At 39.8% G+C, this 115,343-nt stretch carries 94 protein-coding genes and 1 riboswitch (2 of these 95 only partly in view); of the genes, 59 read left to right on the forward strand and 35 right to left on the reverse strand.

All coding sequences use genetic code 11. From position 1 onward, the window contains the following. Together PQ456_RS01605 and PQ456_RS01610 are read left to right on the forward strand one after the other, a co-directional pair. A protein-coding gene (locus PQ456_RS01605; protein ID WP_273614552.1) for a PAS domain S-box protein crosses the window boundary here: on the forward strand, positions 1–970 show its end. It extends 2,495 nt beyond the left edge of the window; the window shows 970 of its 3,465 coding nt (coding positions 2,496–3,465); its start codon lies off the left edge, out of view; it ends in the stop codon at positions 968–970. 12 nt (positions 971–982) lie between these two features. After that, a complete protein-coding gene (locus PQ456_RS01610; protein WP_273614553.1) occupies positions 983–1,753 on the forward strand; it encodes an NAD-dependent epimerase/dehydratase family protein in 771 nt (256 codons plus the stop codon). A gap of 105 nt (positions 1,754–1,858) precedes the next feature. On the opposite strand, the gene PQ456_RS01615 is transcribed toward PQ456_RS01610, so the two are convergent. Beyond that, positions 1,859–3,445: a methyl-accepting chemotaxis protein gene (locus PQ456_RS01615; protein WP_273614554.1), complete on the reverse strand. Its 1,587-nt coding sequence runs from the start codon at positions 3,443–3,445 to the stop codon at positions 1,859–1,861. A 253-nt stretch (positions 3,446–3,698) separates the two neighbouring features. Here PQ456_RS01615 and PQ456_RS01620 point away from each other — a divergent pair, with 253 nt between their 5' ends. After that, entirely contained in the window at positions 3,699–3,980 is a 282-nt protein-coding gene (locus PQ456_RS01620) for a GNAT family N-acetyltransferase (RefSeq protein WP_273614555.1), read from the forward strand. A 109-nt stretch (positions 3,981–4,089) separates the two neighbouring features. Beyond that, a complete protein-coding gene (locus PQ456_RS01625) occupies positions 4,090–4,656 on the forward strand; it encodes a DUF420 domain-containing protein (protein ID WP_273614556.1) in 567 nt (188 codons plus the stop codon). 102 nt (positions 4,657–4,758) lie between these two features. Here PQ456_RS01625 and PQ456_RS01630 read toward each other — a convergent pair whose 3' ends face one another. Next, the gene (locus PQ456_RS01630) at positions 4,759–5,061 is read right to left on the reverse strand and encodes a hypothetical protein (RefSeq protein WP_273614557.1); all 303 of its coding nucleotides are present in this window, start codon (positions 5,059–5,061) and stop codon (positions 4,759–4,761) included. Between the two features lie 611 nt (positions 5,062–5,672). On the opposite strand from PQ456_RS01630, the gene PQ456_RS01635 reads away from it, so the two are divergent. Together PQ456_RS01635 and PQ456_RS01640 are read left to right on the forward strand one after the other, a co-directional pair. Continuing rightward, a complete protein-coding gene (locus tag PQ456_RS01635) occupies positions 5,673–6,464 on the forward strand; it encodes a formate/nitrite transporter family protein (protein ID WP_273614558.1) in 792 nt (263 codons plus the stop codon). A gap of 186 nt (positions 6,465–6,650) precedes the next feature. Next, positions 6,651–7,196, forward strand: coding sequence for a glutathione peroxidase (locus PQ456_RS01640; RefSeq protein ID WP_273614559.1), 546 nt, complete (start codon positions 6,651–6,653; stop codon positions 7,194–7,196). A gap of 265 nt (positions 7,197–7,461) precedes the next feature. Here PQ456_RS01640 and PQ456_RS01645 read toward each other — a convergent pair whose 3' ends face one another. Then, complete coding sequence (locus PQ456_RS01645) at positions 7,462–7,620, reverse strand: hypothetical protein (RefSeq protein ID WP_204826389.1); 159 nt, start codon at positions 7,618–7,620, stop codon at positions 7,462–7,464. A 282-nt stretch (positions 7,621–7,902) separates the two neighbouring features. Here PQ456_RS01645 and PQ456_RS01650 point away from each other — a divergent pair, with 282 nt between their 5' ends. The 9 genes from PQ456_RS01650 to PQ456_RS01690 all read left to right on the forward strand — a co-directional run bounded on the left by PQ456_RS01650 (position 7,903) and on the right by PQ456_RS01690 (position 18,398). Beyond that, positions 7,903–8,736, forward strand: a complete 834-nt coding sequence (locus PQ456_RS01650; RefSeq protein WP_273614560.1) for a sensor histidine kinase — start codon at positions 7,903–7,905, stop codon at positions 8,734–8,736. Further along, positions 8,729–9,391, forward strand: coding sequence for a response regulator (locus PQ456_RS01655; protein ID WP_273614561.1), 663 nt, complete (start codon positions 8,729–8,731; stop codon positions 9,389–9,391). The genes PQ456_RS01650 and PQ456_RS01655 overlap by 8 nt, the downstream gene beginning before the upstream one ends. A 187-nt stretch (positions 9,392–9,578) precedes the next feature. Then, positions 9,579–11,261 (forward strand): copper resistance CopC/CopD family protein, encoded by a 1,683-nt coding sequence (locus PQ456_RS01660; protein WP_273614562.1) that lies wholly within the window; start codon positions 9,579–9,581, stop codon positions 11,259–11,261. 63 nt (positions 11,262–11,324) lie between these two features. Further along, positions 11,325–12,092, forward strand: coding sequence for a YcnI family copper-binding membrane protein (locus PQ456_RS01665; RefSeq protein ID WP_273614563.1), 768 nt, complete (start codon positions 11,325–11,327; stop codon positions 12,090–12,092). Positions 12,093–12,322: 230 nt separating this feature from the next. Further along, on the forward strand, positions 12,323–13,855 hold the full coding sequence (abgT, locus tag PQ456_RS01670) for a p-aminobenzoyl-glutamate transporter (RefSeq protein ID WP_273614564.1): 1,533 nt from the start codon (positions 12,323–12,325) through the stop codon (positions 13,853–13,855). A gap of 69 nt (positions 13,856–13,924) precedes the next feature. Next, on the forward strand, positions 13,925–15,184 hold the full coding sequence (locus tag PQ456_RS01675; RefSeq protein ID WP_273614565.1) for an amidohydrolase: 1,260 nt from the start codon (positions 13,925–13,927) through the stop codon (positions 15,182–15,184). A gap of 83 nt (positions 15,185–15,267) precedes the next feature. Next, positions 15,268–16,629 (forward strand): helix-turn-helix domain-containing protein, encoded by a 1,362-nt coding sequence (locus PQ456_RS01680; RefSeq protein ID WP_273614566.1) that lies wholly within the window; start codon positions 15,268–15,270, stop codon positions 16,627–16,629. A 13-nt stretch (positions 16,630–16,642) separates the two neighbouring features. After that, a complete protein-coding gene (locus PQ456_RS01685) occupies positions 16,643–16,990 on the forward strand; it encodes a hypothetical protein (RefSeq protein WP_273614567.1) in 348 nt (115 codons plus the stop codon). Positions 16,991–16,994: 4 nt separating this feature from the next. Continuing rightward, positions 16,995–18,398, forward strand: coding sequence for a M20 family metallopeptidase (locus PQ456_RS01690; protein WP_273614568.1), 1,404 nt, complete (start codon positions 16,995–16,997; stop codon positions 18,396–18,398). Between the two features lie 111 nt (positions 18,399–18,509). On the opposite strand, the gene PQ456_RS01695 is transcribed toward PQ456_RS01690, so the two are convergent. After that, positions 18,510–20,408, reverse strand: a complete 1,899-nt coding sequence (locus PQ456_RS01695) for a hypothetical protein (RefSeq protein WP_273614569.1) — start codon at positions 20,406–20,408, stop codon at positions 18,510–18,512. Continuing rightward, positions 20,405–21,364: a hypothetical protein gene (locus PQ456_RS01700; RefSeq protein WP_273614570.1), complete on the reverse strand. Its 960-nt coding sequence runs from the start codon at positions 21,362–21,364 to the stop codon at positions 20,405–20,407. Before PQ456_RS01700 ends, PQ456_RS01695 begins: the two co-directional genes overlap by 4 nt. A 665-nt stretch (positions 21,365–22,029) precedes the next feature. Here PQ456_RS01700 and PQ456_RS01705 point away from each other — a divergent pair. From PQ456_RS01705 to PQ456_RS01780, 16 genes are all read left to right on the forward strand, one after another. Continuing rightward, positions 22,030–23,799 (forward strand): vWA domain-containing protein, encoded by a 1,770-nt coding sequence (locus PQ456_RS01705; protein WP_273614571.1) that lies wholly within the window; start codon positions 22,030–22,032, stop codon positions 23,797–23,799. A 513-nt stretch (positions 23,800–24,312) separates the two neighbouring features. Beyond that, complete coding sequence (locus PQ456_RS01710) at positions 24,313–27,702, forward strand: tubulin-like doman-containing protein (RefSeq protein WP_273614572.1); 3,390 nt, start codon at positions 24,313–24,315, stop codon at positions 27,700–27,702. 1 nt (position 27,703) lies between these two features. After that, the gene (locus PQ456_RS01715; protein ID WP_273614573.1) at positions 27,704–30,130 is read left to right on the forward strand and encodes a transcription initiation factor TFIID; all 2,427 of its coding nucleotides are present in this window, start codon (positions 27,704–27,706) and stop codon (positions 30,128–30,130) included. Positions 30,131–30,812: 682 nt separating this feature from the next. Further along, entirely contained in the window at positions 30,813–32,090 is a 1,278-nt protein-coding gene (locus PQ456_RS01720) for a vWA domain-containing protein (protein ID WP_273614574.1), read from the forward strand. 78 nt (positions 32,091–32,168) lie between these two features. Further along, on the forward strand, positions 32,169–32,825 hold the full coding sequence (locus tag PQ456_RS01725) for a beta-mannanase (RefSeq protein WP_273614575.1): 657 nt from the start codon (positions 32,169–32,171) through the stop codon (positions 32,823–32,825). A gap of 16 nt (positions 32,826–32,841) precedes the next feature. After that, entirely contained in the window at positions 32,842–34,104 is a 1,263-nt protein-coding gene (locus tag PQ456_RS01730) for a TRAFAC clade GTPase domain-containing protein (RefSeq protein WP_273614576.1), read from the forward strand. Next, positions 34,101–37,334: a GAP1-N2 domain-containing protein gene (locus PQ456_RS01735; protein ID WP_273614577.1), complete on the forward strand. Its 3,234-nt coding sequence runs from the start codon at positions 34,101–34,103 to the stop codon at positions 37,332–37,334. Before PQ456_RS01730 ends, PQ456_RS01735 begins: the two co-directional genes overlap by 4 nt. A 106-nt stretch (positions 37,335–37,440) precedes the next feature. Further along, positions 37,441–38,481 (forward strand): YheC/YheD family protein, encoded by a 1,041-nt coding sequence (locus PQ456_RS01740; protein ID WP_273614578.1) that lies wholly within the window; start codon positions 37,441–37,443, stop codon positions 38,479–38,481. A 63-nt stretch (positions 38,482–38,544) separates the two neighbouring features. Beyond that, complete coding sequence (locus tag PQ456_RS01745) at positions 38,545–39,585, forward strand: YheC/YheD family protein (protein ID WP_273614579.1); 1,041 nt, start codon at positions 38,545–38,547, stop codon at positions 39,583–39,585. A 38-nt stretch (positions 39,586–39,623) separates the two neighbouring features. Then, complete coding sequence (locus PQ456_RS01750; RefSeq protein ID WP_273614580.1) at positions 39,624–41,330, forward strand: FAD-dependent monooxygenase; 1,707 nt, start codon at positions 39,624–39,626, stop codon at positions 41,328–41,330. A gap of 141 nt (positions 41,331–41,471) precedes the next feature. After that, positions 41,472–45,062 (forward strand): TerB N-terminal domain-containing protein, encoded by a 3,591-nt coding sequence (locus PQ456_RS01755; RefSeq protein ID WP_273614581.1) that lies wholly within the window; start codon positions 41,472–41,474, stop codon positions 45,060–45,062. Between the two features lie 7 nt (positions 45,063–45,069). Then, a complete protein-coding gene (locus PQ456_RS01760) occupies positions 45,070–46,479 on the forward strand; it encodes an ATP-binding protein (protein ID WP_273614582.1) in 1,410 nt (469 codons plus the stop codon). Further along, on the forward strand, positions 46,476–48,683 hold the full coding sequence (locus PQ456_RS01765) for a DEAD/DEAH box helicase (RefSeq protein ID WP_273614583.1): 2,208 nt from the start codon (positions 46,476–46,478) through the stop codon (positions 48,681–48,683). The genes PQ456_RS01760 and PQ456_RS01765 overlap by 4 nt, the downstream gene beginning before the upstream one ends. Before the next feature lie 205 nt (positions 48,684–48,888). Further along, a complete protein-coding gene (locus tag PQ456_RS01770; protein ID WP_273614584.1) occupies positions 48,889–49,998 on the forward strand; it encodes an FAD-dependent monooxygenase in 1,110 nt (369 codons plus the stop codon). Between the two features lie 73 nt (positions 49,999–50,071). Beyond that, entirely contained in the window at positions 50,072–50,818 is a 747-nt protein-coding gene (locus PQ456_RS01775; RefSeq protein WP_273614585.1) for a GTP cyclohydrolase II, read from the forward strand. A 211-nt stretch (positions 50,819–51,029) separates the two neighbouring features. Beyond that, on the forward strand, positions 51,030–51,218 hold the full coding sequence (locus tag PQ456_RS01780; protein ID WP_273614586.1) for an aspartyl-phosphate phosphatase Spo0E family protein: 189 nt from the start codon (positions 51,030–51,032) through the stop codon (positions 51,216–51,218). Positions 51,219–51,364: 146 nt separating this feature from the next. Here PQ456_RS01780 and PQ456_RS01785 read toward each other — a convergent pair whose 3' ends face one another. The 3 genes from PQ456_RS01785 to PQ456_RS01795 all read right to left on the reverse strand — a co-directional run bounded on the left by PQ456_RS01785 (position 51,365) and on the right by PQ456_RS01795 (position 54,258). Beyond that, positions 51,365–52,195, reverse strand: a complete 831-nt coding sequence (locus PQ456_RS01785) for an aldo/keto reductase (RefSeq protein ID WP_273614587.1) — start codon at positions 52,193–52,195, stop codon at positions 51,365–51,367. Between the two features lie 77 nt (positions 52,196–52,272). Beyond that, on the reverse strand, positions 52,273–53,508 hold the full coding sequence (locus PQ456_RS01790; protein ID WP_273614588.1) for a CynX/NimT family MFS transporter: 1,236 nt from the start codon (positions 53,506–53,508) through the stop codon (positions 52,273–52,275). A 66-nt stretch (positions 53,509–53,574) separates the two neighbouring features. After that, positions 53,575–54,258 (reverse strand): FadR/GntR family transcriptional regulator, encoded by a 684-nt coding sequence (locus tag PQ456_RS01795; RefSeq protein ID WP_273616216.1) that lies wholly within the window; start codon positions 54,256–54,258, stop codon positions 53,575–53,577. Between the two features lie 264 nt (positions 54,259–54,522). Here PQ456_RS01795 and PQ456_RS01800 point away from each other — a divergent pair, with 264 nt between their 5' ends. The 3 genes from PQ456_RS01800 (at position 54,523) to PQ456_RS01810 (ending at position 58,557) form a co-directional block, all read left to right on the forward strand. Further along, the gene (locus PQ456_RS01800) at positions 54,523–55,593 is read left to right on the forward strand and encodes a GGDEF domain-containing protein (RefSeq protein WP_273614589.1); all 1,071 of its coding nucleotides are present in this window, start codon (positions 54,523–54,525) and stop codon (positions 55,591–55,593) included. 160 nt (positions 55,594–55,753) lie between these two features. Beyond that, positions 55,754–56,758 carry a GGDEF domain-containing protein gene (locus PQ456_RS01805; RefSeq protein WP_273614590.1) on the forward strand — a complete coding sequence of 335 codons (1,005 nt, stop codon included), beginning with the start codon at positions 55,754–55,756 and terminating at the stop codon, positions 56,756–56,758. 236 nt (positions 56,759–56,994) lie between these two features. Next, positions 56,995–58,557: a DUF6359 domain-containing protein gene (locus tag PQ456_RS01810; protein WP_273614591.1), complete on the forward strand. Its 1,563-nt coding sequence runs from the start codon at positions 56,995–56,997 to the stop codon at positions 58,555–58,557. Between the two features lie 111 nt (positions 58,558–58,668). Here PQ456_RS01810 and PQ456_RS01815 read toward each other — a convergent pair whose 3' ends face one another. From PQ456_RS01815 to PQ456_RS01830, 4 genes are read right to left on the reverse strand one after another with little or no spacing between them, the layout of a single operon-like run. Beyond that, the gene (locus tag PQ456_RS01815; RefSeq protein ID WP_273614592.1) at positions 58,669–59,073 is read right to left on the reverse strand and encodes a DUF350 domain-containing protein; all 405 of its coding nucleotides are present in this window, start codon (positions 59,071–59,073) and stop codon (positions 58,669–58,671) included. 41 nt (positions 59,074–59,114) lie between these two features. Further along, positions 59,115–60,458 (reverse strand): glutathionylspermidine synthase family protein, encoded by a 1,344-nt coding sequence (locus PQ456_RS01820; RefSeq protein WP_273614593.1) that lies wholly within the window; start codon positions 60,456–60,458, stop codon positions 59,115–59,117. A gap of 4 nt (positions 60,459–60,462) precedes the next feature. Then, on the reverse strand, positions 60,463–60,693 hold the full coding sequence (locus tag PQ456_RS01825; RefSeq protein ID WP_273614594.1) for a hypothetical protein: 231 nt from the start codon (positions 60,691–60,693) through the stop codon (positions 60,463–60,465). After that, entirely contained in the window at positions 60,693–61,175 is a 483-nt protein-coding gene (locus tag PQ456_RS01830) for a hypothetical protein (RefSeq protein ID WP_273614595.1), read from the reverse strand. The genes PQ456_RS01825 and PQ456_RS01830 overlap by 1 nt, the downstream gene beginning before the upstream one ends. 340 nt (positions 61,176–61,515) lie before the next feature. On the opposite strand from PQ456_RS01830, the gene PQ456_RS01835 reads away from it, so the two are divergent. Continuing rightward, a complete protein-coding gene (locus PQ456_RS01835) occupies positions 61,516–62,760 on the forward strand; it encodes a hypothetical protein (protein WP_273614596.1) in 1,245 nt (414 codons plus the stop codon). Next, positions 62,760–63,269 (forward strand): GrpB family protein, encoded by a 510-nt coding sequence (locus PQ456_RS01840; RefSeq protein ID WP_273614597.1) that lies wholly within the window; start codon positions 62,760–62,762, stop codon positions 63,267–63,269. Before PQ456_RS01835 ends, PQ456_RS01840 begins: the two co-directional genes overlap by 1 nt. A 61-nt stretch (positions 63,270–63,330) precedes the next feature. On the opposite strand, the gene PQ456_RS01845 is transcribed toward PQ456_RS01840, so the two are convergent. Together PQ456_RS01845 and PQ456_RS01850 are read right to left on the reverse strand one after the other, a co-directional pair. Continuing rightward, positions 63,331–63,903 (reverse strand): thymidine kinase, encoded by a 573-nt coding sequence (locus PQ456_RS01845; protein ID WP_273614598.1) that lies wholly within the window; start codon positions 63,901–63,903, stop codon positions 63,331–63,333. A 139-nt stretch (positions 63,904–64,042) separates the two neighbouring features. Next, a complete protein-coding gene (locus tag PQ456_RS01850; protein WP_273614599.1) occupies positions 64,043–64,396 on the reverse strand; it encodes an Hpt domain-containing protein in 354 nt (117 codons plus the stop codon). Between the two features lie 46 nt (positions 64,397–64,442). On the opposite strand from PQ456_RS01850, the gene PQ456_RS01855 reads away from it, so the two are divergent. The 5 genes from PQ456_RS01855 (at position 64,443) to nfsA (ending at position 69,210) form a co-directional block, all read left to right on the forward strand. Continuing rightward, a complete protein-coding gene (locus tag PQ456_RS01855) occupies positions 64,443–64,826 on the forward strand; it encodes a response regulator (protein WP_204826426.1) in 384 nt (127 codons plus the stop codon). 287 nt (positions 64,827–65,113) lie between these two features. Beyond that, positions 65,114–65,470 carry a metal-sensitive transcriptional regulator gene (locus PQ456_RS01860; RefSeq protein WP_273614600.1) on the forward strand — a complete coding sequence of 119 codons (357 nt, stop codon included), beginning with the start codon at positions 65,114–65,116 and terminating at the stop codon, positions 65,468–65,470. Positions 65,471–65,502: 32 nt separating this feature from the next. Further along, positions 65,503–65,715 (forward strand): copper ion binding protein, encoded by a 213-nt coding sequence (locus PQ456_RS01865; RefSeq protein WP_204826427.1) that lies wholly within the window; start codon positions 65,503–65,505, stop codon positions 65,713–65,715. Between the two features lie 184 nt (positions 65,716–65,899). After that, positions 65,900–68,377 carry a heavy metal translocating P-type ATPase gene (locus PQ456_RS01870; RefSeq protein ID WP_273614601.1) on the forward strand — a complete coding sequence of 826 codons (2,478 nt, stop codon included), beginning with the start codon at positions 65,900–65,902 and terminating at the stop codon, positions 68,375–68,377. Positions 68,378–68,466: 89 nt separating this feature from the next. Next, a complete protein-coding gene (gene nfsA, locus PQ456_RS01875) occupies positions 68,467–69,210 on the forward strand; it encodes an oxygen-insensitive NADPH nitroreductase (protein ID WP_273614602.1) in 744 nt (247 codons plus the stop codon). 95 nt (positions 69,211–69,305) lie between these two features. Here nfsA and PQ456_RS01880 read toward each other — a convergent pair whose 3' ends face one another. Further along, complete coding sequence (locus tag PQ456_RS01880) at positions 69,306–69,458, reverse strand: hypothetical protein (RefSeq protein ID WP_273616388.1); 153 nt, start codon at positions 69,456–69,458, stop codon at positions 69,306–69,308. A gap of 54 nt (positions 69,459–69,512) precedes the next feature. Continuing rightward, the gene (locus tag PQ456_RS01885; RefSeq protein ID WP_273614603.1) at positions 69,513–70,967 is read right to left on the reverse strand and encodes an MDR family MFS transporter; all 1,455 of its coding nucleotides are present in this window, start codon (positions 70,965–70,967) and stop codon (positions 69,513–69,515) included. Between the two features lie 263 nt (positions 70,968–71,230). On the opposite strand from PQ456_RS01885, the gene PQ456_RS01890 reads away from it, so the two are divergent. Further along, a complete protein-coding gene (locus tag PQ456_RS01890) occupies positions 71,231–73,540 on the forward strand; it encodes a response regulator (RefSeq protein ID WP_273614604.1) in 2,310 nt (769 codons plus the stop codon). Between the two features lie 50 nt (positions 73,541–73,590). Here PQ456_RS01890 and PQ456_RS01895 read toward each other — a convergent pair whose 3' ends face one another. The 5 genes from PQ456_RS01895 to PQ456_RS01915 are packed head-to-tail and all read right to left on the reverse strand — an operon-like array spanning position 73,591 to position 77,372. After that, on the reverse strand, positions 73,591–74,409 hold the full coding sequence (locus tag PQ456_RS01895; protein WP_273614605.1) for a TatD family hydrolase: 819 nt from the start codon (positions 74,407–74,409) through the stop codon (positions 73,591–73,593). After that, positions 74,406–75,227: an ABC transporter ATP-binding protein gene (locus PQ456_RS01900; protein ID WP_273614606.1), complete on the reverse strand. Its 822-nt coding sequence runs from the start codon at positions 75,225–75,227 to the stop codon at positions 74,406–74,408. Before PQ456_RS01900 ends, PQ456_RS01895 begins: the two co-directional genes overlap by 4 nt. Then, on the reverse strand, positions 75,214–76,011 hold the full coding sequence (locus PQ456_RS01905) for an ABC transporter permease (protein ID WP_273616217.1): 798 nt from the start codon (positions 76,009–76,011) through the stop codon (positions 75,214–75,216). The genes PQ456_RS01900 and PQ456_RS01905 overlap by 14 nt, the downstream gene beginning before the upstream one ends. Positions 76,012–76,019: 8 nt before the next feature. Beyond that, positions 76,020–76,310 carry an MTH1187 family thiamine-binding protein gene (locus PQ456_RS01910; RefSeq protein WP_273614607.1) on the reverse strand — a complete coding sequence of 97 codons (291 nt, stop codon included), beginning with the start codon at positions 76,308–76,310 and terminating at the stop codon, positions 76,020–76,022. Between the two features lie 24 nt (positions 76,311–76,334). Further along, positions 76,335–77,372: an ABC transporter substrate-binding protein gene (locus PQ456_RS01915; RefSeq protein WP_273614608.1), complete on the reverse strand. Its 1,038-nt coding sequence runs from the start codon at positions 77,370–77,372 to the stop codon at positions 76,335–76,337. 117 nt (positions 77,373–77,489) lie between these two features. Further along, a riboswitch (TPP riboswitch) is annotated at positions 77,490–77,601 on the reverse strand. Between the two features lie 240 nt (positions 77,602–77,841). Here PQ456_RS01915 and PQ456_RS01920 point away from each other — a divergent pair. The 4 genes from PQ456_RS01920 to PQ456_RS01935 all read left to right on the forward strand — a co-directional run bounded on the left by PQ456_RS01920 (position 77,842) and on the right by PQ456_RS01935 (position 82,615). Then, complete coding sequence (locus PQ456_RS01920; RefSeq protein WP_204826436.1) at positions 77,842–78,258, forward strand: pyridoxamine 5'-phosphate oxidase family protein; 417 nt, start codon at positions 77,842–77,844, stop codon at positions 78,256–78,258. A 294-nt stretch (positions 78,259–78,552) separates the two neighbouring features. Further along, on the forward strand, positions 78,553–78,729 hold the full coding sequence (locus tag PQ456_RS01925; RefSeq protein ID WP_204826437.1) for an aspartyl-phosphate phosphatase Spo0E family protein: 177 nt from the start codon (positions 78,553–78,555) through the stop codon (positions 78,727–78,729). Positions 78,730–79,061: 332 nt separating this feature from the next. Then, complete coding sequence (locus PQ456_RS01930; RefSeq protein ID WP_420540635.1) at positions 79,062–81,347, forward strand: bifunctional 2',3'-cyclic-nucleotide 2'-phosphodiesterase/3'-nucleotidase; 2,286 nt, start codon at positions 79,062–79,064, stop codon at positions 81,345–81,347. 239 nt (positions 81,348–81,586) lie between these two features. After that, positions 81,587–82,615 carry an EAL domain-containing protein gene (locus PQ456_RS01935; RefSeq protein WP_273614609.1) on the forward strand — a complete coding sequence of 343 codons (1,029 nt, stop codon included), beginning with the start codon at positions 81,587–81,589 and terminating at the stop codon, positions 82,613–82,615. A gap of 111 nt (positions 82,616–82,726) precedes the next feature. Here the strand turns inward: PQ456_RS01935 and PQ456_RS01940 are convergent, their stop codons facing one another. From PQ456_RS01940 to PQ456_RS01975, 8 genes are all read right to left on the reverse strand, one after another. Continuing rightward, positions 82,727–84,013 (reverse strand): MFS transporter, encoded by a 1,287-nt coding sequence (locus PQ456_RS01940; RefSeq protein WP_273614610.1) that lies wholly within the window; start codon positions 84,011–84,013, stop codon positions 82,727–82,729. Positions 84,014–84,041: 28 nt separating this feature from the next. After that, positions 84,042–85,352 carry a CapA family protein gene (locus tag PQ456_RS01945; RefSeq protein WP_273614611.1) on the reverse strand — a complete coding sequence of 437 codons (1,311 nt, stop codon included), beginning with the start codon at positions 85,350–85,352 and terminating at the stop codon, positions 84,042–84,044. A 176-nt stretch (positions 85,353–85,528) separates the two neighbouring features. Continuing rightward, positions 85,529–86,290: a class I SAM-dependent methyltransferase gene (locus PQ456_RS01950; RefSeq protein WP_273614612.1), complete on the reverse strand. Its 762-nt coding sequence runs from the start codon at positions 86,288–86,290 to the stop codon at positions 85,529–85,531. Positions 86,291–86,561: 271 nt separating this feature from the next. Then, positions 86,562–87,716 (reverse strand): mannitol-1-phosphate 5-dehydrogenase, encoded by a 1,155-nt coding sequence (locus PQ456_RS01955; protein WP_273614613.1) that lies wholly within the window; start codon positions 87,714–87,716, stop codon positions 86,562–86,564. A gap of 150 nt (positions 87,717–87,866) precedes the next feature. Further along, positions 87,867–89,834 (reverse strand): PTS mannitol transporter subunit IICBA, encoded by a 1,968-nt coding sequence (locus tag PQ456_RS01960; RefSeq protein ID WP_273614614.1) that lies wholly within the window; start codon positions 89,832–89,834, stop codon positions 87,867–87,869. After that, positions 89,831–91,957 carry a BglG family transcription antiterminator gene (locus PQ456_RS01965; RefSeq protein ID WP_273614615.1) on the reverse strand — a complete coding sequence of 709 codons (2,127 nt, stop codon included), beginning with the start codon at positions 91,955–91,957 and terminating at the stop codon, positions 89,831–89,833. The genes PQ456_RS01960 and PQ456_RS01965 overlap by 4 nt, the downstream gene beginning before the upstream one ends. A 621-nt stretch (positions 91,958–92,578) precedes the next feature. Continuing rightward, positions 92,579–94,321 (reverse strand): alpha-glycosidase, encoded by a 1,743-nt coding sequence (locus PQ456_RS01970; protein ID WP_273614616.1) that lies wholly within the window; start codon positions 94,319–94,321, stop codon positions 92,579–92,581. Positions 94,322–94,609: 288 nt separating this feature from the next. Continuing rightward, positions 94,610–96,133 carry a CoA transferase gene (locus PQ456_RS01975; RefSeq protein ID WP_273614617.1) on the reverse strand — a complete coding sequence of 508 codons (1,524 nt, stop codon included), beginning with the start codon at positions 96,131–96,133 and terminating at the stop codon, positions 94,610–94,612. Positions 96,134–96,385: 252 nt separating this feature from the next. Here PQ456_RS01975 and PQ456_RS01980 point away from each other — a divergent pair, with 252 nt between their 5' ends. Then, positions 96,386–96,814, forward strand: a complete 429-nt coding sequence (locus PQ456_RS01980) for a hypothetical protein (protein WP_273614618.1) — start codon at positions 96,386–96,388, stop codon at positions 96,812–96,814. A gap of 59 nt (positions 96,815–96,873) precedes the next feature. Here the strand turns inward: PQ456_RS01980 and PQ456_RS01985 are convergent, their stop codons facing one another. Then, a complete protein-coding gene (locus PQ456_RS01985) occupies positions 96,874–98,175 on the reverse strand; it encodes an aldehyde dehydrogenase (protein WP_273614619.1) in 1,302 nt (433 codons plus the stop codon). A 256-nt stretch (positions 98,176–98,431) separates the two neighbouring features. On the opposite strand from PQ456_RS01985, the gene PQ456_RS01990 reads away from it, so the two are divergent. Further along, complete coding sequence (locus tag PQ456_RS01990; RefSeq protein WP_273614620.1) at positions 98,432–99,037, forward strand: TetR/AcrR family transcriptional regulator; 606 nt, start codon at positions 98,432–98,434, stop codon at positions 99,035–99,037. Positions 99,038–99,113: 76 nt separating this feature from the next. Here the strand turns inward: PQ456_RS01990 and PQ456_RS01995 are convergent, their stop codons facing one another. Further along, positions 99,114–99,599, reverse strand: coding sequence for a MarR family winged helix-turn-helix transcriptional regulator (locus PQ456_RS01995; protein WP_273614621.1), 486 nt, complete (start codon positions 99,597–99,599; stop codon positions 99,114–99,116). 449 nt (positions 99,600–100,048) lie between these two features. Here PQ456_RS01995 and zwf point away from each other — a divergent pair, with 449 nt between their 5' ends. From zwf to PQ456_RS02025, 6 genes are all read left to right on the forward strand, one after another. Beyond that, positions 100,049–101,545, forward strand: a complete 1,497-nt coding sequence (zwf, locus tag PQ456_RS02000) for a glucose-6-phosphate dehydrogenase (RefSeq protein WP_273614622.1) — start codon at positions 100,049–100,051, stop codon at positions 101,543–101,545. Positions 101,546–101,711: 166 nt separating this feature from the next. Continuing rightward, a complete protein-coding gene (gnd, locus tag PQ456_RS02005) occupies positions 101,712–102,608 on the forward strand; it encodes a phosphogluconate dehydrogenase (NAD(+)-dependent, decarboxylating) (protein ID WP_069329580.1) in 897 nt (298 codons plus the stop codon). 283 nt (positions 102,609–102,891) lie between these two features. After that, positions 102,892–103,311, forward strand: a complete 420-nt coding sequence (locus PQ456_RS02010; RefSeq protein WP_273614623.1) for a MerR family transcriptional regulator — start codon at positions 102,892–102,894, stop codon at positions 103,309–103,311. A gap of 26 nt (positions 103,312–103,337) precedes the next feature. Next, complete coding sequence (locus PQ456_RS02015) at positions 103,338–104,552, forward strand: MFS transporter (RefSeq protein WP_273614624.1); 1,215 nt, start codon at positions 103,338–103,340, stop codon at positions 104,550–104,552. 55 nt (positions 104,553–104,607) lie between these two features. Then, positions 104,608–105,072, forward strand: a complete 465-nt coding sequence (locus PQ456_RS02020) for a universal stress protein (RefSeq protein WP_273614625.1) — start codon at positions 104,608–104,610, stop codon at positions 105,070–105,072. 538 nt (positions 105,073–105,610) lie between these two features. Continuing rightward, entirely contained in the window at positions 105,611–106,375 is a 765-nt protein-coding gene (locus PQ456_RS02025) for an alpha/beta hydrolase (RefSeq protein ID WP_273614626.1), read from the forward strand. A 158-nt stretch (positions 106,376–106,533) separates the two neighbouring features. On the opposite strand, the gene PQ456_RS02030 is transcribed toward PQ456_RS02025, so the two are convergent. Further along, positions 106,534–107,514, reverse strand: coding sequence for an L-lactate dehydrogenase (locus PQ456_RS02030; protein ID WP_273614627.1), 981 nt, complete (start codon positions 107,512–107,514; stop codon positions 106,534–106,536). Positions 107,515–107,781: 267 nt separating this feature from the next. Here PQ456_RS02030 and PQ456_RS02035 point away from each other — a divergent pair, with 267 nt between their 5' ends. Next, positions 107,782–108,795, forward strand: coding sequence for an NADP-dependent oxidoreductase (locus PQ456_RS02035; protein ID WP_273614628.1), 1,014 nt, complete (start codon positions 107,782–107,784; stop codon positions 108,793–108,795). Between the two features lie 110 nt (positions 108,796–108,905). Here PQ456_RS02035 and PQ456_RS02040 read toward each other — a convergent pair whose 3' ends face one another. After that, a complete protein-coding gene (locus PQ456_RS02040; protein ID WP_273614629.1) occupies positions 108,906–109,406 on the reverse strand; it encodes a CcdC family protein in 501 nt (166 codons plus the stop codon). A 270-nt stretch (positions 109,407–109,676) separates the two neighbouring features. On the opposite strand from PQ456_RS02040, the gene PQ456_RS02045 reads away from it, so the two are divergent. The 3 genes from PQ456_RS02045 (at position 109,677) to PQ456_RS02055 (ending at position 113,779) form a co-directional block, all read left to right on the forward strand. Further along, positions 109,677–110,066, forward strand: a complete 390-nt coding sequence (locus tag PQ456_RS02045) for a response regulator transcription factor (protein WP_273614630.1) — start codon at positions 109,677–109,679, stop codon at positions 110,064–110,066. Next, positions 110,066–113,086 (forward strand): ATP-binding protein, encoded by a 3,021-nt coding sequence (locus PQ456_RS02050; protein ID WP_273614631.1) that lies wholly within the window; start codon positions 110,066–110,068, stop codon positions 113,084–113,086. The genes PQ456_RS02045 and PQ456_RS02050 overlap by 1 nt, the downstream gene beginning before the upstream one ends. A gap of 240 nt (positions 113,087–113,326) precedes the next feature. Then, positions 113,327–113,779, forward strand: a complete 453-nt coding sequence (locus PQ456_RS02055; protein ID WP_273614632.1) for an Lrp/AsnC family transcriptional regulator — start codon at positions 113,327–113,329, stop codon at positions 113,777–113,779. Between the two features lie 88 nt (positions 113,780–113,867). On the opposite strand, the gene PQ456_RS02060 is transcribed toward PQ456_RS02055, so the two are convergent. Next, on the reverse strand, positions 113,868–114,290 hold the full coding sequence (locus PQ456_RS02060; protein WP_273614633.1) for an Imm63 family immunity protein: 423 nt from the start codon (positions 114,288–114,290) through the stop codon (positions 113,868–113,870). Between the two features lie 205 nt (positions 114,291–114,495). Between PQ456_RS02060 and PQ456_RS02065 the strand changes: the two genes are divergently transcribed. Further along, entirely contained in the window at positions 114,496–114,900 is a 405-nt protein-coding gene (locus PQ456_RS02065) for a CBS domain-containing protein (protein WP_273614634.1), read from the forward strand. Between the two features lie 121 nt (positions 114,901–115,021). On the opposite strand, the gene PQ456_RS02070 is transcribed toward PQ456_RS02065, so the two are convergent. Continuing rightward, positions 115,022–115,343, reverse strand: partial view of an SMP-30/gluconolactonase/LRE family protein gene (locus PQ456_RS02070; RefSeq protein WP_273614635.1) — the end only. Its footprint extends 1,025 nt past the window's final position; only the last 322 of its 1,347 coding nucleotides appear in the window; its start codon lies beyond the right edge, outside the window; it ends in the stop codon at positions 115,022–115,024.

A 115,343-nucleotide genomic window follows, 5' to 3' on the forward strand; every position in this document is an offset into this window, starting at 1 on the left:
AGAAGCCGGTAAAATGGTGCTGGATCATGAACCGATTGATCTAGTGATGTTAGTCGATAGTGTACTGGATCTATTCACTTCTCGTGCTGCTGAAAAAGATATTCAGTTAACTTATCATGTCGATAACCGCGTACCTGCTTCAGTCGTCGGCGATGCGTCTCGCTTGCGACAAGTGTTGGTTAACTTGGTTAGTAATGCGATTAAATTTACCGATCAAGGAAGTGTACGATTGTCGATTTCGCTATTAGATATGCGCTCGACAGGAGAATGTATTTTGGAGTTTGAGATCAAAGATACCGGAATCGGTATATCTTCTGACAAACAGGATAAACTGTTCCAATCGTTTTCTCAGCTTCATCCTGCCATCAACCGTAAGTATGGAGGAACAGGTCTAGGTCTAGCTATTTGTAAAAAGCTGATCGAGCTGATGGGTGGTTCGATCGATGTGGATAGCGAAGAAGGGCAAGGAGCAACATTCCGTTTTGTAGTTCCTTTCAAACCATTTGAAGAACCGAAGGCTATTGAAGCTATAGGGACAAATAGCGAACAACAGAACCGTTATATGATGCCTGAATTTAAGTATGGCCCTTTACGGATTCTACTGGCAGAAGATCATCCCGTTAATCAGAAATTAATGGTAGAGATTTTGAAAAAGATTGGTTATCAAGCAGATGTAGCGAATAATGGACGTGAAGCATTATCGGCGGCTATCGCTCATCCTTACGATATTATATTTATGGATATACAAATGCCTGAGATGGATGGTATTGAAGCTACACGTAATATCCGGGAGCGTCTAACCGAACAAGAGCAACCGGTGATTATTGCGGTGACTGCTTTTGCACGAATGGAAGATCGTCAAATGTGTTTGGACGCAGGTATGCAAGACTTTATTAGTAAACCATTACGCTTTCCCGATATTGATCGTGCATTACAACAATATGCTAAATATATTCAGCAATCCGAATAAAGGAGGAGTCACATGAAGCGCAAACTATTAATAACAGGCGCAAGTGGTGTGATTGGGAAGAGTCTTTATCAAGGGTTACAACAAGAATATGATGTACTGGCAACAGATATTGAAGGCGATACAGCACAAGGGATACAACCATTAGATATTACTGATGCAGAGCAAATCAAACAAAAAACGGTAGGGATTGATACGATATTGCATATAGCCTGGCAAAAAGATGAAGATGACTTTTTGGGCGTAGCTTTACCTGTCAATGTAACCGGTGCTTATCATTTGTTTGAAGCCGCCAAGCAAAATGGCGTTAAACGGATTATTTTCGCAAGTTCGAATCATTCTACAGGCTTCTATCAAGTAGGAGAAACGATAGATGTAAATGATCCGTATCGCCCTGATAGTATTTATGGCTTGAGTAAATGTTATATTGAATTGTTAGGACGTTTGTATAGCGATCAAAATCATCTTTCTTCTTTCAATATTCGTATTGGAAATTTTCCTGGTGATGATCGACCTCATTCAGAACGTGCTACTCATATCTGGATCTCTGAACGTGATCTACTTCAGTTGGTGAAATGTTGTATAGAAGCACCAGCAGAGCGCAAATATATGAATCTGTACGGTACATCAGCGAATACAGATAATTATTATAATATTGATTATTTAGCAGAAGAGATTGGTTATCGTCCTCAAGATGATGCTACCGAGGTATTGGCTGCTGAGAATCAAAAGAAAGAACAACTTCCGCAAGATGAGACATTATTTCAAGGTGGGCAAGAAGGATAATTATCATAAAAAACAACAACAAAAGCCAGTTGTCTTCGTATCTGATATGTATTCAGACTTGAAGATAACTGGCTTTTGTATAGTATTGCGGATATTAATGATTGATTATACTTTGAACACAGAAGCAGCAGTATTAAGCTCTTCTGCTAATTGGGCTAACGAGTGAGAAGTAGCGGCTGTTTCTTCAGAAGCGGCAGCAGATTCTTGACTGGCTGCGGCAATCGATTCTACAGCAAACATAACTTCATTAGCTTGAGCAGCTTCTTCTTCGCAAGCCGCCGCAATTTCATTGACTTTAATAGCAGAGTCATTTACTACATTCACAATTTTTTGGAATGCTTCTTCAGTATGAGCAGATTGAGTTACACTGTGAGTCACTGCTTTGACACTGGACTGCGTATTTTTTTGCATCACTTTGATAATCGTGGCAATTTGTTTGGTAGCATCGATACTACGTTCAGCTAATTTACGCACTTCGTCTGCAACAACAGCGAATCCTTTCCCTTGATCACCTGCACGAGCAGCTTCAATAGCGGCATTTAGCGCAAGTAGATTCGTCTGATTCGCAATATCGTCGATAACACTAATGATTTCACCGATACGCTGAGAATCATCTTCTAATTTATTCATAGAATCACTGACTTCATTCATCGACACTTTAGACTCGCTAACAATTTGTTTACCTTGTTCAGCCATATCTACTGTAAGGTTAGATAATTCAGCCGCACCGCTTGCACTTACAGCCACAGAATCAATAGCCGCAGAGAGCTCTTTGAACAATTCAGTAATCATTGAAGCAGATTCAGCTTGCGTATTGCTGGTGTTCGCAATCTGCTCTGTACTTGCTGATATTTCTTGTGAAGAAGCCGCTACATTTTCTGAAGATAAAGTAATCCGTTCGATCAATTGGCGTAGATTGGTAGCCATCGTGTGAACCGATGTAGATAACTGTCCAACTTCATCTTTATTTTTATTTTCCAAACTTTCACTAAGATCGCCTTTAGCATACTTGGAGATTAAATCCGTAAGCTTACGTAGTGGAGAAGAAATGCTACGCGAGATTATAGAACCTAGCAAAATACTAAATAACGTAACCAGAATCAAAGAAATAATAGTGATTTTGACACAAGCAACATAGCTGTCTTCAATCTCTTGACTGGCTTGTTGAGCAAGATTCGAATTGTTATCGATCATTACGGCGATGGCATCAGCCACCTGATCGCCTACAGGTTTTAGTGTGTTGTCTTTGTAGTTGTTAAAAACAGTTAGATTATTAGCCTGTGCTAATCGTGTAGCTTCTTCGTATAAGACTAAGTAATCTTTGTATGTTTGATTAAATTTATCCAGATTCGCTTTTTCTTTTTCAGTAGTGATTGAATTGCCATATGTTTGAGCCAAACTTTCCATATTCGTCTGGAAATCTTTCATTTTGGTCAGTAAGGCTAATTTTTTCTCGGATGTCTGTGCTGTACTCACATCCCGCACAGCTACACGCAATCGCTGATAATAGACTTCGATTTGCGATAAATCTTTTACTGCTACGAGATTATGGCTATACATATTCTTAGCTTTGTTGTTCAGATCTTTTAAATTTTGCAAACTGTATAATCCGAAACTAACAAAGATTAAGGTAATAATTAAAAAAGCAGAGATAATTTTTGTTGCTGTTCTCAAATTCCGAAACCACTGCATACCCAAACCTCCCAAATGCATAATGTAAACATGATATATATTTCGACACTATATGATAATTCTTAATAGGAAATTAAAACTTTTGTACCAAAAATTAAAAAAAATAAATATTTTTAATACATTTTCTTCATATTTCCACATTATGACGTTGATAGCAGACTTGTTTCTGGATCAGGAATAAAGGGGATAAAACTATAAGAAGTATTCATTTAAAATATATTTGCAGGTTCATGCAAAAAAGGAGATTATACGAATGGAAAAAGTAATCGAGACAGAACAAGGGTTAGCATTGCAAATAGATGGTGAAACGAAAGCTGAAATAGGATTTAGTGATTATGATGAGCAATCGATAAGTATCGATCATACTTTTGTATCCGAAGAATTACGCGGGCAAAAAGTAGGGCAAGATTTGGTGAAAAGAGCAGTCGATATTGCTCGCAAGCAAGGAAAAACAGTTGTCCCTGCTTGTTCTTATGCATTAGCATTATTCAAACGCAATAAAGATTATCACGATATCTGGCGTAAAGACGTATAAAATCCAAACAACCTCAAAATGTTCAAACTGTTGTCACCAAAGGGCTTACCCTCAACTCCAATATAAAACTATAATGAGAGTATGAACTTGAAAGATGGGGAGCGTCTGCATGGATAAAAATACACAGCCTAATGTGGCAACACCAAAAACGAATAAAAACTTTGCCGGAATTATTATTACTGTATCCGTTATTGCTAACGTTATTATTTTGTTGTTATTTTTCTCACCAGCAATAGGTTACAAAGGTACAGTCGATTTTGATATTACGTTATTGCCACGAATGAATGCGATCTTTAACAGCTTTACCTTTATTTTTCTAGTAGCAGCTTTAATAGCGATTTTGAGAAAAAATATTAAAGTCCATCGCGGCTTTATTTTAGCGGCTTTTTCATCGACATTGTTATTTCTAGTCACTTATCTAACGTTTCATTATCTATCACCAGAAACCGCTAAATTTGGTGGCGTAGGTATTGTGCGTCCTATCTATTTCTTTATCCTGATTACACATAGTTTCTTAGCTGCGATTATTGTACCGCTTGCTTTGTTTGCTCTGGTATGGGGATGGACGATGCAGATTGCAAAACACAAAAAAATTGTACGTTGGACAATGCCAATCTGGTTATATGTAAGTTCTACAGGTGTTATCGTATATCTGATGATGGCACCGTATTATTGATCACTTTGGATAACTGAACACAACAAAAAGAACCGCAGCGATCCGGGCTGCGGTTCTTTTTGTATAGAAAAATAATGATAAAGTTATTGTAAAAGCTGTATCTTATACAATACCGTCTTTGTAATTGTTCTGCCAGTGTTTGTCGCCTTTGTGTGTGAAGTCTTCTACTGTTCTTTCCAATGTTTCTACCAATTGTGCTTTGATCTCAGCGATTGTATCACGATATACGCGTTCTTCGTTACCGTTGATTTTGTCACCGTAGATTGCTAGAGAAGCTGTATATTGGCGGTGTTTTTCAACCAATTCATCAATAGATTCTAATGCATGCTCTACATACCGAGTGATAGATTGTTGGTCTTTTGGAAGCATATCACGAAGTTGTTGTACTTTACTTGTGTTTGTCATTTTCGGTCACCTCTTATTATTAATTGTAAATTTACATTAACACTTTTTCACATTAATTACCTTAAATTCGGATTAAATTTTGACAAATTTATGAACGAACTATAACGACAGTCCAATAAAGTGTTGATACATAAGGGAAAAAATATATATATGATCAAGACCTTTGAATTAGGTTAAAGGTCATTGTTTACTGAAAAATGATGTGTCCAATGTGTGTCTGTTAATGTCTATACTATCATTTCGGTAGAATTATTTTCAAATGTTATAGCAAATACTACTTTAGTCACAATTTGTCGATAAATAGGAACTATGTCCTACTTAATTTCCTATAGCCGTATATTTACTATTTTTTCTAGTACTATTCTAGTATAAATCTTTATACATAGTATAAATTTACATATAAATCTATGATATACATTATAACCTCTTTTCCAAATAATTAACCTGTGATACAGTAACGGTCAGATTGTCTATAACTAAAAACACATCGCAAAAGGGGACGTCTTGTAGCAAAAAGACCTATTCAACATCAGAACAATGGTGTAAAGAAGATTATAATGTCTATGATCAACAGCACATCGAACAAATTCTAATAACGAGGACGGTGAATTATGGAAGTACAATCACTACGACAGGTCGAAAAGTTAGCACTTGAAAAAAATCGGATCTACAAACAAAGCAAGCTTCGTTATTTATCGCGTTCGATGCTTGCCAGTATGTTTATCGGATTTGGCGTTATTGTCGCATTCAAAACAGGGAACTTCTTTTATGCGGTTGAGTCTCCTATGGCGTACCCGATGGCTGCGTTAACGTTCGGAGCGGCGATCATATTGATCTCTTATGGCGGTGGAGACTTATTTACAGGAGATACCTTCTACTACTCCTACGCGGCGATACGGCGTAAGCTGAAGTGGTTAGATGTGATCAGGATGTGGATCACAAGTTATTTTGGGAATATACTCGGAGCATGTGCATTTGCGTTGCTGATTTTTTTAACAGGATTATATGCAGATCATTCGGTCAATGCGTTTCTGTTAAATGTCGTTCAGCACAAAATGGAAGCGCCTACGATGCAATTGTTTTTCCGCGCTATTTTGTGTAACTGGCTTGTCTGTCTGGCTTTCTTTATTCCGATGGGCTTGAAAGGCGATGGCGCCAAACTATTTGCTATGATGTTATTTGTATTTTGTTTCTTTATTTCGGGATATGAGCACAGTATCGCGAATATGTGTACATTTGCGATTGCTCTGGTAGTTGATCATCCATCTACTATTAATTTTGCAGGGGTTATTCATAATCTTATTCCGGTAACACTCGGAAATTTGATCGGTGGAGCGATATTCATGTCGACGATGTACTATTATGTTAATAAGCCATTTATGGATGAAGAACACGAGGCATAAATCAATCAAATACTGATAAAAGACCAGCCATGATCATCATGTGGCTGGTCTTTTTTACTGAATAGTCTTAAAGAACTAAAAATATTTTTAAATTTTAATGAATGTGTGTTTATTCGACAAAATATTGGTTATAATTATATAGTAGTGAGACTTATTACACGTGTCCAACACAAAGGGAGAGCCAACATGAGTGTTTATCAATTTTCTGCAAGAGCTATGAATGGTAAAGAAGTATCATTAGAAGAATATAAAGATCAAGTTATCTTAGTCGTAAATACAGCAAGTCAATGTGGTTTTACATTCCAATATGAAGATTTACAAAAGTTGTATGATCGTTATAAAGAAAAAGGTTTAGTGATTTTAGGCTTTCCTTGTAACCAATTTGCAGATCAAGAGCCTGATGGTAATGATAAAGTAGAAGCATTTTGTATGTTGAATTATGGTGTATCGTTCCCAATGTTCCAAAAAGTAGATGTGCGTGATCAAAATGCTCATCCATTGTTCAAGTATTTGGTAGAACAGAAGTCATTTGAAGGATTTAATATGAATCATTCCGTATCTAAATTGATGGTACAATTGCTGAACGAGAAGCATCCAGAATATTTGCCAGGCGATTCAATCAAATGGAACTTTACTAAATTCCTAATCGATCGTAACGGTGAAGTGGTTAAACGTTTTGAATCGACAACTGATCCTTTGGATATGGAAGAAGATATCGAAGCACTGTTATAAAATTGTAATCCACTATAATGTAAGCTATAAATATAAACGACATGATCAATGAATTGAATATATAGTAAAAGCCTGGCAGGATTTTGTCCTAGCAGGCTTTTTTTGTGCATAAAAAAACCGACATCTTCACATATGAAGTATCGGTTTGAGGAACAGATTGTGGTGATAGATTCAACCATTCCAATCTTCCTTATATATAGTATAACAAGATCATTCATATGATCTTTATTCTCAGTAAAAAGGATACTTTTTGATTCTTAACAAACTATGCGCGTGTTCTAGAAGGAGTCTGGCTATGTTTCATATATTCTAATTTACGAATAATTTCTTTTTGCCATTTAAGATCGCCAATACGTACGGCAAGGTTGAGAAGATCCAGATAATCATCTACTTGTAGTGAAGTCTTCTGTGTCATTACGTTCATCGAGATTCCGGCTCCTTTGAAGTTAAAATAGGTTACTGTGCTCCATCAACATCTATATTATCATTTCATTATCAGTTGACTAGGAATGATAATCATTATCATAAATTTATTGTAAACATTAATACAGTCAATTGCAAATGAATTATTCAATTTTTATTAAAAATAAGTATATATTTCGATATGTTCACATGATGTCCATACGTGAGACATGTCATAATCCGTTGCAAACACGTACAATAGTGATCGCAAAGATCAATTTTTACGTAAGTAAAGGAGAGTTATATGTCGTATACCAAAATTAAATGGATCATTTTATTTTTACCTACAGTAACGATTGGCTTATGGGAATATATTCGTCATCAATTTCTAATGCCGTATCTCTCGATGGAAGTGGGTAATTGGTTATCACCGGTTATTATCTATGTGGTCAGTGTTACTTTGCTACGGCAATTATTTGATATGTTAGAAAATACGCGTGCAGCGCTCGATCAAGAGCGGATCGTCAAAGGAAAATTGGAAGAACGTCAGTTGCTCGCTGGAGAACTGCATGATGGAGTAGCTCAATCTTTGTTTTTACTCGGCGTAAAGTTAGATCGAGCGAAACGGATGTATGATGATCCACATGTACAGGAAACGCTTAACGATATCAGTCGCACAGTAAGTGAAGCCAATCACGATGTACGACAAGCGATTGCTGATCTAAAGCATGTTCCTCGTAGTGGAGCAACAGAAGAAGTGTCACTTGCTTATCGTGTCTGGGAAATGATTCCGTTAGCCGGTGTAAAAACAGAATTAGATTGGAAGTTAGACGATCAATATATCCAACCTGAAGAACAAGCAGAACTATTAGCTTGTATACGAGAAGGGTTATTGAATATTCACAAACATGCGCATGCTCAGCAGGTCTGGATACATAGTGAAGGCAATGAGAATGGCTGGCAGATTGTGATTGAAGATGATGGAGAAGGATTTCATGAACAGTCTTTGCAATTGCCCGGTCGATTTGGCTTGAAAATTACGGCTGAACGTGCACAGTGGAGAGGATGGGCATTTGCTTTGCAACGTCAACAAGAACGAACTTTATTTATCATCAAAGGAGGTAATCGTGATGAATAGTGTACGTGTCTTAATCGTCGATGATCATGCTCATGCACGCGAAGCAACGCGTGTAATTTTGTCTGAAGATCCAATGTTCAATATTGTAGGTACAGCGACAAGCGGTCAGGAAGCGTTAGAGTTCACCGAGCAATGGATGCCTGATCTGATTTTGATGGATATTTCAATGAAAGGGATGGATGGGTTAGAAACGACTCGTCTGATTAAACTTAGATTTCCTTATATCAAAATTATTATGATGACTGTATCCGATGATGCCGCCCATCTATTCGAAGCGATTAAGCAAGGCGCACAAGGATATATTCTCAAAAGCTTGCCGCCTTCAATGTGGTTGGAATATTTGCGTAGTGTTGTGCTGGATGAAGCAGGGCTTAGTCAAGAGATTGCACTGCGTATTCTGCAACAGTTCCCATCGACCAAAGTGCAAAATGATCCGGTAGCGAACACTTTAACACCACGTGAACGAGAAATTTTGCACTGGGTATCGTCAGGGCTGACCAATCGAGATATTGCGGCAGAGCTTAGTATTTCAGAGCAAACGGTCAAAAATCATCTCAAAAATTTACTACACAAATTGCAATTAGAAAATCGAGTACAATTGACAAGATATGCGATTGAGCATGGATTAGCGTCAGATCAGCTCTATCGTCCATAATCTTTTCAAATTTAAGCCATATTTGTAACAGATATAGCCCTATATAGTCATGTTCAGAATGTACTCACTTCGATACTATAGAGATTGTGATTGCACAAAACGGACTTCATAGAAGGCATCTCACATAAAGTAGGTGAATCATATTTATCATACATCAATTTATTTTTCGATAACCAAGCGAAGATTGTTGTTACCTGTATTGCTAGTCCTTTTGAGTATTTGTAGTGGATTATCCTTTCCACAAAGCACTTCGGCTCATTCGTATGTGCAACAATCTGTCCCTGCTCAAAATGAAGTGCTAGACAAAGCACCTGACAAAATCACATTATTATTCAATGAATCGATACAGCCTGCGTATTATCAGATTGTATTGATGGATTCGTCCGGTCAAAAAATAGACGGAGTCAAAGCTGTTATTGATAGTAAAAATGCAGCTCTATTAGAAGCAAACATTCCGGTAAAGCTTGCTGATGATATTTACAATATTTCATGGAAAGCGGTCTCAGGAGATGGACATCCGGTAGAAGGCGGAATCGTTTTTCAAGTCGGAGACGGTGCTGGCAAAAAAATGTCAGACGCGCCGACTACACTACCAGATAGTAAATCGGTCAATCCATTATTGATTGTAATGCGGTGGTTACAGTATACCGGTCAATCATTAGTATTAGGATTACTTGCGTTATCACTATTTTTATTACCGGCTCGCTTACGTACATCTGAAGCAACAACATGGATGCGTCAGCGTCGATATGCGTTATTTTTATGGATAGGGATGGCATTAACAGTGGTTGCGTTATTGGTTCAATTGCCACTACGCATTGCCTGGAATGCAGATATTCCGGTTATGCAGACTACAACTGAATTAGGCAATACATTCCGCGAAACGACTTTCGGTCAGGTATGGTTGATCCAGATGATCACTGCTGTACTGATCGTTATTCTGGTAGCTTTGTATGCGCATAGCAAGCTTGCAACTGCTGCGAAGCGTGCTATCGGAATGATTGCAATTGCTTTGATGATTGTACAATTGCTCGCCAAATCACTGGATGGACATGCTTATGCAGAACCGTATGCCGGCATTGCGATTGCGGCTGATTTTATCCATCTGGTCTCGGCTCTAGTATGGAGTGGTGCACTGGTAGCGATGGCGGTATTTGTACCGCGTATTGTAGCTCCTTTTACAGGAGAAGAACGCAAAACGGTATATTGGAGTATTGTGCGCCGCTTCTCATGGTGGGCGATTATATCGGTAGCGGCTTTATTGGTTACTGGTATTTATGGAAGTATTATTTATCTGCCTAGTCTGATGGCGCTGTTCAATACCGCTTATGGGTTGACGCTACTTGCAAAAATGTTGTTATTCCTTGTGATGGCGGCATTCGGTGCCATGAATTATGTCAAAGGACGCCAGCAAAAAGAAGAGCTTGGCAAAGACTTGATGTGGGAAGTGTTAACTGGCTTTGTGATCTTGATGCTAGCGGCGGCGCTGGTGCATCTTTCTCCTCAAGCTGCTCCGATCAGTAATGGAGCGACACCGAAGCAGACCGTACAGACACAAGAAGTCGATGGATATGAGATTAAATTAGAGGTTCCTCAAGCGCAGATGGGTAGCAATAATTTTATCGTATCTGTTAAAAACAAAAATGAAGCCAAACCTGTAGATGTCGAACAAATTACATTAACGATGAATCATATGGACATGGCGATGGCTCCTACTGAAATTCTGCTTACAGCCAGTGATGGCAAAGATGGAGTCTATCAGAAAACAGGTATGGTGAGTATGAATGGTAACTGGCATGTCAAAGTTCATATTTTGACCAAGTCTTTAGATACGATTGATACTGAATTTACGCTACGGATTGGTCAATAAGCTGTGGTACAACAGGCAGATTATATTATGCCTGTATGATATATAAAAAAGGGAGTATGACGAATGAAAAAAAACTCGGTATTTACCAAAATGATCACAATCGGTTCAGCAGTTATGGTCGCAGGATTACTAACATTTAGCAGTATTGCAAGTGCGCATGTTACGGTCAAACCTGCTCAATCAATGCCTTCCGCCTGGGAAACGTATACGATCAAAGTACCTTCTGAAAAAGATTTGCCAACGACTAAAGTAACATTAAAAGTACCGGAAAACTTATCTTTCAAACAATATCAACCTGTACCGGGTTGGAAAACAACAACTGAAAAAAATGATGCTGGTGAAATTACATCGATCACTTGGGAAGCAGAAAGTGGCGGGATTGAAGCAGGTCAATTTCAGCAATTTGTATTTGTAGGTGAAAATCCAGCTAAAGATGGCGAATTAGCATGGGATGCGTACCAATACTATAGCGATGGTAGCGTAGTCGAATGGACTGGCAAAGAAGGAAGCGAACTTCCTCATTCGATTACTACGATTACAGAAAATGCAGCTACGACAACACCGGCGGCTCCTAAAACCGACGGACATGATACAGCAACAACCGAAGATACTGCGACAGCTACAGATGAAGCGGCTGGAACAGATACTACAACGGAAAGCACACCAGCGACAGGCACAACAACAGATACTGCGGCTTCAAATGATATGAACACGATGCCGATGGAACAACCGGCTAGCAGTAATGGTCTACAAGTAACGACATTGATTATTTCGATTATTGCCTTAGTATTAGGTGGAGTTGCTGTAATGAATTCACGCAAACGCAAATAAAAAAGTACCATAAAAAGACATTTTATCTTCTAAAGCCAAAAAGATTGAGAACTTAGCTGTCATTGTTCTTGATCTTTTTGGCTTTTTTTATGCAGAAAAACTCATTTTCATAAAAAAAATTAATATTTTTGTTAAAAAACCTTACATATCTATTGTATCCTGTGCATATTTTTTTTATACTGCATTAAACGAAAATGTCGTATTATGATCTTAAAATGGAGGGAATGCTAGTGAGTCAAACACCAGTACAATCGCCGTCAAGTCCAGGAAAAATATTTACATGGGTCGAGAAGATCGGTAATAAAATTCCTAATCCATTTTTACTGTTTGTGTATTTGATCATTATTTTGATGTTAGCGACAGCTATTTTGTCGTGGTTGCATGTGTCGGTAAAAGATCCGACGAATGGAGAATCAGTTGTTGTCAAAAACTTGCTTAGTGCAGAAGGCATTCAGTGGATTCTACCTAATATCATCAAAAATTTTAGCGGATTTACGCCTTTAGGTTCGATTCTGGCATTGGTATTAGGAGCAGGATTAGCAGAAAAAGTAGGGCTGTTACAAGCGTTAATGTTGAAAATGGCTTCTCGCGTCAGTGCCAAGTATGCCAGTTATATGGTGTTGTTTATCGCCTTTTTCAGTCACATTTCTTCAGATGCAGCGTTAGTCATTATGCCTCCACTGGGAGCACTAATGTTCCTAGCAGTAGGTCGTCATCCGATTGCAGGCTTGATGGCGGCTATTGCAGGCGTAGGTTCTGGATTTACAGCGAATTTACTGGTGGTGACGACAGATGTATTGCTATCTGGAATCAGTACAGAAGCCGCCAAAGCAGTAAACAGCACGATTAGTGTCAGTGTATTGGACAACTGGTTTTTTATGGCGACATCGGTTATTGTGCTGACGATTACAGGAGCAATCGTTACCGATAAATTTGTAGAGCCTCGATTGCCTAAATATCAAGGAACCGATCAAGACAAGATGGAAGCTTTGACGCCTATTCAAAATAAAGGTCTACTTGCAAGCGGTATAGCGGCAATTGTATTTATTGGTGTGATGTTATTATTGATTTTGCCTAGCAACGGTATTCTTCGAAATCCCGAAACAGGTTCGATTGTGCCTTCGCCATTTATGTCTGGTATTGTGCCAATTATTATTATTTTCTTTTTTGTAGTTGCTGTTACTTATGGTGTTGTAACCAAGCAGATTCGTAATCAAGGCGATATTCCACTGTTGTTGATTGATCCGATGAAAGGAATGGCTGGCTTTATTGTGATGGTCTTTCCATTATCTCAATTTGTGGCTTTCTTCAACTGGAGTAATATGGGGAAATTTATTGCTTTAGGATTAACAGATATATTAGAAAAAACAAATATGACAGGCATGCCTGCTTTTCTAGGATTGATGTTCTTGTCTGCTCTACTATGTATGTTTATCGCCAGTGGATCAGCGATCTGGTCGATTCTGGCACCTGTATTTGTACCGATGTTTATGTTGCTCGGTTATCATCCAGCATTTGCGCAAATGATCTTCCGTATCGCTGATTCGTCAGTGATTCCTTTCGCTCCAATGTCACCATTCCTTCCATTGTTTTTAGGATTTTTACAGCGATATCAGAAAAATGCACGTTTAGGCACGTATTATTCACTTATTTTACCGTATCCGATCGTTTTCCTGATCGTCTGGTCGTTGATGTTGATTGTCTGGTATATGTTAGGGCTTCCGATTGGCCCGGGTGTGTATCCGCGATTAGCTGATTCATAAAAAAACGATTAGATCGATTACTATATGCTTCAAATATAAGATGCACATTTAACAAGGAGATGAACTTGCATGTTAAACATCATTGAATTACGCCGAGATTTGCATCAACATCCTGAATTGGGATTTACCGAATATCGTACAGCTTCGATTGTTGTACAGACTTTAAAATCGTTAGGGTATGACGTGATCTATGGGCAAGATGCGATTGATGGAGACAGTCGGCGCGGATTACCAAGCGACAAAGTACTGGAAGAATCGTATCAACGTGCACTAGAACATGGCGCTGACCCAGATATTGTAGGTAATATGCGTGGTGGATATACGGCGGTCGTCGGCACGTTAACAGGAAAGCGTTCAGGGCCGACACTGGCTTTTCGTTTTGATATGGATGCACTGCCTATTGTAGAAAGTAAAGATCAAGATCATTTTCCACAACAACATACATTTGTCTCGCATTTTCCAGGGAATATGCATGCTTGCGCGCATGATGGTCATACAACGATCGGACTGGGTGTTGCAGAAGCGTTAAGCCAGCAAGAGTTCGCGGGAACGATCAAGTTGATTTTTCAGCCAGCCGAAGAAGGGGTACGCGGTGCTTATGCTATGGTCGAAAAAGGGATATTGGACGATGTGGATTATCTATTTTGCGCTCATCTGGGTTGTGAAGTGCCTACCGGTCAATTGCATGGAGGAACAACAGGCTATCTGGCAACGACCAAGTTAGCAGCCCATTTTCAAGGAGTAGCTTCGCATGCAGGAGCAACACCGGAAAAAGGACGGAATGCACTGCTTGGAGCGGCAACCGCTTTGCTTAATATTCATAGTATTCCACGATATAGCACAGGAGATACACGAATCAATGTAGGGGTACTGGAAGGCGGTACAGCGGCCAATATTATTCCTGAACATGCGCGTATGGTTATCGAGACTCGCTCTGAATCGGAAGAGGTCAATAGTGAGCTAGAGCAACGTGTGCGTACAATTATTGAACATAGCGCAGGTATGCATGGATTGGAGTATGACGTTGAAGTAGTAGGTGGAGCCATACCGATTACTTGCGATGAAGATATGATACAAATTGCTCGAGAAGAAGCGGTCGGTATCGAAGGTGTGCATACAATTCCTGAAGAAAGTGCTTATTCTACCGGCAGTGAAGATGCCAGTTATATGTTACGACGTGTGCAGGAAAATGGCGGTAAAGCGACTTATATGATTATAGGAGGCAGTAATCCTGCTCCTCATCATCATCCGAAGTTTGATATTGAAGAAGCGGCATTACCGATCGGAATCGAATGGTTCCGCCGAATCGCGATGCGTATTCTGCGTTAAAATCGTCCAAGCTTCTTTTGCCCATAGAACTTGATATAATAAGAAGTAACGTATATTCAAGTGTGAGGACAAAGGAGAAGATGATGACGTATCGATTCGGTATCGTGGGGCCACTCCCATCTGTAGAACGTATTTTAAATCTGACCCGGGATCTAGCGGACGATGTAGAATTTGTGGCGATGGTCTATAATCATCCACGAGAAATTCCACAAATCTTAGAACAGTATCGTTCCACAGTCAAAGGCTGGCTATTTTCAGGGCCTATTCCGTTATCAGTTGCAAGCCCTTTTTTGAAAGAACATGAATTAACAGCTTATTGTAAGCCTGCTGGTTCAGGATTATACAAAGCTTTATTACAAATGAATATGGATTATCATATTCGGGATCACCGCTATTCGGTTGATATTATTCGTTCAGAAGACTTGGATATGCACGAGTCTTTTGCTGAAGCAGGATTGCCGATCGACCAAGTGTATCTCAATATATTTGAAGGCTCGGATGAACCGGAGACATTAATTCAATTTCATATGGATAAATGGAAAAGCGGGCAAAGTGTAGCGGCATTAACCTGTATGCATTTTGTCTATGCTGCTCTGCAAGAACAAGGGGTTCCAGTGTATCGTTTGACGACAAGTTCGCAAGATATTCGGCAAGCCGCCAAGCTACTGATTCAGCAAGCGAGAAGTTCTTATTTTAAAGATACTCAGATCGGGATTCATATGATCGAAGCCGATCTACTTAATCATCGCTCGCTAACCGAATCTACTTCGTATGGATTGCAGTATGCTGAATTACGGATTAAAACCGTACTTTTGCAATTGTGTGAACATATGGATGGTGTGCTGGTGGACAAAGGAAATGGACGCTACCAGATATTTAGTACACGTGGAGCGATTGAACGTGAATTATCGAGACTGCATCATAGTATCGAGCAGATTGCTCTGGAGATTGAAGTGGAAGTGTCTGTAGGAATAGGGTATGGAGACACAGCGTTAGCCGCGGAGAATCATGCGCTACGTGCTCTTCAGCAAAGTAAACAACAAGAATCGTCTTCACACATTATTATTGTGCAAGATAACGGTGTGATTCGTGAAGCAGTAGGACAGATCGAAGAATGGAGTTATAGTTCTCGTTCTCTAGATCGAGCATTATTGTCTCAACTGAACGAAGCTAATATCAGTGTCAAAACGTACAAAAAAATCGAAGCACTGACACAGCGGATGAACTGGGATGGCTTCACAACCGCTCAACTTGCTCAACATTTGTCTATGACTGTGCGTAATGCCCAACGGATTATGAGTAGCCTTTGTCACATTCATCTTGCCGAGGTAGAAGGCGAGGAGCTACAAGCGCTACGAGGGAGACCACGCAAAATTTACCGTTTAACTCAGGTGCATGGTTCTGCTGAAGTATCACTTGAACAAACAAACCACAGTCTAGATTAAAGGGGGAGTCATGTTGGATAAGAAGCTTATTTCATTTAGTAACGGGATCAAATTATATTACATTATCGTAGCGGCTGTCTGGGTTTTTCTGATGATTCGCAAATCAAATCTGATGACACAAGGTGCGAGTACTGCTCAGCAACAATCGTTGTATGTAGCAGTAATAACAGTGGGGATTTTGGCTATCGTGCCTGCTCTGATTCTGGCATGGAGAGGATTGTATCGCTGGATAAGCAAAGCACCTGATGTGACTGTGCCTATGCGTCGGTTTCTTTTAATTATCAGTATTCCGATGTTGCTGGTGATCGGTTATATGGTGGAATTGATTCTTATTATGATTTTTGTAGGCTTAGGAGGATAATATTATGATCAATACCGATACGATTCATCGCTCTATTGATGATCGTCAACACAAATGGACAGCGATGAGTGATCAGATCTGGGAATATGCAGAGACTCGTTTTGAAGAAAAGCAATCTGCTGAATTGTTATGCCTTGCTCTAGAGCACGAAGGATTCCATGTGGAGCGTGGAAGTGGAGGTATTGAGACTGCATTTATAGCCAGTTATGGAAGTGGTCAACCTGTAATCGCTTTGTTAGGGGAATATGATGCATTATCCGGACTTAGTCAGCAATCAGGTAGTGCAACTGAACAAGCGATCGTGGCAGGTGGCAATGGTCATGGATGTGGTCATAATCTGCTTGGAACAGGTGCATTAGCGGCGGCGGTTGCTGTTAAAGATTATATGGAGCAACATGGATTAGCCGGAACGGTTCGTTATTACGGTTGTCCTGCGGAAGAAGGCGGCTCTGGCAAAACATTTATGGCGCGCGAAGGATTATTTGACGATGTGGACAGTGCAGTCACATGGCATCCTATGGATTATCATAGTGTGATGTCGGTTCATACGCTGGCGAACTTTCAGATTTATTATAAATTTAAAGGCAAAAGCGCTCATGCCGCTGCAAGTCCGCATCTGGGAAGAAGTGCGCTTGATGCGGTAGAACTGATGAATATTGGTGTGAATTACTTGCGAGAACATATTATTCAAGAAGCTCGTATTCATTATGCAGTGACTCATACCGGTGGTTTATCGCCTAATGTGGTACAAGCAAATGCAGAAGTGCTGTATCTGATTCGTGCGCCTCATGTACGAGAAGCCGCTGATATTATGGAAAGAGTTCATGATATCGCTAAAGGTGCAGCACTGATGACAGGCACAGAAGTAGAGATTGTATTTGATAAAGCATGTTCAAATATTATTCCGAATACCACGCTAGAACAGGTTGTGTATGACCAATTTGCTCAATTTCCGATTCCTGAACATACTTCAGAAGAATTAGCATTGGCTACTGCGGTGCAAAATACATTAACAGCGCAAGAAAAAAAGGGCAGTCCACATCTACCAGCTACCCTTCAGGGTAAAGTGTTAGCAGATCATGTGAATCCATATCTGCATGGACTCATGTTATACGGATCAACCGATGTATCAGATGTAAGCTGGATTACGCCTACAGTGCAGTGTACAACCGCTTGCTTTGCTATTGGTACGATGCCTCATAGCTGGCAATGGGTGACGTTAGGAGCAACTTCTATTGCTCATAAAGGTATGCTCTATGCCAGTAAAATTATGGCGGCTACCGCTATCGAAATTATGCAAAATCCTCAATTGCGTCAAACTGCACAAGCAGAACTAAAAGAGCGATTGCAAGGCGAGACGTATGTATGTCCGATTCCGGCAGATGTTGTTCCTTCTGCGACCAAATAAAATCAGTAAGATTCAAAAGCAAAAAGCTATCTATTTAGAGTATATGTACTCCTGATAGATAGCTTTTTGCTTTGTTTTCAACTATTGAATACTGTACCTCTAGTTAAAACCTTATTGCAGAGATTCGACTTCAAATACAGGGATCGTGATATTGGATTCTAGATTGGCAGGAGCATCAGGAGCGTCTACTCCATAGTCTGGTTCTTGTAGTAATCCTGTTTCGTCTGTTGATTCTGGTGTTCCATTTTCTTCGGTAGGTGTATTATTTTCACCTGTAGAATGGGTGTCGCCAGATCCTAATGTGTTAGTAAATGGTTCAAATTCACCTCGGAATACACCGGAGACAACGAAGGAACCTGTACTCCAGTTCAATTCTCCTCGAAGACGAATATATTGCTCTCCGACTAATGCAATCGCTCCTCGATCATCTGCATCAGTAGATACGATATTGACTTCAAATGACACAGGCTCATTAAGATAGCTTGTTAGTGTACTTCCATCAATAGAAGTATATTCATTCTGTGTCTCGGTACGTGTGTACTCTCCATCTTCATTACGGGCATAGATAGCAGTCTGTCCTTTTTCTAAATCAGATGGATTTTGTACTTGTATCGTTTGATTGTCACCGATTGTATATCCATCAGCTTCGACAGAAAGCAACGCACGGAACCCACTAGGTTCAACCGCATAAAAAGAAAAAGTAGCTGTACGATCTGTAGTAGGTTCGGATTGAATTTCGATCACAGGTTGATCAGGTGTCCCTAATTGATTCACGATCGCTAGACTACGGATCTGAGACGCTTGTTGTGCAATCTCTCCAGACAGAATACTGGTATCACCATTAGCTGTCATTGTGCCAATATAGAGATGATTCTCAGCATCAGTGGCCAGCGCATAGACATCTGCATTAAGTCCGTTAGTGCCTCCAACTACATGTTGATACGCAACTGAAGGATTAGAGCTTTGCAACACATACAGCGGATCACTCGAAGCCCATGCGACTTTTGTCTGTGCTATCAGATTGGTAGTATCTTGGACAGGTTGTAACGCTTGGTAAATATCGAGAGCTTGTTGATACTGACCTGCTGTCACCATAGTATTGGCTTCACGAAGTAATGAATTAATCTCATTATTGATCGTGGTTGTCACAGGAGAAGAACTTAGATTGACTGTAGTGACCCACTGATTAAAGCTTTGAGCATGAGTAACAAAGTTATTAATCTGCTGACTTGCAATATCGGTGGCAAGAATCTTGGCTGCATTATTTTGCGCCGCAGTCAGTACCCATGTTGCACTCCAATCATGTTGTTGATAACCATCCCATGTACTGCGTGCTTGTTCTAGAAAAGCAGTAAAATCACCGGCGGCTGCCAGACGTGTTAGTTTGGTCTGATCATACGTTTTGAACAATGTATTGAGATAAGCTTGGCGTGTGCTTTTAACAGCTAGATACTTTTCCGGAATCTGCAATAGATTCCATTTATCCGATTCATCGGTGTAATTGTGCTTTTGTAGATTATTTTGTAGCCCTGCTTCGAACAATTCACGAAAAGCTTGAAAATCGGTCTTTAATTGATCATTGATCTTCGATTCATTCGTAATTTGCTTGTATTGAACTGTATACCTTTTGTCGGCTTGTTGTTGCTGACTGAGACGTTGTTGCCATAATTTATAAGCGGTGAGATACGCTTCAAATTGTTGGGTACTGGCGGCAGATTGAAGCTGTTGCTGACTGGAACTTACTGTCTGCTTCCAATCTGTAATCGGCAATAATTGCAATAACCGATTAGCAATATGTTCATTCTGGTACCGAATCGATGTGTTGGTATTCGCTTTTTGATAAAAGGTTTCGGCTTCTACCCATTGCTTCTGATCATAATAGCGATCTGCTTCTTGCACAGCATGGATTTTTTGCGAAATTTGAACCCCTTTATAGACTGCTAGTACGGCTGCAATAGCGCAAGCTACGATTAACAGATTACGTAATGCAAATAAACGAATAATACTCATGAGATCCCTATTCCAGGAATAGCAGGCTCAAAATCAGAATCGCCTTTGTACAATTCTTGACGAATAGTTTCCAAGTCTATTGCCATTGCACTGTCTTTTTGCGCAGGATCGTTGTTGATCATCCGGTACAATCGTAAAAAACGGTCTTTCGGTAAAAAGCGTGCATAACGACGAACAAATCCAGGATACATCGTGACATAACGCTTCATTCGCACCGCTGCCGAGGTTACACTGACCAGAATATTCATTCCATTTTCTAATTTCAAAATCTGAGGTTCGTTTGCTATCACATAACGAATAGCTCGATCTTTCACCATTTCGCGTTTGATTTTGGCAATTTCGCCGATATATTCGGCTAACAAAGGATCGAAATCTTGCACAATCAATGAATCTAGATCCAGATCCATATCACTACGCAACCGAAAATTTTGCAATAAAGACAATTGAGCCAGTCGTAGGCGATCATTATGCACAACAACGGCTGCTTGACGTAACATATGATATCCTTCGACATCTTCACCGCTACGTACAGCCGTTACAGCTGTTGATTGATCACGTACAGTGCCTTCATAGATCGTTTTACTATCTGTTTTGAATAAGCGTGCTAACTGCCGTAATGTTTCTTTAGATATCATACGGCGTTGAACCAAAACAAGAACCGCTATACATACTGCACCTGTGATCACAGAAATAACGATTTCAGTGACCTCTTTCGATACGACAACCGCTATAATAGTAAGAAGAAGAGCAAATAGAATCTCATTCATCATTTTGCGCTTAGCACGTAGACGGGCATGTTGTGTCACAGGAACAAGTGCTTGCTTGCCACAATCCGGACAAGCATCACCAGGTAAAATGGTGTAATTCTGACATTTCCGGCATATTCGTAAGTTATCGTATACACGCCGGGTGCGATGAAGCACCGGTAATTGAATCGATTTTTTGGTTGTTGTCATAGATTAAGATCACTCACTATACATCGTATTTATAAATAACTTCAGGAGTCTGCTAACAAGGAATTGGGTAAATCTGCGAATCTGTTAGCTTCTTTGGTTAATAGTAGATAGTAACTGCTTTTCTAATTCATCTTCTGTTGGGACACGTTTGCGTTTAAATGCGTACATAGACAATCTTAGGATAACAAAAAGAAACAAAACAGCGAGACATACGTATGCAAACATATGACATTCCTTTCTTAATCAGATTTATCGAGTCTAACTTTAATCTAAGGGAGGATCGGGATTACTTGTTGAATTATAAAGTGTTCAACAACCTCACTATACCTATATTTTAGCGCATAATCTATTACAGAATAGCGAAAATTAGGAGTGATATTCAACTTTTAGCCTATAGTCTAGTGGATTCCCCCGTCTTAAGGTGGGGAAGATATTTGCGAATATGCGTTATAATGGTATCCGGCTTGTTATGATAAATAGCGCATATGTGTTTGTGATTTATGATCTAAAATGGAGTAAAATGGATATACCGATAAGAATAGTATCAAATTTTTCACTTTATGATTTTTAAGGCATGTTAAGGTGAATTTAACCGGCGCTTAATGAAAATGTCGTAAGATGGTGTACGATAGCGCCATCTATCTATCCAGTGAAGGAGTAGACTTATGTCCCGAAGAAATACAAACTTTATGTATATCCTGCTAGCTTTGGTTCTGTGCCTGACACAGTTGCCTAGCACGATGTTCGCTGCTTCAGCGACAAATAGTACTAATAATTCGACTACACCGATTGATGCGGTCTTGGTACTGGATGCTAGTAATTCTATGAAATCCAGTGACCCGCAACAACTAGGTAGTGAAGCGATGAAATTATTTATAGATATGCTACCATCGCAAGGCGATCGAGTAGGAGTTGTATCGTATACAGACCGTATTGAACGTGAAAAGGCATTGACTGCTATTCAGTCTGCTGATGATAAAACACAGCTCAAGTCTTTTATCGATGGTCTAACACGAGGAGCGTATACGGATATCTCGGTAGGAATGAAAGAAGCCGTTAACATTTTGCAAGATAATGCACAGCAAGGACATGAACCGATGATTGTATTGTTCGCTGATGGTAACAATCAGTTGAACAGTAATTCCGGACGCAGTAACAGTGATGCAGATAATGATCTGAATACAGCTGTAGCACAAGCCAAAAAAGACGGGTATCCTGTCTATACAATCGGGCTGAATGCAGACGGTAAGCTAAATCAAGAAGCATTGAAAAAGATTGCTGATGATACAGGTGGTAAATCTTTTGTAACAACTTCGGCGCAAGATTTGCCAGAGATTCTAAGTGAAATTTTTGCAGATCATCAAGAAGTGAATGTGGTACCTGTCGATTCGATAACAGGTAACGGACAATTTCAAGATGTGAAGATTCATATTCCGAATGCCAATGTAAAAGAAGCAAATATTTCTATTATGTCGTCACAAGCGGTTGAAGTGAAATTAGTCGATCCGTCAGGCAATGCTGTAGCTGTACCATCAGACAAAGTCAGCATGTCTACTTCCAAAAGCTATTCGCTAGTTAAATTGTTATCTCCAGAGCAAGGGGATTGGACATTACAGGTTAAAGGTGTCGATCAAGACAAGATTGATATTAATCTGGTGTTTAACTATAACCTGGAATTAGCACTAGATCCTATTCCGACCAAAGCGTACAGTAAAGGCGATAAAATCGATATCGTTTCTTATTTAACAAGCGGTGGTCAGAAATTAACAGATAATTCGCAAGCAAGCAGTATGAAAGCTGTGCTGAATGTGAAAGACATGGATACAGGAACAACCAGTCAAGTTCCGTTGACTACAGATGGTAGTGAATTTAAAGGTACATTTGAAGTGCCTGACAATCATGTCTATCAACTGGTTGCTCGTGCAGAAGAACAAAGCTTTTATCGTGAGACTGCTCCAGTAACAATTGATGCCAAAGGCGGTGTATCCGGTAGTGGCGAAAAAGCTGGATTGGGTCTGGTTACATGGATCATTATTGCAGTCGTTGCGTTACTGATACTTGCAGGATTGTGGTTCTTACTTGGCTTCTTGAAAAAAAGAAACCGCGGCTTTGTTGGACAAATGGTTATCGAGATTCGCGATGAAAATACCGGCGAACGCTCTTACCCACAATACAAAAAACTAACTACATTCCGTGGCAAATTTAACCTGCATCAACTGGTTCAACTTGCACCAGAACTGAAAGAAACTGAAAATATTATTTTCACACCAAGCAGTAACGACCGTATTATGATTCGGAACAACGCGGACAACGTAATCGAAAAATCCGCCCGCGCGATCGATGCGTCTAAAGGCTTTGAACTTAAAAGCGGCGACCGCATCATGATCAGCTTACGTCAGGTCGACAAAACAATTATGCTTGAATACCTAACATAATTCCTATACACAAACTATTCATATTACATCTGTATACTGAAACAGAGTGTGTATCATGCTGAAATTAGGTTGTGTATGCTAAAACACAAAGATATTCTTTTAAAAAAATAGTCTATCTCTTTTCAAAATCTCATAATCATTGATTACAATATATTATTGAAACCAAAACGTATCTTTTAAAGTATGTATCTCATGACATATATCTTAAAGTACAATCCAGTACTCAAGCTTTTAGAGAATGTTTAACTACAACCCAGCACCGGATTGCAAAGCCAAGCGCATTCAATCTCTCGTCTTCCTACCCAAGCGCTCCAAAGTGGAAGGATGCACAAGCGAAGGGGATGGAATCGTTCTGAAAGTCGCCTTTAAGACTCGGATATCGACCACCCAGTGGTCAAATCAAGATATCCGATCTTACCAGCGACGCCAAGAACGATTCCACCCCGTAGCGCTTGTCCTCACATCCACCCATCACCAAATAAAGAAATTTAATTCGCCCAAGGGGGATCATTCATGAAACCAATCGTTAGAGAACACATTCAACAACTGGACGTATCACTTGGCGGTGGTATTGTCAGTGATAAAATACGCGTCGATACGATCGACAACCCTATTTTGATTATCGGACTTGGGGGTACAGGTATTGATGCACTATTGCGTCTGAAATACCAGATCAACCGTCGCTTCAAGCTTCCAGAAGATCCAATGACTAAGAAAAAACAAGACAAACCAGATAATGTTGAATTTCTTGCTTTTGAAACGAACGAACAAGATCGTAACAAAAAATATAAAGGTATCGGGCTTGATCCAATTAACGAATTTGTATTGCTGTCCAATGCAGAGATCGGTGGATTGCTACAAAACCGTAGCCTGCTAGAACCTTATATCACCGAATGGTTATCTCCTGAACTAGGGATCACTGATGGTATGAACGGTGCGGCTGGTGTACGCCAAGCAGGACGATTGCTGTTATTTACTAAAATTAATCAGGTCGTACAAAGTATAGATAAAAAGATCAAAACGCTGTCTGTCGGTACCAATAAAAAATTAATGGTCTTTCTACTAACAGGGCTATCGGGTGGTACAGGTAGTGGTTGTTTCTTAGATATTTCGTATATTGTACGTGGTATTGTAGAACGCGATTATGGCGCAGCAGGGGTAGACCGTCTGAATATGCTTGGTTACCTGTTTACACCAGACGTCAACTTATCCAATAAAAGTTTAAGTGAACATACACGCGAATATATTCGCAAAAATGGTTATGCGGCTCTGAAAGAACTGGATTACTGGATGAATGTCGATAGCCGTGGTGAACGTTTCAAACAGCAATACGGTAGCATACTCAATGTAAACTCGCCACTTGCACCATTTAATCTATGTCATTTGATCTCAGCAACCAATACCGAAGGTAAATTGCTTGAAAATGCATATGATTACTGTATGAATGTAACGGCTGAAAATATTACGAACTTTATGGCAAGTGAAGAAAAAGCGTCTGGTGAAGAATTTGCGATCCATGACTATATCAGTAATATTCGTACCAATATTGCACAGATGAATCGTGCATATCCTGCGAATTATGAATACAACATTATCGGTGCTTCTTCTGCGGTATTGCCGATCGAAGAAATGACCACATATCTAGCGTATCGTCTATTCCAAAAGATGGACAAAATGTTCGATCAAGCGCCAGACCAAGAAGCTGTTGAGAACTTTGCCCGCAAATTAGGGGTAGATGTCGAGACCATGACCAAAACATTCGAATCTCGTGTACCTGAACCATTGCCTGGATTTGAAAATAGTGAACGTCTAAGCTTCAATAATGTAGTTAAAATGCAAGCTGTTAATATGGATACCGAACTTGAGCAGACATTCCTGATTCGTGCTCGTGAAGAATACATCAAAGCGAAGCAACAATTGCCGGGCGAGATTGTCGGACAATTTTCAGATCAGATTCGCCGTATGTTCTTACATCCAGAACAAGGCCCATTCTATGTGTCACGTCTGCTGTACTCGGAAAAAGGATTCTCACTACTGAAAATGCTTCTTTCGTATATCGAGACATTGCGTGAAAGTCAGACACGTATTCCACGCGATATCGAATCAGCAGCTGATTATGCGAATGAACGTCTGGGTGATGCGAAAAGTGCGTTCGTTTCTAAAGACAAAAAGAAAAATGTATACATTGAAGCTAAAATCGACGAGTACTGGTTGCGTGCAGATGTAGAACGTACACAACAAATGATCGAATTTTATGAAGATTTATATGAAATGTTAAATCGTGAAAATAACCGTATCTATGGAGTATTTACCGAAGTACTAAATGCATTAAGCTCTATTTTCGAGAAAAATGGTGAGTTGTTGACCAATGCGAATGAGCAAGAAGATCATCGTGGGAACAAAACGTATTATTGGAATCTAGTGAGCGTACCGGATATTTCCAAAGCGGTGAGCGATATTATGGATAGCAAAGATGGCGATGATCTGATTCGTGATTTCTCTGCACAATTGCTAGAACATTCCGATCAATGGGTGAAAGAGCAAGAAGTCGATATTGTACGCTCGATCTCTGATTTCTTGAGCGACAAGTTCGGTGATCTGATCACACGTTCAATGGAAGATTTCTTGGTGATGAAATACGGTCAAGACGAGCCGATTGAGAAATTCGTAGAGCGCACGATTGCTAGTAAATTGGATGATGAAGCTGTACCTGTGTTCCATTTGAGCAATAGTGCAGGTAATCTGCATTTCCCTTCATGGGGATTTGTGTCTGTTCCTGTTCAAGCGCCTAGCATTTTGCGTGGTATTCGTAACTTCCAGAACAATGCACTGGGTAAATCACACTTTACGATTAAAGAAAGTAAAGTTAAAAACCGTATTTTCTGGTTGAACACTCGTAATGGTGTGCCATTGTTCGTCTATACACCGCTGAAAGTATATGAAGAGAACTATGAGCGTACGATCCTGGATCGTGAAGGTATTGGTCGCCATTTGGTACAGACCGAGAAAGAAAACTGGACATACTTGCCTTCACCTATTCCTGAGCAATCATGGGGTGAAACGTACACCAATGCTCGTGTACAAAGCTACAATGCTCGTGTGCGTGCAGACTATGCGCGTGCAAAACAACTAGGCATTATTGTTGAAAAAGATGCAGACCAAAATACAAGCAGTCGTTTTGCGGTTCATTTTACACAGCCATTCGATCTGGTTCCTACGCTTGCTAGCTATGATATGCGTCTGGATGCACCTCGTCCGAATCTAGGTGAAGTGAAACGTGCACTAGCAGAACTTAGACGTCTTATGGCAGAAGGCTTGCCACATGAATCGACGAAAGATATCTTCGGTAGCTTTAACGAAGATCTAGCACGTGAGAACTTGATTCGTTCACCAAAAATGATCGAACGTGTACGTGCAGAACTAGCGAAATATGAAAGTATTCAAGCCAAAATTGTAGAACTAGAAGGTATGTTAAGTCGTTATGAAGGCGAAGAAAAACTAACCGATCAGTTCTTACAAGCATTGTATACCGATACGATTACTAAAAAAGGTGCATTGTACGTCTATGATCGTGATCCTGAAGAAGAAGCTTGGGATGCTTTTGCAAATCTGATGAAGAGCCGTAATTTTGTGGAATTTGAAGTATTTGAACATTTCCGCAATCTAGATCAGAAAAATCGTGCAACATTGATGCGCAAAGCAGATCGTCGTGACAATGAAATTACTTCGTCTGAAGATATTGCACCGCTTTTGAATAAATTAGATGAATTGTACGAAGCGTATCTGGAAGCAAGAGATCGTCTAGAATACGAACGTGTCGAATTGGCTAATGGAGATGAAGCTTACCAGTTCTACAAACAAATGGTTACTAAATTAAGCGATATTCGCCGGAAGTTGAAATAAGATGGACGTTCGGCTGAAACAATTCGCAGATGCATATGCTGCTGACGAGGAGAAAACAGCCGGGCAGGGAGATGGGCGGAGCAGTATTCACTACCCCGCCGTTTTCCTGTTTATCGGAGATCTGATTCAAGATGCTGTCCGTCCTGTTATGCAGATTAATGCTCAGAAGTGGGATAATAGTGCTGGTGTGATGTATGTAGAGATTGCTCCTGAACCTACAGGAGAAGAACAGCAAGCAAGACGGGCTAATGAAGCTCGATATGAACAAGAACAAAACGTGAATTCTATGCGTACAGGTCAAAGTACAGGTTCATTAGAAGCGCAAAAAATCACTACCTTTTTATCTCGTCCTACAGTTAACGATCATAGTAAAAAAACGCAACGTCCTGATTGGCATCACCATTTTCAAAAAGATGGCAAGCATCTGCTGGAACTGAATCGTACGTTCCGGCAGGCGGCTCGCCGTTTAGCTGAGTTCGGACGGATGTATTCTTCGTTTGATCGATTGCATGTATCGGTGATAACGCGTGTTGATGATCCGATGAATATTTTGGTTCCAGAAATATCGCTATTAGCACGTTCGATTCTAGGTCAGTCTTTCAAATCAGTGCAGATGGATATGTATGCGCTCATCTATGAAGGCGATCAAGAAGAACAATTTGGATATGCCAGTTCAGCAGGAGTAGCATTTCTAAAAGAATTGGAATATATTCAACGTGCAGATTATACATTAACTGCACCATTACAACGTACTGAAGATGGATTAGCTGTGATGGTACAACATTCACCATCGCCGTTATTTGAATTAGCGTATGTGTTATCTGATCGTAATGAACGCGGAATTTCGGTTAATGGTGGGATGGAAAGTAGCTACGATATTATTTGCAGGATTAGCTTGCTCAAAAATCGTCAACGTCTGGAAACAGGTGGAGAATCTTCTTTTTACGGATCTGATTATAACAATAATGCTTTCAAAAATAATGTTCGTAATGGGGAAGGCAATCAAGGGTTAGTCTCTGCAGGATTTGCTAGAGTCAGACGACCCGATCGAGCGATTGCATTAACTGTTTTGGAGCAATTTTTCTATGGAATAATGAAACGAATGAAACATACAACGATTCTAGGCAGTCGTGAAAAGTTCGAGTTGTTAGGTCTGGATGAACAACGTATCGACGAACGAGTTGATATGTTAGTCCCTAATAGTAGTCGTTTGGAAGATATGAATGGTCTTATGACCCGTACAACAAGCTTTAGTCATCTGAAATCGCTAAGTCTACGTGAAGCAGAACATGCATTGTTCGAATATGGTGGAGAACGCTTTTTCCATGATAATTATGAACAAGAAATGATCAAGCGGATCGAGCAATGGGATGCAGGGCGTGAACTTCAAGCTAATATTGCAGAGATGCTTCGTCAACATCCTCATCTTCATTTTTACCAGCTTGCAGAGTGGACCGATGAATCTGGCGAACAGAGTATGTGGACTGATTATCATGCACGTACTCGTGATCTAATGCATACGCTTGAAAGTGCACAGGCGGAATTGGACGAGTGGTATGACAGTCGGGCAGATGATTTATCTTTTCAACGATTACCTTTTATGGAAAAGCATAATATTCGCGGGTTGACCCGTGCGTTGATTGATACGATTTATCCACGCAAATTGCATATTTTAAGATTGCAAACTAGATTGCGTCTATATCGTCGTTTCGAAGAGCATCTTACTGCTGTTCATCGTGATAGTATGCAACAGGTGAAAAGTATGGATACGATCGGTTCTAATTTACAAGCGGCGGCAACAGACAGTATCCGTACAGCAGATGATTATATCGGGCAAAATATCCATGATTACTATAGTCGTCTTACGGCTGAAGTGATGGAGGAGATTGAGGAAAAACGTGGCGATGGTGCTTTTTTTGAAGAGCGCAGTGTAGGCGATGTGACATTGCTGTTGCAACAAGGAGCTTCGACGCTGGTGGAACGTCTGATGGAGGTGTGTCGTAAAGAACTATTAGCATCACGTTCATTTACACAGACATTCGAACAGGAACTGCTGAATCGCGCTAATGTTACGATTGAGTATGAGAACAAGCAAGCTTTATCGCAAGAAGATTTGTTCAAAGAACTGTATCGTACTTTAGAAGATCGAGCGGTTATCCATATTCGTCTGCTAGATTATACGCATAAACATCGTTATGAAGAAAAATATATGTTTGGTAATGCTAATGGTGACTTTGTCCGTTATGCCGCAGGTGTAGATAATACGACTCGCATTTACAAAACAGGATTCGTCCATGAAGATCGCACCAGTGGTGTAGAAAAGCTGAATCTGATGGGTGGATTTACGATTGAAGATTTAATTTACTATCGTAATGGTAAAACGTACTATGATACGTATATTGCAAACGGGTATGATTTTCACGCATAGCTTTTACTCTGAGTTTGACCGCTTCGGGAAGAAAATTGCTCTTGTCATCGCTGTTGCAAGATTGTCCCTTGAATAACCGCTTTGCGGTCGGGATAATCTTGCAAAGGTGATCGTTTCACTCTTTCAGAGCAATTGCCTTCCCTCCGCTCAGAGCGGGGAGTAAATGCTAAAAGTTCAAAATAGGAGCGTTTGCCTGGCAGGGTGAGGCAAGGGGTAAAGGATAAGAGAAAATTACTTTTAAAAACTTTAAGCGGCTCCTCCATTTCTTGTATACACTTATTTGAAAAATTATTCGTTGTAAAAAGTCATTCAATAGATTAAAAGAAAAATCTCTTCAAAGCTTTTCAAAATTCTTTAAAAACTATGTAGCCACTTACCGCGTAACGAAGGGGCAAAGATTGATCCGAAAGCAGCGTAGCGTTCGCATTACAAGTTTTCTTTAGAAAACTACTTCGTAAGCATATGCTAGATTCGGATATCGACCGTCTAGCGGTCATTCAAGATATCCGATCTTAACAGCGAGCGAAAGGATAATCTTTTCCTCGAAGTGGTCAAACTTACACTCATTCCCTACATAGCTTTTTCATCTACTTCATTAAAATTTAGATGTAATGATACACTTCAATCGCTCAAATGTATAAACGAAATGTCATATATTCATATGAAAGGGGAGATGCCACGTATGCAACGCAAAGTGAATTGGCTTATGGTATTGTTCAGCCTTATTGGAGGCGCGATCGGATTTATCGTAGGAGAATGGTTGATTCATTCTTATTTTGATCAGATGCCACGAGTGCTTCTTATTGGATTGTATTTTGGAATTATCAGTCTATTTATTGGTGGATTTTGTTTGTTAGCTGAAACGATTTCACCGAAATTAAATGGAGCATCCTGGCGTCAACGTTATGCAGGGCTTTCGTGGAAATTATTTGTACCGGCTACTTTGGTGCTTATGTTTTTAGGAGGACTTGGTGGAGAAGCGATTTACCAGATCGGATTCAATGGAGTCAAATCGATTCGTGACGTTGTCGTGGTGATCGATAACTCCGGTAGTATGAGAGCAACAGATCCGCAAAATCAACGTTTTCAAGCGGTTAAAAATATGATCAATTCAATGGATGATGATAAACGTGTCGGTATTATCGAATTCAGCGATCAAGCGAATGTAGTATTGCCATTGACTGAAATCAATGATGCCTCCAAACAGCAGATTAATGCTACGATGGACGCGATGCAAACAACGAGTGGAGGTACTAATTTTACAGGTGCTTTGGATACTGCAATGCAACAGATTACTGCTCAAAATGATGATACCCGTGGTACAGTCGTCATTATGTTGTCTGATGGATATAGTGCGCTGGATATGTCTGCACTTGCTCCTTATCAAGCCAAATCCATCTCGATCAATACGGTTGGTTTGAATTTGACAGATGCAGGCGGCACAAATCTACTTACAGATATCGCTAGTCAAACAGGCGGTAACTATTACAATGTAGCTGATGCTTCGCAATTGCCACAGACGTTCCAACAGATTTACGATACATTAGACAAACGTACACTGGTTACAGAACGCAGTGAACCTTTTTATAGCAATCTGTATTATGTGATTCTGCATGTGATACTGGTGATGTTATTAGGCGCATTGATGGGTGTGGGTATGGGATTAATGTTCGACAATCGCTTTTTGGCACGTAGCTTCGGAATCGGGGGCGGTGTAGCTGGATTACTGGCTGGTTGGTTATTGGAGTGGGGGATCGGCAAAACCGATTGGACAGACGGAGTGATACGCTTTTTAGCGGTTATGATTCTGGCATTTATTATTGCAATGTTCACATTGGTGGTTCCGATTGGTGAAAATAGTAAACGTATGATCAAAAGCAGTTCTACACCACCGCCACCTACACCTTCAGAAGGGCCACGTCGACGTCGTGGAACAAGTAGTGGTACATTTCAACGTTAATTACGTTTTGTTTTATTACAGATACATTTAAATACAGTCAAACATAGATAGAAGTAGACTCAGAAGGGGGATCTTTATATGCTGTACACCGAACTGAAAACCAATCAAGGAATCCATGGTTTGACCGGACAAGCGCAAGATGGATTGTGTACATTGCGTTGGTTATGGCCACGCGATACAGAAGCGGTCTATATTGAAAAAGTAACGCAGATGTCCGCAGTTGGCGAAGAAGGTAGTTCATCAGATCAGCCAGATTCTTCTCCTGCGAGTCTGCGTCTATATACCAAAGAAGAATATAAAGCGAACAATGGATATATCGAAAGAGTCGATCATTTTGGGAGGATGACATATACCGTATATATGACGTATGAAGAACAAGGAGAAACTGTACTTGTGCGTCAACCGGATGGTCAAAATACGATTGAACTTAGTGCAGGCAAAGCCAAAATTTATTACTCGATTAAGCAACAAGGAGTATGGTTTGGCAAACGTAAAACGGTGCGAATCGAAGTTCATGCAGAAGTGCCTATTCCCAAAGAAGTATTATGTTATGTGAAAAAAGAAGGCGGGTATGCTGTCAATAAAGATGATGGGATTGTATATCCATTTGCAGCTCCTTTTCAAGCAGGACGTAATGAATTGCCCGCGATTGAAGTAGGCAAAAATGAATATGTAAGACTCTTTTTTACCGATGGACGTACATACGGACAGATGTACGAATTGATTTTGGAGTAGGGGGAAGATCGTTGAGATGAATATCTTCGATTGGTTTAAAAAGAAACCGGAAGCCGCGCCTAGACCGTTATTTTACGATATCGTTTGCCCGTATTGTTTTAATAAATTTTCACCGGAAGAAGTAGAATTTCGTGCTTCACATCACCGTGAAGATGATGAAGATTACGGACTCGGTGAAGATGCAAAGTTAAATAAATATCGTTCTCGCTTTGGACTGGATACGGTTCATGATATGGAAGCGGTATTGCTACCAACAGATGTTCCTGAAGAACAGCGTATTTATTCGGATCATGTACTGGTGGGACTCAATGACCGCTATGGCGAAGTCACACGTCGTCGTCTGTGTCCGCATTGTCATAATGAATTACCGGTCACTTCAGGCAAAGTACCTAGCAATATTATTTCGATTGTGGGTGCTTCGCAGGTAGGTAAGTCTGTCTATATGACAGCACTAATCCATACGTTGCAAAATACTACAGCAGAAAATTTTGATGCCGCCTGTATGCCACTAACCACAGAGATTAGTCGCAAATTCCGTATCAATTACGAAGAACCTTTATTTGAACGTGGCGATCTACTGGGTTCTACGCAAAAAGAACGGATGCAAGAACCGTTTATTTTCCAATTTGTTTTCAAAGATGAAGAGAAGCCACCGTTAACACTGGTGTTTTTTGATGTAGCTGGTGAAGGTATGGTTGATCAGGATTATTTGGGACTGCATGGTCAGCATATTAAAAACTCTGCCGGGATTTTGTTTATGGTCGATCCGCTTCAGATTCGCTCGATCCGAGATCGTATTCGGATTAAGCTTGGTGACGATAAAGGAGAATGGGTGTCTCGCTATGATGAGCCACGTGATGTGGTATTAACTTTATTTAGCGATTTTATAGCTCATCAAGAAGATAGCAAAACCAATATTCCAACAGCTGTTGTGCTGACTAAAAGCGATATGCTGGAATCATTGCGTGGAGATGAAGGCGAATATATCAAATCCAACAGTAATGTGTTCCATAATGTAATCCATCGTGATTATTTTGATTTGAATGAATTTGAAAATATAGATGGTGAAATTCGCCGTTTTATTGAGCGTGTCGATCGTCCATTTAAAGGAACGATGGATGTATATTTCAAAGACACTGCTTATTTTGCTGTCTCGGCATTAGGAAGTAATCCTATCGACCAGAAGCTACAAAGTGTCGTTAGTCCGATTCGTGTCGATGAGCCATTTATCTGGTTATTGTACAAACTGAATTACATCGAGGGGAGAGGAAACGCTTGAGTTTATTCTCGAATGCCCTTATCGATCAACAGATGTATACCCGGGAGAAAAGTGGTATTTTTCGCTCTACCGAGGGGTACGATACGATTGCCAAATCGTCTGGACTTGATAACTCGTTTATCAAAAAGTATATTCATCCATTATGCGTATATGATGCGCCGGCAGAGTTGTTAGCCAAAGGTGAAAAAGAAGATGCTTTATTTCCGTCTGCCTTACAATTGGTACGACTGGAAAATGGTGATATTGTACTTGGAACTAGCCATTACGTAAATGCTGATTTTACAGGGCTAAGAAGTACATTCTTTTCACATAATTATGTAATTCCTGCGGTGCGTGCTGAAGAGTGGGTACATCACTATGATCGCTGGTTACAAGCGGATTTTGAGGAAAAGTATGATGTAGAGCAAGGGCAAGACTTACCACAATTGCAAGATATTCCGTCTACACCGTCTGCTTCAAATAGTATGGCTGTATTAGAGGAATTAGGAATAGATGGAGCTACTTTTCGGCAATTGATCGGTGCAGTGATGTCTGCGATTCATAAGCGTCGTAAAGTATATATTTCGCTGAATGTACCGATTACTGAACTGTCTGTATATGCCAAGCGATTAACAGCGGTGATTACAGAAGCTCTTCCTTATGCTTTCCGTCGTCGTCTAGGATTTACCACTTATGCGAAAGAACCCGAAAGCCGTAAAGGGATTCAATTGATGTTTGTTGAAAGTGGTTCGATTCGTGCGGGTGATCGCAATATTGAGCGTGATTATCATTTTGACTGGAGTACAGGTCGTATCCATCCAGCTCAACCGGAAAAAGCAGGTCAAGTATACACCGAATGGGTCTGGGAGCATATTACACAACCGGATCAATTGCGTGCATTACAAGAATTTGCTGATAGCGGGCAAGCAGGAATCGATGCTTCGACAGAAGAGTTACCTGATCCTGCACATTATGATGAGTGGACAACGTTGTTTCGTGTAGAAGCGGGCGACGAACAATTATATAGCGAGCATCCTGCGGCTATCTTGCAATCGTTGCTTACACATTTACGACCAGCAGGCGCGCTGGATTCTGCAATGCGTGTAAATGATTTATTTTTATCACGTTTTGATCGTGAATTTGATGAAGTACGGACAGGTGTTGTACCGGATATTGCGATTGCAGAATGTTTTGCAGAGTATTACGGTATCGATGAAGTACATACCGGACGCAAAATTGTAGAGTATTTTATCTGGGCGATTCGTAATGCTGTTGCGGCAGGACAGACAGCAGCAAGTCAGGCATTCTATGTAATGATGGAGAAACATCCTGCTTTAAATGATGCATTTATCAAAATGGCAGGTAGTCAGCCTAGTCTTGCAGTTATGTTATTAAATCCGTTAATAGAACGTAAATTCCATCAAGCACAGACTGTCGAAGAAGTGATTCAATTGGCTGTAGAATGGGGCACGACCTATCCAGATTTACTAGAGATGGACGATTATTGTAATCGTGCAGGTCAATCTTTTATGGAAGCTTTACGGCATAGCTCTGACTTGATGATCGCTACAGGTAAAGTATTTACTTTATTAGATGAAGTAGATACCGGTTCATTACATGGAAAAGTGATTCCACCCGAAGCTTGGAGACAATCCGGTCTAGGAGATGATATGCGAGCTTCTGCGGAACGATTATTATTGAATGATCTGGAATGGTCAACACTGACTCGTGAAAAGTTGTTGCAAGCAGATTTCCTATCTCTTCCGTTACCAAGTGATGAATATCCTGAACGTGCTGATCGCCGTCTCAATGCCAAAAAATTAGCACTACAATTATTATATATTTGGTTTACTGAAAAAGAATTATCCGCAGATTTAATGAATTTATTGCATCAATTACAACCGAATGAGAAAGATCAAGTACAACAACTAGGACGCTTATGGCTAGCCAATGATATTCGAAAAGGACAATTCGGACGGTTGGCGGCAGCTTTTAGCTATAGTGCTGAACCGAATGACTTGGATTATTCTGCAATGGTAGAAGCGGTTCGCCAGCATGCGAGTACTCCTGAACAAATTTATACTTTTTTCCATTGGTCAGAAGGACGTGCAGAATTTATGCTACCTGACCCTGCTTCATCAACTAGCGATCATTTGTTAGATAAAGATCGAGCCCGTACAGCCGATACTCCAAAAAAAACATCGGGTCGCAAGTCGCAAAGTCCACGATTTGTACCTGCTTATGAGACTGCTATTCTGGCGTATTTTCGCAGGCATGATCCAGAAGCATTTCGCAGAGGAGAACTTGCTTCGCAAGCGAAAGCTGATTTTCCCAAAGAAGGAGCAGCATTGCGAGCAGTATACCTTAAAGCAAGAGATGAATTAGCTACACCATTATCAAAATGGTTTAAACGTAATCGTAAACGCATGCCCTTATTAGCGCTACTAGCGGTTGTCTTACTGGTAGCGATCGGTGGATTATCTGTATATGCATTAAAAGTATTTGGCGTGATTACTGTCGAGCAAGCGGCACCTGCGGTTGATCCGATACCAGAAGTGACCGAACCGCCGACAGAAACCGTTCAATTGCCCAAAGTAGTAGTCACATTATTGACTCCAGATGCAGATACCAGTGCAACGCCAACCACAGGTACAGATAACAGTAGTACCAGTAATAGTAATAGTAATAGTAATAGTAATGCGACAGGTCTTGCTTTTCACTTTGCAGATCTAGCTACTTGTGAAGCATTCAAACCTACCAAAGCAACATTGCTGATGGGGAACGGGCAAAAAGTAGATTATACTCAATTGAATGCCAAGTCGCTTTGCAAGACGTCCACGAGTAGCGGGAATACTTCTTCTGATTCTTCAGCAGAAGATTCTACAACTAACCGTACCGACGATACATCCAGTACTACAGGTATGAGCGATAATCCTACGATAGCTACTGTATCAGCAACTTCTGAATCGACTACAGATTCAGATACAACCGATACGATAGATCCTAAAGGCTCAACCAATGCTACAACCGACACAGGAACAACCGATTCTTCTACATCAAGTACATTACCAACAGAAGAAACAGAACCTGTATCTGAAGCTCAGTTGACTGAAAGTAATCCATATACAGTCACGATTGATTTGCCAGCCAAAACAGATAGTCATAATATCAACAAAATCAAAATTGATAGCACTGAATATGCTATAACATCTATTAGTGCAGATTCAGCAACAACTGATTCCTCTAGCTAAACGTTTGAATGTGCAAAAGCTCGCTTTTCTGTTTTTAAGAAAGCGAGCTTTTGCTATATGTTGTACTATGAAATCACAACAAGAGTAGAAAGCAAAGGAGATCATTATGGAAAAACGATTGTCGATTGGCATGATGATTGGCTGGAAAATACGATTAGATTTACCTCTGGCTTGTGCATTAATAGCACACAGTCAAGAAGTTGATTTTTTCTACTTTTATCCTGCGGGTATAGATGAACAGACGCGTACGATTGAAGGGCAAGCATGGGACGGCACACAATGGGTCACCGGAATATTTGCATATCCTGATGTGATCTATGATCGGATGCGTCGCAAAGGTTCAGATCAATTCGGTAATATCTATGAAAAATTAGCAGGTATTCCTATCACTCATACGCTGAGAGGACGTTCTATTGTCAAAACGAAAGTTTATAATGTGCTTCGCGGGGATGCGAATTTGAAAAAGTCACTGATCCCTTTTATGACGATGAGAGATCCTGAAAAAGTCATCGAATTTGTTCATAAACATCAACGTGTGATTTTCAAAGCAGATGGTGGGGCATCTGCTCAAAATATGTTTACAGTAGAAGTGAAAGATGATGGATATGAAGTGTTCGATCAGACTTATTTGCATACGATGAATCAGGAACAAATGCTCGAGGTGGTTACGGTATTGATTGAACGTAGATATTGTGCACAGAAATTAATTCAAAGTACAACAGTGCAAGAGTTTCCATTTTTTATTCGTGTTCATGTATCCAAAGACGGTCAAGGGCAATGGATGGTTGCGTTCTGTTCAGTCTCTTTGTCGCTTAATCCGATGATCAAAGTAACGAATAGCGAAAGTACATTTCGTGTGACCACCACATGGACTCGTTTTCTCAATCATCAATTCGGAGAACAACCGGGTGGTTCAATGGATCGCAAAATTCAAGCATATGCGATTGAAATCTCGCAATATCTTGAACAGCAATGGGGTACAGGATTTCACGAAATAGGATTAGACCTCGGAATTGATAAGCAAAATAAAATTCGATTGTTTGAAGCAGGTCTGGGGATACCGGATACTTCTTTCCATAATATAGAGCTGGCTCAGCCTGCGATCGCTTACTGTCAATACTTAGTACGTCAGTCGCAATCTTCTTAAAAAGCGATTATAGCTTGTTTAATCTATCTATAAATACATTGGATAAAAGCAAAGGAGAATATGATGGAGAAGCGATTGTCGATTGGAATGCTTATCGGTTGGAAAATAGAGCCTGAATTGTGTCTAGCCAGTGCGATGGCAGCTAGCAGTCATCAAGCGGACTTTTTCTATTTCTACCCTGGCGATGTGAAGGAAGCAACACGTACGATTCGTGGCAAAGAATGGAATGGTACAAAATGGGTCTACAACACTTTTGATTATCCTGATGTGATCTATGATCGCATGCGCCGTAGAGGATCAGATCAATTCGGCAATATTTATGAAAAGTTAGCGGGTATTCCAATAACACATACCCTTATAGGCAAGTCGATGTACAAAACAAAAGTGTACAATCTACTGTTAGGTCATCCTGAGCTTAAAAAAATCGTAATCCCTTTTATGACTATGCGAGAACCGGAGAAAGTGATTGAATTTATTCAGCAACATCAGCAAGTGGTACTCAAAGCCGATCGAGGGGCTAAAGGCGAGAATACATTTACAGCAGAAGTAAAAGGAGACATGCTGGAAGTATTCGATCAGACGTATATTCATCAGATGAACGCTGAGCAAACGATAGCTTTGGTAGAATTATTGACGGAACGACGCTATTGTGTACAAAAATTAGTGCAGAGTAGTACCGTTATACAAGGATTTCCTTTTTATATTCGAGTGCATATTGCCAAAAATGGCAAAAACGAATGGATTGTCGCTTTTTGTTCAGCAGGGATTTCTTTAAAATCCAATATTAAAATAGCCAACAGCAAAAAAACACTGACTGTATCTACCACATGGAATCGATTTTTGGAGCATCAATTTGGTGAAGAAGTGAACGGGCCGATGGATCAAAAAATACAAAAAACTGCCTTACAATTAGCAAATTATTTGGAATCACAAATCGGATCAGGATTTCATGAAATCGGGTTGGATATTGGTGTAGATGAACATCGCAATATTTGCTTATTTGAAGCTGGAATCGGACTACCATCGACACTGTTTAACTACGTAGAATTGGCGCGCCCGGCTATCGAGTACAGTCTATATCTAGCACGTCAATCATTGAAATAGCATATATCATCATTTTGGAGATGAAAGGAAAGGTAGATATGGTTATCAACGCTGATATTCATCGGAATACTTGTGATTTTGATGTGTTGATTGTAGGCGCAGGCCCCACAGGACTTACGCTAGCAATTGAACTAGCAAGACGCGGTATATCGTATCGAATTATTGACAAAGCGCCGCATCCTTCCAAATATTCCAAAGCATTAGGTGTGATGGCACGTACATTAGAATTATTACATCAAGCAGAGGTGGCAGATACATTAATAGCTCAAGGGCATCAAGTCACAGGGATGCAAGCATCTAGCTATAACAAAGTATTAGCACAGGTAAACTTTACTTCATTAATTCAAAGCCCTTACCCCTACGTACTGATGGTTCCGCAAAGTATCACCGAACAAGTGCTAATTGATCGTTTAACATCACTTGGAGGTACTGTAGAGCGACAAGTGCAATTAACTGCTTTGCAACAGCTAGATCAGCCTCAGCAATATGTACAGGCAATTATTCAACATACAGACAAATCTGTTCAGTCTGAAGAAAAGATATTGGCACGCTGGGTAGTCGGTTGCGATGGAGCTCATAGTACTGTGCGCCATCTCAGTGACATTGCTTTTGAAGGCGAAGTACTGGCTCAATCGTTTGCTCTAGCTGATGTACAGATCGATTGGAAGCAAGATCATAATAAGCTGTATGTCTATCTGAATAAAGGCTATCTGACAGCTCTTTTCCCGATGCTGGATCATCGACACCGGGTTATTATTGGCATGCCACCGGATCATGCTGTAACTTCCTCTACTTCTGATCAATCTATTGAATTAGAAGATATTCAAGCGGTATTGGATATTTGTCTGCCGATCAAAGTCACTATTTCAGATCCGATCTGGTTAGCAAAATTTGCTGTACATCAACGGAAAGTGAAGTCTTATCGTACAGGTCGCATTTTTCTAGCAGGAGATGCTGCTCATATTCATTCACCTATCGGTGGACAAGGAATGAATACAGGGATTCAAGATGCATTTAATCTAGGTTGGAAATTAGCGCTAGTCTGTCAGGGGTATGCTTCCGATACTATACTGGATAGCTATCATGCTGAACGTGAACCGATTGGACGACAATTGCTACGTGGAACCTCTCTTTTTACCCGGTTAGCGACAACCCGATATTCTGTACCGATTGCGATTCGCAATACAGTCGCTCCATTACTATCTTCTCGTAAAGTAATCCAAAAGCGATTGTTCAGTCTAATCTCCGAAACAGGATTGGCTTATCCCCACAGCCCTATTGTGCAACAAGGCAAAGGCTGGCAACGACCAATGCTTCATGCAGGAGAGCGAGCACCTGATGGAGGATACGGACAATCATCTCGCCATACGCTACTTTTATTTACAGGAGAACATCCTGTAGTCGCAAGCCCGAAGCCACCCACACTTGAAGATGAGATCGAAGAGCCAGATCACCGTTCATTACTGAATCAAGTAGCTGTGAAATGGAAAGATATTATTGATATCCATATTTTATTACCGGATCAACCATTAATGACTCCTTTAACACTACCCACACATATTCATACCGATCCAGACAATCATCTGCATCAACAATATGGAATGGGCAAAGGTGGCTATGTGCTGATTCGTCCAGATGGATATATCAGTTATATTGGCAGTCTAAGTGATGAAATGGACTTGATTGGCTGGGTACATCGTTCTTTTCAGATACCGGCTAGACCTTCCTCATCTATTCAATTGTAGAAAATCTGTAGAAAATAAAAAGAAATAAACGAAAATATGTTCGTAACCTATACCATTCTTCGGTCTGCTTCATGTATAATGGGATATTATGTTTACCAAACGGATGATCAATATTATTAAAGGAAAGGCAAGGAGTCTATTATGCATTCACCATCGCCACTATCCTATACAGACAGAACCTATACGGCATTATTAAGCTTCGAAGAAGATCGAGGCTTTTTCCTGCATATTTCACGCGCCGATGGAGTCGTTGAAGAGGAACAAGCTGAGGAAGTACAGCAGATGGTTATGGGTAAAACGCTTCGTAATGCTGAACATAGATGGCAACACTCCTCTTACGGTCATAGCGAATGTCTGCTCAAACCGGAAGAAGCGCACAAATTATATACACGATTGACCAGATTAGTACCGGGCACATTAGAGTTATTTGATGGTACACCGATTGAAGCAAGTTACGATGGTAGCGCTGAAGCTGTTCTTTCTGGCGGGAGTGAACCTGCTACGACTATCGCTATCTCTACATCTTCAGAATCAAGCTATAGTGTAGATGATCTGGATCATTATCTTGAAGATATTCCTGATGAAGAAATCGTCTATGGTATCGATCCTGCCTATGCACAAGATCAGTCTTTTCAAGTTGCTGAAGAATATATTCCTTATGCTGCTCCAGAAGAATTTACAGATAGTATTCATATGGATGCCAAATGGGTGCTTGAAGGCAGACGAGACGAGAAAAATGGTGTCGGACAAGTCACAGCTGTACCGATGATCGAGATCAGTGGGATTCGCTATCCTGCTGTAGAATTATCACGTCGTCTGGGTGCATCTGGAACGTATGTTGGATTACATGAGCATGGACAGATCGAAGCAGATGTATTACGCGAATTAGGGTTAGGGCCTATGGGTAGAATGGCTGACGGTACATCACTTGATAAAAATAGTAAATTAACATCGCAAGAAATTATTCAGCGTGGTTCTGAACGACTCAGCGGCCCGTGGGAACAATTGCTGATTCCAGATTTGGCTTTACCGGGTACAGAACGTGATTTGGCGCAACATTTTGATTTTCTAACGCATTGGGGAATTTCTGGCGGGATTTTAGGCGGAGTGATGAAGCATAGTGAATCGCTACAGCATTTTCTGGAAGCTTATATTCGCAAATTTCCAGCATGTAAGATTGCGATTATTGGTAAAAAGCCTTTACTGACTGGATTGCAAAAGCTATGGCAACCGACACTCGGATCATACTGGCAAGAAGCATCTGAATTGTCGAGCAAGACCAGCTCAACCAAAAATAAATCGACATTACCATTGATTGCTGTACCTGCTAGTCTATTGACTGGAAGAACAGCGCTGTTGCCAGGTGGAGTCGATATTGCGATTTATTTAGAACCTGATGAATTAACAGATAGTGTAACGAGCAAAGTATACAAAGCTATGAATAAGTTAACTACCCGCTTACGGTTGGCGATCTATGCAGAAGGTCAACATTTGGATGAACCTCATATGCGAACAGCTCAGACCAGTCTGCTCAAATTATTTCATTCCGTAGTACGTGAATACGCGATTGTCGATCCCGACCATCCATTGACCGAGTTACCACCTGCTTTTCCGATGGTGGTCAAGCGTGCACTTCAATCGGGATTGCCACAAGTAAGTGAACACAAAGGTGGATTTGCTGAATTTGAATGGGGAACAGAAGAACGGGGATTGCGTATTCCTGAACGTCCTGCTGACCTTTCTATTCCTATGATGGATACCACTGTAGACGAAGATTGGAAAAAAGATCATATTATCTATGACCATCAAGGCTGGTTACAGTCTTTTCAATATAAAAAAGAAGATAGTCCTTCTGTTACTTTGCCACCTGAATCTACAGCAGATCCACAATCTGCAAGCGAGAGAGAACAGGACGACATCAGTGGCTATGAAATGGATCTTAATCAACCACCTACTTACAAAGTAGTTCATTCTACTGGAAAAAGTACTTCTATTCCGGTCAATACTGCTTCGATGTCTGCATGGAAGATTCCGCCTATAAATGCTGCTGAACATGAAAGCATTTATTCGCAGGATCAAGCAAAAGGCGATATCGCAGAAGTCGATTCGTTGGTAGATCATCGTGTTGCTCATGATAATCATGCACAAGAGATCGTGCTAGATAGCGAACTTGCACCACGCTATGTATCGTATGAAGATTCATCGAAGTATAGTTCATCAGAGACCGATGAAGAATTGCGCTCTCAATCATCAATTCAGACCGCAGAGCATGTTTTTGCGAAGCGTGCACATGAAATGATAGAACATCGTGAAGAAGAAGCTGAATTTGTTCCATTTATGAGTTATTGGCCGACTTATGAGAGTATGACATGGCGACAGAAAAAGTGGTATTTCTACTGGCGTCAAGAAGTACGTGAAGGTCGATATCCAGCGACAGATTTATCGTATATTTTCTTAATGTGTTACGAAATTATCAATGGCGCAGGGTGGACAGAACCGTTAGAAGGGCATCAATATCTAATGAATCTATGGCGTCAATATCGCAAAAAGTTTATCAAATTAGATCGATATATTCCGCAGTGGGTACTTGATTTTGGACAAGTTCATGACCTGCATGAACCGCTGAGTGAATTTATGATTGAAGCATCTGATCATTTGCCTACTGAATTAGCTGATCTGGAATGGGAACGTATCTGGTCATCTCAACCAGCACAGATTCCTTTTGCACTGGTTCATCAATTACTTGATTATGATATGCAACGTAGCCGATTTTATGTGGAAAAAGGTAGCGAATGGATACAAGAATATGTGCCTAAAGTGTTGGCGGCGGTCGATGCTTTTCTAGATAAACAGCAAGGAGCAAGGTTGATCCAGATTTTCCGTCCACCTGTATACCGGGAGACTGAACGTTATTTGTTCCGCAGTGCTGTCTATGATGCTACAATCTACGGGCGCACTGTTACTGTCAGACGATTGCCGTTATGTGAACATAAGCCACTACGAGAATTTTTGACTGGTATTATCAAATTAACAGAAAATGAATTTCGTCGTCATCTGGAATTTAGCGGTCGACTTCGTATCAATCCACCGGTTGAACCAGAGATCGCTCGCTTGATCGAACGGTATATCAAGCGTATATTTACAGTGCCAGAAGAATTACCTGCACCAAGACAAGTGCAGATTGATACATCGGTACTTGAACAATTACAAGCGGATTCTAATGTGGTACGTGATATGTTGACTTTGCGTGAAGAACAGAAGATTAGCAATGAAGAAGAATGGACAACATGGATCGCTGAACATGCATTAGCTGTAGATGCTGACTCACCATTGGTAGAAGAAGAGCCAGAGATAGACACACAACAAGACACCCTCCAATCAGTAGACGATACAGAGCAGACGTTACCGTTGCAATCTTCTCTTCCTCATCAGGATCAACCTATAGAAGAGATGAGGGTGAGCATTGCTCCGTTGCCTGCTGAACTGGATAACGAATGGCAAGAGTGGATTGATGGCTTACAGACGCATCATATTCAATTTTTGGGCGCATTGTTAGATGAAGCGGATGATTCAGTATTGCGTGATATCGCTAGTAAAGGTGGCACAATGCCAGCACTGCTAGTCGATGAAATTAATGATCTGGCGATGGATACAATCGGTGACCTTTTGCTTGAAGAAGGTACGATTATGGAAGAATATAGAACAGTGCTTGATGCAATCATCATGAGGTGAAAAGAAAATGAATGAAGTTAAAATTCCCAAACGGATCACCACTGCATTAGTGAACTCTTTTGCGGCAGGAGTTGTTCCCCGTATCGGTCTGGAACATGTAGCGGTTGGTCGTAAATATGAAGTAGAATCTATTTTGCGTGAGCTGGATAATGTAGCTGATGGCGGAGCGGCTTTCAAATTAATCACAGGTCGATATGGTAGTGGTAAAAGCTTTTTGCTACAAATGATCCGTAATTATGCAATGGATCGCGGATTTGTAGTCGCAGATGCCGATCTATCTCCTGAACGCCGTCTTACTGGTTCCAAAGGTCAGGGACTTGGCACATATCGCGAATTAATGACCAATCTATCGACTCGTACCCGTCCAGACGGTGGAGCGCTTGAATCGATGTTACAGAAATGGATATCGACCCTTCAACAACAAGTGATGGAAGAAAATAATGTATCTGCAGACGATCCCTCTATAGGGATTGAAGTGCAACGCCGTATCCATTCAGTAACATCTGAAATGGAAGGCTGGGTGCATGGATTTGATTTTGCCAAAGTGTTATCGGCGTACTGGCAAGGGATTCGCCTGGGTGAAGACACGCTCAAACAATCGGCACTACGCTGGTTGCGTGGCGAATATCCAACCCGTACCGAAGCTAGACGTGAATTAAATGTAGGCGTGATTATTGATGATGACGGTTGGTATGATTATATGAAATTATGGGCAGAATTTGCTGCTCGTATCGGTTATCAAGGATTGCTGTTATTTGTTGATGAAGGTGTTAATTTATACAAAATTTCTAATAGTGTATCCCGTCAAAGTAATTATGAAAAGCTGTTAACGATCTTTAACGATACGATGCAAGGTAAAGCAGGGCATCTGGGTGTATTTATCGGTGGCACACCGCAGTTTGTCGAAGACCCGCGTCGTGGATTATATAGCTATGAAGCTTTACGTTCCCGTTTATCTGAAAGTCGGTTCGGTAGCAGTGGAACCAAAAACTTTGCAGGGCCTGTGATTCGACTAGAAATGTTATCACATGAAGAAATATTATTAATGCTACAAAAGTTACGTGATATTCATAGTCAGCATCACAAGTATGGATCGACATTAGAACAACATCAACTGGTCGCTTTTATGCAAATTGCTGTCTCACGCATGGGGGCAGAAGAATTGCTGACTCCGCGTGAAGTGGTACGTGATTTTGTTGATTTGCTTAATACGCTTCATTTTAATGAAGAATTATCGTTTGATGAATTGTTAGGGCAGTTAGCGACAGCGCCGACCAATCCGCATGGCGGTGGATATGCGGCTGATCCTGATGCATTACCTAACTCAGCCTCCAGTCAGCGTACACCAGCTGGAGGATCAGCTTCACCTACACCCAAAGATGAAGTCGATGATTTTTTGGCGGAGTTTGATCTATGAGTAGAAATCATCCATTTTATCGGTTGGCTCCATTTATTCAGGAATATATGTATCGTAGTGGTTGGAAAGAAATGCGTGAAGCACAGGTAGAAGCTTGTCGGGTGCTTTTGGATACATCCCATCATTTACTGATTGCGTCCGGTACAGCTTCTGGTAAAACAGAAGCTGCTTTTTTTCCAGCATTAACCGCATTACATGAACATCCGTCCAAATCGGTCGGCATTTTATATATAGGGCCTCTCAAAGCATTAATCAATGATCAATTTGAACGGCTCAAAGGGGTTTTGCGTGATTCGGATATTCCGGTCTGGCACTGGCATGGCGATGTTCCTCAATCACAGAAAACCAAATTAATGAAAAACCCTTCTGGCATTTTACAAATTACACCGGAGTCACTGGAAGGATTGTTGATGAATCGTCCCAATTCGATTCCAGCGCTATTCGGTGATCTTCGTTATATTGTAGTCGATGAAGTGCATGCTTTTATGGGAGCCGATCGGGGAATTCAAGTACTCTCACAATTATCCCGTATTGAGCGTATGGGTGGCTGTCGTCCACAACGAATCGGATTATCTGCGACCCTAAGCGATTACGAAAGTGCGACCCAATGGTTAGCCGCAGGTACAGGTCAACCGGTTGATATTGTATCACCGGAAGGCAATCGTAAGTTGCGTTTGAGTATCGAACACTTTTCATTTCCTAATGCTCGAAATGAAGAACAAGCTCAACAATTAGAATATGCGCAACAAGCGTATCATAACTTTATCTATGACCAGACCCATCATAAAAAAGCACTGATCTTCACCAATAGTCGCTCAGATGCAGAATATATGACGCTCGAAATGAGAGCTGTTGCTGCTAAGCGTCAAGAACCGGATATTTTTCATGTACATCATGGCAGTATCTCGGCATTGTTACGAGAAGAAGCCGAAGCGGCTCTGCGTGAAGGGTACGGCCCTGCTGTAGCGGCGGCGACACTGACACTTGAACTGGGCATCGATCTGGGTGAATTAGAACGTGTTATTCAATTAGGTGCGCCTTATTCATGCTCTAGCTTTGTTCAGCGATTAGGACGTTCAGGGCGACGTGAAGGGTCTGTATCAGAAATGATCTTTGTCTGTCCGGAAGAAGAAGATGAAGAAGCACAATTGCCTGCACGTATGCCATGGATTATGTTACGAGCGATTGCAGTCATTGAATTGTATGTGAAGCAGAAATGGGTAGAGCCTTTCAGTGCACGCAAATTGCCTGTCGGTATTCTGTATCACCAGACGATGAGTATACTCAAAAGTATGGGCGAAGCAGAGCCTGCTGAATTGGCGCGTGCTATTTTGACATTACCGCCTTTTCGCCATTTTAGTGCAGAGCAATACCAATCGTTTCTTCAATACTTATTGCAATTGGATCATCTTCAATATACCGAAGAAGGCACATTAATTATCGGGTTAGCCGGAGAAAAAATCGTCAACAATTTCCGCTTTTATGCCGTATTCAAAGACGATGAAGAACATGCTGTCTATAATGGATCTGAAGAAATCGGTTCGATTACGACCGTTCCACCACCGGGCTATTGCTTTTCACTGGCAGGCAAGCTCTGGAAAGTCGAAGAGATCGACAGTCGCCATCGGGCAGTCTATGTCAAATCTTCGAAAGGGAAAGTGGATACGCTCTGGCTTGGTGCAGGTGGTGATATCGATACCATGATTATGCAGAAGATTCGCGAAATTTTAGCATCTAATGATCATTATCCTTATCTAGCCCCTCAAGCCAAAACCCGATTAGAACGAGCACGTCGATTAGCAAGAGAAACCGATTTGCTCAAAAAGATCGTGTTACCTGCTGGTGGGGATTCCTGTTTTGTTTTACCATGGGTTGGGAGTAAGTCCTTCCGTACATTGGAACGATTGCTCAAGCATAATCTATCCGAACGTCTGGGACTACGGGCAGTAACACCGCTAGAGCCTTACTATTTTGTCGTATCCGGTCAAGCAGATGCTGCTGAGATCGAAGCTGAGATTATCGCAGAATGTGAACGGATCGAGAATCCTGAGCAATTACTGGCAGAAGAAGAGGCTCCTTATATGGGCAAATACGATGAATTTATTCAACCATTGCTGGTACGGCAAGCATTTGCTACAGATGGATTAGATATCGAAGGTTTGAAAAGTGGATTAAATTCCCAGAAACCTCAAATTAATTTGTAATGTTCAACCGATAAAGAAGCTAGGGCATGCGTCGCTCTAGCTTTTTTCATATCGTAAAATATATAGGGGATCGGGTATGATAAGCAAAAGTTGACAATGATTATTCTCTTAAATATAATTAACTTATTAAAAGTAACTAATAAATATTATTATTGAAGCTGTGATAAATAAAGCTACTGAAAAGCAAGGTAAGGAGAAGTACACAATGGAAAAAGTGGCAGATGTATGTATTGTTGGCGCAGGTCCTGGTGGTGCATTGTTAGGTTATTTGCTGGCTACACAAGGGATATCCGTCATACTGTTAGAGCGGCATAACCATATTGATAAAGAGTTCCGTGGTGAACATTTAAATACACAGGGTGAGCAGATTCTGAAGCAATACGGGCTTTATGAAAAAGTTCGTGAAGCAGGGCTGTTGCTTATGGAACGTGTAGAATATTTTCAACATGGTCAAATCATCAAAACGATTCAACCTGCACCTGGAGAACAACATACAGGGATTCATGTTCCTCAAAAACATCTGTTACAGGTTCTGTTAGACCAATCTTCTGTATACCCTAACTACGAATTAATGATGAACACCACTGTTATTGATCTGATCAAAGACGAGCAGTATGGTAATGTTAACGGTGTTAAAGTACGACATGATGGACAAGAATTAGTGATCCATAGTGATATCGTTATAGGTACCGATGGACGCTATTCTTCTGTACGTAAGCTTGCCGGGATTCATGCAGATATCGTAAAACATGGATTCGATCTATTATGGGCACGTATTCCTGCACCTGAACAATGGCCGCCTACAGTACGTATGGCACTGGCACAAGATGCGCAATTATCGCTGTTCAGCCAAGAAGGTGGTTATATCCAAATCGGTTGGAATATTCCGCAGGATACGTATCCTCAACTACGCAAAACACCGTTTCAACCATTTGTGCGTTCATTGACTGAAGCTTTTCCTGAATTACAATCTATCGTAGAACAGCATATCGTATCGTGGGAAGATTTTGTATTACTCAAAGTACAAAGCTGTGTCTGCGATACATGGGTACAAGATGGACTGGTGATTATGGGCGATGCTGCTCATACCTTTAGCCCGACCGGAGCGATTGGTGTGAATAGTGCGATGCAAGATGCTCATATTTTAACACCGATTATTATAGATGCACTGGCTACACGCAATTGGAGTGCTAACCGGTTAAAAGAATTCGAACAAGCTCGTCGTGCGGAGACTAGAGCTGAACTGGATAGTCAATTTGTCAAAGAAGCTGCTTTTCGCGCGCAATTTGCATCTTTCCAGCATGAAGGCATATAATCCATATCATTCAATACAACGTATCTTACAATAATATCTATGATCCAACATACGGACTTTGGAGGTAATAACCATGATTAATCCTAAAATTACAGCTGCTTTGCAAGATCATATTAAGATTGTACCAAGCGCTGATAAATCTATATATTTGGTCGGCCCGATTCGTTTACCTGTCAATTTGGATAATGAAACAGTTGTATTCCAGTGGTACTGCTGGTTGCGCTGTGACAGTATGCCAGGTAATCTCTGTGGCGAAGGTGAATATGATCAAGCAGCTATTATTGAAATGTTATCTTCCTCTAATTTAGCAGAAGCGCAACAGTCCAGTGTATTGGTGTATGGTGATTTTAAAGAATCTCCTGACGCTTTGATTCGTATGCATAGCATTTGCCATACAGGGGATATCTTTGGCAGCAAACGGTGTGATTGTGGATTCCAATTGAAACAGTCGATGAAAATGATTGCCGCTCATGGATCAGGTGCTTTATTTTATCTAGCTAATCACGAAGGTCGCGGTATCGGTCTGTTTAGTAAAGCAATGGCTTATGTATTGCAAGAACAAGGATTAGACACAGTAGAAGCGAATTTGGAACTTGGCTTTGAAGATGATATGCGTAATTATGATGATGCTATTGCAGTTCTGAATCATTTACGTACATTGCCTGTGACATTGATTACTAACAATCCTCGCAAATTAGAAGCATTGCAACGCTCTGGTGCTGAAGTGAAAGAACGTGTGCCGTTATGGGGAGACATTTCAGAATTTAATGAAAAATATTTAAAAACAAAAGTAGCTCGTTCAGGACATTTCGGTTCATAAGGCAATCTGGTGACAATCGTTCACTTTATAATCTAAAGTACGTGTAAATCTGATATGGTAGAATTAGGAATCGTTTGGTAAAATTCTTAGAAAGTACTCTATTTGCATCTAGTACTATAATAGTGAAGACCATGATTGTAGAAGATTCAGAGAAAAGAATGGTTTTCACTATCACGCTTTATATAAGATACCGCGGTAGGAGGTGAGTTTCTTGGAACATCTAAAAAAGATTGAGGAATCGATAGAACTAGAGCGCCGGGAACTTAATGAAATGGTGCAGTTTTACGACCTTCACGATCGCCGCGTATTGGACCAGTCTAGAAGAGTAGATTCCATACTTAATCAATACAACCATCTCAAGCAAGCTTTACTAGGCACTCGTAGTTCAATTGTAGGTTGATCGCTTATACTGAAAAAGTCATTCAAGTAGTAAGTAGCTACTTCGCTCTTCTTATGCTTCCGGCACTCGTCGGAAGCTTTTTTGTATCAAAAAAAAGCTTGAATGCACCGCTGTAATAGCAGTACATTCAAGCTTTTATTAGTAATTTAGAAATCAAAGTTGTCTGGATCTGGACCGGTACGCTCGTTTTTGTTCAGCGCACTGATACGATCAATTTCTTCGACAGTTAATTTGAAATCAAAGATTTCAGCATTAGACGCAATCCGTTTTTCTTTGACAGAACGCGTAATCACGACTACACCTTTATCCAGTACCCAGCGCAAGATAACTTGAGCAGGCTCTTTACCGTATTTATCAGCGATCTCTTTGATCACTTCATTATCAAATAATTTACCGCGTGCGAGTGGAGACCATGCTTCCAATTGAATTCCTTTTTCTTCACTATATGCAAGCAATTCAGATTGCGTTAATAGCGGGTGGAATTCAACTTGATTGACCGCAGGAACCACTTCAGCATCTCCTAACAAATCATCCAAATGATGAGTTTGGAAATTACTTACGCCTATCGCACGAATACGTCCGTCTTTGTATAGTTTTTCCATAGCACGCCAAGTGTCTTTATATTTACCTGCAACAGGCCAGTGAATCAAATATAGATCCAATACGTCTAGATCTAATTTTTTCATCGTTTGTTCAAAAGCAGCAAGGGTAGATTCATAACCTTGATCTTTATTCCATACTTTAGAAGTAATAAATAGTTCATCACGAGCAATCCCTGATTCTTTGATTGCTTTGCCGACGCTTTCTTCATTACCGTAAGCAGCAGCTGTATCTATTGCACGATAACCGCTTTTAAGTGCAGCTTTTACCGAATCAATCGCTTCATTACCATCTTCAACCTGCCATACACCTAGACCAAACCAGGGCATATTTACACCATTGTTCAACTTCTTCACTGAAATTAAATCAGTAGTCATTATTTAGCTCCTCCTTTAAATCTGATCTCTTATTAAACATACCCGAATTTGAGGATAATCACACAGGTTATGCTTAATTAGCTAGCAGAAGCCGTTTTTTCTTCAGGATGGATAAAGCCTTTACCGCCTGCCATCATTCCGGTATACAAAATAATAAAGGTAGCAATGACCAGCAGACTGAGCGGTAATTTCCAGTTGCCAGTGATATCATGCAATATCCCGAAAAGCGTTGGGCCACAAGCCGCAAGCAAGTAACCGATAGATTGGGACATACCGGATAGATCAGCCGCTTGGGTAGCCGTATGTGTGCGCAGACTAAAGAACATCATAGATAGACTGAATGAAGAAGCACCTGCAATCCCTAGCAAAATCAAACAAATAGCCGTCCACCATAAGTGCCCATCAACAAAAATAATACCAAGCAGTGAAATCAAGTACAGCATGACTGTAAATAAAACAAGAGGACGCTGTGTTTTGAGCTTCGCGGCTAGAATAGGAATAATAAAGTTAAATGGCAACATCGAAAATTGCATTAAAGATAACATATATCCAGATTGGATATTGGTCAGCCCTTGTTCTTGCAAAATATCAGGTAACCAAGCGATAGATACATAGAATATCATCGATTGCATACCCATAAAGATCGTAATTTTCCATGCCAAAGGCGAACGCCATACACTGCGAGTAGCATGAGCGGTATGTTTTAGCAATTTGGCGGGTTGATTATAACGTTGTTGCGGAATCCATAAGATCAAAGCAACCATTGCAAGCATAGTCCAGATCAAGATCGAACCTTTCCAACCGAGCCCTGCATTGGCTAAAGGCAAGCTAACCGCAGATGCAGTAGCGGCAAATACATTCATACAGATTGAATAGATACTGGTCATAATACCGACACGAAAAGGAAATTCACGTTTGATCATTCCAGGCAAAATAACATTGACGATTGCAATCGCAAGACCGGTCAAAAAGGTACCGATTAAGAGCATAGTTAATCCACCAAATGGACGTAACCAGCCACCAAGAGTTAATACCATCAGCGATACGATAATAATGCGTTCCATTCCGTATTTGCCTGCCATTTTTGCGACAAAAGGAGATAAAATCGCAAAAGCGACTAACGGGATCGTTGTTAAAAATCCAGCCATTGCATTAGATACAGGGAAGTCCTGCCGGATAAGATCCAGCAATGGACTAATAGCTGTAATTGGACTACGCATATTAAGAGCTGTTAACAAAATACAAATCAATAAAAAAAGCGGATTACGCAGGGATAACCCTGATTCCGCAGTCTCCAACGAATGACGATTCATTTCTATAGTCCTTTCTACAACGCCTGGTAATTCATAAGCGTTGACCTTTCTAATATGCACTTGATACTACGAAGAGTGATCTAGCGACTGAAGTCGATCTGTAAAATAAGTAATATAATCATCAACGATCAACATCGCTTGTTCACTATGCTGTTCACGAATCGCTTGGATTAAATTACGATGCCCTGTGCAATAAGAATCATTGAGCACAGTAGTACTGGTAATCGACATTTGAATCTGTTCAAAAAGATGAGCATACAGATCGATCAGCAATTGATTATATGAAGCCGCAGTAATAGCTTGATGTAGCTTAAAGTCTGCTTCTACAAATTGTGGAATCTCTCCAGCATCCATATGTTGCTGACACAAATTAGCATAATGATCCATTTGCTGTAGATCATCATCGGTTCGTCTACGGCAAGCTAGAGCTACAGCTTCTCGGTCTAGAGCATGACGTACTTCTAGAATTTCAACAACAGTGGAGTGCTGTACCCGTTTTTGCAATACCGAATGCAGTTCACTATTTGCTATTACAAAGGTTCCATCACCTTGTCTAGTCGATAATAGACCGACATGTACAAGCGCACGAATCGCTTCTCGCAACGTATTGCGACTAACGCCAAATTGCTCCATCAGTTCAGCTTCTTTGGGAATTCGTGTTCCGATCGCCCAACTATTATTTTTGATTCGTTGTTCAATCTGAGCATAGACTTGATCTACCAACGACTGCTTTTCCAATTTATTAAAAATAATGTTCACTCCTAAAGGTAGGATGATTGGTCTATTGGACATTTTATCGAAAATCTTTTAGATTGTAAAGTAAAAAAAGACAAATTTGAAGTGATTTTCATGTCAGATTGTCTTATGCTTAACAAAAAGTAAAAAAGACAGTAACTTAATTGAATGGGCAATCTTAGTTTGAATAGAGCTGAATACAGCGATCAAGCCTTTTGCTCTCAAGAATAGATAACCTATTGATCAATCGTGATTTAGAGTAAAAGGGGTACTGTATTTATGATCATAAAAGACTTGTTTATTAATTTTTGTATCATTTCTACTTTTTTATTTTTTGGTAATGCTCTTTTTCGCAGTGTGCGTAGTAATCCACGTATCAGTCCATTTGTGTTTAAGATGTTAACAGGGGTTTTTCTAGGGGTATTTGGTATCGTCCAAATGCAGTTCACATTCAAATTAGATAATGGAACATTGCTTGATCTGAGACAAATTCCTATTATTGTAGCTACTGTATTAAGCGGTGGCATGGCTGGCATTATTACGACTATTCTGATTTCAATAGCTCGCTTATGGTTTTCTGCTTCGATTACTGGTGTTTCTTTTCTAGGGATAGCTAATGCCTGTATTACATTTGTAATTGCCTATTTCGTATTTCGAACCAAGCCTTCTTTTCGTTACAAATGGTTTATGACTGCACTGTTATCGACATTGAATTCATTGCTTATTTTTCTGTTATGGACTGGATTTTCAAAAAGGACGACACTGATTTTATTTATTGTGGTGCTCTTTTCGTCGTTTATATTTACTTATTTGCTGATCGAACGGTTACGACGGTATAACAAGATTTATGATGCGATGAGTAAAGAAGTTCAATTTGATTTTTTGACAGGGTTATACAACTATCGTGGATTTACATATAAATACAATCAATTAAGTCAGCAAAAGAAAATTACTTTTTCGTTACTATTGTTAGATATCGATTATTTCAAAGTGATTAATGATCAATACGGTCACTCTGCTGGAGATGCGGTGCTAGCTCAATTTGCTGAAGTGCTATGTAGCAGTGTGCGCTCATTTGATTATTGTTTTCGCAAAGGAGGAGAAGAATTCGCAATCATTCTTGAACATGTAGAAGAGCATGCAGAAGCGATCAGATGGGCAGAGACGATTCGCCAAAATATTCAAGAGCATAAGTTTGTGATTCCTGATGGCAGAACGGTATCAATGACAGTCTCGCTTGGGATAGGATTTTATCCTTTATATGCTGATGACGAGTTGTTAGAAAAAACCGATCGTGCTTTGTATGAAGCTAAAAAAGGCGGAAGAAATCAGTTTTGTATTGCACACTAAAATAATAAATTTAGCCTATTTAATAAATTCTTCAGACTGACGATGTATATAGATATACTTATTATTTCCGTAGTCAGAGGGACGTGAACAAATGTTGTTCAAAGATTTATTTATGAATTTTTGTATTTTAGCTACATTTTCTTTTTTTGGAAGTATGTTATTGAATTATTTGAATGCTCATTTCAAAACAAGTACGTATATAAAGCGCCAATGGATCGGATTATTTTTTGGTTTGTTAGGAGCTACACTAATGCAATTTACATTTCCAGTAGGAGATAATGTACTATTGGATTTGCGCCAGATATCGATCGTTCTGTCGATTAGTATGGGTGGCAGTGTAGCCGGAATTATTACAACGATTATTATTATGATTACCAGAATTATATTAAGTCCGACGATTGGATTAAGTGCAATATTGGGCTTGGTCAATGCAGCAACTCTCTGTATCGTAGCTTCATGGATTTTTTCACGCAAAATTAGTTTTTATAGAAAATGGTTATATTCAGGAATTGCTTTGACGATTATTGCTATGATCTCGCTCAGTATTGTATTAGGCAAAAATGAAATTGATAAAGTGTTTGTATTTATTATCGTGGAATCCGCAGCGACTTTATTTATTTTTATGCTTACTCGATCTTTACGAAAAAACAATGAATTATTTGAAAAAGTAAGCAAAGAAGCTCAATTCGACTTTTTGACAGGCTTATATAATCCAAGAGCATTTGAGCACAAGTTCGAGCAATTACAACATCAGGAAACAGATATGGCACATTCTCTGCTATTTATCGATATCGATCATTTCAAAAAAGTAAATGATGAATATGGTCATCCGGCAGGAGATGCGGTGCTATTTCAGTTGGCTAACGTGATTCAACAAAGTATTCGCAGTACAGATTATGGAGCTCGCAAAGGTGGAGAAGAATTTGCTGTCTGGCTAGAATACTGCCAATTAACTGAAGCCAAAATTATTGCCGAGACGTTACGCACCAATGTGGAAAAGAAAAAGTTTGTACTACCGGATGGTAAAATCATTCATATTACAATCTCGATAGGTATTGGCATGTACCCGGCGTTGTTGTGGGATGAATTGTTAGAAAAAACCGATCAAGCGTTATATGAAGCCAAACAGCAAGGACGCAATCGCTCCTGCCTTGCTCAGTTTTGAGCTGTTTAGCCCTTTTTAGATCCAAATAATATTTTTATAAGTAAAAAAAATAGAAATACGACCTTAGTATATGGAGGTCGTATTTTTTGCTTTACATACAGCATTCTCTCTTACTTAATTTACTTTTAATTAAAAATTTACATAAAAGAGGAATTAGATAGACAAAATAGAATTATGATAATAAGAGAATCAGAATAGTCATTCTGTCTCTACCTATTCAAAGGAGGAATTGTTATATGCATAAGGTAGTCACGAAGCGGTTAACAGTAGTGCTTTTAACAGCATTATTGATGTTCATTTCTTTATTGGGTGGGTATCGTCCGGTAGCTGAAGCGGCAACAACATTAACGGTTGCACAAGCGATTCAAGCTCAAAGTGGTGGCTCTACAATTACAGTTAAAGGGATTGTGGTTGGACATGCTTCAGGAGCTTCTACAGGTGATTTTGCAAGCCCGTTTGCTAACGATTTTAACGTGCTAATCGCAGATAGCAGCAGTGAACGTACAACTAGCAAATTAGTAGATGTACAATTAAGCAGCTCTTTCCGCTCGCAGTTCGGTTTACAGAGCAATCCAAGTCTAATTGGCAAAACGATTGTCGTTACCGGTACAGCTGGTGCATATAACAATTTTGCAGGTGTTAAAAATCCAACGTCTGTGACTTTAGATGGTGGTACAACGACACCTCCTACTGAACCTGGAACAGATACACCTCTTCCTAATGGAACAGGTAAAAAAGTATTGTTCGATAATACGCATGCTCAAACTGCCGGTGCAGCAGATTGGGTAATCGATGGTGGATTCTCTGACTTTGCAAATGGACTCAAAGCAGACGGATTTACAGTGGATGCGCTAACTCGTCCAATACCGTATACATTTGGAGAGCAAGCGATCACGTATGATAAGCTCAAAGGATACGATGTATTCGTTATCGCTGAGCCTAACGTTCCTTTCAAATCAACAGAACAAGCAGCTATGCTTCAATATGTAAAAGGCGGCGGTAGTATTTTCTTTATTGCCGATCACTATAATGCAGACCGCAACAAAAATCGCTGGGATGGATCAGAAGCAATCAACGGATACCGTCGTGGTGCTTACAGTAACCCGGCAAAAGGAATGAGTGCAGAAGAAGCAGCTTCACCAGCGATGCAAGGTGTGAGTGGTTCCGACTGGTTGGGTACGAACTTTGGTATTCGTTTCCGTTACAACGCTCTAGGTGATGTGAATGCCAATGATATCGTTGCTTCATCACAAGCGTTTGGCATTACAGCTGGTGTAAATTCTGTAGCGATGCATGCAGGATCAACACTTGCTATTCTAGATCCGACCAAAGCAAAAGGTATCGTATATCTACCGTCTTCTGTATCCAAATGGAATAATGCTGTCGATCAAGGCGTATACAATGGCGGCGGACGTGCAGAAGGTCCTTATGCAGCGGTTTCTAAAGTAGGCGCAGGGAAAGCTGCCTTTATCGGTGATTCTTCGCCAGTAGAAGATGCTTCTCCTAAATATCTACGTGAAGAAACAGGCGCTAAAAAGACAACCTATGATGGATACAAAGAAGTCGATGATGCGAAATTATTGGTACAGACGGTAAGATGGTTGGCTGTTAAAGAAAGCTATACCAGCTTAAATCAAGTATCAGGGTTGACGTTAGATAGCCCAACATCATTGATCTCTATCGAGACACCTGCTACATCTACAGAGCCACAAGCTGAACCTTGGGCAGCTCCAGCAGCAGGTTACAAATGGTATGATCCAACAACATTCAAAAACGGCTCTTATGGAGCAGCTTCATAACAGGTAGTTACGAATAGATGTAGCCTATCATATCAAATAAAAACAGCTTTCGACCTGCCTATAAAGCAGAGAAGAAAGCTGTTTTTATATTTTTACCAGTATATTGATTTATTACATTACAAATGTTCCAATCACAAATGAAATTCCGATAATCAAAGAACGTAACAATTGAGCAATCGCCATATTGCCTTTTTCAATCTGTTCACAGACTTTGGTACGAGGAGTTACCCAATCGAATACTAGATACACCAGACACAGAATCACAATACCAACACCTGACCAGATCAATACATCTATCCATGCATCAGAATTAATCGATACCAGCCCGACGATAATACATAACCCTAACATTTTGCTACCCATATACATACCCGCCGCTTGATTACCATCTGCAATCTGCTGATTATCATTGTAGCGTGTCATAAGACTAAAAATATAATACCCTACAAACAGAACAGCAAATAAAATAACTAACCCTATTCCGATATGTAATAAGTCAGTTCCGAAGTTTTTCAACTGTATTTCCTCCTTCAAAATATAAACATATAATCAGTTGTTCAAAAAGCTGATGAGGGAACAATCGCCGCCGCACAATAGCAAGCTAGATTGTCTGTCACTTTGCCTCCTATACGAGGTAGCAATCCAGCAAATTGACCACCTATCACAAAAGCTCCTGTTAACAGATAACCATCAAATGTTCCTTCAGAAGTCGTTACAGAGACAGGCTCCATCGGATGCAGTTGTTGATAGATTTTGGGCTGATTTTCATAATAAGCGGCAATCTCATCATCTTCTGTCTGTGGAGTAGAATCATCACGATAAGTAGACTTAGGTCTATTTAATGAATGTGTTTCCGGTTGTTCGATCAGATGCGTTCCTAATCCTTCACGTCCAAAAAAGCCTTTGACTACATAAGGAATCTGCTGTTGCACAAACACTTGATCTGTAAAATACGTAGGTAACAAATACTGCTGAATCCATTCACATTCTTCGTCTGTAAATAAAGTAAAGCCTGTATAGTCAGCCATCTCCGCATTGCGTTCATACAATGACCAGATTGTCGCCATAAATCCTTTGCTCTGGGTCACGATATGTTGCACCGGATTCAGTAGACCAAGCTTACCGTCAGTTACTAGTTGTAATAAGTCTTCACCGACAGGGCGCTCTGAATCTGCTTCTCGATCTTCTACCAGATACTCTAACGGATATAAGCGATACAGAATATAGATACGTTCTTGCCCATAATACAGTCCTTCACCCGGTATAATCTGTAGTTGTTCTAAAGGTACATATGTAGCTTCAATACCAAGTGCTATACACTGTTCCATCATATATAACGTATTCGCACGATCTTCATCATGCCAGTCATAACTGGTAAAATAGATTACTTCGCCTAATCCCTGATCTTTATAATAATCAACCGCTTGCTTGAACATCTTCTGAATACAACTATTCATCGAAGCAGAAGCAGGCTTTAGATCAGAAGCATATCGTAATAATTCTTGCTCCAAAAAAGCCACTTCAGGCACACCACTTGGTGTATCTGTATTATTTTCGATACATTTCAGCTCGCCTTGAGGGCTAATGATCCAATCTAATCTAGTCAGTCCATCTAACGGAATATCCTGACGAGCACCTTCTAGTAGAGCAGGATGAATCCCTAATTGCTGTAATAGATAATCGTCGGGTAAATGTTGTTGTACAAATCGCAACGTTTTGCGATATAGATGATCTACTTGTTCAGAGCCAATGCGTAGCTGTTCCCATTCATGTGCCTGATAAAGAGTGAGCGCTGTTAAGCAATAAGGCTTCTCGTACATCATATGATAAGGAACCCGTTGTTCGATCTCCGGGGTGAATAGTTGTGCTCTTGTATACGGAAGAGCTCGTGTCTGTCGCATCTAGTTAACCTCCAGAAAAGAAACCGCTAAAGCCACCACTACCAAATCCACTATGGGAGCTACTTTTTTTCGAATATGATGAGCCACTGTGATAGCCACTACTAGTATTACAGTTATATGCATTCCCGTTCTGATCATACTGACAATCGTCATCATACTCATTGCCACAGCCGGAAAGGGTTGCAGGAACGGCGAGCATTAATGAGAAAGCAATCATTTTGGTACGATTATTCATCACTCATTCACCTCATTTAAAAAAATCATCACTTTCTGACGATCTGCATCCAGTACGGTATACAAAATATCATACGTAATATCTTGCTGTACCAAATAGTGATCCAATAAGCGAAGAGCCAGATGAATGGGTGACACATACGAATCGATTGCATCACGACGTTGAAATTGTGTGCCATTCCAGAGCCAATATTCAGGAGCAAGTCCATTCGGATAATCTTTCTGCCCGCTGATCGTGGTGGCTAGACTACGCTGATACGTTGCCGGTAATTCTTCTGCAAATGGACGTAGATAAATCGTATGCTTTTCATGATCTATAGATTCATGAGACACATGAACCCATATACGATGATTAAGTTTTACTGCATCCACTAGCTTATGTACAAATAATTCTTCTTGCGACAGTGAATGAATCTGATACACTTCGCCAACTTCCATCTGCTTGGTTTCTGACCATTCTATATATCGCAGAGGATAATACATACTGTTCACTCCCTTTTGAATAATACATCGATAGACTATTCCTTTTTACGTCGTAATTTGTAAAAAGATGCACATTTTCCAGTATACCGATTTCTTTGCAAATAGGAACAAATATTTCATAAGATATTCGCTATATTTTGCAAAAAAAAGAATATGAATACCAAATTCGCAAACAGTAAAGAGTTGCTTGTATAATGAGCCTAACAACGTTTGTTAATAAGGCAGAGAAGAATAAAATCGCCTTATTTTCTTGGAACAACGTCTGCCACTTTTGTACAGATACAAGGAGGTATGACTTATTATAGATATAATATCGAGAAGCACACGAAAGCAAAAACCTATGTATATTACACCGCTAACTGAATGGATCGCATTGTTGATATTATTGGCGATAGGGCTATGGATACGTGTATGGCTGGGAAGCCATTATGCAGGATTTATGAGCGATCAGAATTTGTTTGTCCAGTGGATGAATGAGATACGGCAGTATGGGCTAGGAACGGTCTATATCCATGATACCAATATTAATTACCCACCCTTATTTTTACTTATTATGCAAGGCTATGCCGCGCTTGTACATGGATTCGGAATTACGATACAAGCAGGTCAATTGTCTTTTAAATGGTTGCTGATCCTACTTGATCTATGTGCATGTATAATCGTCTTTTGTTGGTCGCGTAACATTAGATCCACGCCTACACGCTGGTTATTATTCAGTTTATTTGTATTCAATCCAGCCTTGATCGTCAACAGTTCGATCTGGGGACAAGTTGATATATTAAATGGAATCCTGATGGCAGGTGCGTTACTGACTGTTGTCGCTTTTCCTCTAGTAGCAGGTTTACTATTTGCGATCGCTCTATTTACCAAATTACAAGCGATTGTGATTGCACCTGTGTTCGGATTTTATGTATTAAAATGTATATGGCAACGTCAGATAAAGCCTCTTATTTATATGGTAGTAGGGGCGATCATTCCTGTAGTGGTGGTCGTTATTTATTTTGCCTCGTATGGTGGATTACAAGCGATGTTCAAAGGTGCTTATATCAGCGCTGTAGGCTTGTACACTCAAGTCACCTTGAATGCGTTAAATATCTGGTTTTATGTGATCGGAACTGTTCCCACCATGAACGATACAGAGAAGCTCTGGAACATCATTTCACTACGTAATGTGGGATTTATATTATTGTTGATCGCTGTGATCTATACAGGGATCTATCTTTGGAAATGTCGCGTGCTTTATACAGCCGTTTTGCTCAAAGCTGCTGCATGGATTTCATTTGCCTTTTTTATGTTACCGACAGAAATTCACGAGCGCTACAGTATTCCTGCGCTGATTCTACTGTTACTTATCGCTATGATAGACCGGAAATGGATTGCAATCGCCTGTGTATTGAGTGTAACGATTACGTATAATCTATGGGGCGTGCTAACAAGCAACCTTCCGCGTATACCAGGCATGATCATAGTATGGATTCATCTCTTCATTTTGCTGTGGATGGGCTGGTTAATGTATCGGGAAATGCGGGAAAATAGTAAAAACCAATTACGTAAAAGCACCATACATGCAGAGGAGGCTAGGTGATGGATGTACGATTGAGTGATTTTCGTGAAGAATGGGCGATACAGTTTGCAGAAGAAGCTGAGTTACTTAGAGATATATTTACAGATCAAATCATAGAGATACATCACTTTGGAAGCACATCGGTTCCTTTTTTAAAAGCAAAACCGGTGATTGATATGCTGGTAATCGTTCAGAATATTGAAAAGATGGATGAATGGAACAATCATATGCATGATTTGGGATATGATGTAGCAGGTGAATGGGGAATAGAAGGCAGGCGGTTATTTCGAAAAGGTGGCGATCAGCGCACTCACCATATTCATTGTTATGAACAACATAATCCTCATATCCATCGTCATCTTGTTGTACGAGATTATTTACGTTGCCATCCCGAAGAAGTGACTCGATATAGCCAGTTTAAAGAAGAACTTGCCCAGAAATTCACTACAACCAACGAGTACAGCCCAGCTAAAAAACAATTTGTCACTCAATTAGAACAGCGTGCTTTGCTCTGGTATGCTTTACAATAATAAATAAAGAACGCCTACAAACATCATGTCTGTAGGCGTTCTGGAGTTTACAACCGCCAATCTATTCAATCGGAGGATTATTGTAGCATTTGCGACACACAGGATAATAACTTTCATTACCACCAATTTGAATCTGTTCTCCTGTATACACAGGTTTTCCATCTTTTACGCGCAGGTTCATAATCGCTTTGCGTTCACAGAACCAGCAGATTGTTTTCATTTCTTCAATTTTATCTGCATACAGTAGCATATACTGACTACCTTCGAATAGATTATTTTGAAAATCGTTTTTGAGACCGAAGCCCATCACAGGAATGCTTAACTCATCCACGATGCGTACCAGTTGCAAAATCGCTTCTTTTTTCATAAATTGACACTCATCAATCAATACACATGAAGGCTTAGGCGCATAATTTTTGACAATACTATAGATGTCGGTATCATCATGAATTGCAATAGCCTGACGACGTACACCAATGCGAGAAGAGACATAGCCAGTCTCATCGCGATTATCTAGGGCAGACGTAAAAATCAGAACATGTTTCTCCTGTTCCTCATAGTTGTGGGCAACTTTTAAAATTTCAATCGATTTCCCACTGTTCATTGCACCGTACTTAAAAAATAACTGTGCCAATAGTCGTAATACCCCTTTCTGTAGATCGTTCTTTCTGTCAGCGTGATCTATTGTAGCAGGAATTAACGAGAGAGACCAATGGAAAATCTAACGAAAAAGCAACAAATGCACATCATATCTGTACAGCATCGAAGCTACATTACACCTGTGCTGAAGAAGCTTGAGTTAACAATTGATCCAGTGTGATTACCATTTTACGCAAAGTATGGATATCTTCTGCTGTCCATACATGATCTGGTTGGTATAGAATGTAATTAAGAATTTCTTCACAGATGTGATCAATATCTTCATACGACAGTGTAAGGGCTAATCCTTTGATCGCATGAGCATGACGATGAATACAATCGGGTAATGTACGTTGATCTGCGGATAATCGACCGTGATCATAATCTTCAAAGCGATGTTGCAAATCTTGCATTTTGAGAGAAGCATCCGCCAAAAACCGAATTCTAGTTTGTTGGATGATCTGCTGATACCGATCTGCTTTTGACATGGATTTTTCCCTCCCTATTTTTCTGCAAAGGACGTGTAACCGTTTCATGAAAAAAATAGTTATTATTGATGATAGCGCTCCCTTTACATTGTTGATTAAACAATTATTGGAGACAGAAGATGTAATTGTAGAATCGTATGAGGATGCGGCAGATTTTCTGAAAATCCCTTCACGCATTACAGGGTATGATCTGATTATTCTGGATATTCATTTACCGGATGTGGACGGGCTACATGTACTAGAAAGTCTTAAAAACAAACCAGCTACCAAAGATATCCCTGTTTTACTATTGTCAGGTGATTCTCGTTCTGAAATGGTTATTCGTGGCATGCGTATGGGCGCTATTGATTTTATGACAAAACCAATTGATCCGGCACAATTGATCGAGCGAGTACTGGATCATTTAGACAGAGGAATAGAGGGATCATGAATTCGCTTTTACTGGGTACATTTTAGCACAAATTTTAAGTAAATAAACAGGATGTTTTGTCTGCTTTGGGTATAATGGCTTACTGATTAATCGGCAAAATGAACGTGATATTTAAGATGATATGGAATGAATATTTACAAAACAACAGCCTATCGTTAGCAAATAGGCTGTTTGTGCTGTAGCTTGGAAGCCCAATCCATTAAATGCTATATACATATAAATTCAAACTTGAATACCCTATGGGGGTATGTTAAGATGTAATTATAAACGATCAAGGGGGATACTTTATGGAGAAGATAGATCATCTGAATACAGAAGATTCACTTCATGAGCATCATCAATCTTGCGATCATAGCCCGGGAGAGGTTCGTCGTAGTCATCATTCAGATGAGATGAAAAGCAATATGATCCGTCGACTTAATCGTGTTGAAGGACAGATTCGAGGAATCAAAGGCATGATTGAGAAAGACACTTATTGCGATGATGTGCTGAATCAGATTGCAGCCGCTCAATCTGCTCTGAACTCTGTCGGTAGATTGCTGTTAGAAGGCCATATGAAGAGTTGTGTGGTCGAGCGTATCGAAGCAGGGGAAAATGAAGTGATTGACGAGCTACTTATCACGATTAATAAATTATTGAAATAATATAACGATCATAATCAAAGGAGGATATAATCATGGCAAATATTAAATTAGAAGTAGAAGGTATGTCTTGCAACCACTGTGTTCAAGCGGTAGAAGGGGCACTTCAAGAGATCGGTGCAAAAGGTAAAGTGAATTTGGAAGCCAAATCTGTTGATATTGAATATGATGCAGATCAAGTCGATATTATGAAATTGACCGATGCTATCGAAGAGCAAGGGTATGATGTAGTTTCTACAGGTGGTTAATCGTTAAGATATCCTTATTTCGTATGATCATATAATTCGATCACTTCAACGGAACTGTAGAATTATTGTAAATAAAGTAAATGTGTTGCCCTTAGTGATGCTCAGGGCAACTTTTTTTGAAAATATAAATACCCTATAGGGGTATATAAATGATACCAATAGTATTCAAAAGGAGGTTATTGTGATGAGTGTATCGTCTAATAGTAATATCAGTGATCCCCAATCTTCAGCACCTACACCGGCTTCAGATCAGACCAAACAATTAACGTTACAGATTGGTGGAATGACCTGTGCTGCTTGTGCTACACGTATCGAAAAAGGATTACGTCGTCTAGATGGTGTTGAAGAAGTGAATGTAAATCTAGCGCTTGAACGTGCTTCTGTCAATTATGAACCGTCTATGATTAATAAAGAACAGGTTGAACAAAAAATCGAACAATTAGGTTACCAGTCGCTCAAAGAAACTGTCGACTTGGATATTTCAGGAATGACTTGCGCCGCTTGTGCTACTCGGATCGAAAAAGGGATTAAGCGTATGGATGGTGTGTCTGCGGTCAATGTGAATTTGGCATTGGAGACAGCTAGAGTACAATACACACCGGGTACGCTAGAAACGACAGATATTATCCGCAAAGTAGAAAAGCTAGGATACACCGCTTCACCGAAAAAAGAAGAAGGTATTCAACAACGCCGAGAACATGAGGCAACGATACGTAAATGGAAATTGATAGCGTCTGCGATTTTATCATTACCTTTATTATGGGCGATGGTAGGTCATTTTAGCGTCACTTCATGGATTGGTGTACCGATGTTGTTAATGAATCCGTGGGTACAGTTGATTCTGGCAACACCGGTTCAGTTTGTGATTGGTGGTGCTTTTTATGTAGGAGCCTACAAAGCATTACGTAGTGGAAGCGCCAATATGGATGTACTGGTAGCTCTAGGGACATCGGCTGCTTATTTTTATAGTCTATTTCTGATGATTCGTTCACTGATTGTACCGGGAACGAGTGTGGAATTATATTTTGAAGTCAGTTCTATTTTAATCACATTAATTTTGTTAGGAAAATGGTTTGAATATCGTGCTAAAGGGCGTTCTTCTGAAGCGATACGGAGTCTTATGGGATTGCGTGCATTAACAGCCCGAATCGATCGTGATGGGGAAGAAGTAGAGATTCCTGTAGATGATGTACAGGTGGGACATCTTCTTATCGTCAAACCGGGTGAAAAGATTCCGGTGGATGGCGAAGTGGTAGAAGGTCATTCTTCTATCGACGAATCGATGCTAACCGGAGAAAGTCTACCTGTTGAAAAAACAGTCGGCGATCAGGTAATTGGAGCAACTATTAATCAGAATGGACGACTTAAATTTCGAGCGGTGCATATCGGTAAAGAGACAGCACTATCGCAAATTATTCGTGTCGTTGAAGAAGCGCAAGTCTCCAAAGCACCGATCCAGCGTCTAGCAGATGTCATCTCAGGTATTTTTGTACCGATTGTGGTCGGGATCGCTTTAGTCACCTTTGCTATCTGGTTCTGGGGTGTGGCTCCAGGTGATTTTAGTGGGGCACTGGAAAAAGCGATTGCTGTTCTAGTGATTGCTTGTCCTTGTGCATTAGGGCTTGCGACACCGACATCGATTATGGCAGGCTCTGGTCGGGCTGCGGAATACGGTATTTTATTTAAAGGCGGAGAGCATTTAGAAGCCGCACATAAAGTAGATACGGTTGTATTAGACAAAACAGGTACGATTACACGCGGCGAACCAGTTGTGACTGATATTCAATTTGCGAACAATAGTCAAGAGATGTCTGAACAGCAATGGTTGCAATGGGTAGCAGGAGCAGAGTCGGCTTCTGAACATCCACTTGCCAAAGCTATCGTACAAGGTATCAAAGAACGCGGATTACAAGCAGAATTAGTAGATACTTTTGAAGCGATACCTGGTAAGGGTATCCATGCTACGATCGGCGCACAATCGTTATGGATCGGAACCCGTCAATTGTTACAATCTCAGCAGATTGATGTACATGATCTAGAAGCAGAGATTCAAGAGGTAGAACAGCAGGGTAAAACAGTGATGTTAACTGCAATCAATGGACAATATGCAGGTTGGATTGCTGTAGCCGATACAGTCAAAGAAACATCACAGGCGGCGATTGCTCGTCTCAAACAGATGGGCTTACATGTCATTATGATTACAGGTGATAATGAACGTACTGCTCAAGCGATCGCTGCGCAGACAGGTGTAGACCAAGTATTAGCAGGTGTACTTCCTGAAGGCAAAGCAACTGAAATTAGCCGTTTGCAACAACAAGGTCGAATCGTAGCTATGGTCGGTGACGGTATCAATGATGCGCCTGCTCTGGCTACAGCCAATACAGGGATTGCGATCGGTACAGGAGCAGATGTAGCGATAGAAGCCGCAGATATCACCTTAATGCGCGGTGATCTGAATGGAATTGCAGACGCGATTATGCTCAGTCGACGTACAATCCGTAATATTCGGCAAAATCTATTCTGGGCACTGGCTTACAATGTGATAGGGATTCCGATTGCAGCGATAGGTTTGTTAGCACCATGGTTAGCAGGAGCAGCAATGGCATTTAGTTCGGTATCGGTTGTATTAAATGCGTTACGCTTACAACGAATTAAATTGTAATAGACTTGCATTAACGTATAATTAATATGATAATAGTTATATATAGTCAGTTAGTTATAAATGATTAGTAGACAGGAGTGTTCGTATTTATGAATGATACCATTTCTTTATTGATGAAACACCGTTCGATTCGTAGCTATAAACCTGATCCGGTAACCGAAGAACAGTTAGAAGCGATTATTGCTGCTGGACAAATGGCATCTAGTTCTAGCAATGTGCAAGCATACAGTGTGATTGCAGTTACAGATCCAGAGCGTAAGTCCAAATTGTCTGTATTAGCAGGCAACCAACCTTATATCGAGCAATGCCCTGTATTTTTAGTATGGTGTGCGGATATGTATCGTCTGGAAAATGCAGTTCAACAACATATGCCTGACGCAGAATCTTATGGTGATGCTGCTGAGAACTTTATTGTTGCTACTGTTGATGTAACATTAGCTGCACAAAATGCTACAGTAGCCGCTGAATCTTTGGGTCTGGGCGTTGTGTATATCGGCGGAATTCGTAACCATATTGAAGAAGTCTCTGAATTCTTGAATTTGCCTGACCATGTGTATCCTGTATACGGTATGTGTCTTGGTTATCCGAATCAAGAGCCAGGTATTCGTCCACGTTTACCACAGAAAGCTGTTTTGCATCGTGAGTCGTATCAAGCAGATACTACATTAGAAGCGATGAAAGAATACGATGATACGATGGTTCGCTATTTGTCTGAGCGTACCGGCGGAGCCAAAACAGCGCCATGGTCTGCACTGATGGCTGAAAAAATGACCGCTCCTTCACGTATGCAATTAAAATCGTTCTTAGAACGCAAAGGCTTCAACAAACGTTAATTCAAAACCATCATCATAGCACTAAAAAATAGTATACAAAAAACCGTTATCCTATGATCTTCGTAAGAAGAGCTGATAACGGTTTTTTTTGTATATTATTCTGAAAAGATTTTGACCCAACCTAGAATAGAAATAATCACAAGAATCAACGGAATAATAGATATACGTAAAATACGCGGAATAGAAATCCAGAACTTGAATAGTTTCCATTCAAGCTCTTTCCATTTTTCCCAATCTATCATGATCAAGCTCACACTCCTATAGATAGTGTAGGGTGAGACTCTTCGATTATATTGTGTTGATTAGCTACGTTCCAGTGCAGGTGAAGTAGAAGTCTGACCTTGAGGTGTAGCACCTGTAGGTGCTTCATGTTCTCGAATCGCACTGAATAACTGCTGACTCGATGGTAAGAATAACGCAATAATTAGATTCAAAACAGATACCGCAAACATTAATATAAATACATAGTGAATCCCGGAAGCTAGTTGCGATGCAGTCCCTGTCGTCACAATCGCATTGAACACCATCCCGAATACAGCTACACTAATCGTCTGTCCCAGTGAGTTCATTAACGTATTGGTCGATGTAGCTACACTACGCATCTGGAAGCCAACAGCACCTTGAATCACAACAAGTGAAGGAGTCACGATAAAGCCCATACCCAGTCCGATCAGAATCAATGAACCTACAATCACTCCATAAGACGACTGAGCATGCATTAGAGCAAGCCATAGACTACCACCTACTACAAATGCAGATCCAAGCACAATCAGTAGCTTGGCGCCTACTTTGTACATCCAGCGTCCGGCTAAAGTAGAAGCCACAGGCCAAGCAATAGACATCGGCATAAGAGCCAGTCCGGCACTGGTAGCACTATAGCCGAATACATCTTGAATCCAGAGCGCACAGTAAACTGTTACACCCATCACCATCCAACGGGTAGAGAATCCAAGCACATAGGGAATCGATAAAATGCGGGATTGAAATAACGATAAAGGTAACATCGGTTCAGCCGCACGTTTTTCTATTTGCAAAAATAAAACCATAAAAATAATTGTAACAACAAATAAACCGATAATCATAGGTGAACCCCAGGCGTATTCTTCTCCACCTGTCAAAAGAGCTAACAACAAAGCAGTCATTCCGATCGTAAACGTAATTGCACCTGCATAATCGATCGATTTTTGCTTTTTCTCAAACGATTCATGAAAGTAAATAAAGATAAACAAAATCGCTATAATCCCTACAGGCAGATTAATAAAGAAAATCCAACGCCATGAGATATAATCGACAAAGTAACCGCCTACCAGTGGTCCAAACAATCCGGCTACAGACCATACAGATGAGAAGAGTCCTTGTACTTTAGCACGTTCTTTGCCAGGATACAGATCGCCTACAATTGTAAATGTGACCGGTGTGAGCGCACCTGCTCCAATTCCTTGAATAGCTCGATACCAGATCAATTCGGTCATCGAGTTAGCAAATCCACACATAATAGAACCGAGCACAAACACACCCAGTCCAATAGCGAAAATCGATTTACGACCGAACAAATCGCCTAGCTTACCAAAGATTGGTGTAGCGATACAAGTCGTTAATGTATAGATAGAGAAGATCCAACTAATCAGGCTTAATCCTCCAAGTGAAGAGATAATACGTGGTGATGCTGTACTGACTACAGTTGAATCGAGGGCACCGATAAATAAGGCTGCAAGCAAACCTATAGTGACCATAGAACGATTGGTTGCTTTGGACATATATACTGTTCCTTCTTCCTGAATCAAGATGTTTATTATTAACGAAAAGAGGGTTATTTGAAGCACTGCACATCGTATATCAGAATAAAATGAACGTCAAGGTTATTTACAAAATACGAACACTTTCATAAACAAACAAAATTTAGCAAAAACTTCAATGTAATCAAGACAAGAAAGCAAATATAGCGTATTCTTGATATATGAATATTATCTTTCTATTTTCCCACTAAGCGCGTACAACAGAGAGGAAGATTATCGAACGAATGAACTACAAAAATCAGCAAATTTTTGGTTTTGTTAGTGTGTTAATAGTGGCTATTCTTTTTATGGCTATCGAATTTATGATATCTCAAAATGGATCTTTTGCAGGCAGGGGCGTAGTTGTTGTAGTCTTATCTGCGATTCTTATTATTCTTGGGATTACGATTGCGGTATGGACGATAAAGAAAACCACCCGTCAACTAAAGCAAGTCACAACGGTAATGGAAGAAATGGATTTTAATACAGCGGAACATTTGCCACGTCTACAAGTTGTCACTGGTGATGAAATCGGCAATATTGCAGTCGCATTTAATAAAATGTCTGGTGCTTTAGAAGATCATAATCGAAAAGCTCGTGAATTTAACGAACAGATCGAAGAAAGCAATTGGATTCAGACGCAATTAGCCAAAATGGGAACAGTATATCAGAACATTAATGAAATCGATGATCTGGCAAATCGTTTTATTCGTGAACTTACTCCTATTGTAGATTCAGCGTATGGCATTTTCTATTTTTGCGAAGAAAAGAATGGGATTCCTATGCTGATGCACAAAGCCTCTTATTCTACTTATCATGCGATGCCAGATGCCATGCGCCAATTTCAATTCGGTGAAGGGGTCGTTGGACAGGCAGCCGTAGAACAAACGATTATGTTGATGGAATCTCCATCAGATCATCCTATTCGTATTCAGACAGGAGCTACCTCTATTCCACTGAAGCAGATTATGCTATTGCCGATTTTATTTGAAAATCGAACAGTGGTTGTGATTGAATTAGGTTCTATTTATGGATTTTCAGACAAACAGCAAAAGTTAATTGAGCGTGTAGCATCTACATTTGGAGTGGTTGTGAATAATGTAGATAATCGGATGCAGGTAGATCGGTTACTGCGTGAAGCACAGACATTAACAGAAGAATTACAGTCTCAACAAGAAGAACTACAAGCACAACAAGAAGAACTTCAGGCAACGAACGAGCAACTTCGTGAACGCAATCACTATTCAGAGATTAAAACAGAAGAATTACAAATTGCGCAAAAAGAACTTCAATTGTATTCAGAAGAATTGAGCCGTAGCTCGCAGTACAAGTCGGAGTTTTTAGCCAATATGTCTCATGAATTACGTACACCGCTCAATAGTATTTTAATTCTGTCTCAATTGATTAGTGAAAAAGACAAAACTCATGAAGAAGATGATACGCCTCATTTTGGCGAAGTGATTCATCATTCCGGTCAAGATTTGCTTAATTTGATAGATGATATTTTGGATTTGTCTAAAGTGGAAGCAGGTATGGTTGAAGTACAGCGCGATTCGGTATCCGTCTATGATCTACCTGAAGTGATGGGATATAGCTTTGACAAGATTGCCGAGCAAAAAGGGATTGCATTTTCTTCAAATATTGATGAAAATGTACCAGATGTATTCTATACTGATGAGAAAAGATTGCAACAAATTATGAAAAATCTACTCTCTAACGCGTTTAAGTTTACCAGTAAAGGTTCAGTCATGATTAATATTGCATTAGCAGATGAATCGATGGTTGCTAAAGGATACAATGTTCCAGAGCAGATGGATTACATGCTAGCGATCTCGGTTACAGATACAGGAATAGGAATCAAAGAAGATAAGCAAAATCTGATCTTTGAAGCTTTTCAGCAAGAAGATGGCACAACCGAACGTCAATATGGTGGAACAGGTCTAGGATTATCGATCTGTCGTGAGTTCTCCAAATTATTAGGAGGATATGTTACTGTTCAAAGTGAATTAGGTAAAGGCAGTACCTTTACGTTGTATCTCCCTTCACTTGCTATCAATGAAGAAGGACAGCCTGTTACCAAGCCATTACCTTTAACATGGATGGATCAAGAAGAACAACAAGATTCATTAGCACGATTGCAAGGTAAGTCTGTGCTTGTCGTGGATGATGATTTACGTAATATTTTTGCGTTAGAAGGTGTGCTCAAAGGTAAAGGTATGCATGTACGTAGTGCACAGAATGGGGAAGAAGCGATTGCTTTATTAAATGCTGAATCCGCAGATATTGTGTTGATGGATATGATGATGCCGATTATGGATGGGTATGAAGCGATGCGCTGGATTCGGATGGAAGAAAAGTGGAAAAACCTACCGATTATTGCACTCACCGCTAAAGCAATGAAAGATGATCGTGAATTATGTATAGAAGCAGGAGCATCTGATTATATCAGTAAACCGATGAATGTGGAGCAGTTGTTATCTGTTATTCTGGTATGGCTTTCCGATTGGGAACATCCCCAAACGCTATACAATCAAAATCAAAAGCAACAACAATAAACATCTATCATCGTAAAATAGCACAACATACATCAGGCACAGCGTTCGTATTAGAGACGCTGTGCCTGATTTGGTGTGTAAAATGATAATGTATTTAGATAGATCAAGTGGCGAGCTTCTTGCTCTGATATCTGCTGAATCTTAGCCCATTCAGAACAGACAGTAGCAGTCATAGACGGATGAGTCATTTGTCCGGCAAAAGAACCTTCAAATGGCCACGGGCCGTCCGTCTCAGCCATCACCAGATGAGTAGGATATAGTGTAGCCAATTGCTGAATTTCCGGTTCATACTGAATATCTGGCGTAAACGAAATATAATAACCTTTGGCTATCATGCGATTAATCGTAGCAGGATATCCTTTGAACCAGTGAAAATGAGCTTGAGTGATACCATAGTGTTCTAAAAGATCACAGACGATCTCTGCATCTTCATAGACAGCATGTAAAATAACAGGCTTGTCATAAGCGGCAGCAAGTTGTAGTAAAGCAGACAATACATCGATATACCCTTGTTCATCTAATTGGTCACCACGTTCTACTGCTTCTTGTCGCAAGTAATACGGTAATCCAATCTCACCAATCGCTACTATATTATCAATACGTTGCTTTATCCATACCAATAACGTCTCAAGCTCCTGCGAGCCGGGTAAAGGCTGTTCTGGATGATACCCGTAAGCGGGACGAACGATAGACGGGTATTGTTGAGCCAGCTTCTCATTACGCTGACAGGAAGGTAGATTCATGGAGACTGTAATTAGCGACTGGATATGGTGTTCTGGAAGGGAGTGAATGATTCGCTCAATCTGTTGATCTTGATATTGATCCAGATGGATATGGCTATCGATAAGCGTAGCATAGACAGGCTTCATGATTGATCACCTTCATGGGTATCACGCATTGCATTCATCAATTGTCTGCGTAGAGCAATAAATTGCGGATCATCGGTAATCTCTTCTCGTCTTGGACGAGGAAAAGGAACCACAATATTATGCAGTACTTTAGCAGGACGACGAGATAGTACATAGATTCGATCTGAAAGTAGTAATGCTTCTTCAATATGATGAGTGACAAAAATAACCGAGCGTCTATTTTCTTCCCAAATGTTCAACAACCATGATTGCATCTCACTGCGTGTAAAAGCATCTAACGCACTAAAAGGCTCATCCAGACATAGAAGATCACGAGGTCCTAGCAAAGCTCTTAAAAACGCAACCCGTTGTTGCATCCCGCCAGATAATGTATGAGGATAAGATGATGCAAAACCACCCAGTCCAACTTTATCCAGCCATTGTCTGGCTAATTCTAATGATTCTTTGCGTGGTAATCCTGCTACTTCGCGCGCCAAAATAACATTATCTTCAATCGTACGCCACGGCATCAAAGCAGGTTGTTGTGGCATATAACCGCTCAATCCTTTACGACCGGTTATATTTTGTCCGTCCAAAAGGACTTGTCCTTGATCGGGAAGCACCACACCACCGATCATTTGCAAAAGCGTACTTTTACCGGAACCAGAAGGGCCGATAATGGATACAAATTCACCTTGCTCTACATGCAGGGAAATGTCTTGTAGCACATGTAACGATTGCTTGCCCTGTGTAAAAGATTTGCTAATCCCTTGTAATGCTAAAAGTGGAGTAGAGTTGTTCACCGATAAAGTTGTATGTTGAGGTTTATTTAGCGACATCTTTAGAACCTCCTTTGACAGCACGATGTTGTGCAGGGTGATGCCAGCGAACACACCATTTTTCAATCATATTGATTAGCATAAATAACATAAGACTGATCACTACAACTACCAGTATCGCTAAAAACATATGGTCGGTGCGAAAAGCTGATTTTTGCAACATCATATAATAGCCAATCCCTTCACTACTGCTAATCCATTCAGCGATAATAGCGCCCATCACACTATACGTTGCAGCAATTTTAACTCCAGAAAAGATCGAAGGTAAGCTAAAAGGTAATTCTAATTTCCAAAAGATTTGATTTTTAGAAGCTCCGATCATTTGCATATAATTAAGCATTGTACGATCGGTAGTAGCCAGTCCGCTCAGCGCCGCAATGGTCACCGGGAAAAAGCACACCAGAATAATAACAATTAATTTGGACAATATCCCAAATCCGAACCAGATAACGAGTAGTGGCCCCAGAGCAATCGTAGGGATATTTTGACTCAAGATCAATAATGGATACAATGCAGAACGTAGAAAAGGAATATAATGAAGCACGCCTGCGACCAGTAATCCAAAAGCAACGCCTATACTAAAACCGGATAGTGTCAATTTTAACGTCGCCCATGTGTGCAAACCCAGTCGGTCTTTCTCACTCCATGCTTCATGTCCAATCAATGCAGGGCTAGGAAGAATCCATGTCTCAATATGGAATAGACTGGTTGCCAGTTGCCAGATAATCAGTAATAAAACAACCGCCCCGAGGGGCGGCCATAGCCTGTTCCACCATGTATTCATCGTAGACATTAGCGGTACTTCTCGGTTAATCCATCCATACTGATTCCGGTTGGACTATGAGCAATTTTGATCTGAGAAATAATACTCGGGCTTCCTTTTTCCACTAACGCTTCGTGCATTTGACGAACCACTTCTAACAATTCGCTAAGTTCGCCTTCCATCGTGGTCTCAAGTGGATGCACTTCATATTTCACACCGGAGGCTTGAATCACTTCTATTGCCCGGTCGACATAATCGTAAGAGTTCTCACCAGCTTGAGTTTTGGGAATAACCTGAATACTTAAAAGGGTGTGTGCCATATTAGTCATCTCCTTATGTTCTATTTATGATTTGGTGGCTTCAGGTAAATAATCGTTTGTATACGCTTTGGTTGCATCTAACGGTTTGTCTAACAACTTCTGCTTGAACATCCAATCGGCATAACCTTCCCAGACCGATTGTTTTTGCTCGCCCCAGCGTTTGGCATCATCTTGATAACGTGGAGATAACCATTTTTGGCTAGCTTTGACCAGTGCAGGATCAAGATCAGGTACTGCTTTGAGCAATATATCTGCCGATTCATCGGGATGAGCGATTGCATATTCATATCCTTTACTGGTTGCCGCCATAAATGATTTCACAAGTGCAGGATCGGTAGCGATCTGCTTCTCATTGGTTACGATAACAGGTGTATAATAATCTAATTTATCGGAATAATCTTTTACATATAACATATCTAATGGTTGTCCGCGAAGTTCTGCTTCAATTCCTGTCCATCCATAGAATATCCATGCAAAGTCGATTCCTTTTTGTACAGCTGTAAAATAATCGGCATTACCGATATTAACACTTTTGACTTTGCTAACATCGCCACCGTCGGTATCCATAATTGATTTCATAACGGCTTCTTCAACAGGCGATCCCCATGCACCATAGGATTTGCCTTCCATATCTTTAGGGCTTTTGATTCCGCGATCTGTAGGAGCGGCAAAGCCAGATGTATTATGCTGGATAACTGCCGCGAGTGACACTAAAGGCACTCCTTGTACACGCGCTTGAGTCACACTTTCCTGATAACTGATTCCAAAAGGCACTTCACCAGAAGCGACCATCGTATCTGCTCCACCTTGACCGGGAGCAATAATTTCGACGTTTAATCCTGCTTCTTTATAATAGCCCTGTGCTTGGGCAACATATAAGCCAGTATGATTCGTATTTGGTGTCCAGTCGAGTACGACTTTCACATCTTTAAGGGCAGATGTTGATCCTGCTTGATTGGCTGTATTGCTTGTACTTGTTGCTGAACCACATGCAGTTGTGATCCACAATAAACCTACCATTAACCATGGTAAGCTTTGACGCCACCTTTTTTGAGTTCTCATTACCATCATCCTTCTTTCTTCTAGCTCAAATAGTCAATCCTGTAGTACTGGATAAAAGGCATAAAAAAAACGCCCCCATCGGGACGACATAGGTGCAATTATAAGCTAGAGTACAGCATATAACGACTTGTTACTTTCCTACGCTGGCATTATCCAGATCAGGTATAAGGGTCTGTATTTATCACAATACACTCTCAGCCAGTTGCAACTAGCTCCCCTGTACATATGCGGTTTTTTTACATTGTAATTATAGACCAGAGGGTATCAACTGTCCAGTAAAGAGAATGCGGTGTCATCAGCAAAAGACAGTGTATTTCGGTTCAGTCTCGCTGTCTAAGGGTATTTACATATACGGAAGTTTGTAACTAACAAAAGTTCCATTCAATATTCTTCTATACGTATCGAATAGATATACATAGACATAGATATTGAATACACCCATACGTTTATATACAGGAGGAGATTGATCATGAGTAAAACAGCTGAAGAACAAGCGATATTAACTGCATTAGAAGGTAATCCATTTTGTGCACTAGGTACAGTAGAAAATGACAAACCTAAAGTACGCTACATGGCGCTATATAACGAAGGCTTGAATATTCATCTCGCGACAAACCGCAAAACACATAAAGTCGAAGAGTTAGAAAAAAATCCGAACTGTTATGTATTGTTGGGTTATGAAAAAGGCGGCACTAATCAAGTCGTTGAAATCGAAGGTGTAAGTGCTGTATCTACAGACGACGAATTGAAAAAACGTGTTTGGAAAGAAGAATTTAAAGAATGGTTCTCCGGTCCAGAAGATCCTGATTATGTGATCCTAGATATCAAACCACAAACGATTGAATATACAGATCAAGATGGTAACAAAAAAACGTGGACTGCGTAATCTGATACAACTTTAATGGTTTAAGATAGCAGTTATCACATAAATGACTCGGAATTTGAAATTTGCGAAACAAGAGAAATGAATGCAAAATTCAAATTCCGAGTTTTTTCGTCTTTATTTTTCCATAAAAAGGATAAAATAGGTACTTGAGGAACTTGATAAGGTATACTCAAATAAGGTATAAAAAGGTATATAGAAATATTTTATAGACTAACCTGTAAAATGACGATGATGGAATAAAATGAAAGTCTCATTGATAGCAAGATATAAGGAAATATACTGGAGGTGGTTTCCTTGAACTTAAAACAAATAGAACAACAGATTGAGCAGGAACGCCGCATATTGAACCAGATGGCAGAAGAACATGGGATGCGCGATTATCGTGTGTTAGACCAATCAGAACAATTAGATCGAATTTTAGATATGTATTTTCAATATAAAGATCGAAATACTAATTTTTTAACTCCTTAATCTCAATGAGTTATTATTTATGAAAAGAAACATGACACAATCATGTAAATTATAGAATTTTTCGCAAAATAAATCTTATTTTCATAAAAAATAGAACTAATAACCCTTCAAATATATCAGCTGATAGTATACAATTCTATCATGCGTTTCTTTTGGTAGCCTTTTTACTATTTATCTGCCTACTCTAAATCATAATTTCCAATATGATTTTTTTAAAATCAGCATGTTAAGTACATTGTCACTGCTTGTTCATGCTGTTATACATATAGGGCGTAGAGATAAATAGGAAAAGGTCAAGCAAATGCGAATATATTTGGGAGGGGTTTTTTATTTTGAACTTGGGAAACAAAACATTTAAAAAAGCAATTACTGTCATCGCAGCTCTGCAATTGTTTGCAGTGTCGGCAGTTCCTGCTTTTGCAGCCGAAGCCACTTCTTCTGAATCTACCGTAAAATTACGTTTGTTGGAGACAACAGATATTCATGTGAACGTAATGAACTATGATTATTATTCAGATGCAGCGACAGATCAATATGGATATGCCAAAACAGCGACATTGATCAAAAATGCGCGTGCAGAAGCCAAAAACAGTGTATTGATCGATAATGGTGATCTATTACAAGGTAATCCGCTAGGTGACTATGTAGCCAAAGTTGATCCTTTAAAAGCAGGCGAAGTTCACCCTGTCTACAAAGCGATGAACCAATTGGGTTATGATGCAGGAAATATCGGTAACCATGAATTTAACTATGGTCTGGATTTCTTGGGTAACGCTCTCAAAGGCGCTAACTTCCCTTATGTGAATGCTAATATTTATACAGATGATGGCACAGGTTCAGGTGAGAAAAACTACTTTACTCCTTATTTGATTTTGGATAAAGAAGTCACTGATGAAAGTGGAGCTAAACATACGATTAAAGTAGGTGTTATCGGCTTCGTACCACCACAAGTAATGCAATGGGATAGCGCAAACTTGTCGGGGAAAGTGGTTGCTAAAGATATCGTTGAAACAGCGAACAAATTTATTCCACAAATGAAAGCAGAAGGCGCAGATATTATTATTGCAGTGCCACATTCTGGCTTTGAAGATATTCCTCAGACTGAATTGATGGAAAACTCTGTATTGTACTTGAGCAAAGTGCCAGGTATCGATGCGATTATGTTCGGACATGCACACAAAGTATTCCCTAGTGCTGATTTCGCTGGTAAAACAGGCGTGGATCTAGAAAAAGGAACAATCAATGGCGTTCCTTCAGTAGAGCCAGGTTTCTGGGGCGATCACCTGGGAATTATTGATCTTGAACTAAAACAACAAGGCGACAAATGGACAGTCTCTGATTCTAAAGTAGAAGCTCGTCCAATCTATGATACTGCTACCAAAAAAGCATTGGTTGATGCAGATCAAGGTGTAGTCGATTCTGTATACAAAGAACACGAAGAAACGCTAGGATATATTCGTGGACCTGTTGGTGAATCTACTGCTCGTATCACCAGTTACTTTGCACTGGTAGAAGATGATCCATCGATCCAAATCGTAACCAACGCTCAAAAATGGTACTTGGAGAAACAACTTCAAGGGACAGAATATGAGAACTTACCTATTCTTTCTGCAGGCGCTCCATTCAAAGCAGGTGGACGTTCAGGAGCAAGTTATTACACAGATATTCCCGCAGGCACGATAGCTATCAAAAATGTATCTGACCTTTATGTATATCCAAATACAGTTCATGCTGTGCTTGTCAATGGAGCAGAAGTGAAAAACTGGTTGGAATGGTCAGCAGGACAATTCAATCAAATCGATCCAGCCAAATCAGGCGAGCAAGCGTTAATCAATATGGACTTCCCAACGTATAACTTTGATGTTATCGATGGAGTTACTTACCAAATTGATGTCACACAACCACCGAAATACGATGCAAAAGGTGCTGTTCTAAACGCATCTTCTAACCGTATTGTGAACTTGCAATTTAACGGTAAAGCTATCGATCCTGAGCAAAAATTTGTAGTAGCTACAAATAACTACCGTGCTTCTTCGTCCAAATTGGCGAATCCAGATGGCAAACGTATTATTCTGGCTGCACCAGACGAGAACCGTCAAGTAATTATCGATTATATTCGTGAAAACAAAACAATCAATCCGGCTGCTGATGGTAACTGGTCACTTGCACCAATCAAAGGCAACCCAACAGTAACATTCAACACTTCTCCAAAAGCAAAAGACGCATTGTCTAGTGCCAAAGCAGTTGCAGGAGCAGATCCAATTGCTTATGTAGGAGAAGCAGCAGATGGTTTTGCTAAATATTCAATTAATCTTTCTAGCGCAGCAGCAGGTAGCAAGCCAGCCGTAACACCTGCCAAACCGTCCAAACCAGTAATACCAGCGAAGCCTACCAAACCAACAACGAAGCCGGTTCCAGCACCTAAACCGACAAAACCAGCTGTTGATAAGCCAGCTAAACCTACAGATGAGAAAACCTATATTATCAAAAAAGGTGATAATCTGTATCGTATTAGTCTGAAATATGGCGTAACATGGGAAGAACTTGCTAAATACAATAAAATTACAGATCCAACGAAGCTTCAAGTTGGAGATTCGATCGAGATTCCTGCTAGCTAATAGCAACGTAACTAGAGTGAATGATGAACGTATCAACTTCAAAGACTGCAATAGTAATTATTGCAGTTTTTGTCGTATTCAAAAATATCAAAATAAAGCCGATAATATACTGAACGCCTAATGTGATCTTGATTGAGGATGTTATAATATGAGAAATGAAAAGTAAAGCAACTCTATTTAAACCCGATTAATTTTCACGTTTATACTACGTTTTTGTTTTAATATTAAGGAGGATCTCTATGAATTGTAGCGGTTGCAGTTATGTTCAGCCGATAGAAGACCAAGGAACAGTGTCCTTGCGACCGCTTTCTTCTTCTCTTGAAAATCTAATTCGACAACAGTCTTATGATACGTATATCATGGAAGATATTTGCTCTATTTCATATCAATCAAGAGAACAGATGCTTGATATCATGCACTGGGTACGAAGTTTACCTGAAGAAATTACATCTTGTGTATCTGTAGGTTTGTTAGGTTCAGACGATATTGGCGGAGAGCCGGTATGGTTGCCATTGTCTGTATTTGTTAATCGACTACAGCATGACGATGTTGTTGAAATTATTCGACAAAAGCAATTTACAAGCCATATGCAACCGATTGTGAATCAACATGAGCAAGTTATTGCTTATGAATTTTTGCTTCGTCCGATTATAGATGGCCCTACATTTCAGCCGTATCGCTTATTCGATATTGCGCATCAGACAGGGTTACACTCATTTTTGGATCGGGCAGCTCGTATTTCAGCGATTGAGACGAGTGCGCAATATTTACAACCAGGTATCAAACGCTTTATTAACTTTTTACCATCTTCTATTTACAATCCGCAGTATTGTTTGAGTCATACGTTTGCTGCTATTGAGCGTCTTCATTTAAATCCAAAAGACTTTGTATTTGAAGTGGTTGAAACCGAAAATATTGTTGAAATGCCTAAGTTACAAAATATCTTTGATGTGTATCGCAGTAATGGGATATCTGTTGCTTTGGATGATGTAGGTTCAGGATATTCCAAGCCTGAATTAATCGATCATCTACAACCCGATTATGTCAAAATCGATCGTAGCTTAATCGATCATTGTGATATCTCTGCTGAGAAACAGCAAAAAATTATTCATATTTTGCAGCGTTCGCAAAATCATGGTTCTACTGTGTTGGCAGAAGGCATAGAGCGACGTGAAGAATACGACTTTTGCCGTAGTATCGGAATTGAGCTAGCACAGGGTTACTTATTCGGTAAGCCTGCCGAATACCCTCGTCAAATGCTAGGTTAAATGATTGGATGTATGACTCCTATCTTGATATTTCCAAAAAGACTTTTCTTCTCAAAGTACATGAACTTGTACTGAAAAGAAAAGTCTTTTTTAGATTATTCCTATCTTTATTTATGAAGATTCAGTAGCTTGCTTAGAAGTAGATGCTACGGTTGGTTCAGAACGAGACTCTTGTAATAAATGCTTGAATTTGGAGGTACAAGCGATAATCAGTATAAATACTATAAGAGCAATACCAGCAATCGTCGTTAGTGTAATCAGATTAAAGTAACGTGCTACAATTCCCCCGGATAATAAGCCTAAAATAATACCTAAAGTAGTTAATGTTTGTAGTATAGAAATCCCTCGACCTCGAAAAGGTTTGGGTGTGATTTTCAAAAAAATAGAAGTGATAGGTAGATTAATCAAAGCATTGATAATCCCGATCGCTAGGCTCCATACATAAATAGGAGAAAGATTTGTAGCATGAATATAATTAAGTGGAGTCACACAGCTCATTAGTATACCAAAAGCAATAATAGTACATAACAAGAGTAGACTAGAATTTAATTTACGTAATAAAAAAGGGCCTATAATTGCTCCTACGACAGCTCCAATTCCTTCTATACTTTGAATCTGACCATAATCGATAGCAGGTAAACGAAATACTTGAAGCAAAATAGAAGTATACGTTGTATCAAATATCCCGGCAACAAACATAAAAGGAATCAAAATCATAAGCAAAAAGAACAGCGAAGGGATACGGTAAACAGTTTTAAGACCGGAAATCATTGATGCCCAGATCGGTTCGTGAGTTACTTTTTCTTCTGGCGTAAGATCAAGTTTGGCTTTGGATACAATAAATGAATTAGCAATCATAATAAATATAATAGAAAAGAGATATGATAAAATATCGAGTACAAAAATCATAGATACTGAAGTAGTGGTTAATAATAATCCAGCAATCGCAGGGCCTATAATGTAGACAGTAAAATAAGTACTTTGACTAATCGACATAGCTTCATTAACATGATTCTCACCAACAATATCGGGAATAAAGGAAGTGCGGGCCGGGTAAAAAATAGTTGTACCGATTCCTTTCAAAAAAACCAAAACAATAAGAGCAAGTGGAGAAGCTATACATAGAATCATAATAATATTGATCACAATTCTGAATACATCCATATAAATCATTACCAGATGCTTAGGAAAACGGTCAGCAATGGATCCTGCAAACAAACCAAAAGCTGTCGTTGCAAACAACTCTGCAAAAATTACTAAACTAATAAAAATAGGATCTGACGAATTGGAACCTATTAGAAAAATGATGGCTGTAGTGGCTATCGCATCACCCAGTCTAGAAAAGACTTGTGCTAGCCAAAAATGAAGAAACGCGGGTATTCGAAATAAAGCTAGCATATTCCATCTCCTTTACGATGCAATATCTTTAGTATATTAACTTGCCTGTACCATCTGATTGAACCTCAAAATGAACGTCATATGAAGAAGATAATGTATTCAATTGCTCAATGATTGAGGTCTGATTACTAAAAGTTGGACAACCTCTACGATAACGTGGTAATTCATGTCCAAGTGAGATAGGATGAATCGCTAAATCTATTAATTTGCCATTATCCATTGTCCACGAAGGCACAAATGATTGCCAGAACTTGAGATTAGCACCAAAGCTAGAAGTACCGTTTTTACTTTTTTTATCCAGTAAGTCTGCAATATTATGGGTATGATTTAAATTTAAATGGTTATAAAAATCAGCTGGTGCTGATTCTACAGTTTCATTTTGAAAAATAAAGTTACCTAATCCATAAAAAATAGGACGTTCTTGATAGATTTCAATACCACGAATATGATGAGGACCGTGACAGATCATAGCATGTGCGCCTTCATCAATACATCCTCTACAGAATTCTTTTAAAAAATCAGCCGGTTCATTCTCATTTTCGTCTTTCATTTCATGGGAATGTACACTTAAAATCACATAATCTGCTTGGCGTTTGGCTTCATGAATAGATTGGTAGATACGCTGGGTATCTATCGGATTGCAACTGGTAAAAGTACCTTCCTGAGAGGGATCATCTACTTCGACAAAATCATACTCACCAAACATAAAAAAAGAATCTGGAAGTTGATCGAGTAAATGTCCATGTTGCATCGCAATATTGATTTCTGCATTAATAGAAGTTACAGCTGTTAATTCTTTTAATTGTTGCATATGAGTAGAGCTGATCTGATGAACAGTGTTGTATCTTAAAGGATTGATACCGGGACGACCAGAACAATCTACACGGCTTTCTCCAGCAATAGCTGATTCATGAAAAGTAGAAGTGACACCAATGACTGCAATACGACCTTGAGGTGTTTCTAAGTATTTGGGTTTACTTGCGGTATGTAGAGTAGAGCCAGCACCGCAATATAATAGATTCAATGCACTGATATATTTTTCAGTAGCTGCCAAACCGCCATAAGAATAATCAAGCATATGATTGTTAGCGATCGATAATATATTAAATCCATATGATTGCAAATGTTGTAAAACCTCGGGAGTTGCTGATGCCCATGTTCCTCCACTTTGAGCAGCAGGGAATCCTTCTTCCATACGGATTGTTGTTTCTAAATTGGTTAATCGTACATCATGCTTTTGAATAAAAGGAACTAACTGTTCCAAAGATAAATGACCGGGAGAAATTCGAGTAATAAAGCTATCACCTGTAGCTACAAAAGATACGGTCGAATTAGACATGAATATACAAATCCTTTCTTTTGGATAAACCAAAGGCTACTGAGTATATCAGTAGCCTTTGTAGAGGTATCCGGTTGGCCGACAGACAAATTAGTCAATGATGATAATACGATCTCTTTTCATAAATTGTCACCTCCCTCACGTAGTATAGGTATATCTATAAATATAAATAGAGATTATATTTTTTCGCAGATATATAACATTTGTGGAGAGTTCATTCGGTATGGACTTCGGTCAAAATCACCAAAAATATCAAGTACTTTGAATCCGCTACTGGATAGCATGAGATTGATTTCAGTGGCGCTAAATAATCTCATATTCAGTCTGTAATTTTTTTCAGGGCCGTCTACAGTAAGCCTTTTTTCTTCAATATGAAGTACACTGGTTGTCGGATCGAAACGGCGCTTTTCTAACATATATTTACCTTCTCCATTGCCAAACCAGGCAAGAGAGTGAAAGTTACGTACCAGATAATCACGGTTAATCAATGTTAAAATAAATTTTCCACCCGAACGTAAGCAACTATGTATCGATTGGATAATTTTAAGATTGTCTTCATAGTCTTCGATATAACCGATAGAATTTTCTAAATTCAGTACAACATCGTAATTTTCCTGACCGACATATTCTCGTCCATCTGCAAGAATAGTTTGTACTTTTCCTTGAGAACGTTGCTGGATCAACTCTAAATATTGTTTGTTAATATCTAATCCTGTAGTGTGAAATCCCATATCAGACAGTTGTAAAATATGTCTGCCGTTACAGCAGAAGAAGTCTAATATATTCGATTCAGTATCAGGATCAATAATAGAAGTCAGAAAATCGATTTGTTCCTGCAAGCCATCTACTAATATTTTTTTATAGACATCTAAATACGATTGATCGAAATAATTCGTGTCATAATCTTCGATAGGTTTTTTGATATCTATGTTATTCATTGGAAGTTAACTCCTTTAGTTTGAATTAAATCCATTTGTTGTAAGTTATTATATCATGGTGATCTGTTTTGTAAATAGTTAATTTCAAATTTTTGGAATCTAAAGGAATATTATGGATATCACCTTAAATTTGATGTGAGATTAAGTAACTTATAAAAGAAAATAAATAAAAACTCATCAATTCACCTCTACTTTTATAAGTAAATTATTACTTATAGCAGTAAAAGTATATTGATGAGTTTGGATAATAAAACGTAATTATCTATTTTGCTTAGCTTTTTAGAGATTTCAACTCTTCATAAGCAGTGATGACTTTATTATAGTCTTCGCTGTCTTTGGCAAATCCTGTTACATCGCTGACGACAGGGCCAAAGCCTTCGGCTTGAATACGTCCTTGTAGTTCAGCAGATTGAGGATCAGCTGTATTGTCATAGTGGAATGCAGCAGCAATCCCTTTGAGCAAATGATCGCGTCCGAGATCAAATTCAGTTGCCATTTTTACAGGGCCTACCAGACGATCAGCTTGTCCTAATTTGCGTAAAGGTTCGCGTCCTACACGAATCACTTCATCACGAATATATGGATTTTTGAAGCGAGTTTCGATTTTATCGATGTATTTGGCATGTTCGCCTGCATCGAAGCCATGTTTTTGTACAAGAGCTGCGCCGCTTTCTTCCATCGCTGGACGTACAATCGCACGTACACCTTCATCTTGAATACTTTGGTCAATCGTTTCTAGACCTTTCAAGAAACCGATATAGGCTGTAATAGCATGACCTGTATTCAGTGTGAACAGTTTACGTTGTACATAAGCAACCAGATTGTCTGTAAGCTTCATACCATCAATTTCAGGTGTACCACCTTTAAGTTTAGGCTCTTCTACAATCCACTCGTGGAAGGCTTCTACACCTACATCTAGAATGCTGTCACCCTGGAAAGGAGGAACGATACGGTCTACAGAACAATTGGCAAAGCCGACATTTTGATCAGCATAGGCTTTACCTTCTTCTGAAAGGTGAGTCAGTACTTGCTCTTGTAGATGACTTGTGGCACCAACCATATTTTCACAAGCGATAATATTCAGTGAACCACCGCCTGCTGTACGTCTAGCTTCAATTCCTTGTGCAATCGTAGGCGCAATAAATTTGAGTACATTTGGCCCTACTGCGGTTGTAATAATGTCTGCACTAGCAATTTCATCAATAATGTCTGTACCATTAGAAAGACAACCAGATACATTGGTAATCGTTTCTACGCTTTTTTCCAGATCAAGAATATGAATCTGGTAGCTTTTTTTCTCATTCAGTTCATTAATCATTTGTTCGTTAATATCTGCAAAAACCACGTGATAGCCTGCATTAGACAATAAAGCTCCGATAAATCCACGACCGATATTTCCTGCACCAAATTGAATCGCTTTTTTCATAATATTGCACCTCCGTAAGTATTTGTAGGATTTCCTTCTGTATATAACCAGAAGCCATCCTTAATGTGTAGCTTATATAAGCAAAAGTAGATATAAACAGGTTAAATCAGCAACGAGATCGCTGCTGATTCAACCGGAATAACTATAGGATTAGATTGAGAATGTGCGATAGATTTCTTCAGCATCTGTGACTTTAGCTAAATGTTGTACAGTCGCTTCATCTTCAATCGTTTCAGCAATTTTAGTCAGGATTTGAAGATGTTCTCCACCTGCACCAGCAATACCGATTACAAGATAAGCAGTACCGCCTTCAAATTCCACACCATTTGGATACTGTAGAACAACAATACCGGATGTTTGAATTTGTTTTTTCGCTTCACCGACACCATGAGGAATCGCTACACCGTTACCGATGTAAGTAGAAGCTACTTTTTCACGCTCATGCATCGCTGCAATATAATCATGTTTGACATAACCAGCAGCAGCTAGCATTTCGCCTGCTTTGTTAATCGCATCTTCTTTCGATGTGCTAGCAAGACCTAATACAATATTTTCTTTACGCAAAATGGTAGAACCTGCGTTAGACGTTGTTGTATCTTGTACCACATGTGGTGCATTGTGACTCAATACATCACTGACTTCTTGTTTCACACCAGCAGCATTATCTGGAATAGAAGAGTCAGGGCTACCTGCTGTAGCTGATTTTAAACGTTCAATCATATCATCATAGATCGGATTGTTAATAAAGTTATCAATCGATACATGCTGTGCATTTGGTGCTTTACCTTTAGCACGGCTTGTTAGATTTTGTTGAGTCACGACGATATCTGCATCAGAAGGAATCGCATCAATCGCTGTATTGGTTACATTGATCGGTAGACCTGCTTGTTGTACTTTTTTGCGGAAAGAAGAAGCACCCATAGCACTTGAACCCATACCTGCATCACAAGCAAATACGATTTTGCGAACTTCACCTGTTTGAAGATCGTTAGCAGATGTCAAAGCAGGACCACCAGCGTTACCGCCAGACTTCATGTTTTTGGAAGCGGCTTGAGCTTTTTCCAAATCTTCATCGCTTGGAGCTTTGCGTAAGAAGATCGCTGAGAAAATGAAGGAGACAATGGCTGCTGCGGCCACACCTGCTAATACAACCAGATGACCACCTTTTGGTGCTAGACCTAAGATTGCAAAAATACTACCTGGAGAAGCAGCACTGGTTAGACCACTACCTAGGATACTATTTGTAAATACGCCAGCCATACCGCCAAGAATAACAGCAACAAACAAGATTGGACGCATCAATACATAAGGGAAGTATACTTCATGAATACCACCAAAGAATTGAATAATGATTGCACCTGGAGCAGAACCTTTAATTGTACCTTTACCGAAGATCCAGTAAGCCAACAATACACCAAGACCCGGCCCTGGATTCGCTTCTAAAAGATAGAAAATAGATTTACCCGTTTCTAGAGATTGTTGCGCACCTAGTGGTGTAAAGATACCGTGGTTAATTGCATTATTTAAGAATAAAATTTTACCTGGTTCTACAAAGATCGAAACCAATGGTAAAAGATTATGAGCAACCAAGAAGTTAACACCTGATTCTACTAGCAAAGTAAATGCTTGTACCAATGGACCGATACCGACAAAGCCCAGAATCGCAAGCAACATACCGATAATACCAGCAGAGAAGTTGTTAACCAACATTTCAAAACCGGATTTTACTTTACCTTCGATCAATTTATCGAACTGTTTGATGACATATCCACCAAGTGGACCCATAATCATTGCACCGATAAACATTGGAATTTCAGCACCGACGATAACACCCATAGCGGCAATCGCACCGAGTACACCACCACGATGATCAGCAACGACTTTACCACCTGTATAAGCAATCAATAAAGGAAGCAAATATTTGATCATTGGATCAACCATTGTTGCTAGTGTAGCATTAGGCCAGTAACCTGTTGGAATAAATAAAGCAGTAAGTAGACCCCAAGCGATAAAAGCACCGATATTCGGCATAATCATAGAACTTAGAAAGCGTCCGAATGCTTGTACGCGATCACGAGCACTTTTTCTTTCTTTTGTAGCTGTCTGCACAGAACTCATAATTGTTCGACCTCCATCATATATTGTTCGATTTTGCGAGTATACAAATCTTTCATTAAGCTAGAAATCTCAGCCGTTAATTCGGCGGCACTACCCGATACGACTCTAGTCACAAATCCAGGACGGTCGATCAATGATTTACTGACTTCGTTAACTGCTTCCAGATAAGACTTACTGCTGTCTTTGGGAGCAAGCAAGACGATCGCTGCATACAGATCAACCGATTGAGAAGCGGCTGATATTGGATGGGCAAATCGCATCACACCTAGAAAAAGCTTAGGCACGACAGATGAACGACAGTGTAACAAAATCAATCCATCTTGCGAAAGAACAGTTTCTCCTAATCGCTCACGTTCATGCAGTTCTTGTTCTAATACATGTGCTCTTTCTGTAGAAGCAGTAAAAGTCGTTGCAATGTGGTGGATCAAGTCACTTACAGAAGTGGAAGTATATCCATCTCTTATCACTAATCCTTGTGTTAAATCTAAGATGCCAGTCAGTGTTTCTTTATGAGTGTTCAATGTTTCGGTTAAGCGTACACTCGGATCAAGCGATTGTTGTTGTACATGTTGTGTATGCTTAGAAGTATCTAGCTTAGATAATGTTTTACGAATATTGATAATGTCTTCTGATGAAAGTAAGGGTGATACTCGTACAGTTGGAATGAGGCTATCTACTTCTACGGTAGAGATAATAATATCAGCACGCTTTTCTAAACGAACAGCTTCTGAAGAAGAAACCACATCAATAATTTGTAGAGCAGGGAATTCACGTTTGACTCGAACAGACAGCAAACTGGATGTTCCCATCCCACTAGCACAAGCGATTAATGCTTTAAATGGTTTTTTCTGAGCAGCAGCATATTCAGACATAGCGCCGATATGCATGGCCATATAACCAATCTCTGCTTCCGGTACTTCTTTGCCTGTAAATTGAGCCAGTAAAGTCGAACACTTGCGAGCGACTTCGAACGTAGGGCCATATTGTTCTTTGATCTGTGCGAGTAGGGGATTACGAATATCTAATCCTAATCGTAGTCGCTCTACCGCAGGTCCAAGATGATTAATAAAGCCTGCGAACAATTTGCTGTTTCCTTTGAGTTCGAATCCGGTTTCACTTTCGGCCATTTTCAGTACATCCCGGGCAAGCTTGACCAGTTCAAAGCTAACGTGCTCATAATACGGATCAGATTCGACGCTAAGTCTTGTTTCAGCGCCTTTGAGATGCATAGTGATATAACCCATCTCATCTTCAGGAATCACAATATCAAAAGACTGTTCTAACTTGATCGCGAGTGTACGTGCAGTCTCAAATTCATTTAGTTGCTTGAGCTCATCCAGTATGCGAGGAGCAATCGTGATGCGTTGCCCTCTTCGAATACGTTCTATCGCCAGCGCTAGATGAACAGCCAGCCCGATATACGCGCTATCGGTTAATTTCATATGCATTTCACGTTCCAGATCACTCAAGTACTGCTGAAGCTGGTTCATCATTCCATCATCAACCAGGTTCAGCAGGCGGTTGCGGATATGGAATTGTACGCGTCCAGGTTGTTCTTCTGTAGGGAAACGGTCACGTACCAGATGATTCAATTGGTATTCGTCTACACTTTCATATAGTAGATGTACCAGTGCAGAACGGATACTACTTTCAGTTCCTTCAATATAGACACCAAGTCCGGGTCTACGAATCAATGTAATCTCAAAAGCTTGAAGCCATTGTTCGATACGATCCAGATCATTACTGAGCGTGCCTTCTGTGACTTTGAACTGTGAAGCAAAGGTGTATAACTTAATCGGTTCTTTGGAAAGTAGAAGTTCACTAATAATGAAGTAATGCCTTTCTTCACGGGTGTAGTCTTTCTTAGGTGTCTGTTCTTCCAGTTCTTGCTGTACGATAGCCAGATGTTCTGGACTACCTTCCAGTGCAAGCCCTGTACCCGGTTTGCGAATCAGGGTTAGCTGTCTTTGATGTAACCAGTCTTCAACGCTCGGCAATTCACGCTTGACCGTTTTCTCACTCACATCTAGATGATCGGACAAGTCCCTGATTGTAATATAGTCACCATGAGAGGCAACCAGAAACTGTAGCATCATTGTGAGGCGAGCGGTCAGCTTCTCCAAAATCGATATCCTCCTTTCCAAAGTCCGATTGAAAACGATATCATAAACATAGGGCTAAGAAATAAGAACTAGTAGTGAATACTTCAAAGTTTAAGGTTTTAACGTGAAGATATCAATTGAAAGATGATACGATTTGTCCTTTGTGTATAAGGGACAAAGGTAAAGAGGGAGTAAATCAGCAGTCCAAAACAAATAATAAAAAAGGATAAATCCAACTACTGTTTTGAAAAAAAGGGTGTATAAAGTCTTACGTATGCTCAAAAATAATTCGACAAAAAGTGATAAATCATTGGAACCAAATACTAAATAATGTATAAACATAAACCTAAATAATACTTGTTGAAACATTTGAATAAAATGTAAAAAAAGTTTGTCTCTTTGAATATCGGAACCTTATTCTCAATACTTAATATAAATTTCAATATTACATATTTTATTGTAAAAAAAGAGCATTACTTCTATTTAAAGTTTGAGCGAAGGAATACTTTAAAATGATAAATGATATGTGTTGTAAGCGAGAGGAGAAAAATGATTACATCCTAAATAAACAATAAAAAAACCTGCTTTCTATAAAGAAAGCAGGCTTCGAGAGAGATCTATCTTCTATATAAATAGATTTTGTTATTGAACAGCTCTCAAAATAACAAAAGCAAAAGCAGGTAATTTTTCTTCTAGACGACCATTTTCAACTTGAAGTGTAGTCTGATCTAACATGTTTTCCCACTTGGATGTTTCTACATCAATGCTAACCGTTACCGGTTCAGAAGAGCTGTTCATCGCAATCACAAATGTATCTTCATCATCAGAACGCTCATAGATCAGTCCGTTATTGCCTTCTTTGGCATGTAAGAACTTAAATGTACCTTGACGTAGAGCAGGATATTGTTTGCGCAGACTGATTAATTGTTGATAAAAAGCAAACAATTCCAAGTCTTGATCCTTCTCATCCCACACCATACAACGACGGCAATCTGGATCGTTTTCGCCTTCCATACCAAATTCGTCTCCATAATAAATACAAGGAGTACCGCTATATGTCATCTGGAAAGTTACCGCTAATTTGAGACGATCTTTGTTACCTTTAGCAAGCGTCAACGCACGCGCAGTATCATGACTATCTAACAGGTTAAAAGATACTTCAGTCACCTGACGAGGGTAACGTGACATCTGTGTACCAATCGCATGAGCAAATGTTAATGCGTCTGTTGTATCTTCGACAAAGAAGTCGGTTACCGCATTTTTGAACGGATAATTCATTACAGCATCGAATTGATCGCCTTGCAACCAAGGAGAAGATTCATGCCAGATTTCGCCCAAAATATAGACGTCTGGATTGATACTTTTCACAGCTTGACGGAATTCACGCCAGAAATGATGATCCACTTCATCAGCAACATCTAAGCGCCAACCATCGATGCCAAATTCTTCAACCCAGTACTTAGCTACATTTAACAGATACTCTTTTACTTCTGGGTTTTCAGTATTCAACTTCGGCATTAATGGCTCAAAATCAAACGTATCATATGTTGGAATACCGTCTTCTACAGCTAGAGGGAATTTACGTACATGGAACCAGTCTTTATATTTAGATTTTTCGCCTTTTTCTTGTACATCGACAAATGGAGCAAATGTTTTGCCAGAATGATTAAATACTGCATCAAACATCACGCGAATGCCTTTATCATGGCACGTTGTAATTAATTTCTTCAACGTTTCTTTATCTCCGAAATGAGGATCAAGTTCCATATAATCTTCGGTATCGTATTTATGATTAGTGGTTGCTTTGAAAATCGGCGTCATATAAATCGCATTGATCCCAAGATCGGTCAAATGATCTAAATGATCGATAATCCCTTGCAGATCACCACCGAAAAAGTTAAACCACTCTGGCTTTTCGCCCCATGGCAATGTGTCTTTCGGATTAATCGAAGGATCTCCATTAGCGAATCGTTCCGGAAAAATTTGATAAAAAACAGCATCTTTCACCCATGCCGGTGGTGTAAATACATCAACTGGATTGATAAATGGAATATCGAATAAACGATCCATTTTCGGTTCTTCTTTACCAAATTTATCTTCGTCCATCCAAATTTCTTCATCATCGTTTTTGAGAAGGAATCCGTATTTGATACGGCGGAAAGGAGGAACTACTTCACATTCCCAATAATCGAACAGATCATCTGTTGCAAAAACATGCATCTGTACGCGTTCTTTGGATTTTTCCCACATGTATTTATCACCAGCAAGAGCCCAGACTTCTTTCACATCCTGCTTTTTAGTGCGTAGACGTAAATGAATCGTTTCACGATCATAAGGATAACCCCAATTCAGCTTGGGACGATGATAGACAGCTTCGATTAACATAGATGTTCCTCCTACATAAGATATGTATTAGACTGCGTATGGTCTATCGATTTATACCCTAAAAAGAATTGTAGGAACCAATTATATAGCGTCTTCATAAGCACATGATTGTAAATCGTTTGACAGAATTTAGTTAAAGGCAAAAAAGGTTACAATAACAAGCGATATTTAAGCTTATTATCGTAACCCAATGGCTAAAGATCAGAAGTTATTTTAAAGTAGTCATCACTATTTATATCAGGATACTTCTATATCATTTGTATAGAATATAGGAATGAAAAGAGAAGTTTACAGATTTTTGGGTAACCACTCTGGACGGTTAGATCCTCTTGGAACAAGTACAGTGTTGTAATGTCCCGGTGTCTCAGACATTTGCACTTGATCGGTCACGCCTTGATAATCTCCACAGAGCGTTTCTGCTGTAAATAAGTCAGGATCAAGATACAGATGCTCATCCGACGAACCTGCTGTTGCATACGCATAATCTTTATCAAAAATACCCATCGACATTAACCATAACGATACACGACTAAGCGAAATGTGTACTTTATAGCTACCGCCTTCTTCTGCACGTCTTGCAAGAGCCGCCATTGCGCCAGCAGCAGCAAGCCACGAGATAATATAGTCATTTACGACTAAAATAGCGGGTAGTTGTGGTTTCTCTGGTGTTCCTTCAAGGCACATAACCCCTGTAACCGTTCCAGCGGTCTGATCGAATCCAACTCGATCTGCCCAGACTCCTTCTTCGCCATGAAGCGAGACAGATACATGAATAATACCCGGTCTTACACTAGCACATTGCTCTGGATCTAGTTCAAATCGATTCAGATAAGAAGGTCTACGATTCGCAAAAAAGATATCAGCGTCTTGTAACAATGCTTGCATTTTGGCATGACCTTGCGGTTCGCCTATTTCTAATATAGAAGAGCGCATACCGACACTAGATGTGTAATAAGTAGTGTCTACTTCCCAATCGGATGGTCGCCAGATATTAAGTACATCTGCTCCTTGTAAAGCCAGTGCCCGTCCGATACCGGCACCTGCAATCACATGCCCCATTCCTAATGCGCGAATACCTTCAAGCGGAGAAGAAACGCCTTGTGACAATGGTTCTGGATCACTTTCGCCGATTTTTTCAATTTGTATAAGGGGTAATTTGGCAACATCAGCGAATGTAGGTTCTTCGATAAATTCTTCTACCGTACGTGCCATCGGCATTACGATACCTACTTTAGCAGCAGCATCTTCCAAATCTTTGGCATTCCATGTAGAGATCGCTTTAGCGACAGCTTCTGGTGTATCTGCACAATCTAATAATTTAAGTGTATTGATTTTGAGCTTAGGATAAGGTTCAAGTGGCATCACCCAGCGATGATCTTTGGTTTCATAAAAGCCAAATTTGAGCGCTTGACTAGGATCAGAAGGGCTAGCAGGTGAATATCCATTGAGTTTCTCCCATTTGCGATCATAAAAAGGAGAGAGACGATGTAAAATTTTACGCAAATCCAGTGAGATGTCTTGTCCTTTACCTCCACGTAGTCGCCACAGGTTAGCAGCAGCAACCGATTTGGCAACCATTCCAATCCCTGCTGAACTAGCCAGACGCAATACGCTAGGTACAATCGGATCTTTCCCTGTAAATGAAATCTCTCCGCCACTATCTGCGGAAGAAAGTCCGATATCTTGCAATACGTTCTCCAATTCTGCATGAATATCAAAATCAGTATGGGTAAGGCGATTATGCTTAGCATCTAAAATACGTTGTTTGATTTGATCGATGGTGTTCATTTCTACATTAGTTGAATTACTCATTGCTTTCACTCCATCCATAAGTAAATGTATACATATAATTATAAACTTACCCAATAGAGGACTCAATAACCAGTGTAATGTGAAATGGGGAGAAAGCCACATATAGTCAATCAGTGTGTATAAAGTGTAATTTTAATTAAGTTGTAACTTTTATTTTTAAATGAAGTCTATACATTTGTGAGTTAAATTAAGATAGAAGTGTACCAAACTGAAAAATGAAGTTCTATCAAACTAATAAAGGATTGAGTAATATTGAATTTTTTTAATATAAAAAGATCAGAGTATTTATTAGCTATAATTATTTTGGTAGTAATGATACTTGCAATGGTATTTTCTTTTTTTAAAAGTGGTGCTGTTGATAGTTGGAGTAAGCCTGATACTCAACAGCAATATTATTTAGGTACTATTACTAAGCTTGAAGAAAAGAATACTCGGATTGATGGGGAAGTTGTCTTCTATGAAATTACATTAGACAATAAGACAAGACATTCTGTATCTAAAAACTCAAAATTTTATAGAAATATAGATAATTATGCTCAAAATGAAAAAACATTAAGTTATACAAAAGTTCGAGAAGAGACAACCATATCTAATATATTTGTAGGTCAGAAAGTTGAATTATGGAAAAGACAATTGAACAATCATTTATCTGAAATATATGAATTAACGGTTATAAAGTAAGTAAAACCCCTGTACAGTTGCACAGGGGTTTCACTTACTTTTATTTTAACTATAGTATATTAAGAATTGCGTTTTAGGATACTTTTGTGATGAGAGAATAGTTCAAAGCTTTGTTGTCCGTGATAAGAACCCATACCGCTATCACCAACACCACCGAAAGGTAGGTAGTGTGAAGTCATATGAGACAATGTTTCGTTAACACAACCGCCACCGAAAGATACAGTGTTGAATACTTGATCTTGTACTTCTTCATCATTGGTGAACAAGTATAGAGCCAGTGGTTTAGGACGATTTGTGATTTCCTCTAAAATAGGATTAAGATCGTTGTATTCAATAACAGGCAAGATCGGTCCGAAGATTTCTTCTTGCATGACTGGTGAACTCCAATCGACATTGCCTAGTAATGTAGGTTCAATAACCAATTGCTCACGAATCGAACGACCACCGATTAAGAACTCGCCATCTTCCAAAAATTTTGCTAGTCGATCAAAGTTACGTTGATTAACGATATGCGGGAAGTTTGGATTTTGAGTTGCATTTTCTGTATATTTATCGTTGATTTCTGCTTGTAATAAAGAAATAAACTCTTCACGTACATCTTCATGTACCAATAGATAATCAGGTGCTACACAAGTTTGTCCTGCATTTAAGAATTTACCACGAGCTAGACGTTGAGCAGCGATTTGTAGATTCGCATCTTTGTGCACGATACTTGGACTTTTACCGCCTAATTCTAATGTAACTGGTGTTAAATGCTCTGCCGCTGCTCTCATCACCACTTTACCTACGCCTGTGCTACCTGTGAAGAAGATATAGTCGAATTTTTCTTTGAGTAATGCTGTGCTAGTCTCTACTTCGCCTTCCATAACAGCAATATACTCGCTAGGGAAAGTATCTGCGATCAATTCAGCAGTTACTTTAGATACCGCAGGTGTTAATTCAGAAGGTTTGATCACTGCACTATTACCGGCTGCCATCGCACCAACCAATGGACCAAATGCTAATTGGAAAGGATAATTCCAAGGCGCAATAATCAAAGCAACACCATAAGGTTCTGGATGAATAAAGCTAGACGAATCTGGCAAAGTAGAAGCAGTAGGTACTTCACGTGGTGCTGCCCATTGCTCTAGATGTTCTAACGTAAAGTCGATTTCGCCTAAAACGATACGAATTTCAGAACCGAACGCTTCAGGCTCTGATTTGTTAAGGTCACTTTTCAAAGCATCCAAAATCGGTTGATGAAATTTCTCGATTGCTTTTTTAAGACGATTTAGCGCTTGAATACGGAAAGTAACATCTTTGGTGTTACCTGTATTAAAAAATTGTCGTTGTTGTTGAACTAACTCATGTGCTGTTGTCATGTGTAAAACTCCTTTAATATCTGTTTTTATAATAAACAAACCAATTCGGCTTGATAGATATGAATAAATTTTCATATTAAATTGTGTTAAATTGAATTATACGCTATTGATCCTATAGTTACAATAACCAAACTTTCTTTAGATGTGGCTAAAGCGACACTTGTCTATAAAGTGGGTATATAGGGTTAACAAGATGCAACATGTTGGAAGCATTACTTATTATTCAATGATAATTAGAAGAGAAGGGGAAGCATATATGCCTGAGCAAAAATTAGATCCGCGTGTGCGACGTACACGCCGTTTGTTACAAGATGCGTTAATCGATCTGATGGATCGCAAACCGTATGCTCAAATCACAATTCAAGATATTACCGATCTTGCCACCTTAAACCGTAAAACATTTTACTTGCATTATGAAACAAAAGATCATTTATTGTATACAACTACAGATGAGATTTTGGGCGAACTGTTTGGCGATGCCAAAGAAGCATCCATTATTAATCCTTCAATAGACGATCTACAACGGTATATTGCGAAAAGGATTTTTGAGTATGTGATCAAATACAAAGAGTTTTTTCGAGTGATGTTTGAACGCAAAGCGAGTATGAATTTTATCCAGTATATGAAGCGGTATATCACTACTTTTTATGAGCAAAAGTTTTCGCGGTTTGACGATGATAAGTTATTTGTCCATAAAGATGTGATCGCTAGTTATATTGGATCAGCGTATGTAGGAGTCATTTATTGGTGGTTAGACAATGATATGCCGTATACACCGGAGAAAATGACCGAGCAAATGATGGAACTTAATTCACGCGGGCCGATTCAGATTATTCGTATGTATGTAGAAGAGGAAAAGTAGCAGACAGACCAAAAAGGCAAATCCTGCTCTTCAAAGTGAAAAGAGGATTTACCTACCGTATTCATTTAGCTCCCAGTTATAGAGGAGCTGTAACTATCGATTGTGGTGTGATTGCTGAATCGTTAGCGACAGTCGTAGTGCTTGCGTTATCACGAACTTTGGTAAGCAGACGACGCAACAGAACCAGTTCTTCTGCTGAAATGCCATCTACCAGTTCTTGTCCGACTTCTTCCATCACAGGGCAGACTTCATTTTCAAGTTGTGCACCTGCGGGAGTAAGATAGATTTTGAAGCAACGTCGATCATCAGTACATGTAATTTTACGGACAAAACCTTTATTTTCTAAATTAGAGATCATGCGCGTAATATTGGTTTTGTCTTTTCCTAAGCGCTCACCAATTTCATTTTGCGTAATGCCATCTTTTTTCCATAACAGCATCATAATAAAATTTTGCTCGGGCGCCAGGTTAAATGGAGATAATTTATTTTTAATATGACCGGAGATCGCTAGATGGACATCACGAATCAATACGGTATAACTCTTTTCTACGTCATAAGGCATATCATTCACCTACTGTTTTAGTTGTTATAGCAACCTTTTGTGCAAAAATAGCCTATCACTTGTAACCGTTATTGTCAACGAAGCTATTCACAAGTAGCGGCAAAATACCGATAATAAATTGACGGAATAAGTAATGTTCATTCTGAAACTTTCATTTTTATCCTTGACATTGTTCGACACAAGGTCTATTGTGGATTTTGTAAACAGTGTCTGTCACAAAAGAGACACAACGACGGATTGACTTTAAAGCGAGATTTGGATATGCAACGACTTCTTTTATGTAAAGTCGTACATAATGAAAAATGCTCGTTTATTTTTTGGCGATATAGTTGCTATATCAACCGTATCTTTTCAGCAAGAATGAAAACACCACATGTCACGTAGATAAAATATACCCGTACGATAAAATAGAAACTGTGTTGGAGTAGGGTACTTTGGAGGAGAAACGAATGGAAGCAATGACTTTTGTATTGTTCGGCTCAACAGGGGATTTAGCAAAACGTAAAATTTTCCCTGCTTTGTATAACTTGTTTGTAGATAGCAAAATGCCTGAAGCTTTTTCGGTAATTGGTTTAGGAAGAAAATCGTTCAATGATGCTACATTCCAAACTTACGTAGAACAGGCGTTAGAAGAATTTTCACGTAACAAACCAGAAAATCGCGAATCTGTAGATGCTTTTCTTCGCTCGATTCGTTACCATATCTTAAATGTTGATGATACAGCAGGTTATCAAGAACTGCTCAAAATCGTTGAAACTCGTGAAGCTGAATTAAATATTCCGCAAAATCGTATGTTCTATATGTCAGTCGCTCCTGAATTCTTTGAAGTGATTGCTACTAATATCAAAGACAGCGGACTTGGAACAACAACAGGTTGGAAACGTCTAATCATCGAAAAACCATTTGGACATGATCTTTCTTCTGCTCGTCAGTTGAATGAACAATTAAGCAAAACATTTGCAGAAGAAGAAATTTTCCGTATCGATCACTATTTGGGCAAACCAATGGTGCAAAATTTGGAATCTTTAGCTTCTACCAATCCAGCGATTCAAGCACTTTGGAACAACCGTCATATTGCTAATGTACAGATTACAGCAGCAGAAACAGTGGGTGTTGAAGAACGTGCAGGATATTACGATCACACAGGTGCGATTCGTGATATGATGCAAAACCATATGTTGCAAGTGTTGATGATGACTGCAATGACATTGCCTGCTGGTCATACCGTAGACGATGTACGCTCTCACAAAAAACATATCGCTCAGTCGTTACGCTCCATTTCTAAAGAAGATGCGCACAAACATATCGTACGTGCTCAATATAGTGCTGGTGAAAGCAATGGTAAGGCATTAGCTTCTTATCAAGATGAGCCAGGAATCACTCCAGGTTCAATGACAGATACATTTATTGCTGCTCGTGTATGGGTAGACGATTTCTCTTGGCAAGGGGTTCCTTTCTATATTCGTACCGGAAAACGTATGAAAGAGAAATCAACTCGTATCGTAATTGAATTTAAAGATGTAATGAAAAATGAAGATATCTGTGTAGCTTGTGATGCTCAACCGAATATGTTGGTGATCAGCATTAATCCAGATCAAAAAATCACGCTACAATTAAATCATAAAAACGTCATCACTGGTCGTCTTGAGCCAATGACAGCTGAATTTAAAGTAGGATCAGACAATGAGCCTGAAGCTTACGAATTGTTAATCTATGATGCACTACGTGGAGATGCAACATTCTTCGCTCACTGGGATGAAGTTGAATTGTCCTGGCAGTGGGTACAACCGATCCTAGAAGCATTTGCAGATAACGATTTGCCAATTCATCATTATGCAGCAGGTACGTATGGTCCTGAAGCTTCTAATGAATTGCTTGCTGTTGAAGGATTCCAATGGTTAAAAGATCAACCTGTTCAAGCTTCTGCTCCTGTAGCAGTCGTTTAACAGATACCATAAAATGGGTAATACGCTCTGGTATATGTTTTACAGAGCGTATTCTACATGTGATCTAAAGCTAAAATTTGGCTTTGTAGATATAGATCAATAGAGAAAAGACTTATGGATAGTGAGTAACAACTACTTTTACAAAAAAGACACGGAGGGTTACACAATGAAAATCGGATTAGTTGGATTAGGAAAAATGGGTATGAACCTTGGACAAAACTTAATGGATCACAACCACGAGGTTGTTGCATTTGATTTGAACAAAGAAGCAGTAAAAGAAATCGCTGATCTTGGTGCAACACCAGCATATACATTAGCAGAAGTGGTATCTAACTTAGAATCTCCACGTATCTTATGGATCATGGTTCCTCATGGTGTTGTTGATTCCGTACTAGGCGAGATCGCTCCATTGTTAAATGAAAATGATATCGTGATCGAAGCAGGTAACTCTCACTATAAAGAATCGATCCGTCGTTATAACGAATTGAAATTAAAAGGTATTCGTTACATGGATGCAGGTACTTCAGGTGGTATGAGTGGTGCTCGTAACGGTGCTTGTTATATGGTTGGTGGCGACAAAGAAGCTTGGGATGTAGTTGAACCAGTATTCCGCGATACTTCTGTTGAAAATGGCTTCTTGTATGCAGGCGAATCAGGTAGCGGTCATTACTTGAAAATGGTTCATAACGGTATCGAATACGGTATGATGGCTGCAATCGGTGAAGGATTTGAAGTATTAGAGAAAAGCCCGTACGATTTCAACTACGAAAAAGTAGCACGCGTATGGAACAACGGTTCTGTTATCCGTTCATGGTTAATGGAATTGACAGAAAACGCATTTGCAAAAGATGGTAACTTGGAAGAAATTCAAGGAATCATGCATTCTTCTGGTGAAGGTAAATGGACAGTAGAAGAAGCAATGGATCTACAAATGGCAACTCCAGTTATCGCATTGTCTCTATTGATGCGTTACCGTTCTCTAGACAACGATACATTTACAGGTAAAGTTGTTGCAGCTCTACGTAACGAATTTGGCGGACACGCTGTAGAGAAAAAACAATAATCTAGCGTTTGGCAAAATAAAAGCGACGTCTTCTAGTACAATAGAAGAATGATTTTTACGAAGCAAACCCCAAAGACACTTCATATGGATAGTTATTTTATAGCCAGTAGGTTATAAAATGATTTTCCTGAGAGGTGTCTTTTTATATATAACAAAAAATACATATAAATTTGGTATATAACATTGACGTTAACGTGAGATAGTAGTATTATAGTTACATAACTTATATGTAATTATTTTTATATAAAAGATATATGAGTACAAACAAAGTGAGGGATGACAGATGACTCTCTACAAGATTGATGAAGTCGCTACTGCCTGTAACTTAACGAAGCGTACACTGCGCTATTATGAAGAGATTGGGCTTGTTTCTCCTCAACGTAGTGATGGTGGAACAAGGTTATACAGTCAGACAGATATTGATCGGCTCAAAAAAATTATCAATGCTCGCGATGTGCTAGGCTTCTCGCTTCAAGAATTACAGCATTATGTCAAAGTAACCGAGATGCTCAATGATCAGCGCGAGCAATACCGCAACACTACGGATGAAGAAGAACGTCGTCAGCAATTGATCGAAATGAATAAGACGTTAGATCAACAGCTACATATGGTGGATGAGAAGTTAAACCGTATCTATGCGTTCAAAGCCGATGCAGAATTATTGCGTCAACGGATTCAAGAAGGATTAGCTAAATTAAATTAATGGTTTCCAAGGAGGAATACATCAATATGAGTACCAAAACATCAACTTTAAAAGAACTGCCTGAACGTGGCGGGTTGTTTTCTCAACCTAAAGCAGTCTGGGCTGTTGCTTTTGCTTGTGTGATTTCATTTATGGGTCTGGGTTTAGTTGACCCTATTTTGCCAGCAATCGCTAATCAATTACATGCAAGTAAAAGTCAGGTATCGTTACTATTCACCAGTTATAATCTGGTTACCGGTCTTGCGATGTTAATCACAGGTTTTGTATCCAGTCGGATCGGGGTTAAATGGACATTATTAAGTGGTATTTTGCTTATTATTGCATTCTCAGCATTAGGTGGAGCATCTGATACGATTGCTCAAATCGTTGGTTTCCGCGGTGGATGGGGATTAGGTAATGCGTTATTTATTGCAACAGCGTTATCGGCAATTGTGGGCTTATCGACATCAGGTACAGCCAAAGCGATTATTTTGTATGAAGCAGCACTTGGACTAGGTATTTCAGTCGGTCCTTTGCTTGGTGGAGAATTGGGTTCGATCTCTTGGAGAGGTCCTTTCTTCGGTGTTAGTGTATTGATGGTTATTGGTTTCTTATTTATTTTATTCGTTTTACCGAAAATTCCAAAACCAGCTAAACGCAGTTCACTCGCTGATCCGTTCAAAGCACTTAGCTATCCAGCACTCAAAACATTAGCGATTGTCGCTTTCTTATATAACTTTGGTTTCTTTACATTGATGGCTTATTCTCCTTATGTCATGGGATTGGATGAACATGGACTAGGTTATGTATTCTTTGGATGGGGAATCTTGCTTGCTTTTACTTCTGTATTTGTAGCTCCTAAATTGCAAAGTCGCTTTAACTTAGCTGCTTCGATGGGTGTAATGTTAACCCTATTTACACTGGATTTGTTAGCAATGGGTATCGGTACATTTATGGGTTCACCAACAACTGTTATTGTGGCTGTTATTGTCGCAGGTATTTTCTTAGGAATTAACAATACGTTGATTACAACGGCTGTTATGGAATCCGCTCCTGTAGAACGTTCGGTTGCTTCAGCATCATATAGCTTTGTTCGTTTCTTAGGTGGTGCGGCTTCTCCGTGGTTAGCAGGTAAATTATCTGAATGGTACAATGCACAGATGCCATTTTACTTTGGTGCATTAATGGTATTTATCGGTGTATTGGTATTGATTGTACGTCGTCGTCACTTACGTGATATTGATGTATCTCATGCTCACTAATCTTAGGTTCTATATCTAATGTTTGATTCTATATAATAGAAGGAAGAGGATAATCATGACCAATATTCAATCACAAGAACAGATGCCGACCGGTTCCGTATTTCGTAAAATATTAGTAGCTGTAGACGGATCAGAACACGCAGATCGAGCGTTGCAAAAAGCGATCGAATTGATCCAAGCTTTATCGAGCCAACCTTCACTTACAGCAGTTCATGTCAATCCAGTGATGATGGTTGCTGAACCACCATTAGGTATTGATGTCGATGCCAAGTTAAATGAAGAAGGGCATGAAATGACAGAACCTTATCGTCAGGTACTTGATCCTACAGGTATTCAGTATGATATTAATTACCAGACAGGTGATCCAGCGACGATTATTTGCGACTTAGCAAATAGCCAGAATTACGATCTAATCGTGATGGGAACTAGAGGCATGAGTAAAATGTCTGAATTATTTCTCGGTAGTGTCAGTCACAAAGTGATCCAGCATGCGAACTGTCCGGTATTGACTGTAAAATAACGCACAGCATACAAATAAATATCTAATACAAGCAAAAGAGCTATACGATCTGATTATTCAGAAGTATAGCTCTTTTTGGTATATGGAATGGATAACGATATGGAGTAAGCAGATAGATTAGTTATCAATTAGCCAACATCTTAGCCAGTATCGTTTTAGCAATGATCACAGGTAGAATAGCTTCATTATTATTCTATTAACGATCTACTGGATTACTTATCTTGTGGCTGAGTAGAAGATGGGAAATAAGAACCTGCTTGCAGTTCACTCAAAAAATATTGTAGCCGATCTTCCTGTTCATGTATCAGCCTTTGATGAAGCAGACTATATAGTGACTTATTCCGATGATATCGCAGTAACAGAATAAGACAGCAATCTCTCTTCAGAAGTAGGATAACTAACATTTACGAGGACTTCTGATCCGTATACTGCGGATTAGGCTACTGATAGTAAATATGGTATTCTTACTTCTGGTTCTGCTTTTAGAGCAGTCATTCTGTTTATAATATAGAGAAAATAGAATTGGAGAGATGATCGGATGAAACTGGTTCCCCCTCAGTCATTTACGTATCGCGGAGGAGCAAGGGCTGCTCTACTGTTACATGGATATACTGGCAATACACTGCATGTCCGCAAACTGGGACGTTTCCTGAATGATAGAGGGTATACCTGTCATGGCCCGCTGTATAAAGGACACGGCAGTACTCCAGAAGAACTGCTACACACCAAACCTTCGGAATGGTGGAAAAGTGCTGTAGACGGTTATGAATATCTAGAGCAGGAAGGGTATGAAGAGATCGCTGTAGTTGGTGTATCACTGGGCGGTGTATTCTCCCTGCGACTGGGTACTCTATTTCCCGCCAAAGCTATCGTCTCGATGTGTGCACCTATACGTGAAAAAGACAATGAAGATATTCTCAGACGGGTACTGGAATATGCCCGCTGGTTCAAGTCTATCGAAGGCAAAGAAGAGACACAGATTGAGAAGGAACTGATAGAGCTAGCTGAAGAACCTCTGCACAGTCTGGATCAATTACGTAAACTAATATCCTCTACCGCTAGTCAGGTAAAGCGTATCTCTGCACCGACCATGATTATGCAGGGTGAGCTTGATGAAGACCTTTATCTAGAGAGTGCCCGGATTATTTATGAAGATCTGACTATGCCGATCAAGGAGCTGAAATGGTATGACCAATCCGGTCATATTCTGACGATGGACAAGCAACATGATCTGGTCTTTGAGGATGTATACCGATTTCTGGAAAGTCTAGAGTGGGATGCAGCGTCGAGTTCGGGAGAGTAAGAAGAAAGAATATGTAATATAGCTGTATAAATGAATATCTAATACCAGCAAAAGAGCTATACGATCTGATTATTCAGAAGTATAGCTCTTTTTTTGATATGGGTAGTTGATAACGATTTAGAGTGAGCAGATTAGTTTGTTATGACTTAGACGACATTTTAGACAACATCGCTATTAGGAATGATCACTGGTAGAACAGCTTCAATACCATTACGAATCTGCTGACAAGAGTATTCAAATTTGGTCTGCTCTTCCGCAGTCAGTTGAAGTTCGATAATTTCTTTGATACCTTCGCCGCCGATAATGGCAGGTACACCTGCACAGACACCATATTGTCCGTATTCTCCTTCTAATATAGAAGAAACAGCAATAATCCGTTGTTCATCATTAAGAATCGAACGGGCGATATACGCAAGTGCATTGCCGATACCGAATTGTGTATTGCCTTTGCGGGTAAAAATCTCCCAGCCTGCATCTTTGGTTTTGCGAGCGATATCATCCAGATTCAGATCTGGAAAACGAGCGGTATGTTGATCTAAAATATGCAATAGCGGCTTACCGCCAATCGTAACATGTGACCATGCGACAAATTGAGATTCTCCATGTTCGCCAAGTGCATATCCATGTACACTGCGTGGATCGATCGAAAACACATCAGAAAGTAGCGTTTTGAGGCGAGAAGAATCGATCGATGTACCTGTTCCGATCACACGTTCACGTGGAAAGCCTGAAATTTGCCATACTAGATGAGTAATCACATCTACAGGATTAGCCGCGACAATAAATACACCGTTAAATCCACTCGCGACAATTGGTTCTGTAATTTCGCGAGCAATCGCGGCAGTCTCATGCAAAATATTCATCCGGTTATTTTGCCCGGGTATCGGATTAGCTCCGGCAGTAATAATCACAATATCCATATCTCCACAATCTTGCAATGTACCTGCATAGACTTTGGTACGGTGAGAGGTGAATTCCATGCAATGTGACAAATCCAATGCTTGGGCTACTGCACGTTCATGAGTACGTCCGATCATCATAATCTCATCACCGATAGATTGATTAATCATCGAATACGCACAACCTGCTCCTACCATTCCAGCACCTACGATAGCCACTTTTCTTGATTTTCTACGCATAGCTAACCTCCTGCTTCTTTTCATATACAATGTAATATTGGCTGATCTATATTTAATAAAATACAACTAAAGTGCATTTCAATGTCAATTAACTATTCATGATCACTTATAATAGTACTTTATTTTGCTTATTATTAACAGATGTGTCATGAAACTTAACTTAATATTTATTTGAAATGAACAGAATGTGATAAAAGTGTGAATACGCGATACAATAGTCGTTTAAGGGTAATAACAAATAGTAAGCAAAACAAGGAGGAATAAATAATGTCTACTATTCAAAATGAACGCATTCTACTGGCAAGCCGTCCAAAAGGTGTGCCAACTGCAGAAAACTTTACGATTGATCAGCAACCACTAGAGGACGCTAAAGAAGGTCAATTGCAAATTCAGACTTTATATATATCAGTCGATCCTTATATGAGAGGACGAATGAGTGAAGCGAAGTCTTATGCTGCTTCTTATGCTCTAAATGAACCTGTTAGTGGCGGTTCTATCGGTAAAGTGTTGCAAAGTAACGATTCTCGTTATCAAGAAGGCGATATTGTAGTCGGTGGATGGGGATGGCAGCGATATGCTGTTGTCGATGCAGACACTTGTCGCAAAGTCGATCCAGAACTGGCTCCAATCTCTACAGCTGTCGGTGTACTAGGTATGCCTGGACTTACTGCTTACTTTGGTACACTTCGTATCGGTAATCCACAACCAGGCGAGACGCTAGTTGTCTCCGGTGCAGGTGGTGCTGTAGGGATGTTAGTAGGACAGATTGGTAAAATCAAAGGTTGTCGTGTAGTAGGTATCTCAGGTTCAGAGGAGAAAAATCGCTATCTATTAGATGAACTTGGATTTGATGCTGTAATTAACTATAAAGACGAGAAGCCTGTGCGTGAAGCATTGGAAGAAGCTTGCCCGGATGGTGTTGATATTTATTTTGATAATGTCGGTGGCGAAATCTCGGATGCTGTTATTGATCTACTTAATACCAATGCACGTATTCCATTATGCGGACAGATTTCTCTATATAACAATGAGAAACCAGATATCGGCCCACGTATCCAGCCTACTTTGCTCAAACGGACAGTATTGCTTAAAGGATTCTTAGTTGGTGATTATGCAGCCGATGCAGCCGAAGGATTGAAAGAAATGGGCAGCTGGGTAAAAGAAGGCAAGCTGAAATATCGCGAAAATGTAATAGAAGGTTTTGAAAATACACCGCAAGCCTTTATTGGATTATTTAGTGGTGAAAATCTAGGTAAACAATTGGTCAAAGTGACTGATTAATGACATGCTAGATCATTTATAAAATAATACAATCTGCAAAACAATATATGAATATATCAAAAAACCGGCTTCTATTTTGTAGAAATCGGTTTTTTATGTGTTGATATAGATTATTTAGACAACGGAATAGCAGAATCTGACGTCATTTTGCGATATTGACGGTACATCGATATTCTCCAATGTAGTAGTGTGCCAAAAGCCAGAATAAAAAACACACCTGCTGTTTGCGGAATCGAAATATACTGCTCGATAAATCGGTGTAACAGTAAACGGATCATTAATAGACCAATTAAAATAAACAGAAAACTTTTGGAGCGTTGCACAACGATATCTGTACCTGATCGTTCAAACTTGGTACCGCGAATCAAAGGATACGAAAAAATAAACCATCCGGCTAAAAAAGCACCTAAAGCCCATATCCAGGACACTCGAAAATCAGCCACAACAAACATAAAAAAACCAGTACTCATTCCCATAGGCGGGATCAGAATTTTTTTGGCATTGACCGGTCTGTGATTAGTACGAGAACGTACCAGAATAGCGGTTATCGCAATCACTAACAGACCTACAGTTGATCCGATCTGTAAAAATGAGGGACTAAATTGTAGCATAATAAAGGTCAAACCCCTCTTCTGCAATTAAAATGGAATTACGCTTTCATTATATCATATTACCAGTCGTGATCGTTGTTATCAAAGTCTGTAAAGTGGTCTATTTTGTTAAAATTTTACTTATAGTGTGAAAGACCTACAACAATAAAAAGCTGTTTTGTCGAAATAGTAAAATATAGTAAAATGTAAAGAAGATAAATCAAAGTATACTCGCTCGGCAGATCTGTATCATGTTCGATAATCTGTTACACCAAAGGGGAATACAGTGAAATGACAACATATCAAATTTTAATCGCAGAAGATGAACCAGCTTTACGATTTTTGCTACAAGAAACGTTGGAAGATGAAGGGTACAATGTGATCGAAGCAGAAGATGGTAAGCAAGCTCAAGACAAACTATCCAGTCACCCTTTTGACCTTGTTATTTTGGATTATATGATGCCTGAAGCTACAGGGATCGAAGTCTGCGAATGGTTACGTCAAAGTGGCGGAGTCAATGCGAAAAAGCCTGTTATTTTACTGACAGCCAAAGCACAGGAGAAAGATCGGATTCGTGCGGAGCAAGCAGGAGTATCTCTATATATGTCCAAGCCATTTAGCCCGCTACAATTGATGGATGCAGCCGAAGAATTACTGTCAGCCAGTGGAGGCGATGAATAATGAATCCAGCCCGCGGGGGTCTGGCACGCCGGGTCGCTTTATGGACGATTGTTCTTTTTTTGGTGTTTGGCATTATCATTTTTGCTGTTGAGTGGTTTTTTAAGCAACAGACCGCAGATATTACCAATGATATCAATACACATCTTAATCAGCAAAATCAGATTCAAGATATGGATGAAGATTATCGTACAGCAGTGTCTGATTTCCGGGCATATCTGGCTTATGATCGCAATGAATTTTTATTGGAAGCCGAGACAAGTCGCGATGAATTTGTAAAGCGTTTGGATACATTTAAAAAAGCTCAGACCGAAGATTCACGTCTGGATGAATTATCACGCAAAAGCACAGAATATTTTAGCTATTTTCCAGTGATGCAAGCACTCAAACAGCAAAATAATCAAACTGAAATCAATCGTATTTCACAGACGATCACTACTTCTCTGGTGCAATCGGTCAATAGCGAATTAGATCGGTTAATGCAGATTGAACGCCAAGAAGTGAACGATCTGATTGCCAAAAGTAAACGTATCAATTCTTTGATCCTATTTGTACCGTTGGTGTTGATTTTGTTAGGACTGGGAACTGCTGTTATATTGATTCGTTATTTACGCAAATCGATTATTCATCCGATCGCCCAGATGGAGCAAGCAGTAGAGCGGATAAGTAAAGGGGAATATATTCATTTAGAAAATACCTTTTCGCAGGACGAGATTGGTGGGCTTGTTGCTGGTATTAATCATATGAGTGATCAGTTGAAAGAACGCCATCAAGAACTGGAAGAAAGTCTGCGTCAAATGGGAGAACAACACGACGAATTGGAAGCTCAGAATGAAGAAATTATGATGCAACAACAAGAGCAGGAAACGATCTTGGAACGGTTGACCGAGCGTGAGACACAGTTACAATGGATCAATTCGTATCAAGAAAAACTAACGGGTTTTGCGCAGATGAATGACTTTTTAGAAAGCAGTCTGCGTGCGTTGATGCAAGCAACACGTCATGATGCTCTGATGCTGGTTATTCAAGATGAGATCGGCAACCCTGCTTCTTCACGTATGATGTATTCGATTGGATGGCCACATACGATACATGGAGAAGCTATTGATCATTTATTTGGGCCCGCATTACAAGTATTAGAAGAAAAGTCTCCTATTGTGCGTAGCCGTACTCTCAGCACCGAAGAAAAAGGAGTTCATCAAGGATATGAACGTGCAGACGATCATTATTATCCTATTTTTAATGAAGAAATGAATGTACTGGGGTTTGTCCTATTTACAACGTACGGTAGTCTGATGGTGCATATCAAAGATAAATTGATGACAGAAGGACTAATCGGACAATTTGGACTGGCATATCAAGCGCAACTTGCAAGTGAAGAGCGGCGCAAGCAAAGTGTTCGTTTGGAAGAACTTAATACAGAGTTGGAATTGGAAAAGCGGATGCTCAAGCAGCAACGGGATACGATTCAGCAAATTATCGATTCTCTGCATGAAGGCTTGGTACTTTGCGATCCACAAGGAACGATTTCATTTTGCAATCAACAGGTAAGTCGTGTCAATCCAGAACTGATCACAGGCGCTAATATTACCTCACTCACAGAATATCTGGATCATCATACAGTAGAACACACGATGTTGAGCGAGCAGATTCAGCAGTTGCTGACCGAAGAAAGCAAAGAGTGGAAAACGCAGTTCTCTCTCCAAGGACGTGACGGATCTATTTATTATATGGAAATGTATATGAATATGATCAAAGGTATGAATTTAGAAAATTATCATCTATTTGTATTCCGCGACCGCACCGAAGAAGAACAAGCGGATCAATTGAAAAATGAATTTGTAAGTATTGTCTCGCATGAATTACGGACTCCGCTGGCGAGTATTTTGGGATTTGTGGAGATATTGCTTCATCGTGAAGTCAAACCGGAAAAAGCGAAAAAATATATGGAAACGATACATGGAGAAGCTAATCGCTTATCCAATCTAATCAGTGATTTTCTGGATCTCCAACGGATGGAATCAGGCAAGCAAAATTACACGCTGGTTCCATTTGATCTGAATCCGATTGTGCAAAGTGTAGCCAAACAATGGGATAACAAACAAGGATATACGATTGGAATTGATGTACCTGAAGGAGTATGTCTGGTACGCGCAGATAGTGATCGGATTACACAGGTTATGCATAATTTGATTAGTAATGCGATTAAGTATTCACCGGGGCAAGAACGTGTCGATGTTCGCTTAGTGGATGGAGATACGCACTGGATTGCAGCCGTACAAGATTATGGTCTGGGTATACCCGAAGAATCCAAGCCTCATATGTTTGGTAAATTTTATCGTGTAGACAATTCAGATCGTCGTCAGATCGGTGGCACAGGCTTAGGGCTTGCGATTGTCAAAGAAATCGTAGAAGACTTAGGCGGAGAAGTGTATTTCGATTCTATATTAGGTCAAGGCAGTACATTTTATATTAAATTGCCCAAATTCCATCTGCGTGCACTGGATGACAAAATTGTGGTACTGGAAGACGATGAAAATCTAGCTCGTCTGATTGGGGCTACGTTTGAAGAACAAAATTACGAAATTTTGCGTATGGATACCGCAGAAGAAGCATTGCTTGCTCTAGAGTATAGTCAGCAACCGCCTTTATTGTGTCTGGTCGATGTACAGCTACATGGTTCGCAAAATGGATGGGACTTTATTCAAGCGCTCAAAAATGACAAAGCGTATCGTCATGTGCCTGTGATTATCTCGTCAGCACTAGATCAGCCGGACAATTATGCCGAGACATCGAATGAGCGCTATTTACAAAAGCCATTTAGTGTAGAACGGTTGTTAGAGTTAGGAATGAACTTAATCCATAGTGATACGAAAAGTACAGGATTGGTTGTAGCGATGCAAAATGAAGATACTGTCAAAACAACTTTGCAAAAAAATGGACTTGGAGAAGCTGAATTACAGCTTAATGAAGATTTTATTCAAGTGGATTGGATTAAAGAAGATACCCCGCCTCATGAGTAATTTGTAAATGATACAAACACCTTCTGCTTGTAACGTCGACTGAACAGGATGAAGTAGATCTACAGCGACTGAAGTATGAAGGTGTTTTTGTTATGAGCTATTTATAGTTATGATTTACTCTATTCATTTTATATGATATTATCGCAATACTACATATAACAACCGATTTATTTCGCTTAAATGCATCATGATTTAAATTTATTTAGCGATATAACCTTGAAATTAAAGGAGTGAACATTCATGGATCAGGTGGATCAACATATTCTACTCTGTCTACAAACCCAAGCACGTATTTCAATGACCGAACTAGGGAAAGAAGTAGGGCTGTCTCAACCAGCAGTAACGGAACGAGTACGTCGGATGGAAGAGAGTGGAGTGATTCAGCAATATAGAGCCATAGTTGCACCGGATAAGATTGGCAAATTGACAACAGCGTATTATTTATTCCGCGCGAATGATGGAATATCGTTTGTTCAGTTTTGTCAGGAGACGGCTCAGATCGTAGAATGTCATCGAGTTAGTGGAGATTACAATTATTTGATCAAAGTGGTGACCTCATCTATTATGGATTTGGAACCGTTCGAAAATTGCATTACCAGCCACGGTTCATACACCACGTTAATCACACTTTCTTCTCCTATCGATCACAAATCTCTTGTACCTACTATGAGCAAAGATCAGCAAACGATCTAACGTTGTTTGGTGTTAGCCAAAAAAGGATCTTGTAGAGACAAGATCCTTTTGCGTGCTATACACTCTTCTAGTAGTGATTATGATGTATCTACGGCGTCTCTAATGTACTGCGACGATGTTGATGATGCCATTGTTCATAGATTCCACCTATTTCAGAAAAGGCTTGATTGGCTTGTTCTGCAATAGATATTTCATCTGTAGTTGTATGAAAAGAATCCTGTTGACGCTGTAATCGATCGGTATGTAGAATCAGTTGAATCGTATCTTCCAAAATCCAGTACACCACATCATCTACATCGGTCGTAAGTTTGTTGAGCATTTGCACATTGCGTTCGTACATTTGTAATACATATCCTTCGTCTGTAATCTGAACATACGGAGAAAGTTCAAATCGCTCTTGATCGAAAAAAGGAGCACGTACCCATTTCATATGGTGCTGTTGATTATAGATCGTTGTTTTCTGAAGTAGTGTTGTGATCTTTTCTATAATTTGATGGGCATGATAGATCATGATAACAAGAACCTCATTTCTAGAGCTTGAGTATAGCTCGGGTGTCATTTTGTCTTATCTACTATAGTATAAATAAATAGAATGATTGCTTCAATCTCATCAAATAGTTACAAAATCTCAACCTGCAATCGCTTTCACATCTAGTCATATGTATGTTTTAATAGATATACATCACAATTTATAGCCAAAGGAGTGTCTACAGCAGATGCAAATCTCTTCTTTTTTACTGCCGAAAGAACAAGTCGCTTATATTCCTTCGACAATCTCGATGTTTGAAGCATTAGAAATATTAGAAAGTCATTTTTATACAGCATTGCCGATTATCGATGAATCTGGACGATATGTAGGTACTCTTTCTGAAGGGGACTTATTATGGAAACTCAAAAATACATGCAATCTTGATTTTGAAAAAATGCGTGAGATTCCTGTCTATGATATTCAAAAGCATGTTCGCAATGAAAGTGTTATTATTACAGCCGCAATGGAAGATATGTTATCGCTTGCCGCAGATCAGAATTTTGTACCTGTGACAGATACCAAAGGAATATTCCTCGGCATTATTCGCCGTAAAGATATTATTGAATACTATAATGACAATATTACAGACTAAATAGTCTGTAGATACTTATCGTATAACCGTATATCATGTACGAGTGCAACATCATACAAGCCTAACTGCTCCTATCGAATAAGCAGTTAGGCTTGTATTTGTTATGTGATCCAGAACCAGATTATTGACTGAAATCAATCGTTGCAATCGAAGCGCCGATACCGAGATCATTCGGATTATTGGCTCCACGTGGTTGATCAAAATTACTGATATATAATGTATTTCCTACAAAATGAAGACTGGCAGGGAATTCTAAAGGCCCATTGTTATTATTGCTAGCGATATCGCTGACCTGTCCATTCAGGCTTACGCGTACGATAGCATTACGTTCATTAGCCGCTACATAGATCGCTCCATCAGGGCCAAAGTTCAAGCCGTCTGCTCCATATAATAGCGGGCTTTGAGCAACAAGTTGGCGCTCACCTAAAGAACCATCATTGTTG

Origin of the sequence: Paenibacillus kyungheensis (assembly GCF_028606985.1) — a bacterium.
Lineage (GTDB): Bacteria > Bacillota > Bacilli > Paenibacillales > Paenibacillaceae > Saccharibacillus > Saccharibacillus kyungheensis.

Bases quoted from the DNA above. Each gene is read 5' to 3' on its own strand.
- PQ456_RS01610 (WP_273614553.1), top strand. From the start codon at position 983: ATGAAGCGCAAACTATTAATAACAGGCGCAAGTGGTGTGATTGGGAAG.
- PQ456_RS01615 (WP_273614554.1), bottom strand. From the start codon at position 3,445: ATGCAGTGGTTTCGGAATTTGAGAACAGCAACAAAAATTATCTCTGCT.
- PQ456_RS01620 (WP_273614555.1), top strand. From the start codon at position 3,699: ATGGAAAAAGTAATCGAGACAGAACAAGGGTTAGCATTGCAAATAGAT.
- PQ456_RS01625 (WP_273614556.1), top strand. From the start codon at position 4,090: ATGGATAAAAATACACAGCCTAATGTGGCAACACCAAAAACGAATAAA.
- PQ456_RS01630 (WP_273614557.1), bottom strand. From the start codon at position 5,061: ATGACAAACACAAGTAAAGTACAACAACTTCGTGATATGCTTCCAAAA.
- PQ456_RS01635 (WP_273614558.1), top strand. From the start codon at position 5,673: ATGGAAGTACAATCACTACGACAGGTCGAAAAGTTAGCACTTGAAAAA.
- PQ456_RS01640 (WP_273614559.1), top strand. From the start codon at position 6,651: ATGAGTGTTTATCAATTTTCTGCAAGAGCTATGAATGGTAAAGAAGTA.
- PQ456_RS01645 (WP_204826389.1), bottom strand. From the start codon at position 7,620: ATGAACGTAATGACACAGAAGACTTCACTACAAGTAGATGATTATCTG.
- PQ456_RS01650 (WP_273614560.1), top strand. From the start codon at position 7,903: ATGTCGTATACCAAAATTAAATGGATCATTTTATTTTTACCTACAGTA.
- PQ456_RS01655 (WP_273614561.1), top strand. From the start codon at position 8,729: ATGAATAGTGTACGTGTCTTAATCGTCGATGATCATGCTCATGCACGC.
- PQ456_RS01665 (WP_273614563.1), top strand. From the start codon at position 11,325: ATGAAAAAAAACTCGGTATTTACCAAAATGATCACAATCGGTTCAGCA.
- PQ456_RS01675 (WP_273614565.1), top strand. From the start codon at position 13,925: ATGTTAAACATCATTGAATTACGCCGAGATTTGCATCAACATCCTGAA.
- PQ456_RS01680 (WP_273614566.1), top strand. From the start codon at position 15,268: ATGACGTATCGATTCGGTATCGTGGGGCCACTCCCATCTGTAGAACGT.
- PQ456_RS01690 (WP_273614568.1), top strand. From the start codon at position 16,995: ATGATCAATACCGATACGATTCATCGCTCTATTGATGATCGTCAACAC.
- PQ456_RS01695 (WP_273614569.1), bottom strand. From the start codon at position 20,408: ATGAGTATTATTCGTTTATTTGCATTACGTAATCTGTTAATCGTAGCT.
- PQ456_RS01700 (WP_273614570.1), bottom strand. From the start codon at position 21,364: ATGACAACAACCAAAAAATCGATTCAATTACCGGTGCTTCATCGCACC.
- PQ456_RS01705 (WP_273614571.1), top strand. From the start codon at position 22,030: ATGTCCCGAAGAAATACAAACTTTATGTATATCCTGCTAGCTTTGGTT.
- PQ456_RS01710 (WP_273614572.1), top strand. From the start codon at position 24,313: ATGAAACCAATCGTTAGAGAACACATTCAACAACTGGACGTATCACTT.
- PQ456_RS01715 (WP_273614573.1), top strand. From the start codon at position 27,704: ATGGACGTTCGGCTGAAACAATTCGCAGATGCATATGCTGCTGACGAG.
- PQ456_RS01720 (WP_273614574.1), top strand. From the start codon at position 30,813: ATGCAACGCAAAGTGAATTGGCTTATGGTATTGTTCAGCCTTATTGGA.
- PQ456_RS01725 (WP_273614575.1), top strand. From the start codon at position 32,169: ATGCTGTACACCGAACTGAAAACCAATCAAGGAATCCATGGTTTGACC.
- PQ456_RS01730 (WP_273614576.1), top strand. From the start codon at position 32,842: ATGAATATCTTCGATTGGTTTAAAAAGAAACCGGAAGCCGCGCCTAGA.
- PQ456_RS01740 (WP_273614578.1), top strand. From the start codon at position 37,441: ATGGAAAAACGATTGTCGATTGGCATGATGATTGGCTGGAAAATACGA.
- PQ456_RS01745 (WP_273614579.1), top strand. From the start codon at position 38,545: ATGGAGAAGCGATTGTCGATTGGAATGCTTATCGGTTGGAAAATAGAG.
- PQ456_RS01750 (WP_273614580.1), top strand. From the start codon at position 39,624: ATGGTTATCAACGCTGATATTCATCGGAATACTTGTGATTTTGATGTG.
- PQ456_RS01755 (WP_273614581.1), top strand. From the start codon at position 41,472: ATGCATTCACCATCGCCACTATCCTATACAGACAGAACCTATACGGCA.
- PQ456_RS01760 (WP_273614582.1), top strand. From the start codon at position 45,070: ATGAATGAAGTTAAAATTCCCAAACGGATCACCACTGCATTAGTGAAC.
- PQ456_RS01765 (WP_273614583.1), top strand. From the start codon at position 46,476: ATGAGTAGAAATCATCCATTTTATCGGTTGGCTCCATTTATTCAGGAA.
- PQ456_RS01770 (WP_273614584.1), top strand. From the start codon at position 48,889: ATGGAAAAAGTGGCAGATGTATGTATTGTTGGCGCAGGTCCTGGTGGT.
- PQ456_RS01775 (WP_273614585.1), top strand. From the start codon at position 50,072: ATGATTAATCCTAAAATTACAGCTGCTTTGCAAGATCATATTAAGATT.
- PQ456_RS01785 (WP_273614587.1), bottom strand. From the start codon at position 52,195: ATGACTACTGATTTAATTTCAGTGAAGAAGTTGAACAATGGTGTAAAT.
- PQ456_RS01790 (WP_273614588.1), bottom strand. From the start codon at position 53,508: ATGAATCGTCATTCGTTGGAGACTGCGGAATCAGGGTTATCCCTGCGT.
- PQ456_RS01800 (WP_273614589.1), top strand. From the start codon at position 54,523: ATGATCATAAAAGACTTGTTTATTAATTTTTGTATCATTTCTACTTTT.
- PQ456_RS01810 (WP_273614591.1), top strand. From the start codon at position 56,995: ATGCATAAGGTAGTCACGAAGCGGTTAACAGTAGTGCTTTTAACAGCA.
- PQ456_RS01820 (WP_273614593.1), bottom strand. From the start codon at position 60,458: ATGCGACAGACACGAGCTCTTCCGTATACAAGAGCACAACTATTCACC.
- PQ456_RS01825 (WP_273614594.1), bottom strand. From the start codon at position 60,693: ATGAATAATCGTACCAAAATGATTGCTTTCTCATTAATGCTCGCCGTT.
- PQ456_RS01830 (WP_273614595.1), bottom strand. From the start codon at position 61,175: ATGTATTATCCTCTGCGATATATAGAATGGTCAGAAACCAAGCAGATG.
- PQ456_RS01835 (WP_273614596.1), top strand. From the start codon at position 61,516: ATGTATATTACACCGCTAACTGAATGGATCGCATTGTTGATATTATTG.
- PQ456_RS01840 (WP_273614597.1), top strand. From the start codon at position 62,760: ATGGATGTACGATTGAGTGATTTTCGTGAAGAATGGGCGATACAGTTT.
- PQ456_RS01850 (WP_273614599.1), bottom strand. From the start codon at position 64,396: ATGTCAAAAGCAGATCGGTATCAGCAGATCATCCAACAAACTAGAATT.
- PQ456_RS01855 (WP_204826426.1), top strand. From the start codon at position 64,443: ATGAAAAAAATAGTTATTATTGATGATAGCGCTCCCTTTACATTGTTG.
- PQ456_RS01860 (WP_273614600.1), top strand. From the start codon at position 65,114: ATGGAGAAGATAGATCATCTGAATACAGAAGATTCACTTCATGAGCAT.
- PQ456_RS01865 (WP_204826427.1), top strand. From the start codon at position 65,503: ATGGCAAATATTAAATTAGAAGTAGAAGGTATGTCTTGCAACCACTGT.
- PQ456_RS01870 (WP_273614601.1), top strand. From the start codon at position 65,900: ATGAGTGTATCGTCTAATAGTAATATCAGTGATCCCCAATCTTCAGCA.
- nfsA (WP_273614602.1), top strand. From the start codon at position 68,467: ATGAATGATACCATTTCTTTATTGATGAAACACCGTTCGATTCGTAGC.
- PQ456_RS01885 (WP_273614603.1), bottom strand. From the start codon at position 70,967: ATGTCCAAAGCAACCAATCGTTCTATGGTCACTATAGGTTTGCTTGCA.
- PQ456_RS01890 (WP_273614604.1), top strand. From the start codon at position 71,231: ATGAACTACAAAAATCAGCAAATTTTTGGTTTTGTTAGTGTGTTAATA.
- PQ456_RS01895 (WP_273614605.1), bottom strand. From the start codon at position 74,409: ATGAAGCCTGTCTATGCTACGCTTATCGATAGCCATATCCATCTGGAT.
- PQ456_RS01900 (WP_273614606.1), bottom strand. From the start codon at position 75,227: ATGTCGCTAAATAAACCTCAACATACAACTTTATCGGTGAACAACTCT.
- PQ456_RS01905 (WP_273616217.1), bottom strand. From the start codon at position 76,011: ATGAATACATGGTGGAACAGGCTATGGCCGCCCCTCGGGGCGGTTGTT.
- PQ456_RS01910 (WP_273614607.1), bottom strand. From the start codon at position 76,310: ATGGCACACACCCTTTTAAGTATTCAGGTTATTCCCAAAACTCAAGCT.
- PQ456_RS01915 (WP_273614608.1), bottom strand. From the start codon at position 77,372: ATGAGAACTCAAAAAAGGTGGCGTCAAAGCTTACCATGGTTAATGGTA.
- PQ456_RS01920 (WP_204826436.1), top strand. From the start codon at position 77,842: ATGAGTAAAACAGCTGAAGAACAAGCGATATTAACTGCATTAGAAGGT.
- PQ456_RS01935 (WP_273614609.1), top strand. From the start codon at position 81,587: ATGAATTGTAGCGGTTGCAGTTATGTTCAGCCGATAGAAGACCAAGGA.
- PQ456_RS01940 (WP_273614610.1), bottom strand. From the start codon at position 84,013: ATGCTAGCTTTATTTCGAATACCCGCGTTTCTTCATTTTTGGCTAGCA.
- PQ456_RS01945 (WP_273614611.1), bottom strand. From the start codon at position 85,352: ATGTCTAATTCGACCGTATCTTTTGTAGCTACAGGTGATAGCTTTATT.
- PQ456_RS01950 (WP_273614612.1), bottom strand. From the start codon at position 86,290: ATGAATAACATAGATATCAAAAAACCTATCGAAGATTATGACACGAAT.
- PQ456_RS01955 (WP_273614613.1), bottom strand. From the start codon at position 87,716: ATGAAAAAAGCGATTCAATTTGGTGCAGGAAATATCGGTCGTGGATTT.
- PQ456_RS01960 (WP_273614614.1), bottom strand. From the start codon at position 89,834: ATGAGTTCTGTGCAGACAGCTACAAAAGAAAGAAAAAGTGCTCGTGAT.
- PQ456_RS01970 (WP_273614616.1), bottom strand. From the start codon at position 94,321: ATGTTAATCGAAGCTGTCTATCATCGTCCCAAGCTGAATTGGGGTTAT.
- PQ456_RS01975 (WP_273614617.1), bottom strand. From the start codon at position 96,133: ATGAGTAATTCAACTAATGTAGAAATGAACACCATCGATCAAATCAAA.
- PQ456_RS01985 (WP_273614619.1), bottom strand. From the start codon at position 98,175: ATGACAACAGCACATGAGTTAGTTCAACAACAACGACAATTTTTTAAT.
- PQ456_RS01990 (WP_273614620.1), top strand. From the start codon at position 98,432: ATGCCTGAGCAAAAATTAGATCCGCGTGTGCGACGTACACGCCGTTTG.
- PQ456_RS01995 (WP_273614621.1), bottom strand. From the start codon at position 99,599: ATGCCTTATGACGTAGAAAAGAGTTATACCGTATTGATTCGTGATGTC.
- zwf (WP_273614622.1), top strand. From the start codon at position 100,049: ATGGAAGCAATGACTTTTGTATTGTTCGGCTCAACAGGGGATTTAGCA.
- gnd (WP_069329580.1), top strand. From the start codon at position 101,712: ATGAAAATCGGATTAGTTGGATTAGGAAAAATGGGTATGAACCTTGGA.
- PQ456_RS02010 (WP_273614623.1), top strand. From the start codon at position 102,892: ATGACTCTCTACAAGATTGATGAAGTCGCTACTGCCTGTAACTTAACG.
- PQ456_RS02015 (WP_273614624.1), top strand. From the start codon at position 103,338: ATGAGTACCAAAACATCAACTTTAAAAGAACTGCCTGAACGTGGCGGG.
- PQ456_RS02020 (WP_273614625.1), top strand. From the start codon at position 104,608: ATGACCAATATTCAATCACAAGAACAGATGCCGACCGGTTCCGTATTT.
- PQ456_RS02025 (WP_273614626.1), top strand. From the start codon at position 105,611: ATGAAACTGGTTCCCCCTCAGTCATTTACGTATCGCGGAGGAGCAAGG.
- PQ456_RS02030 (WP_273614627.1), bottom strand. From the start codon at position 107,514: ATGCGTAGAAAATCAAGAAAAGTGGCTATCGTAGGTGCTGGAATGGTA.
- PQ456_RS02035 (WP_273614628.1), top strand. From the start codon at position 107,782: ATGTCTACTATTCAAAATGAACGCATTCTACTGGCAAGCCGTCCAAAA.
- PQ456_RS02040 (WP_273614629.1), bottom strand. From the start codon at position 109,406: ATGCTACAATTTAGTCCCTCATTTTTACAGATCGGATCAACTGTAGGT.
- PQ456_RS02045 (WP_273614630.1), top strand. From the start codon at position 109,677: ATGACAACATATCAAATTTTAATCGCAGAAGATGAACCAGCTTTACGA.
- PQ456_RS02050 (WP_273614631.1), top strand. From the start codon at position 110,066: ATGAATCCAGCCCGCGGGGGTCTGGCACGCCGGGTCGCTTTATGGACG.
- PQ456_RS02055 (WP_273614632.1), top strand. From the start codon at position 113,327: ATGGATCAGGTGGATCAACATATTCTACTCTGTCTACAAACCCAAGCA.
- PQ456_RS02060 (WP_273614633.1), bottom strand. From the start codon at position 114,290: ATGATCTATCATGCCCATCAAATTATAGAAAAGATCACAACACTACTT.
- PQ456_RS02065 (WP_273614634.1), top strand. From the start codon at position 114,496: ATGCAAATCTCTTCTTTTTTACTGCCGAAAGAACAAGTCGCTTATATT.